The organism is Billgrantia zhangzhouensis (genome assembly GCF_021404465.1).
Classification (GTDB): Bacteria; Pseudomonadota; Gammaproteobacteria; order Pseudomonadales; family Halomonadaceae; genus Halomonas; species Halomonas zhangzhouensis.
The window spans coordinates 55,841-155,509 of sequence record NZ_JABFTT010000014.1 but is presented as its reverse complement, the minus strand read 5'-3'; the positions used below and the strand labels follow the sequence as shown (position 1 = coordinate 155,509).

General features: G+C 64.0%; 87 protein-coding genes (1 of these 87 running past the window's edge). 20 read left to right on the top strand and 67 right to left on the bottom strand.

The features are described 5' to 3' along the window. The 7 genes from HOP51_RS17600 to HOP51_RS17570 form a co-directional block, all read right to left on the bottom strand. Positions 1-244 (bottom strand): hypothetical protein (locus HOP51_RS17600; protein WP_234275220.1); only part of this gene is annotated, 244 nt, incomplete at its 3' end. 2 nt (positions 245-246) lie between these two features. Then, on the bottom strand, positions 247-1,419 hold the full coding sequence (locus HOP51_RS17595; RefSeq protein WP_234275219.1) for a hypothetical protein: 1,173 nt from the start codon (positions 1,417-1,419) through the stop codon (positions 247-249). A gap of 299 nt (positions 1,420-1,718) precedes the next feature. Next, entirely contained in the window at positions 1,719-2,525 is an 807-nt protein-coding gene (locus HOP51_RS17590; protein WP_234275218.1) for an ABC transporter ATP-binding protein, read from the bottom strand. Then, a complete protein-coding gene (locus HOP51_RS17585; RefSeq protein ID WP_407061821.1) occupies positions 2,522-3,658 on the bottom strand; it encodes a FecCD family ABC transporter permease in 1,137 nt (378 codons plus the stop codon). The genes HOP51_RS17590 and HOP51_RS17585 overlap by 4 nt, the downstream gene beginning before the upstream one ends. A gap of 30 nt (positions 3,659-3,688) precedes the next feature. Beyond that, positions 3,689-4,645 carry a FecCD family ABC transporter permease gene (locus tag HOP51_RS17580; protein WP_234275217.1) on the bottom strand — a complete coding sequence of 319 codons (957 nt, stop codon included), beginning with the start codon at positions 4,643-4,645 and terminating at the stop codon, positions 3,689-3,691. A 65-nt stretch (positions 4,646-4,710) separates the two neighbouring features. After that, positions 4,711-5,646, bottom strand: coding sequence for an ABC transporter substrate-binding protein (locus tag HOP51_RS17575; protein ID WP_407061820.1), 936 nt, complete (start codon positions 5,644-5,646; stop codon positions 4,711-4,713). Positions 5,647-5,810: 164 nt separating this feature from the next. Beyond that, positions 5,811-6,692, bottom strand: a complete 882-nt coding sequence (locus HOP51_RS17570) for an ABC transporter substrate-binding protein (protein ID WP_234275216.1) — start codon at positions 6,690-6,692, stop codon at positions 5,811-5,813. Between the two features lie 265 nt (positions 6,693-6,957). On the opposite strand from HOP51_RS17570, the gene HOP51_RS17565 reads away from it, so the two are divergent. Together HOP51_RS17565 and HOP51_RS17560 are read left to right on the top strand one after the other, a co-directional pair. Further along, positions 6,958-7,968 (top strand): LysR family transcriptional regulator, encoded by a 1,011-nt coding sequence (locus tag HOP51_RS17565; RefSeq protein ID WP_234275215.1) that lies wholly within the window; start codon positions 6,958-6,960, stop codon positions 7,966-7,968. A gap of 88 nt (positions 7,969-8,056) precedes the next feature. Further along, the gene (locus HOP51_RS17560; RefSeq protein ID WP_234275214.1) at positions 8,057-10,246 is read left to right on the top strand and encodes a TonB-dependent receptor domain-containing protein; all 2,190 of its coding nucleotides are present in this window, start codon (positions 8,057-8,059) and stop codon (positions 10,244-10,246) included. A 91-nt stretch (positions 10,247-10,337) separates the two neighbouring features. On the opposite strand, the gene HOP51_RS17555 is transcribed toward HOP51_RS17560, so the two are convergent. From HOP51_RS17555 to HOP51_RS17535, 5 genes are all read right to left on the bottom strand, one after another. After that, a complete protein-coding gene (locus HOP51_RS17555; protein WP_234275213.1) occupies positions 10,338-10,766 on the bottom strand; it encodes a hypothetical protein in 429 nt (142 codons plus the stop codon). A 121-nt stretch (positions 10,767-10,887) separates the two neighbouring features. Next, positions 10,888-11,553, bottom strand: coding sequence for an SDR family oxidoreductase (locus HOP51_RS17550; RefSeq protein WP_234275212.1), 666 nt, complete (start codon positions 11,551-11,553; stop codon positions 10,888-10,890). Further along, a complete protein-coding gene (hutX, locus tag HOP51_RS17545; protein ID WP_234275211.1) occupies positions 11,550-12,092 on the bottom strand; it encodes a heme utilization cystosolic carrier protein HutX in 543 nt (180 codons plus the stop codon). The genes HOP51_RS17550 and hutX overlap by 4 nt, the downstream gene beginning before the upstream one ends. Positions 12,093-12,132: 40 nt before the next feature. Beyond that, positions 12,133-13,503: a heme anaerobic degradation radical SAM methyltransferase ChuW/HutW gene (gene hutW / locus HOP51_RS17540; protein ID WP_234275210.1), complete on the bottom strand. Its 1,371-nt coding sequence runs from the start codon at positions 13,501-13,503 to the stop codon at positions 12,133-12,135. Positions 13,504-13,555: 52 nt separating this feature from the next. After that, positions 13,556-15,574 (bottom strand): TonB-dependent receptor plug domain-containing protein, encoded by a 2,019-nt coding sequence (locus HOP51_RS17535; RefSeq protein ID WP_234275209.1) that lies wholly within the window; start codon positions 15,572-15,574, stop codon positions 13,556-13,558. 327 nt (positions 15,575-15,901) lie between these two features. On the opposite strand from HOP51_RS17535, the gene HOP51_RS17530 reads away from it, so the two are divergent. The 3 genes from HOP51_RS17530 to HOP51_RS17520 are packed head-to-tail and all read left to right on the top strand — an operon-like array spanning position 15,902 to position 18,571. Further along, complete coding sequence (locus tag HOP51_RS17530) at positions 15,902-16,732, top strand: heme/hemin ABC transporter substrate-binding protein (RefSeq protein ID WP_234275208.1); 831 nt, start codon at positions 15,902-15,904, stop codon at positions 16,730-16,732. Beyond that, complete coding sequence (locus tag HOP51_RS17525) at positions 16,729-17,787, top strand: FecCD family ABC transporter permease (RefSeq protein WP_234275207.1); 1,059 nt, start codon at positions 16,729-16,731, stop codon at positions 17,785-17,787. The genes HOP51_RS17530 and HOP51_RS17525 overlap by 4 nt, the downstream gene beginning before the upstream one ends. Continuing rightward, positions 17,780-18,571, top strand: coding sequence for a heme ABC transporter ATP-binding protein (locus HOP51_RS17520; RefSeq protein WP_234275206.1), 792 nt, complete (start codon positions 17,780-17,782; stop codon positions 18,569-18,571). Before HOP51_RS17525 ends, HOP51_RS17520 begins: the two co-directional genes overlap by 8 nt. Before the next feature lie 10 nt (positions 18,572-18,581). Here the strand turns inward: HOP51_RS17520 and HOP51_RS17515 are convergent, their stop codons facing one another. The 6 genes from HOP51_RS17515 to HOP51_RS17490 form a co-directional block, all read right to left on the bottom strand. After that, on the bottom strand, positions 18,582-19,340 hold the full coding sequence (locus tag HOP51_RS17515; protein WP_234275205.1) for a sulfite exporter TauE/SafE family protein: 759 nt from the start codon (positions 19,338-19,340) through the stop codon (positions 18,582-18,584). Between the two features lie 13 nt (positions 19,341-19,353). Next, positions 19,354-20,400 carry an ABC transporter ATP-binding protein gene (locus HOP51_RS17510; RefSeq protein ID WP_234275204.1) on the bottom strand — a complete coding sequence of 349 codons (1,047 nt, stop codon included), beginning with the start codon at positions 20,398-20,400 and terminating at the stop codon, positions 19,354-19,356. Next, positions 20,390-21,496: an ABC transporter ATP-binding protein gene (locus HOP51_RS17505; RefSeq protein WP_234275203.1), complete on the bottom strand. Its 1,107-nt coding sequence runs from the start codon at positions 21,494-21,496 to the stop codon at positions 20,390-20,392. The genes HOP51_RS17510 and HOP51_RS17505 overlap by 11 nt, the downstream gene beginning before the upstream one ends. Further along, entirely contained in the window at positions 21,471-22,439 is a 969-nt protein-coding gene (locus HOP51_RS17500) for an ABC transporter permease (RefSeq protein ID WP_234275202.1), read from the bottom strand. The genes HOP51_RS17505 and HOP51_RS17500 overlap by 26 nt, the downstream gene beginning before the upstream one ends. Further along, positions 22,436-23,416 (bottom strand): ABC transporter permease, encoded by a 981-nt coding sequence (locus tag HOP51_RS17495; RefSeq protein ID WP_234275201.1) that lies wholly within the window; start codon positions 23,414-23,416, stop codon positions 22,436-22,438. The genes HOP51_RS17500 and HOP51_RS17495 overlap by 4 nt, the downstream gene beginning before the upstream one ends. 66 nt (positions 23,417-23,482) lie before the next feature. Further along, positions 23,483-25,063: an ABC transporter substrate-binding protein gene (locus HOP51_RS17490; RefSeq protein WP_234275200.1), complete on the bottom strand. Its 1,581-nt coding sequence runs from the start codon at positions 25,061-25,063 to the stop codon at positions 23,483-23,485. A gap of 270 nt (positions 25,064-25,333) precedes the next feature. Between HOP51_RS17490 and HOP51_RS21015 the strand changes: the two genes are divergently transcribed. Continuing rightward, entirely contained in the window at positions 25,334-25,471 is a 138-nt protein-coding gene (locus HOP51_RS21015; RefSeq protein ID WP_338073052.1) for a hypothetical protein, read from the top strand. Positions 25,472-25,477: 6 nt separating this feature from the next. On the opposite strand, the gene HOP51_RS17480 is transcribed toward HOP51_RS21015, so the two are convergent. From HOP51_RS17480 to HOP51_RS17470, 3 genes are read right to left on the bottom strand one after another with little or no spacing between them, the layout of a single operon-like run. Beyond that, complete coding sequence (locus HOP51_RS17480; RefSeq protein WP_234275199.1) at positions 25,478-26,416, bottom strand: electron transfer flavoprotein subunit alpha/FixB family protein; 939 nt, start codon at positions 26,414-26,416, stop codon at positions 25,478-25,480. A gap of 14 nt (positions 26,417-26,430) precedes the next feature. Beyond that, the gene (locus tag HOP51_RS17475) at positions 26,431-27,180 is read right to left on the bottom strand and encodes an electron transfer flavoprotein subunit beta/FixA family protein (protein WP_234275198.1); all 750 of its coding nucleotides are present in this window, start codon (positions 27,178-27,180) and stop codon (positions 26,431-26,433) included. 50 nt (positions 27,181-27,230) lie between these two features. Next, positions 27,231-28,025 (bottom strand): pyrroline-5-carboxylate reductase family protein, encoded by a 795-nt coding sequence (locus HOP51_RS17470; RefSeq protein WP_234275197.1) that lies wholly within the window; start codon positions 28,023-28,025, stop codon positions 27,231-27,233. Positions 28,026-28,201: 176 nt separating this feature from the next. On the opposite strand from HOP51_RS17470, the gene HOP51_RS17465 reads away from it, so the two are divergent. Continuing rightward, the gene (locus HOP51_RS17465; RefSeq protein ID WP_234275196.1) at positions 28,202-30,238 is read left to right on the top strand and encodes an NADH:flavin oxidoreductase; all 2,037 of its coding nucleotides are present in this window, start codon (positions 28,202-28,204) and stop codon (positions 30,236-30,238) included. Positions 30,239-30,351: 113 nt separating this feature from the next. Here HOP51_RS17465 and HOP51_RS17460 read toward each other — a convergent pair whose 3' ends face one another. From HOP51_RS17460 to HOP51_RS17445, 4 genes are all read right to left on the bottom strand, one after another. After that, the gene (locus tag HOP51_RS17460; protein ID WP_234275195.1) at positions 30,352-31,650 is read right to left on the bottom strand and encodes a TRAP transporter large permease; all 1,299 of its coding nucleotides are present in this window, start codon (positions 31,648-31,650) and stop codon (positions 30,352-30,354) included. A 28-nt stretch (positions 31,651-31,678) separates the two neighbouring features. After that, positions 31,679-32,191: a TRAP transporter small permease gene (locus tag HOP51_RS17455; protein ID WP_234275194.1), complete on the bottom strand. Its 513-nt coding sequence runs from the start codon at positions 32,189-32,191 to the stop codon at positions 31,679-31,681. 69 nt (positions 32,192-32,260) lie between these two features. Then, positions 32,261-33,289 (bottom strand): TRAP transporter substrate-binding protein DctP, encoded by a 1,029-nt coding sequence (dctP, locus tag HOP51_RS17450; protein WP_234275193.1) that lies wholly within the window; start codon positions 33,287-33,289, stop codon positions 32,261-32,263. A gap of 232 nt (positions 33,290-33,521) precedes the next feature. Continuing rightward, a complete protein-coding gene (locus HOP51_RS17445) occupies positions 33,522-33,695 on the bottom strand; it encodes an aldehyde dehydrogenase family protein (protein ID WP_407061819.1) in 174 nt (57 codons plus the stop codon). 259 nt (positions 33,696-33,954) lie between these two features. Between HOP51_RS17445 and HOP51_RS17440 the strand changes: the two genes are divergently transcribed. Further along, entirely contained in the window at positions 33,955-34,614 is a 660-nt protein-coding gene (locus HOP51_RS17440; RefSeq protein WP_234275191.1) for a TetR/AcrR family transcriptional regulator, read from the top strand. Here HOP51_RS17440 and HOP51_RS17435 read toward each other — a convergent pair. The 9 genes from HOP51_RS17435 to HOP51_RS17395 all read right to left on the bottom strand — a co-directional run bounded on the left by HOP51_RS17435 (position 34,611) and on the right by HOP51_RS17395 (position 47,504). Further along, positions 34,611-36,677 carry a prolyl oligopeptidase family serine peptidase gene (locus tag HOP51_RS17435; RefSeq protein WP_234275190.1) on the bottom strand — a complete coding sequence of 689 codons (2,067 nt, stop codon included), beginning with the start codon at positions 36,675-36,677 and terminating at the stop codon, positions 34,611-34,613. The two genes, HOP51_RS17440 and HOP51_RS17435, sit on opposite strands and share 4 nt — an antisense overlap. A gap of 93 nt (positions 36,678-36,770) precedes the next feature. Next, positions 36,771-37,637 carry a formyltetrahydrofolate deformylase gene (gene purU / locus HOP51_RS17430; protein WP_234275189.1) on the bottom strand — a complete coding sequence of 289 codons (867 nt, stop codon included), beginning with the start codon at positions 37,635-37,637 and terminating at the stop codon, positions 36,771-36,773. Positions 37,638-37,722: 85 nt separating this feature from the next. Next, positions 37,723-38,358, bottom strand: a complete 636-nt coding sequence (locus tag HOP51_RS17425; RefSeq protein ID WP_234275188.1) for a sarcosine oxidase subunit gamma — start codon at positions 38,356-38,358, stop codon at positions 37,723-37,725. Beyond that, positions 38,351-41,413, bottom strand: coding sequence for a sarcosine oxidase subunit alpha family protein (locus HOP51_RS17420; RefSeq protein WP_234275187.1), 3,063 nt, complete (start codon positions 41,411-41,413; stop codon positions 38,351-38,353). Before HOP51_RS17420 ends, HOP51_RS17425 begins: the two co-directional genes overlap by 8 nt. After that, positions 41,410-41,802 carry a sarcosine oxidase subunit delta gene (locus HOP51_RS17415; protein WP_234275186.1) on the bottom strand — a complete coding sequence of 131 codons (393 nt, stop codon included), beginning with the start codon at positions 41,800-41,802 and terminating at the stop codon, positions 41,410-41,412. The genes HOP51_RS17420 and HOP51_RS17415 overlap by 4 nt, the downstream gene beginning before the upstream one ends. A 180-nt stretch (positions 41,803-41,982) precedes the next feature. Beyond that, positions 41,983-43,233, bottom strand: coding sequence for a sarcosine oxidase subunit beta family protein (locus HOP51_RS17410; RefSeq protein WP_234275185.1), 1,251 nt, complete (start codon positions 43,231-43,233; stop codon positions 41,983-41,985). A 47-nt stretch (positions 43,234-43,280) separates the two neighbouring features. Continuing rightward, positions 43,281-44,579 (bottom strand): serine hydroxymethyltransferase, encoded by a 1,299-nt coding sequence (gene glyA / locus HOP51_RS17405; protein ID WP_234275184.1) that lies wholly within the window; start codon positions 44,577-44,579, stop codon positions 43,281-43,283. 249 nt (positions 44,580-44,828) lie between these two features. Further along, a complete protein-coding gene (locus HOP51_RS17400) occupies positions 44,829-45,911 on the bottom strand; it encodes a GlxA family transcriptional regulator (RefSeq protein ID WP_234275183.1) in 1,083 nt (360 codons plus the stop codon). A gap of 141 nt (positions 45,912-46,052) precedes the next feature. Next, on the bottom strand, positions 46,053-47,504 hold the full coding sequence (locus HOP51_RS17395; protein WP_234275182.1) for a sodium:solute symporter family protein: 1,452 nt from the start codon (positions 47,502-47,504) through the stop codon (positions 46,053-46,055). A 266-nt stretch (positions 47,505-47,770) separates the two neighbouring features. Between HOP51_RS17395 and HOP51_RS17390 the strand changes: the two genes are divergently transcribed. Next, positions 47,771-48,655 (top strand): LysR family transcriptional regulator, encoded by an 885-nt coding sequence (locus HOP51_RS17390; protein WP_234275181.1) that lies wholly within the window; start codon positions 47,771-47,773, stop codon positions 48,653-48,655. A gap of 8 nt (positions 48,656-48,663) precedes the next feature. Here HOP51_RS17390 and HOP51_RS17385 read toward each other — a convergent pair whose 3' ends face one another. From HOP51_RS17385 to HOP51_RS17325, 13 genes are all read right to left on the bottom strand, one after another. Then, positions 48,664-49,872: a M24 family metallopeptidase gene (locus HOP51_RS17385; RefSeq protein ID WP_234275180.1), complete on the bottom strand. Its 1,209-nt coding sequence runs from the start codon at positions 49,870-49,872 to the stop codon at positions 48,664-48,666. 21 nt (positions 49,873-49,893) lie between these two features. Next, entirely contained in the window at positions 49,894-50,205 is a 312-nt protein-coding gene (locus tag HOP51_RS17380; RefSeq protein ID WP_234275179.1) for a PHD finger domain-containing protein, read from the bottom strand. 224 nt (positions 50,206-50,429) lie between these two features. After that, on the bottom strand, positions 50,430-51,416 hold the full coding sequence (gene moaA, locus HOP51_RS17375) for a GTP 3',8-cyclase MoaA (RefSeq protein ID WP_234275178.1): 987 nt from the start codon (positions 51,414-51,416) through the stop codon (positions 50,430-50,432). Then, complete coding sequence (locus tag HOP51_RS17370; RefSeq protein ID WP_234275177.1) at positions 51,413-51,832, bottom strand: putative zinc-binding protein; 420 nt, start codon at positions 51,830-51,832, stop codon at positions 51,413-51,415. Before HOP51_RS17370 ends, moaA begins: the two co-directional genes overlap by 4 nt. Before the next feature lie 43 nt (positions 51,833-51,875). Then, positions 51,876-52,619: a Crp/Fnr family transcriptional regulator gene (locus HOP51_RS17365; protein ID WP_234275176.1), complete on the bottom strand. Its 744-nt coding sequence runs from the start codon at positions 52,617-52,619 to the stop codon at positions 51,876-51,878. Beyond that, the gene (locus tag HOP51_RS17360; RefSeq protein ID WP_234275175.1) at positions 52,579-53,820 is read right to left on the bottom strand and encodes a molybdopterin molybdotransferase MoeA; all 1,242 of its coding nucleotides are present in this window, start codon (positions 53,818-53,820) and stop codon (positions 52,579-52,581) included. Before HOP51_RS17360 ends, HOP51_RS17365 begins: the two co-directional genes overlap by 41 nt. Beyond that, positions 53,817-54,401 carry a molybdenum cofactor biosynthesis protein B gene (gene moaB / locus HOP51_RS17355; protein ID WP_234275174.1) on the bottom strand — a complete coding sequence of 195 codons (585 nt, stop codon included), beginning with the start codon at positions 54,399-54,401 and terminating at the stop codon, positions 53,817-53,819. Before moaB ends, HOP51_RS17360 begins: the two co-directional genes overlap by 4 nt. A 50-nt stretch (positions 54,402-54,451) precedes the next feature. Further along, positions 54,452-55,273 (bottom strand): peptidylprolyl isomerase, encoded by an 822-nt coding sequence (locus tag HOP51_RS17350; protein WP_234275173.1) that lies wholly within the window; start codon positions 55,271-55,273, stop codon positions 54,452-54,454. A gap of 119 nt (positions 55,274-55,392) precedes the next feature. After that, on the bottom strand, positions 55,393-56,070 hold the full coding sequence (narI, locus tag HOP51_RS17345) for a respiratory nitrate reductase subunit gamma (protein WP_407061822.1): 678 nt from the start codon (positions 56,068-56,070) through the stop codon (positions 55,393-55,395). Between the two features lie 24 nt (positions 56,071-56,094). After that, a complete protein-coding gene (narJ, locus tag HOP51_RS17340) occupies positions 56,095-56,883 on the bottom strand; it encodes a nitrate reductase molybdenum cofactor assembly chaperone (RefSeq protein ID WP_234275171.1) in 789 nt (262 codons plus the stop codon). Continuing rightward, positions 56,876-58,462: a nitrate reductase subunit beta gene (gene narH / locus HOP51_RS17335; protein ID WP_234275170.1), complete on the bottom strand. Its 1,587-nt coding sequence runs from the start codon at positions 58,460-58,462 to the stop codon at positions 56,876-56,878. The genes narJ and narH overlap by 8 nt, the downstream gene beginning before the upstream one ends. After that, entirely contained in the window at positions 58,459-62,223 is a 3,765-nt protein-coding gene (locus tag HOP51_RS17330) for a nitrate reductase subunit alpha (RefSeq protein WP_234275169.1), read from the bottom strand. The genes narH and HOP51_RS17330 overlap by 4 nt, the downstream gene beginning before the upstream one ends. 197 nt (positions 62,224-62,420) lie before the next feature. Next, on the bottom strand, positions 62,421-63,737 hold the full coding sequence (locus HOP51_RS17325; protein ID WP_234275168.1) for an MFS transporter: 1,317 nt from the start codon (positions 63,735-63,737) through the stop codon (positions 62,421-62,423). Between the two features lie 198 nt (positions 63,738-63,935). Between HOP51_RS17325 and HOP51_RS17320 the strand changes: the two genes are divergently transcribed. From HOP51_RS17320 to HOP51_RS17300, 5 genes are all read left to right on the top strand, one after another. Continuing rightward, on the top strand, positions 63,936-65,828 hold the full coding sequence (locus HOP51_RS17320) for a histidine kinase (RefSeq protein WP_234275167.1): 1,893 nt from the start codon (positions 63,936-63,938) through the stop codon (positions 65,826-65,828). A gap of 5 nt (positions 65,829-65,833) precedes the next feature. Continuing rightward, complete coding sequence (gene narL / locus HOP51_RS17315; protein ID WP_234275166.1) at positions 65,834-66,499, top strand: two-component system response regulator NarL; 666 nt, start codon at positions 65,834-65,836, stop codon at positions 66,497-66,499. A 286-nt stretch (positions 66,500-66,785) separates the two neighbouring features. After that, positions 66,786-68,417, top strand: a complete 1,632-nt coding sequence (locus HOP51_RS17310) for an MFS transporter (protein WP_234275165.1) — start codon at positions 66,786-66,788, stop codon at positions 68,415-68,417. A 69-nt stretch (positions 68,418-68,486) separates the two neighbouring features. Continuing rightward, complete coding sequence (locus tag HOP51_RS17305; RefSeq protein ID WP_234275164.1) at positions 68,487-68,945, top strand: universal stress protein; 459 nt, start codon at positions 68,487-68,489, stop codon at positions 68,943-68,945. Between the two features lie 57 nt (positions 68,946-69,002). Then, positions 69,003-70,502: an MFS transporter gene (locus HOP51_RS17300; protein ID WP_234275163.1), complete on the top strand. Its 1,500-nt coding sequence runs from the start codon at positions 69,003-69,005 to the stop codon at positions 70,500-70,502. A 95-nt stretch (positions 70,503-70,597) separates the two neighbouring features. On the opposite strand, the gene HOP51_RS17295 is transcribed toward HOP51_RS17300, so the two are convergent. The 6 genes from HOP51_RS17295 to HOP51_RS17270 all read right to left on the bottom strand — a co-directional run bounded on the left by HOP51_RS17295 (position 70,598) and on the right by HOP51_RS17270 (position 83,866). Further along, positions 70,598-71,011 (bottom strand): type II toxin-antitoxin system HicB family antitoxin, encoded by a 414-nt coding sequence (locus tag HOP51_RS17295; RefSeq protein ID WP_234275162.1) that lies wholly within the window; start codon positions 71,009-71,011, stop codon positions 70,598-70,600. Continuing rightward, positions 70,957-71,502: an S-layer family protein gene (locus tag HOP51_RS17290; RefSeq protein WP_234275161.1), complete on the bottom strand. Its 546-nt coding sequence runs from the start codon at positions 71,500-71,502 to the stop codon at positions 70,957-70,959. Before HOP51_RS17290 ends, HOP51_RS17295 begins: the two co-directional genes overlap by 55 nt. Before the next feature lie 303 nt (positions 71,503-71,805). Beyond that, positions 71,806-73,863, bottom strand: coding sequence for a DUF637 domain-containing protein (locus HOP51_RS17285; RefSeq protein ID WP_234275160.1), 2,058 nt, complete (start codon positions 73,861-73,863; stop codon positions 71,806-71,808). Next, positions 73,850-74,512 (bottom strand): hypothetical protein, encoded by a 663-nt coding sequence (locus HOP51_RS17280; RefSeq protein ID WP_234275159.1) that lies wholly within the window; start codon positions 74,510-74,512, stop codon positions 73,850-73,852. Before HOP51_RS17280 ends, HOP51_RS17285 begins: the two co-directional genes overlap by 14 nt. Further along, the gene (locus HOP51_RS17275) at positions 74,509-82,053 is read right to left on the bottom strand and encodes a two-partner secretion domain-containing protein (RefSeq protein ID WP_234275158.1); all 7,545 of its coding nucleotides are present in this window, start codon (positions 82,051-82,053) and stop codon (positions 74,509-74,511) included. The genes HOP51_RS17280 and HOP51_RS17275 overlap by 4 nt, the downstream gene beginning before the upstream one ends. Positions 82,054-82,099: 46 nt before the next feature. Continuing rightward, positions 82,100-83,866, bottom strand: a complete 1,767-nt coding sequence (locus HOP51_RS17270; RefSeq protein WP_234275157.1) for a ShlB/FhaC/HecB family hemolysin secretion/activation protein — start codon at positions 83,864-83,866, stop codon at positions 82,100-82,102. 262 nt (positions 83,867-84,128) lie between these two features. Between HOP51_RS17270 and HOP51_RS17265 the strand changes: the two genes are divergently transcribed. Genes HOP51_RS17265 through HOP51_RS17250 form a run of 4 tightly spaced genes read left to right on the top strand, consistent with a single transcriptional unit; the run spans position 84,129 to position 86,057 of the window. Further along, positions 84,129-84,575, top strand: coding sequence for a DUF4870 family protein (locus tag HOP51_RS17265; protein ID WP_234275156.1), 447 nt, complete (start codon positions 84,129-84,131; stop codon positions 84,573-84,575). Positions 84,576-84,590: 15 nt separating this feature from the next. Next, a complete protein-coding gene (locus HOP51_RS17260) occupies positions 84,591-85,154 on the top strand; it encodes a hypothetical protein (protein WP_234275155.1) in 564 nt (187 codons plus the stop codon). Further along, the gene (locus HOP51_RS17255) at positions 85,154-85,741 is read left to right on the top strand and encodes a cytochrome c oxidase subunit 3 (RefSeq protein ID WP_234275154.1); all 588 of its coding nucleotides are present in this window, start codon (positions 85,154-85,156) and stop codon (positions 85,739-85,741) included. The genes HOP51_RS17260 and HOP51_RS17255 overlap by 1 nt, the downstream gene beginning before the upstream one ends. Before the next feature lie 4 nt (positions 85,742-85,745). After that, on the top strand, positions 85,746-86,057 hold the full coding sequence (locus HOP51_RS17250; RefSeq protein WP_234275153.1) for a hypothetical protein: 312 nt from the start codon (positions 85,746-85,748) through the stop codon (positions 86,055-86,057). A gap of 74 nt (positions 86,058-86,131) precedes the next feature. On the opposite strand, the gene HOP51_RS17245 is transcribed toward HOP51_RS17250, so the two are convergent. The 14 genes from HOP51_RS17245 to HOP51_RS17180 all read right to left on the bottom strand — a co-directional run bounded on the left by HOP51_RS17245 (position 86,132) and on the right by HOP51_RS17180 (position 98,816). Beyond that, positions 86,132-86,338, bottom strand: a complete 207-nt coding sequence (locus HOP51_RS17245) for a hypothetical protein (protein ID WP_234275152.1) — start codon at positions 86,336-86,338, stop codon at positions 86,132-86,134. A 169-nt stretch (positions 86,339-86,507) separates the two neighbouring features. After that, a complete protein-coding gene (locus HOP51_RS17240; RefSeq protein WP_234275151.1) occupies positions 86,508-88,445 on the bottom strand; it encodes a nitric oxide reductase activation protein NorD in 1,938 nt (645 codons plus the stop codon). An 81-nt stretch (positions 88,446-88,526) separates the two neighbouring features. Then, complete coding sequence (locus HOP51_RS17235) at positions 88,527-89,348, bottom strand: CbbQ/NirQ/NorQ/GpvN family protein (protein ID WP_234275150.1); 822 nt, start codon at positions 89,346-89,348, stop codon at positions 88,527-88,529. Between the two features lie 61 nt (positions 89,349-89,409). After that, positions 89,410-90,762, bottom strand: a complete 1,353-nt coding sequence (locus tag HOP51_RS17230) for a cbb3-type cytochrome c oxidase subunit I (protein ID WP_234275149.1) — start codon at positions 90,760-90,762, stop codon at positions 89,410-89,412. 30 nt (positions 90,763-90,792) lie between these two features. Next, complete coding sequence (locus HOP51_RS17225; RefSeq protein ID WP_234275148.1) at positions 90,793-91,239, bottom strand: c-type cytochrome; 447 nt, start codon at positions 91,237-91,239, stop codon at positions 90,793-90,795. Positions 91,240-91,414: 175 nt separating this feature from the next. Then, positions 91,415-91,807 carry a SirB2 family protein gene (locus HOP51_RS17220; RefSeq protein WP_234275147.1) on the bottom strand — a complete coding sequence of 131 codons (393 nt, stop codon included), beginning with the start codon at positions 91,805-91,807 and terminating at the stop codon, positions 91,415-91,417. Positions 91,808-91,820: 13 nt separating this feature from the next. Then, positions 91,821-93,023 (bottom strand): NnrS family protein, encoded by a 1,203-nt coding sequence (locus HOP51_RS17215; protein WP_234275146.1) that lies wholly within the window; start codon positions 93,021-93,023, stop codon positions 91,821-91,823. Positions 93,024-93,140: 117 nt separating this feature from the next. Beyond that, entirely contained in the window at positions 93,141-94,670 is a 1,530-nt protein-coding gene (locus HOP51_RS17210) for a nitrite reductase (protein WP_234275145.1), read from the bottom strand. Further along, positions 94,667-95,518 (bottom strand): uroporphyrinogen-III C-methyltransferase, encoded by an 852-nt coding sequence (gene cobA / locus HOP51_RS17205; protein ID WP_234275144.1) that lies wholly within the window; start codon positions 95,516-95,518, stop codon positions 94,667-94,669. The genes HOP51_RS17210 and cobA overlap by 4 nt, the downstream gene beginning before the upstream one ends. A gap of 64 nt (positions 95,519-95,582) precedes the next feature. Next, positions 95,583-96,797: a heme d1 biosynthesis radical SAM protein NirJ gene (nirJ, locus tag HOP51_RS17200; protein WP_234275143.1), complete on the bottom strand. Its 1,215-nt coding sequence runs from the start codon at positions 96,795-96,797 to the stop codon at positions 95,583-95,585. 28 nt (positions 96,798-96,825) lie between these two features. Then, a complete protein-coding gene (gene ahbB / locus HOP51_RS17195; protein ID WP_234275142.1) occupies positions 96,826-97,374 on the bottom strand; it encodes a siroheme decarboxylase subunit beta in 549 nt (182 codons plus the stop codon). Further along, the gene (locus HOP51_RS17190) at positions 97,349-97,828 is read right to left on the bottom strand and encodes an AsnC family transcriptional regulator (RefSeq protein WP_234275141.1); all 480 of its coding nucleotides are present in this window, start codon (positions 97,826-97,828) and stop codon (positions 97,349-97,351) included. Before HOP51_RS17190 ends, ahbB (HOP51_RS17195) begins: the two co-directional genes overlap by 26 nt. Then, positions 97,825-98,346 carry a siroheme decarboxylase subunit beta gene (gene ahbB, locus HOP51_RS17185; RefSeq protein WP_234275140.1) on the bottom strand — a complete coding sequence of 174 codons (522 nt, stop codon included), beginning with the start codon at positions 98,344-98,346 and terminating at the stop codon, positions 97,825-97,827. Before ahbB (HOP51_RS17185) ends, HOP51_RS17190 begins: the two co-directional genes overlap by 4 nt. Then, positions 98,343-98,816, bottom strand: a complete 474-nt coding sequence (locus HOP51_RS17180) for an AsnC family transcriptional regulator (RefSeq protein ID WP_234275139.1) — start codon at positions 98,814-98,816, stop codon at positions 98,343-98,345. Before HOP51_RS17180 ends, ahbB (HOP51_RS17185) begins: the two co-directional genes overlap by 4 nt. 227 nt (positions 98,817-99,043) lie before the next feature. Between HOP51_RS17180 and HOP51_RS17175 the strand changes: the two genes are divergently transcribed. Both HOP51_RS17175 and HOP51_RS17170 read left to right on the top strand, forming a co-directional pair. After that, positions 99,044-99,385 (top strand): c-type cytochrome, encoded by a 342-nt coding sequence (locus tag HOP51_RS17175; RefSeq protein WP_234275138.1) that lies wholly within the window; start codon positions 99,044-99,046, stop codon positions 99,383-99,385. Between the two features lie 16 nt (positions 99,386-99,401). After that, positions 99,402-99,669 carry the 5' portion of a cytochrome D1 domain-containing protein gene (locus HOP51_RS17170; RefSeq protein WP_276574362.1) on the top strand. The gene runs 944 nt beyond the window's last position, so only the first 268 of its 1,212 coding nucleotides appear in the window; it begins with the start codon at positions 99,402-99,404; the stop codon falls past the right edge of the window.

Below are 99,669 nucleotides of genomic sequence, written 5' to 3'. Positions count from 1 at the left end.
TGCCGTCGGCCTGACGCACCGCGAGGTCGGCGGGCTGGGCGATCAGCCGCTTGAGTTCGAGGTCGCCGCGCTGGGAGACGCAGTCCAGGGTGTAGGCGAAGGGGCGCGAGAGGCGCTCTTCGCCGACCAGGCGGTGGGGCACGAAGTCGGTGCCCGCCAGGCGCAGGGTCAACAGTCGCTCGTGCTGGGTCAGGGGGGTGTCGAAGGAGGCCAGGATGTCCTCCAGCCAACGGGGGTCCGCCATGTTCAACTCCTTCTGCGGTCGACCGCCGCCGGGGCCGGCGGGGCTTCATTGGGGGTCGCAGCCGGGGCGCAGGCATGCAGAGCCATGGCGTGGCTGACGTTCGGCTCGGCCAGGTTGAGCAGTAGCGCGTCTTCCCCGGGGTCCAGCGATGCCAGCGCAAGAACCCATTGCAGCGGTACCAGCGCCTCGCCCGGCCAGCCGCACAAGGCGCTCACACTGAGCCCGTGTTCGATGACGTCCAGGGCCGGCCAGCGCTCCAGCAGGGGGCCGAGGACCTCCGGGACCCGCCCTGGCAGTTCCAGCGTGTCCATGACCAGAGACGCCGGGGCGCAGGCCTCGCCGTCTTCGCCTTCCGGCCAGACGCGCGCCAGCAGATCGCCCACCAGCCGTTGTCTGTCCGGGAGGGACAGGGTATCGCGCGCCGGATGTTCGAGCCGAGTGGCGGCCTCGAGCCACCAGCCCGGTGCCGGGCCGTCCTCCCCGCTTTCGGGTATCCGCTGGACCAGCAACGCATAAGCGGCCTCACCCGGAAACATCCCGGCCTGCCGCGACGCCAGGGCGAGCAGCCCCTGCCGGTGCAGCCCGGCAATGTCGTCGTGATCGAGCAGCGAGTCCGCCCCGATCCACAGCACATAAGGCTGGCCTGCGGCTCCCTGTACCCCGAGCACGGTATGGGGGTCCCTGCCGCCATCGCTATGGTGGAGGGTTCCCAGCCCGGCAGCGTACGCGCTGGCCGCCACCATGGCGCCGAGACGGTCGATAACGACCTCGGCCGCCTCGGCCGAGCGTAGTGGAGCGCTCACCACGATATCGAAGCCGGCCCCTTCGGGTAGCGCTTCGAGTAGCATGAGTGCATCCAAGGATATCGTCTGGATCAGTGCATGCAGGCGCAACGCCTTAGCGGAATGACGCGCCAGCCGCGGCTCCTCCACGGGCACGACATCCTTTACGGCATGGACGAGCAGGCGGAAGCCATCAGGGCCCTGAAGTACCGGCGACACGACCGGCACCGTGCGTTCCGGCACCTCGCCCCCGGCCACCATGCCGGCGGGCGTCACGGCGACCCCGTCCACCAGGCGTAGCCGGTCCGTACGGTAATCGTCGTGCTGGCCGGCAGGCTCTTGCGGCTCGACGTCAGGCGTGTAGCGCTGACTAAGAAGATCATAAATTGACACTGGCCATGCCTCACATCTCAGGGCCGTCCTAGGTTATCGACGCCGATAGCCACTGAGTGTGAAGAGTGTGGCAACCTTGGGACTCAAGCCCCATTGCCAGAGCAAACTCTATCCGCGACGACAAAGGAAGTCGTGAACCATAGCAGAAGGCAGCCCGAGGCAGCACCGGAGAGAAAGCATCTGCCATGTGAGCCATGTCTTATTTATTTGTAAGAAATATCGTACAGCGCGCACCCTATCGCCGCGCTCCACCACATGGCGCGATGTGCAGCGGACCGACTGACACCCATCTCACCGGGTCATGCCTCTACCGAGTGTCGTGACGCCCGCCTTACGTTGGCCAGCAGCAGGCTGCCGGTAGCGGGGTCGGGGATCAGCGTGCAGTCGATGTCGTAGAGTCGGCGTACCAGTTCGGTGGTGACCACTTCGCCCGGTGGGCCCGTGGCCACCAGCTGGCCGTTGTGCAGCGCCAGCAGGTGGTCGGCGTAGCGGCAGGCGCTGGCCAAGTCGTGCAGCACCATCACTACGGTGCGCCCCTCGGCGGCAAGGCGCCGCACCAGCTCGAAGACTTCGATCTGGTGACCGAGATCGAGCGCCGAGGTGGGTTCGTCGAGCAGCAGCAGCGGTGTCTGCTGAGCGATGGTCATGGCGATCCAGGCACGCTGCCGCTGGCCACCGGAGAGGGTATCGAGAGGCCGGTCCGCCAGTTCATCCACGTCGGCCTCGGCCAGCGCCTTGTGCACGACCCGTTGATCTTCCGCCGACCACTGGCGCAGCCAGCCCTGATGCGGCTGGCGGCCGAAGCGCACCAGCTCCGCCACGGTCAGCCCCTCCGGAGCAGTGGCCTCCTGGGGCAACAGTGCCAGGCGCCGCGCCAGTTCTCGCGCCGGCAACTGCTGAATGTCTCTGCCATCGAGCAGCACGGTTCCCTGCTTGGGTGCGTGCAGGCGCGAGAGGCCGGCCAGCAGGGTGGACTTGCCGCAACCGTTGGGCCCGACGATGGCGGTGACCTTTCCCACCGGCAGGGAGAGCGCCAGGCGGTCGATGACGGTCGCGCGGCCATGGCACAGGGTCAGGTCGCGGGTGGCGAGTTGGTGTCGGGTCATGCCAGGTTCCTCGAAGCCGGTCGCAATAGTATCCACAGCAGCCAGGGGCCGCCCACCACGGCGGTGACGATGCCCACCGGGATCTCGAGGGGCGAGAGCAGCACCCGCCCCGCCAGGTCGGCCAGCACCATGACCAGCGCGCCCGCCAGCGCCGAGGCCACGACCGGCACTCCTCGCGGCGAGGAGAGAGAACGGGCGATTTCGGGGCCGATCAGGCCGATCAACCCCACCGGTCCGGCGACAGCGACGGCAAGTCCGGTGAGCAGCACCGAAACCATCAGTACCTGCCAGCGCCGTTGTGAGACGCGCAGGCCGAGAGCGGACGCTACGGCGTCCGAGAAACGCATCAGGCTGAGTGCACGGGTGAGCCAGAGGGCAGCACCCAAGCCGAGCGGCAAACCGACGGCAAGCAGCATGACGGCCCCGGCCGGTCGGGCATTGAGCGAGCCGACTGTCCAAGGATAGGCGGCGTTGGCGGTATCGATGTGCACCTTGGCCATCAGCAGTTGGGTGATGGCACCGAACACGGCGCCAATGCCAATGCCGGCGACGATGAAGCGGTAGCCGCGGGTACCGCCGCCTGCGGCCAGGCCGAAGGTCAAGGCAGCCGCTGTGGTCGCCCCCACCAGGGCCATGGCCGGCGGTGCCAGGGAGACCCCCAGACCGATCACCGAGGCCACGGCAAAGGCGGTGGCGCCGTTGTCGATACCGATGATGCCGGGGGTAGCCAGGCGGTTGCGAGCCAGGGTCTGCATCAGGCAGCCGGCCACGCCGAAGGCGGCGCCGGTAAGACAGGCAGCGGCCAGTCGCGGCAAGCGCAGCTCCTGCACCAGGAATACGGCCATCATGTCGCCGCGCCCCACCAGTGCCGCCAGCACTGCCTGTGGCGGTAGCGAGCTGCTACCCATGGCCAGGTAGGCGAACGATGCCGTCAACAGCGCCAGCAGCAGGATTAGGGCAGCCACGAAGGCACGTCGATCGATCAACAGGCTAAACGGGGCACTGCCGTCAGCCGCCTGCCACGCAAGATGCCAGTGCCCCGGTGGGGCGACGACATCGGTTGCGTCCCCCTCGCATCGTTCTGCATCGGGCCACTGTCGCGCCTGGTTGTGGACCGAGGCATCACGGCACATGGAGACTCTTTCCCTTCCCATACTCATCACTCAGAGGGTCGGCATGCGGCGTGCTCGCACCACGGCCACCAGCACCGGGGCGCCACACAAGGCAGTGAGCACTCCCAGCGGCATTTCCGAAGGCGCGACCAGCAACCGCGAAACGATGTCGGCCGCAATCACCATCAGCGGCCCCAGCGGCAGACAGAACCACAGAGTACGGCGAATGTCGGGACCAGCCAGCGCCCGGGCGGCGAACGGTACGACCAGGCCGATGAAGGCGATGGGGCCAGCCGTGGCGGTGGCCGCTCCTACCAGCAGCGCCACGGCCACGATCACCAGCAGCCGGATCAGTCCCGGGCGGTGCCCAAGGCCACTCGCGATCCGTTCACCTAACGCCATTGCTGCCAATGGGCGGGCCACGGCAAGTACCAGCCCGCTGGCCAGCAACAGGCTGGGCAGGATAGCAACGAGATGCTCGAGGCGCCGGCCGGCCAGGCTGCCTACGATCCAGAAGCGAATCTCGTCGGCGGCGCGCTGATCGAACAGCAGTAGCAGCGAGGTGAGCGAGAGGAGCAAGCCCGTAAGGGCAGCGCCGGCCAGCACTAGCCGCACCGGATCACTGCCGGCCCCACTTACCCGGGCCACACCCAGTACGCAGAGACAACCCGCCATGGCGCCGAGCTGGGCCACGCCGACCCGCATCGTCGTTGCGGTGGCACCCAATAGCAGCGCCAACGCGACGGCAAAGGCCGCACCCGCGCTGACACCCAGCAGCCCCGGCTCGGCCAGCGGGTTACGCGTGACCGCCTGCAATAGAGCGCCAGCCACGCCAAGCGACAACCCCACTACCAGCCCGATTAGAGTACGCGGCAAACGCAGCGAGCCGAGAACGAATCTGGCCTCGGCATCGCCCTGCCCCATCAATACGGAAAGCGCCCTAGCCGGGCCGACATCACCGGCGCCCAGCAGCAGGCTGGCCAGGCAAACCAAGACCAGTAGCACCATTAAGCCCACCAGCCTCATAGCGAGGTGGCGGGCTGAAAGTGCGCCCGAGAGAGGAACCGCGTCCATCAAGGCGTCAGCGCGGTGTCTAGCTCATCGAGGATCGCTAGTGCCGCCAGTGGGCCGGAGGCACTCGTCCACAGTTGGCCATCGACCGGTATGACCTGATCGCGAGCGACCACGTCGAGACGGGAGAAAGCCGGCGATGCCTTGGCGGCCTCGAGTGCTTCACGACCCTCCTCGTTGAGCGTAGCCAGGAACAGCCAGTCGGCATCGACGCGGGAGAGGTTCTCCAGGCTCAGGGTATCGCTGTGCGGTTTGCCCTCTTGAACCAGGCCGGCATCGTGAATCGCTACGCCGGCGGCACGTACCAATCCGGCGGTAAACAGGTCGGCGGACAAGACCATGGGACCTTGCGGCATCCAACGTACCAACACGGCACTGGGCGCCTCATCGGCCACGATGCGCTCGGCGATCTCGGCGGCCCTGGCATCGACCTGTTCGAGCAACGCTTCGATTTCCGCCCCGCGCCCCAAGGCCTGGGCATACAGACGCGTTTCGTCCCGCCACAGCTCGGGATCGAGCCCTTCGGATAGCGGCACCACGGTAGGAGCCATGCGCGAGAGCAGCCGGTACTGCGACTCGGAGAGCTGCGGCGGGGCCAGGATCAGGTCCGGCTCCAGCCTCAACACGGCCTCCAGATTGATCTCGCGCACCACGCCGACGATAGTCGGGCGCTCGCCGTCGAGATGGGCCTCGATGTAGCGGGCCACACCGTCGCCGCCACGGGTGGTCACGGCACCCAAGGGCATGATGCCGACCGCCAGGGCGGTATCGAGGGCGCCTTCATGGAGGGTCACCACGCGCTCGGGGGCGCTTGGCACTTCGATGTCTCCGTAAGCGGTCGTCACGGTAGCTGCCTGGGCCGGCATGAAAGCCAGGGCAAGCAGGATCGCAAGGCCAATGGCGACCGGTCGGAGGGGCTTGGAAAGGAGCGGTAGCATAGGCTCTCCTGATTCGAGCAAGCGCCACCGATCACAGCAGCGCAAACAGGCTGAATGATAATGAATATCAGAGTTAATTGCTGCCTACATTTCAGTGGCAACGCATCGTTCGACAATCCGCAACATGCACCCAGCGCCATGAATAGGAGGGACAACGAGACCCATCAGCGCTTTTCGAGCGCCGTCACGACCTCATCGACCTGAGCGTGCACGCTGTTCAGACCACCCCCCGAGAGGTACCAGAGACCGGGATTCAGGACGACGACTGAAATCGATTCGGCGCCTTCGGCGGCCAACGCATCCCGCAGCACGCCAACGTCCAGCGCTTCCTGCCCAATGGCTGCGCTGCGATCCACGACCAGCACTACGTCGGGGTTCATACGAGCCATGGTGCCCGGCGTCATGGGGGTGAAGGTGCGACTGCCCCGCGCAACGGATTCCACGCCCTCCGGCACCGCCGGCGTATCCAACTGAAGCAGTTCGAACACGACCGGCTCGTGGCGCAGGGAGTAGTTGCCGTCATTGTGAGTCACCACCATCACTGACGCCCCCTCGGGCAGCGACTCGCGTGCCCGGTCGATATAGGCGTCGAGTTCATCGAGAGCCGCCTCGGCCTGCATGACGGCGTCGTAACGCTCGGCCAGATGCCGCACCTTGTCGCCGAAAGCCTCGATGAAATCCCCCCCGGTCAAGGAGACATCCATCACCTCGGCGACCTCATCGAGTGCCTGGCCTGCTTCGCCCTGGCGGCCGGTGACCAGAATCAGATCCGGGGCGATGGCAGCCAGCGACTCGGTATCCGGCTCCTTGAGACTCCCTACGTCCGGCCGGCCTTCGAGAAGATGCGCCACGTAGTCCGGTGCCGACTGGTGCGGCAAGCCGACGAGGTATTCCTCGAGACCGAGAGCCACCAGCGTATCCGTACTCCCCCAGTCGAAGCTGACCACGGAGGGCTTACCCCCGGCCCCGGGCGATTCGGCATGAACCACCAAGGGCAAAGCGACCATCGCCATGGACAGTGCCGGTACCAACCACTTTCTGGGCATCACCATATCTCCGAAATAATGAGAATCAATCACAACGAAGGAGAGACGCTAGCACGATCCATGAGGCTTCTAGCGCAACGGTGCGTTGCATGAAGCAGAACCTGCTTGAACTCATCGCGCAATTGACGTTCAGGAAGCCGACTTGCGCCGCACATCCAGGCGAACGCGGCCAGCTTTCACCATGCCTGCCACGGCGACACCGGTCAGTTCACGAGTAGGTCACGGAAAAACGCAATGATTTTCATTTATGGCCAAGACTGGCACAATGCCGACATACCTCATCGCTAGCGGTTGCCATATGCACGATCTCGACGAACTGCTCGCCTTCGACCATGTCATGCGCTCCGGCAGCCTGACTCGCAGTGCCCGCGCCCTGAACCTGGCCAAGTCGACATTGAGCCGGCGCATCTCCCAGTTGGAGCGCCAATTGGGCCAGTCGCTGCTGCGCCGTCAGTCCAATCGCCTGCTGCCCACCGAGGCCGGCCAGCTCTTCCATACCTATTGCCGACAGATCCTCGAGCTCGCCGAACAGAGCCAGCAGGCCCTGGAGGAACTGAGCGAGGAGGTCAGCGGTGAGCTGCATGTGGCCACGCACAACGCCCTGGCGCGTAGCTGGCTGGCCTCGAGCCTGGCGCAGTTCATGGACCGCTATCCCGCCGTGCGCCTGATCCTTCAGACCTGCACCACACCGCCCCTGTCCGCCGACAGTCAAACCGCGACTCTTTGGCTGGGAGAGGTTCACGACAGCGAATTGCGCCAGGAGGTGCTGGGCTGGCTCAGCCGCAGCCTATACGGCCATCCTGACTATTTCGCCCGTCGCGGAGAACCACAGCATCCCCGGGAACTGACCCAGCACGCCTGGATCGACCTGCTCGGCGAAGCCGAGCATGGGCTGGTCCTTACCCATCCACAGCAAGGTGAGTTTCGTTTCACCCCTCCCGAGTCGCGCTTCCGCGTCGATCAGCAGATGCTCCATGGCGATGCCATTGCCCGTGGCCATGGCCTGGGGATCATGCCGGACTGGATGGCAGCGGCACGCGAGCGAGCCCATCCTGGCACGCTGGTGCGTTGCCTGCCGGCATGGAGTCTTGCCCCTGCGCCGGTGACGCTGCTCTATCCCTACGGCCCTCGGCCACGCCGTTTGAGCGCCCTGCTCGCTTTCCTTCGCCAGGCAGTGCCCGTCGAATGGCACCCGAGCAGAGAGCCGGCCTCAGTGAAATCCAAGGTGCCCAGAGCGCGTGTTGCAGACAACGCAACGCAACGTTGCCTGTCCTAGCCCTCATCAATGGGAACTTTTCGCATTAGAATCATCTGCGCTTGATAATCAATATCATTAAACATAACCATACCAAGCAGGTGACTCCATGCTCCACTCCCGTCGCACCGCCCTGGTCGTCGCTATCGCCAGCACGCCTCTCGCTCTTGCTGCCCAGGCACAGGAGGGCGCGCGCCTAGACAACATCGTGGTGACCGCCGCTGGCTTCGAGCAGGCACTGCAGGACGCCCCCGCCAGCATCTCGGTGGTCACCCGCGAGGAGCTGGAGCAGCGCCGCTTCTCCAATATCGCCGAGGCCATCGCCCATGTGCCGGGCGTGGACGTGCGCGATGGCGTGGGCAAGACCGGCGGACTCGATGTCTCCATTCGAGGCATGTCCAGCGCCTATACGCTGATCCTGATCGATGGCCGCCGTCAGAACGCCGCCTCCGACGTGACCCCCAACGGTTTCGGCGAGACCTCCACCAGCTTCATGCCGCCGCTCTCCGCCATCGAGCGGATCGAGATCATTCGCGGCCCCATGTCCACCCTCTACGGCTCCGACGCCATGGGCGGCGTGATCAATATCATCACCCGCCGTGTCGCCGATGAGTGGAGCGGTTCGGTCACCGCCGAGAATACCTTCCAGCAGCATCGCGAGGAGCCGAATTCCCAGGCGCTGAGCTTCTATACCTCCGGCCCCATCGTCGAGGATACCGTGGGTCTGCAGCTGCGTGGCCGTGTCTATAACCGGGGCGCTTCCGAGCGCTTGATGGAGGGCACGGGCCGAGACCCGCGCCCGGCGGAAGGGGAAATCTACTCCTTTGGCGGACGCCTCAATGTCACGCCCGATGACATCAATGAGTTCTGGCTGGACGCCGAGCGTTCCCGGCAGTGGTACGACAACACCGATTGCCGCTTGGGCAACCGTGACGGCCTTGATCGTAACGACTGCATCACCCCTGACCCTGCCTATACGCCTGGTTATAAAGACTGGATGCGCTTCCATCGCGACCAGGTCGCGGTGGGCTACACCGGGCGTTATGACGCCGGCACCTGGGAAACCAGCGTCACTCATGCCATGACGGAGACGTTGGGGCGCACCATTCCACACCCCAACGCAGGACCAGGTAATCCGCACCCGGCAATGCCGCATGAACCCATTGTCGGTTCGGATCGCACGCTGGAAAACGAGCAGACCGTGCTCGATACCAAGTTCACCACTAACGTGCGTGACCATATGCTCACCTTCGGCGGCCAGTACATGACAGCCGAGCTCACCGACGGCATTGCGCCGGAGAGTTATGACGAGTCCCAGTATGCGCTGTTCATAGAGGATGAGTGGTGGCTGCGCGACGATCTGGCGCTGACCCTGGGCGGACGTTATGAAAACCATGATGCCTTTGGCGGGCACTTCACGCCGCGCGGCTACCTGGTCTGGAACGCCGATCCCTCTTGGACCTTCAAGGGTGGCGTGAGCCAAGGCTACAAGACGCCGACACTCAACCAGTTGCGCGACGGCATCAACAATGTCACCGGACAGGGGGCCAATCTGCAAATCGGCAACCCGGACCTGCAGCCGGAAAAGAGCACCAACTACGAGTTGGGCGCCATCTACGATAACCTGGATGACTTCACCGCCAGTGCCACTCTGTTCCACACCCGGTTCAAGGATCGCATCGCCTCTGCCGACAGCATCACCGAGGAGAACCACCCCACCATCCCCGATGGTGAGTATGGACAGAACCGTAACATCAGCCGCGCTGAAACCCAGGGGATCGAGCTGGAAACACGCTATCGTTTCGCTCCGAACTGGGAGCTGCGCGCCGGCTATACCTACACCGACAGCGAGATCAAGTCGGAAGATGGTCAGGGGCTAGTGTTGACCAATGCGCCCGAGCACAAGCTGAGCGCCTCGCTGACCTGGAACATCAACGACCGCTGGAGCACCACGCTCGAAGGCGAGTACTACGGCACCCGCGAGCGCTTCCCCGGCGGGCTGCCCGATCCCAATAATCCGCGTGACGCCTCGGGCTATGCGCTGTATGAAGCCGCTGGCAATCGTCTGAGCAGTTGGGAGGTCTTCAACCTGAGTTCCAGCTATCGCCTTTCCGACAACGTGCGTCTGACCGGCACCATCTACAACCTGCTGGACAAGAACTTCGGTACCGGCACCCTCTATGAGGACCACGAGGGCAACCCCGCCGTGGCCTGGGATTACATCACCTCCGACCGGTCCATCGGCGGCACTTATCTGGACCGCCGCAGCCTGTGGCTCTCCGCCACCTACGAGTTCTGACCGACACGACTAGCACAAGCTTATCTCGATCGCTTGCCCCGGCCTCGGCCGGGGCTTTTTCGTTCATGCCAAGCGGAATCGCTCCAAGCGATCAGCCATCCCTGATGATCCTCAGCAGCACCGAGTAGCGGTAGTCGCGCTCCATCGCTCCGAAGGAGCTGGGGCTGGCATGCGGCGTGGTCACCCGCAGGAACCAGACGCCCGGCTCCAACTGGCGCTCGATCCTGAAATTACTGTTGAGCCCGCTGTTCCAGTCACGCTCCACGACCTGCCCGTTGGCATCGAGCAGTTGCCCCGCGGGTTCCACCAGCCCGGTATCCCCCGGGAAGGTGTGGCTCTCCAGCACCACGCGAGCGGGAGCATCCAGGGTGAAGGTGAAGTAACGTTGCCCTGCCGTCATGACCTCATAGGATCGGCCGGGCACCAGTTCGGTCGCGCTATCCCGCGGGTCCCAGGTGCCGGCACAGCCAGTCAACAGCAGCAGGGAGCCGAGCAGCAAAGCAGACAAGATACGGTTCATGGCAGACTCCTTTCCGATTAGGCCAGCCCTTCATGTTCAGCCTAATCCCAACAGCCGTTCCATGCCCAACCAGATCACGCTCGGCATCACATTGATAATGCCTTCGCCAGCCTGTCGCCCGTCAAAGCACCACGGGATTGATGGGGTTGGCGCAGCGGGCCTGATCACGATCCACCGCCGCATAGACACCACCCTGTGTCCTCGGGTCATCCAGCACGGTGGTTACCAACTTGGCCAGGTCGGTACGGTGAATGAAGCCATGTATGGCAGGGTCGGTGCTCAATATGCCCCTGCCGGTGGCGGGCTCGCTCTTGAGCCCACCCGGTCGAAGGATCGTGAAGGGCAGCCCGCTGGCACGAAGCGCCTCCTCGGCTCGCGTCTTGGCATCCACGACGCGTCCGAAGGCCTCGATGGCACGCGGCGAACGATAAGGCGCCATTTCACCACAGCCGATCGAGGTCACCAGGATAATGCGCCGCGGTGAGTAGTCGCGTGCGACCTCGATGACCTGCCGATTGCCCTCCTCGTCCGTGTAGACTCCTTCCGGGGTTAACCCCGAGAGAGTCGAGACCACGCGGCCTCCATCCCCGAGCCGTCGGAAGGCTCTACGCACATCGTGTGTACTGAGCACATCGCCGATGACACACTCGACGCCCAAGGACACCAAAGGCGCCTGTTCGCTGGTCGGGCGCACGAGGGCAACGACCCGACAGTCTCGCTCGCGCAGACAGCGCGCCACCTCGAGGCCGGTACCCCGCGAGGCACCGAAGATGAGCGTCGCAGTCATGCTGCGTGCCCGCTTTGTCGAGCTAGCCTCAGGGCAAGCGATTCGAAGCGCTCCATCTGGTCGGTGCGCAGCCTGTGCGACGCATCACGTCCGACATAGACCTTGAACATGCTGTTACCGCCGGCGCTGAAAAACTGCACCGAGGCGGTTTGCATGCCCATGAAGGGACGTTCAAGGAAAACGATATCGCTACAGCAATCGGGTTTTAAATGACCACTAAGTCCTGAACCTCCCTTGAGGTTATAGAAGCCTTTGCCCAGCTCACCCCCAGGCAGCGGACCGGTAAATTCGAGGATCACACCATCCGTATGCACGATCGTGGTGAGTTCCCCCCAGTTGGCAAGCTCCTGCATCACGCTAACGAAATGCTGGCCATCGATACGGCGCCAACAGCGATGTGGCAGGCAGCGCACCACATCGAGCAGCGTCACGCCATGCTGCAACGCCATCGCTTCCAGAATACCGTCCTGGTTTTCCGCCAGTTGCATGCGCAGTTTTTCCAAGCGTTCAGCCCTGGTGGGCAATGATTCGGTTGTCATGCTTTTCTCCTTATCGTTTCATAGTTCACGCCGTTTCGTCTCACGGCTCATCAGCCGTAGAGGAGCCACCCTTGTGGCTGGCAAACCCCTCCTTGAATCCCGCGATCAGGTTGGTGCTCCAGAAACGCCCCGCCGTCGTCAGAGTCACGACATCATCCTGACGCTCTGTCAGACCAGCCTTCTGCCAGCTATCGAGCAGCGCTTCCAAGGCGGTGCGCCTGGCGACCAGGCCGGGCCAGCGGCGCAGCAATTCAGCGACGTCGAGCCATGCCGTTTCCAACCGACCGGCCACCCAATCGCGCAATGGCTGTTGCTCGTCACTTATCAACATGCCCGCTATCGCTTTGCGGTTCTCGCGCTGAGCCTGAAGGTAGCCCTGCAAATCGGCGTCGACGGTATAGCTATAGCGACCCAGACTGCCACCCGCCCCCGAGCCGAAGGCGAGGGTCTCAGCCCCGGACTTGATCAGCAGATTGTAGAGGTTGCGTTCACGCGTGCCGCTTGCCCAGTGGCTATTGCTCACTTGGCGCCAGCCGGCCACGGCCAGCCGCTCACAGGCCAATGCATACATGCGTCCCTGCTCGGCAAGGGTAGCGGGTGGCTTGACCTTACCCTTGGTGACCGCTTGATAGAGAGGCGTACCGGGAAACAGCGCCAGGCAATAGGCATCCAGCCCGTCCGGTCCGAGCGAGAGAGCGGTTGCCAAGTCTCGAGACCAAACGGATAGATCCTGGTCCGGCAGGCCATACATCAGATCGATGACCACAGCGGCTCGGTCTCGCGCAATCAAATCGCCAATGAAGCGCTCCGCTTCCGGGCCGCTGGCGCGCCTTCCCTGACGCTGACGTACCCCGGTATCGAAACTCTGTATGCCAATGGAAATGCGGTTGACGCCGACATCCAGGCAGGCATCGACCTTGTCGTCATCAAAATGGAGGATACGTCCCTCAAGCGTCAGTTCGCAGTCCGCCGCCAATGGAAGTTCGGCGCGCAGTGCTTCTATGAGTCGAGCCAGGTCGGCGGTTTCCAGTGCCGTGGGAGTACCGCCGCCCAAGTAAAGCGCGTGGATTGGCGCCTGCCCGACGCACTGCATATCGGCGTCTCGCCGCACTTCGTCGATCAGCGCCTGAACATAGCGCGCCGACTCCTCGTGGCGGTACTTGTTGCGATAGAAACCGCAAAACAGGCAGTGGTTGGCGCAGAAGGGCACATGCACGTAGGCCAGCCGCTTGCCGGCGCTCGGTGGCAAATCACATAGCCTCCGCCAAGTGTCTGCCATCTCCGCATGGGGCACCGGCCGCTTGTCCTGCCAGGGCATCAGCGGCACGCGGGAAGTGAAGGCTTCCGCTATCGGGTCCGCGCTCGCCCTGGGCAGCCCAGGATCCAGCCGTGGTGGCTGAGGCGGAGACACGGGCCGTCGTCCACTGCGCGTCGAGGAGATTAGTGTCATGTCGGCCCCTCGCTTAGAAATGCAGAGTGGTGGTCAATGTGACGCTGCGCTCGGCGCCGGTGAGTTCGCCGTAGGGGCGGTAGCGCTTGTCGAGCAGGTTGTCGAGACTCAGCCCCACGTCGAGGCGGTCGGCATACTGCAGGCCCAGGTAGGCGTTGAGCGTTCCGTACCCCGCAGTGCGAGAGGTCAGCTCGTTCGCGGCATTGCGTTCACGCGCCTCGCTTTCGCCACGCAGGAAGAAGTCTCCCGTCAATCCCACTGCAGGTGTCAGCATCCAGTCCTGGCGCACCCCCAGCCGGCCCGAGAGCCGTGGTGTACCGCTGTCATAGGTTTTCGACTCGCCGAAATCGTACTCGCGGCGCAGCAAGTTGCCGTTGACATACAGGGCAGTGTCGGTGGATGCCAGGCGATACTCGCCGAACAGCTCCAGGCCACTGGTGTTGGCCCGGTGGATATTGACGTAGCGGCGGATCGGCTGCGGGCCGGAGACATTGTCTACTTCCTGGCCGATGTAATCCTCGGCACGGGTGTGGAAGAGCGTGGCATCCAGGGTTAACCGACCATCGCGATAGCGAGCGCCCAGTTCCACGGTATTGGCCTTCTCCGGCGATAGCTCGGGGTTGCCCACGACCGTCTCACCTCCTGCCGTAGTGGTCAGGAATAGCTGCTGCAGGGTGGGATAGGAGTAGCCCTGGGCCAGGTTGGCACGCAGCGACCAGTTGTCTCCGGGGGTATGCACGAGACCCAGCGAGCCCAGCGCCCGCGTGTCAGTATTGCGCTCCAGCGTCTTGTCGCTGCTGGCTTCAAGCTCCGCCTCCACGGCGTAGACGCGGCCACCGAAATAGGCGGTGGTCGCATCGCCGAAGCTCCAGGCTTGCTGCACGTAGCCGGACAGTGTCTGGATGCGCGCCTCGTCCGTGGTTTCGGTGAAGGTCCTCTGGCCGGGGGGTGGAAACGGTATGAACACCTCCGAGGTCTTGTCGGTATCCAGAGCGTCGTTCTGGTATTCCAGCCCCAACACGGTATCCCCCAACCCGGTCAGTGCCAGGTCGAAGCGAGTATCGACGCCATAGGTGGTCTGGCGATCGTCGCTGGTGCCGGTGACCGCCATGCCGTTGAGCATGCTCGCCCGATTCTCGAACAAGCGGTCGATGCTCTGATGGTAGACGCTCGCTTCCACCCGATTGAGGCGCGGCGACAGCTCCTCTCCCTCGTAAAACAGCCCTACCTTGCGCAGGTCGCGCTGAGGCAGCAGGATGTCGAACGCCGAGAAGCCGGCCGGCGTGGGGTTGTAGACATCGGCCTCCAGGCGGTACTGCTCCGCCTTGATCGCCAGGTAGTGGTTGCCGCTGCTGTAGCCCAGGTGCGCCGACAGCTGATCCTGTTCGTGGCTTGAGGGGGTGAGCGTCCCCTCCGGGGTGCGCCGGTCACCTTCCTCGGCTAGGCTACCAGTGATGCGCCAATCGATACCGCCACTCGCCCCCTGCAGGGTGGCGCTGGTCTGGTATCCGCGGGTCGCCGAATAGCCGGTAGCACTGATGCTGCCTTCCAGCAGCGCCTCGCCGCCGCGACGCGTGATGATATTGACCACACCGCCGATGGCGTTGGAGCCACTGAGCACGGACGAAGGCCCGCGCACGACCTCAATGCGCTCAATGACAGACGGATCGAGCAATAGCGGCGTTCCGTAGGGCGAATGGTCGGTCAATGCATGGCCGTCGACCTTGATGGTGACCCGCCGCGACGTCTCGCCACGAATGCTGATTCGCTTCATGCCGGCCGTGCCATCATCGAACAACCGTACCCCGGGCACATCACGCAGCAGCTCCGCCACGCTTGTCGTCGGCTTGCGCTGGAGCTCATGGCTCTCGAGAGCCGTGATGGAGGCCGGGTTTTCGAATATCGATGTCTGCGTGCCAGTGCCCAGCACGACCAGAGTCTCCAGTGAATCAGGGCGCTGCTCTGCCATTGACTGCGTGTCGGTGGCGACTGCTGGCAACGGCACCGAGGCACCCAGCATCCCCGTCAGCAAACCTAAGCCCCACCTCTTGGCCGGCCATTCCATATTCACCCCCGTCTGGCGCTAAAATGATAAATCTAAATTCCAATAATAATCATTTGCAACACATCTTTGTTCTGCTTATGACACAGATCATTTTTTGGTCGACTTGCTTACCGTATTGGCAACCTGGATTACCTCGGGCTTGACCTCGACAAACAATAATGACAACCATTCCTGTTAGAAGCGATAAAGGAGCGCATCATGCCGAATTGTCACACCACGCAGGGCCAAGCTTTTCGAGCGTTTCTGCTCCACATGCTCCTGGCCGTGCCAACGATCCTTTCTTGGTCGGTTACCGTGCAAGCTAGCGCCGCCGAGCGCATCGTCATTGCGGGTGGGGATCTCACCGAGATTGTCTTTGCGCTGGGTGAAGGACAGCGGGTAGTCGGTGTGGATACCACCTCCACCTTTCCCACCGACGCGCAAGACCTGCCCAATATCGGTTACGTCCGCACGCTGTCGCCCGAAGGCGTCTTGTCGCTACGCCCCGAGGTGATCCTGGCCAGTCACTTTGCCGGACCGGAAGCATCTCTCGCACGCTTGGCAGATGCCGGTATCCGCGTGCACCGAGCGCCTGCGCCTCAGGGTGAAGCCCACCGGGACGTTGCCGCCAAGATCCGCTTCGTCGGCGAGACGCTTGACCGTGAGGCCCCCGCCGAAGCCTTGGTCGAGGCCTTTCATGCTGAGCTGGCCAGCGCCACACAGGAGGTCGAGGCGCTGCGTCCCTCACCGGATTGGGCGCCGCGCACGCTCTTCGTGCTCTCGGCAGAAAGCGGCCCCATGGTCATCGGCGGCAAGGGAACCGTCGCGGAGCAAATGATCGCCCTGGCGGGAGGTCAACCGGTCACCGGCGACATTGAGGGCTACCGGCCGCTGGCCATGGAAGCGGTCATGGCGCTGGCTCCGGACGTGATCGTAATGATGCAGGAGCAGCTTGGGGATGGCGACGCCGAGCGTGTGCTGCAGCGCCCCGACCTGGCCGCCACACCGGCCGGTCGGCACGGCCGTCTCATTGCCATGGATGGTATGCTGCTCCTGGGCTTTGGCCCGCGCACGCCGCAAGCAATACATGAACTGAATCGGGCCTTGCGCCAGGCCTCAAACCAGAGTGAGGCGTCGAACCGATGACGACTGTTGGCACAACGGTCGAACATCGAAGCCACCGCCGCCAACTGCTGGTCGTGGCCGGTCTTGGCTTATTGGCGCTGAGCCTGGCCCTGGCGGAGCTGGCACTCGGCCCCATCAAGATGGGCATCGCACAACTCTGGGCAGTGTTCTCGGGTAGTGGCGATACGCTGGACAACAGCATCATCTGGCAGATTCGACTGCCCCGATTGACCCTCGGCATCGCCGTCGGCACAGCACTGTCGCTGGCAGGCACCGCCCTGCAGGGCATGCTGCGCAACCCCTTAGCCGATCCAGGACTGATCGGCATCACCGCCGGCGCCTCCATCGGCGCGGTCAGCGCCATCGTGCTGGGCAACCTGATCGCTCCAGAACTGCCGCTGATACTGCAAACGGCGCTGCTGCCCGTAGCCGCTTTTCTCGGCGCCATGCTGGTCATGACCTGTGTATTCACTCTCTCCCACCGGGGCGGCGAGACCTCGGTGGCCATGCTGATCCTGATCGGCATCGCCATCAACACCATTGCTGGCGCCATTATCGGTGTGCTGGTCTATGTCGCCGACGATCAGGCGCTCCGCGACCTGACTTTCTGGAGCATGGGCGGTCTTGGTCATGCAGGCTGGCCCGTAGTACTAATTGCACTAGGCATTACCCTGGCCATGACGCCACTGTTCTGGCGCCAGGGTCGCGGGCTCGACCTGTTCCAGTTGGGCGAGCGCCAGGCGTTTCACGCCGGGCTGGACGTGGAGCGCACAAAGCGCGTACTGGCCGCTGTCGCAGCGCTCAGCGTCGGTGCCGTTACTGCAGCGGCAGGGCCCATCGGCTTCATCGGGCTGGTGGCTCCCCATCTGGCCAGGTTGCTGGTGGGGTACGCCCACCGCTGGGTGCTGCCTGCATCAGCCCTGCTTGGTATCAGCCTGGTACTGGCAGCCGATCTCGTCGTACGCCTGGCCATCGCGCCCCAGGAGCCTCCCATCGGTATCGCCACCAGCCTGATCGGCGGCCCCTTCTTCCTGTGGCTGTTGACACGACGACTCAGGAGTCTCCCTCATGCTTGAAGCCAAGGCGCTCTCGCTCACCAAAGGAGGCAAGACGCTGCTCTCGGACATCGACCTGTGCCTGAAGCCTGGGGAGTTTCTTGCCGTGCTGGGCCCTAATGGGGCAGGCAAATCCACCCTCATGCACTGCCTGAGCGGAGCCGAGCGGAGAGCGACTGGACAGCTCCGCATGGATGGCCACGACCCAGCCTGCCTCGACGCCGCCACCTTGGCCCGCCAACGTGCGGTACTGGAGCAGTCACCTCGCGTCAGCGCCCCCTACAGTGTGGAAGCGCTGGTTCAACTCGGTACTCCGCGTGAACTACCTACCGACGAGATCGCCGCGCTGACGGAGCAGGCCATCGACTTGCTCGATCTGAGCGCACTAAGGCACCGCTCCGTACTTCAGCTTTCCGGTGGCGAGCAGCATAGGACTCACATGGCCAGGATCATGGTACAGCTATGGGCTGGCCAACGACTGGGTGGTGGTTGCTACCTGTTGGTCGACGAACCCACGGCCAGCCTCGACTTGCAGCACCAGATCACCGTGCTCAGGGCGGCACGCCAGGCAGCCCTCCAGGGTTGCGGTGTGCTCGCCATTCTTCATGACCTGAGCCTTGCCGCCAGCGTGGCGGATCGCATTCTGCTGCTGAAGGCGGGACGGATCATGGCCCTAGGCAGCCCGCGGGACGTCTTGACCCGACAACGCCTGGAGGCGCTTTACGGCTTGCCCTTACAGGTACAACAAAGGGATAACGTGCTGACCGTCACACCCGATTACTCGCGATGCTGGTCAACCACGTAAGCCGGGGCCCCTACCCTTCTCCCAGCCGTTCCATGCCCAACCAAATCAGGCGCAGCGCCAGCAGGGTCAGCGTCCACTTGAAGAGAAAATCGAAGCGGTTGTCGGTCACCCGGTTCAGCAGGCGCAGGCCCAGCCAGGTGCCGACGAACCCGGCCGCCACCATCGCCAACATCAGCCCCAGCCAGTCGCGGAAGACGAACCCGGCAAAGCCGAAGATGAATGCCTTGGTCAGATGCTGGAACGTCATGCAGGTGGCAAACGTCGCCACCCGCGGCAGCCGCTCGCTCATGCCGAGCTTGATGAACGAGGCCACCATAGGGCCGCTGGCGCCCACCAGGCTGGAGAGCAAGGTAGTGAGCGCACCGGCGATCACGGTGCCAACCCGCCCCACCGCCCGCTGGGGCAGGCCCGGCCCCCAACAGGAGTAGAGCACGAAGGCGGCGATGCACAGTTCCAGCACGCCATAGGGCAGGCGGATCAACAGCCAGGCCGCCACCACGGCGCCGACGACCACACCCGGCAGGAAGGCAGCGACGATGTCGCGGCGAATGTGACGCCAAGTCATCGCCGCGCGACCGCCGTTGGAGCCGAGCTGCACCATACCGTGAACGGGAATCAGCGCCGTGGCCGGCATCACCTGGGCCATGGAGATGATCAACAACGTGCCACCGCCGATACCCGCCGCCGCGGAGAGCGCCGAGGTCACCACCGAGAGCAGCACCAAGGCCAGGTTGACCCCGGCCGATAGCGGCGAGAGCAGCTCCAGCATCAGGCCGCGCACCTCACGGCAGCCTGCCCTCCTCGACGCCGTGACACGCCACCTCGCTGCCATCGCTGCGCGCGATCAATCTCGGCGCCTCGGCCTTGCAGCGCGCGTTGGCATGCGGGCAGCGCGGGTGAAAAGCGCAACCGGAGGGCGGATGCACCGGGTTGGGCACCTCGCCCTGGATCACGCTGCGCTCCTTGCCCGCTCCCTCCAGCGACGGCACCGCCTCCAGCAGCATCTTCGAGTAGGGATGATGCGGGCTCTCGAAGAGCTGGTCGGCCGGAGCGATCTCGGCGATGCGGCCCAGGTACATCACCGCGATGCGGTCCGACATGTGCTTGACCACCGCCATGTCGTGGCTGATGAACAGGTACGTCAGGCCGTATTCGTCCTGCAGGTCGCGCATCAGGTTGAGGATCTGCGCCTGCACCGAGACGTCGAGCGCCGAGGTCGGCTCGTCGCAGATCATGAACTCCGGCTCGTTGGCCAGGGCGCGGGCGATCGAGATGCGCTGGCGCTGACCGCCGGAGAACTCATGCGGATAGCGGTTGGCATCCATGGCCGACATCCCCACCTGCTCGAGCAGCTCGCCCACCCGGCGGCGGCGGTCGGTGCTGCTCATCTCGGGCCGGAAGAAGCGCAGCGGCTCGCCGATGATGGTGCCCACTCGCCACAGCGGGTTGAGGCTGGCATAGGGGTCCTGGAAGATCATCTGGAAGCGCTTGCGAACACTGGCGGCCTGGCGCCCGGTGCGGCTGGCCAGGTCGCTGATGTCCTCGCCGTCGAACACCAGCTTGCCACGGGTGAGCCCGTAGAGTCCCACCACCAGCCGCGCCACGGTGGACTTGCCGCAACCCGATTCGCCCACCAGCGAGAGCGTCTCGCCGCGGCGGATGGAGAAGCCCACACCGTCCACCGCCTTGAGCGTTAGCCGTTCGCTGCGCTCGATGACCCGATTGAGCCAAGGCTTGGAAACGTCGAAATAGCGCGCCAAGTCATGGGCTTCCAGCAGGATCTCGCCCTGCGCCGCCGTGGTCGGCTTCACTGCCGTATCAGCGCACATGGCTCACCTCCCGCCCCTCTACGTCTTGCCGCGGCGGCAGCGGGTCGACTGGGTCGTGCAGCCAGCAGGCCGCCCGGCTGCCCTCTGCCGGCATCAGGTCCGGCCTCTCGTCACGACAGCGCTTCTGGGCGTGAGGGCAGCGCGGATTGAAGGCGCAGCCGGAGGGAATCGCGGCCAGCCGTGGCATGGACCCCTCGATCTGATAGAGCCGCTCGAGCTTCTTTGTAATGCCGGGAATCGAGGCCATCAGCCCCTTGGTGTAGGGGTGCTGCGGGTTGCGCACCACCTCGTCGACCGGGCCGATCTCGATCAGCCGGCCGGCGTACATCACTGCCACGCGATCGGCGGTCTCGGCGATCACGCCCATGTCGTGGGTGACCAGCATCACCGCCGTGCCATGGTCAGCACACAGGCGCTTGAGCAGAGCGAGAATCTGCGCCTGCACCGAAACGTCGAGCGCCGTGGTGGGCTCGTCGGCGATGATGAACTCGGGGCGCGCCGCCAGTGCCAGGGCGATCACCACCCGCTGGCGCATACCGCCGGAGAACTGGTGCGGGTAGCTGTCAAGGCGGCTCTCGGGAGCGGGGATGCCCACTTCACACAGCAGTTTGAGCGCCTCTTCGCGAGCCTCGCGCTCGTTCATCGGCAGGTGCGCGCGGATGGTTTCCACCAGCTGGTCGCCAATCGAAAACAGCGGGTTGAGGCTGGTCAACGGGTCCTGGAAGATCATGCCGATATGACGGCCGCGCAGCGGCACGAACTCATCTTCCGGCAGGTTGTCGATGCGCTTGCCGGACAGGTGGATCTCGCCTTCGGCGATGCGCCCGGGCGGCTCGAGCAGCCGAATCACGGCGTTGCCGGTCATCGACTTGCCAGCGCCGGACTCGCCCACCACGCCCAGCACCTCACCGGGGGCGATGTCGAAGGAGACGTCGTCGAGCGCCACCAGGGTGCCATGGCGGGTCGGGAACTCCACCCGCAGACGCCGCACGGAGAGCACCGGTTCCTGCCCTGCGGTGCCAGGCTCGTGGCCCGCCACCGGAGCAGCGCTGCGCTGATCCAGGCGTTGATTATCGGAGCTTGGGGTTGAGGACATCACGCAACCAGTCTCCCAGCAGGTTGACGGAGAGCGCCAGCATCAGCAGCGCCACCCCGGGGAAGAGCAGGATCCACCACTCTCCCGAGAACATGTAATCCTGGCCCACCCGGATAAGGGTGCCCAGGCTCGGCTGGGTGGCCGGCATACCGACCCCCAGGAACGACAGCGTGGCCTCGGCGATGATGGCGAGAGCCAGGCCGATGGTGCCGATGACCAGCACCGGGCGCAGCACGTTGGGCAGGATATGCTGGAACAGGATCTTGCGTGCCGGCAGGCCGATCACCCGCGCCGCCTGCACGTACTCCTTGCTTTTCTCCACCATGGTCGCCCCGCGCACCGCACGGGCGTACTGCACCCAGTCGGATAGGCCGATGGCGATGATCAGCACGATGATGGCCACCTCGGCGTGCATCGAGCGCGGCAGGAAGCCGCGGATCACGCCGAAGATCAACAGCGCCATCAGGATCGACGGGAAAGTGAGCTGCACGTCGGCGATACGCATGATCAGCGCATCGCGCCAGCCACCGCGGAAGCCCGCCAACAGGCCCAGGGCGGTGCCCATCACCAGGGCGAAGATCACCGCGGCGAAGCCCACCAGCAGCGAGATGCGCGAGCCGTAGAGAATCGCCGAGAAGACGTCGCGGCCCTGGCTGTCGCTGCCCAGCAGGTAGAAGTTGCCGGTAAAGTCAGAAGTCGTCATCGGCGGCGTAAAAGCATCGATCAGTTCGATCTGGCGCGGGTCGAAGGGGTTCTGCGGCGCGATCCACGGCGCGAACAGCGCCGCCGCGAACATGATCAGCGTGACCAGGGTGGCGATTATTACCACCGGCTGACGCTTCCACGAGTAGACGATGTCGCTGTCGAGGAAGGTGCGCCACTTGCTTGGCTTGGGGGGAACCACCGGCGCGGCACTCTCCCGGGTCTGGATATCCTGGCTCATTTGCCACCTCCCTGGGCTCGCAGCCGTGGGTCGACGGCGTAATAGAGCAGATCCACCACCAGATTGATGACCACGAACACCAGCGCGATCATCATCAGGTAGGCGGCCATGACCGGCACGTCGACGAAACGCACCGCGGTGATGAACAGTGCCCCCACACCGGGCCACTGGAATACCGTCTCGGTGATGATCGCAAAAGCGATGATGGTGCCGAGCTGCAAACCAATGATGGTGATGACCGGGATCATGGTGTTTTTCAGCGCATGGCGCAGGTTCACCACCCGCTTCGATAGCCCCCGTGCCCGCGCGAACTTGATGTAGTCGGTGCTGAGCACCTCGAGCATTTCGGCGCGCACCAGGCGCATGATCAGCGTGAGCTGGAACAGCCCTAGGGTGATCGCCGGCAGGATCAGCGAGCGCAGGCCGCTTGCCGTCAACAGCCCGGTGGACCACCAGTTGCCGATGCGTACCGTCTCGCCGCGGCCGAAGGCCGGCAGCACACCGAGTTCCACGGCAAAGATGTAGATCAACAGCACGCCGATCAGGAAGGTGGGCAACGACACGCCGATCAACGAGGCGGTCATGATGAAGTTGGCCAGCCAGCTGCGACGCCGCAGCGCGGTATAGATACCGAGGCCAATGCCCATGACCACGGCGAAGATCGCCGAGACGATGGCCAGCTCCAGCGTGGCCGGCAGCCGCTCCAGGATCAGGTCGGTCACCGGGCGGGCCGAACGATAGGAAATGCCGAACTCGAACTGGGCGGCATTGACGATGAAATGCCAGAACTGCACCACTACCGGCTGGTCGAGCCCCAACTGGGCGCGCAGCGCGGCACGGTCGGCCTCGGTGGCCTCCTGCCCGAGCATATTCATCACCGGGTCGCCCACATAGTGGAACAGCGAGAACGAGATGAGCGCGACCACGAACATCACGAAGATGGCCTGCAGTACGCGCTGGATCAGAAACGCTAGCATGGGATCACCACGACACGGCCCGCTGTCCGTGGATGACGGACAGCGAGCCGAACCTTGCCTGAAAAGTTAGTTATTGAAACGCAGATACTTGAAGTGCGGCGTGTTTTCGCTCTGCACCTGGAACTCGATGTCATCGCGCATCGACCAGGTAAGCATCTGGTTGTGGATCGGGATATAGACGATGTCGTCGTGCACGATCTGCCAGGCTTCGCTGATCATCTCGTTGCGCGCGTCGATGTCCACTTCCGAGGCCATGGCCACGGTCAGCTCGTCCACCCGCTCATTGGAGTAGCCGGTGAAGTTCCAGGTGCCGAGGTCGCCTTCCTTGGTGTGGTAGAGGTAGTTGAAAACGTACTCCGAATCCATGGTCGGCACGCCCCAGCCGAGCAGGAAGAAATCGTACTCGTCGCGGGGCAGCTCGGCGAAGAACACCGAACGGGTCTGGGCGACCAGGTCCACGGTGATGCCGATGCGCGCCAGCATGCTCACCACCGCCTGGCAGATCTGCTCGTCGTTGACGTAGCGGTCGTTGGGGCAGTTCAGGGTGACGCGGAAGCCATCGCCATAGCCGGCCTCCTCCATCAACGCCTGGGCGCGGTCGAGATCCGCCGGCAGCACTTCATCGAGCGCCTCGCTGTAGCCGTTGACGAAGGGCGGCGCGATCATGCCGGCGGGCTCGGAGTTGCCGCGCATCACCGCCTGCTGGATGGTGGTGGCGTCGATGGCCAGGTTCATCGCCTCGCGTACGCGCACATCGGCGAAGGGGTTGTCGTCGAGATCGGCCTGCACCAGATCGCCGGCCAAGCGCATGCCGAGGAAGATGGAGCGGTTCTCGGCGCCCTGCTCGTTCTTGAGCCCCTCGGCGGAAGCCAGGCGCTCGATGTCCTGCACCGGGGTCTCCTGCAGCAGATCCACCTCACCGGAGAGCAGTGCCGCCACCCGCGTGGAGGCCGACTCGATGGGTGTGTAGATCAACCGGCTGATCTCCATCGGATAATGGTCGATGCCCCAATAGTCATCGTTGCGCTCCATCACCGTACGCACGTCCGGCTCGCGGCTCACCACCCGGAAGGGGCCGGTGCCGTTGGCGTTGCGCACGGCATAAGTCTCCTCGCCGGCGGTGAAGTTCTGCGGGTCCTCGACCCCATGCTCGGCGGCCCACTCATGGCTCATGATGAACAGGTTGGTGAGATTGTTGGGCAATAGCGGGTTGGGCTCGTGGGTGACGATCTCCACGGTGAATTCGTCCACCGCGCGCACCTCGGCGATGGAGGTGAGCAGGCCGCGCATGTCGGAATCCTCATGGCGGGCGCGATTGATCGAGAACACCACGTCCTCGGCGGTAAACGCCTGACCCTCGTGGAAAGTCACGCCCTCGCGCAGCTCGAACACCCAGACCGTGGGGTCATCCTCGCTGACATACCACTCGGTGGCCAGTCCCGGCTGATACTCCACGTCCATGTCCTGATACAGCAACGTATCGAAGATCTGGTGGTTGAGGGCGTGGGTGGGGCCCTCGTTCTGGGAGTGGGGGTCGAGGGTCAGGCCGTCGGCGGAGCGGGTCCAGCGCAGGGTTTCGGCATGGGCAGCGGTGGCCAGCATGGCGCCGATCACGGCGGTGGCCAATAGGGTCTTCTTGGGTAGCATGTTGTTATTTCCTCAATCAAGCGTTCGATGGGCATACGCCCTGGAGAGGTTTCTCCCATACCTTAGCCAAGAAAGCCAGGATTACCTTAGGAAGGCTTTTCAGCGCTATTTCGACTGTTGGCAGTTGCATTTATGGTATTGAGACCGATTCTTGGGAAACCGCTCGGTCGCTTCCGCCTTGCCTATACCCTCTTCACCTTGGAAACCCACCTTCGCTACCGGCACGAAGCCCACCAGGGGCAGACGCTGGCCACCAGCAAGTAGATGCTGATGGGCATCGACACGGAGAGCCACCGCCCCGCGCCCTTCCCGGCCAAGGTAGCCGAACAGATCGACGCCTTGCCGCGAACCGAAGCCGCCGCCTGGCCGGAGGCAGTCGGACGGCGGATCGGTATTCCGCAGCGCTGAGGGGAGTTACAGCTTGCTTTCCAGCTCCGGCAGCACCTCGAACAGGTCGCCCACCAGGCCGTAGTCGGCAACCTGGAAGATCGGCGCCTCTTCGTCCTTGTTGATCGCCACGATCACCTTGGAGTCCTTCATGCCGGCCAGGTGCTGGATGGCCCCGCTGATACCCACGGCGATGTAGAGCTCCGGCGCGACGATCTTGCCGGTCTGCCCCACCTGCATGTCGTTGGGTACGAAGCCGGCGTCCACCGCCGCCCGCGAGGCGCCGATGGCGGCCCCCAGCTTGTCGGCGATACCGTCGAGCAGCTTGAAGTTCTCGCCGCTGCCCATGCCGCGACCGCCGGAGATGACCACCCGCGCACCGCCCAGCTCGGGGCGATCGCTCTGGGCCAGTTCCTGCTTGAGGAAGGTGGACTGGCTATTCTCGGCCACGGCCTCGACGCTCTCGACGCTGGCGCTACCGCCGGCTGACACCGCATCGAACGCCGTGGTGCGCACGGTGATCACCTTGAGGCTGTCGGCACTCTTCACCGTAGCGATGGCGTTGCCGGCATAGATCGGGCGCTTGAAGGTGTCGGCGTCGACCACTTCGACGATCTCGGAGAGCTGGCTGACGTCCTTCAGTGCGGCAACGCGCGGCAGCACGTTCTTGCCGGTGGTGGAGGCGGCGGCGAGGAGATGGGAATAGTCGCCAGCCAGCTCGACCAACAGCGCGCCCATGGGCTCGGCCAGCTGGTGGGCGTAGGCGGCGTTGTCGGCCACCCGCACCTTGCTCACGCCGTCGAGCTTGGCAGCGGCCTCGGCCACGGCACCGACGTTCTCGCCGGCTACCAGCACGTCGATGTCGCCGCCAATGGTCGCTTTCACTTTCTGGGCCGCAGCAACCACATGGGCGGTGGCGCCGGCAAGCTGGCCGTCGTGATGTTCGGCAAGTACCAGAATGCTCATGAAATCAGCTCCCTTCAAAGCACTTTGGCTTCGTTCTTGAGTTTGTCCACGAGCTCGTCGACGGAGCCCACCTTGATGCCGCCCTTGCGCTCGGCCGGCGACTCGACCTTGAGCAGCGTCAGCTTGCTGGCCACCTCGACGCCGTAGTCAGCCGGGTTCTTGACGTCCAGCGGCTTCTTCTTGGCCTTCATGATGTCGGGCAGCTTGGCGTAGCGCGGCTCGTTGAGGCGCAGGTCGGTGGTGATCACCGCCGGCAGGGTCAGCTCGACGGTCTGCAGGCCGCCGTCCACCTCGCGGGTCACCTGAACCTTGCCATCGTCCACCTTCACCTCGGAGGCGAAGGTACCCTGGGGCAGGCCAGCCAGGGCGGCGAGCATCTGGCCGGTCTGGTTGTTGTCGGTATCGATGGCCTGCTTGCCGAGAATGACCAGCCCCGGCTGCTCCTCTTCCACCACCTTGGCCAGCAGCTTGGCCGCGGCCAGCGACTCGACGCGTTCTTCGGTCGCGACATGCACGGCACGGTCGGCACCCAACGCCAGCGCGGTGCGCAGCTGTTCCTGGGCGGCCTTGGGACCGATGGTCACGGCGACCACCTCGGTGGCGACACCTTTCTCCTTCAGCCGTACCGCCTCTTCCACGGCGATCTCGCAGAAGGGGTTCATGGCCATCTTCACATTGGTGAGATCGACGTCGGAGTGATCCGGCTTGACCCGGATCTTGACGTTGTAGTCGATGACGCGTTTGACCGCGACGAGGATTTTCATTGCATACTCTCCAGACTCTTGATCGATTGTTTTCTTTTCGGGTGCGAGGCCTATCGTGAACTTGTCGCTGCCCGATGCGCCGCATCGAGGCCACGATGAATTGCCTGGCCGATTCCCTCATCCATCATCGTTCTCAGCCCCTTGGCTGTGGTGCCGTCATAGGCAATCAGCCGCTCCACCATGTCTCGGGGATCGGTACCCAACTGCTCCAGCAGCAGACTGCCACCCACCAGGGTCCGCATGATGGCCTCGCGGGCGATCTCGTCGGAGAGCCCCGCGCTCCTGGCGTGCTCCAGCATCGATTGGGCCAACAAGGCGGGATAAGCCGGCCCGGCACCGCTCAAGGCCGTCAGGTAATCGAGATCGCCCTCGCTGGAAAGCTCACGCGCCATGCCACAACTTGCCAACAGCGCCTGGACGAGCCGCTTGTCGTCATCGGAAACCTGCGGTGAGGCAAACCATGGAAAGTAGGCCCGACGGATCTCCGCCGCAGCATTCGGCATGGCGCGCACCACCCGATTGCTTCCCACCTCGCTGGCGACTTCCTGCAAGGAGGCCATCGCCAGCAGCGAGACGACCAGCTTGTCGCTTACCTCAATGTCCAGGCCGGCAAGATCTTGCGGGCGCACGGAGAGCACGATGACGTCCGCCAAGGCGACCAGCTCACGGTTGGCCTTGACGCAACGCACCTTGGGCCAGTCGCGGTAAACCTCTCCCTGGCCGGTGCGCGAGGAAATCACCAGTCGACCCGGAGATACGACATTCCGCTCCAGCAGAGCGATGCCGAGCGCGCGCCCCATCCAACCCTGCCCGCCGATGATCCCGACCACCGCATCATGCGACATGGCTTCACCTCCATTTATATAGGCTTACATCCCGTCCCCAGGCGCTTCTTTTCGCTTCCTGATGAGTTAACACGCTCAGGCCTTTTTTATTCATGTACACTGATGTACATTTGGATGACGAGTGTGTACACCCATGGCTGACAATGTCAAGCACACAACAAGAGGGAGACCCGACCATGGCCAACGACCCGCTGCTTCAGCCCTTCCAGCTCAAGCATCTCACCCTGAAGAACCGGATCATGATGACCTCTCACGAGCCGGCATATCCTGAAGACGGGATGCCTAAGGCGCTCTATCGTGCCTATCATGTCGAACGAGCCAAGGCTGGTATCGGCCTGACCATGACCGCCGGGTCCGCAGCGGTGGCCAAGGACAGCCCGCCGGTGTTCAACAACATCCTGGCCTATAAAGATGAGGTGGTTCCGTGGATGAAGGAACTCACCGACGCCTGCCATGAGCATGGCACGGCGGTGATGATCCAATTGACTCACCTGGGCCGACGCACGCGCTGGGACAAGGCCGATTGGCTGCCCGCCCTGTCGGCTTCCCACCGCCGCGAGGCATCGCATCGTGCCTTTCCCAAGCAAGTGGAAGATTGGGACATCGAGCGCCTGATCCGCGATTACGCCGATGCCGCCGAGCGCATGCATGCCGCCGGCCTCGACGGCATCGAGCTACAGGCCTACGGCCACCTGATGGATCAGTTCTGGTCGCCGCTGACCAATACCCTCAAGGGGCCTTACGGCGGCGATCTCGACAATCGGCTGCGTTTCACCTTCGACGTGCTGCGTGCCATTCGTCAGCGGGTCGGCGAGGAATTCATCGTCGGCGTGCGCTATACCGGCGACGAGATGCTGGAAGGCGGGCTGACGGCCAGCGACGGCATGGAGATCTCGCGGCGCCTGAAGGAGAGCGGCCTGATCGACTTCCTCAACGTGGTGCGCGGTCACATCGATACCGACGCGGGGCTCACCGACGTCATCCCCATCCAGGGCATGCCCAGCGCCCCGCACCTCGATTTCGCCGGGGAGATCAAGCGCCAGGTCGATTTTCCCACCTTCCACGGCGCCAAGATCCAGGACGTCGCTACCGCCCGCCATGCCATCGCCTCGGGCAAGGTCGACATGGTCGGCATGACCCGGGCGCACATGGCCGATCCGCACATCGTGCGCAAGATCGTCGAGGGCCGCGAGGAGGAGATCCGCCCCTGCGTCGGCGCCAATTACTGTCTCGACCGTATCTACCAGGGCGGCGCCGCCTACTGCATTCACAACGCCGCCACCGGGCGCGAGACCACCATGCCCCACACCATCCCCAAGGCAGCAAACAAGCGCCGGGTGGTGATCATCGGTGCGGGCCCCGCAGGGCTGGAAGCTGCCCGCGTCGCCGGTGAGCGAGACCATGAGGTGGTGGTGCTGGAGGCCGCCAGCGATGCCGGCGGACAAGTGCGTCTCACGGCGCAAAGTGAGCGTCGCCGCGAGATGATGGGCATCATCGACTGGCGCCTAGCGCGCTGTGAGGCGCTCGGCGTCGAGATCCGCTACAACGTCTGGGCCGAGGTAGAGGACGTGCTCGCCGAAAAGCCGGACGTGGTAATCGTGGCAACCGGCGGCTACCCCATGGAAGACCAGCCCACTGTCGGACACGACCTGGTGGTCAACACCTGGGATATCCTATCGGGCCACGTGGCGCCGGGAAGCCGGGTACTCCTTTTCGACGATGCCGGCGATCATGCCGCCATGCAGGCAGCGGAGATCATCTCCGCCGCCGGCGCCGAACTCGAGATCATGACACCGGACCGCACCTTCTCGGCGGAGATCATGGCCATGAACCTGGTGCCGTACATGCGCTCCCTGCAGCGGCCTAACGTCACCTTCACGCCCACTTACCGGCTGAAATCCGTGGAGCGCGACGGCAACGAGCTGCTCGCAAGGATCACCAGCGACTACCTGGACCTGGCCCATGAACGGCGCATCGACCAGGTAGTGGTCAACTACGGCATCACGCCGATGGAGGATATCTACTTCGAACTGAAGCCACATTCACGCAATGGCGGCGAGGTGAATTACGACGATTTGATCGTGGGCAGGCCTCAGACTGTCATCCGCCATGCGGACGGAGGGTTCCAGCTATTTCGTATCGGCGACGCCGTCGAGCCGCGCAACACCCATGCGGCGATCTACGATGCCCTGCGCTTGGTAAAGGACCTGTGATGGCAGGACGCAAAGCATAATCACACCACTCCCGCTCCGTCGCTCACAGTGAGCGGCAGAGCTCTTCCAATTTCTCATACATGGGCGGGCGACCGGACTCGACCGCACCTATGTCAGTTCACGTAGCCGAGCAGGCGCGGCAGGTAGAGCGCCAATGGCGGCCAGTAGGTGGTAATCAGCATGACCGGCAGGGCGGTGAACAGCATCAAGCTCAAGGCGGGGCGAATGACGCGAGAGACGCCTACCTTGGTAACATGGCACGACATGAACAGAATGGGCGCCATGGGCGGGCTGTTGCAGCCGATCACCACGCTGGTGCCAATGATAGCGGCGAAGTGAATGGGCTCGATGCCCAGCTGCCCCACCACCGGCACCAGCAGAGGGCTAGCGATGGCAATCACGCTGACATCATCCATGATCATACCGATCAGGATCAGGAAAACGTTGACCATCAGCAAAATGAGGACCTTGCTCTCGAAGGTGCTCAGCAGAAAATCGGTGAGCTGCTGGGGCACGCCCTCGAGCGTCAGAATACGGCTGATGATGAAGGAAAAGAACAGGATGATGACGATGACACCGGACGTGGTGGCGGCGGCAATCATGCACTGCAATACCTTTTTGGCATCCAGGCCCTTGTAGACGAACATGCCGATGGGAATGGCATAGATCACGGCGACCGCCGCCGCCTCGGTGGGGGTGAAAATACCGCCATAAATCCCGCCAAGGATGATCACCGGTAGCATGAGCGCGGGGATCGCCCGCCATCCAGTATCGCCAACGGCGCGGAGCCGTGCGTTGAACGGCATCTTCTCCCCCCGGACGCCAGGCGTCAGACGCACCTTGGCCGCATTGTAGGCACACAGGAACAGGATCAGCAGCATGCCCGGGCCGATGGTAGCCAGGAAGCTCGCGGCGACCGATTGGCGGGTCACCACGGCATACAGAATCATGGTAATGCTGGGCGGTATCAATAGCCCCAGCAGGGATGAGATACCCAGCAAGGCAGCGGTATATGACCTGTCATAGCCGTGCTTTTCCATGGGGCCGGCCATGATGGAGCCAATCGAGGCAACGGCGGCGGAAGCCGTGCCGGAGATCGCCCCGAAAATGCTGCATGCTACGACCATAGAGGAGCCCATGCCGGAGCGGGAGCGCCCCGTCAGCGCTTCGACGAAGCTCACCAGTCTGGCCGCCATGCCACCGGACTGCATCAAGTACCCAGTCATGATGAACAGCGGCAGGGCGATAAGAATGATGGAGTTGATGGATGAAAAGCCGCTGGTCGCCAGGAAGGCAACATCCACGTCGTAGACGAATGCCAGAATGGCGACCATGGCGGCGAATGAAAATACGACCGGAACCCCAATCAACATCAATACGATCACGGCACCAATGGCGATTAAAGCGCCCATAACTCGTCCCCTTGAAATGACGGCAACACTATACACGGGTGTTCTTGTCCTGCCTGCGACGGCATAACGCCTTGATGTCGCTGACCAGGTCTCTCACCAGATAGAGCGTCATGAAAACGGCCGCGATGAACAGGCTGGCCTGTGCGATATATATTGGGAGCGAGAACACTGGCGTTGACTGGCGGCGCGAGAACGCCCATTGGAGCAGCTCATGGCTCCATAGCATGAACAGTCCGGCCATCAGCATGGAGATGACGGTGGCAACGATACGAATCGTCAAGGCAAGGGCCTCGCTCTTCACCATGACCGGAATGAAATCCGCTTGCAGGTGTGCGCGATCCTTGGAAGCCAAGACGGCGCCGAGCATGTAGAACCAGACGACGGCAAACAGGACAAGTTCTTCCATTCCGAACAGGGAAATGCCGAGCGAGCGCAGGGTAATTCCGGCGGCAAAGGCCAACGCGATGAACAACCCCAATACCGCCACGAAGGGCCCCACAAGCCGATCGAGCAGCCAGTCGAGGAAGCGAAAAAACGTCATGTCAAATCACTCGCTGGTGATCATGTTGAAAAAAACAGGGCAGGGCCATGGCTGGCCCTGCCCTCGTGATCAATTTTCCAACTGAGTGTGTCGCAGGATTTCCTGGATCAGCTCTTCGCCAAATTCGGACTCAGCCTGTTGCCATACCACGTCTCGAACATGCCGCGCCATTTCCTCAAGATTTTCCTGGGAGAGCTCGATGTACTCCATGCCGCCTTCCTGCGCCGTGGCAATCCAGTAGTCATCCTCTTCCCGAGCATCCTGGAATTGCTGCTCGATGACCTCATAGGCTGCGGAGGCCACGATCTCCTGATCCGCCTCGCTCAGGGCGTCCCAGGTGTCCTTGTTCATCATCAGCGCCGCGTGGCCGAAAAAGTGCTTGGTATGAACGAAGTAATCGAGAATGTCGCCGAAGTATTGGTAGTCCCAATAGATGATGTTGCCGGCATCCCCATCGACAACACCGGTCTGAATGGAGGTGTAGACCTCGTTCCAGTCAAGTGGCACCGAATGGTAGCCCATGGCTTGCACGGTTTGCGGCACGGGGAAGGCCGGAATGGAGCGCACCCGCAAGCCTTTTTCCTGGGACTCCTGGAGACTGACCGCGTAATCGCCTCGGGTGGCCACGCCAGTGAAGCCGTACGGATAGAGCCCGAAATGCTTGAGCCCCATGTCCTCGAAGACAGGATCGACGATATCGTTCATCCAGCCGCCGCTTTCCCAGGCTTCCTGGGCTTCCTCCCAATCCAGGAACAGGTAGGGCAATGACATGACGCCAACGCGGTTATCGTAGGAGGTTTGCGGTGTTGTGATAGCCATATCCACACTGCCCCGGACCATATGGTCGAAGACTTCGCCGACGTTGCCCAATGCGCCGGCGTGGAACACTTGCGCCGTCATGCGGCCGCCGGATCTTTCCTCGATCAGGTCGGCCCATCGTTGCACGGAGCGCCCCACGGTGGAGTCCGCCGTGTCATCCGTGTTGACCATCCTGAAGCGGTGGGTGTCATCGTTGCCCATCGCCGTACCAGAAAACGCAACCGTGGCGACCGTCAGACAGCTAAAAACGAACGAGTATTTGCCTTTTTGCATTGTCATAACCGTTATCCTGCTTACGTTGCATTGATATTGTTTGAAAGCATTGATAGCGCTATTTTCGCTCACACTACCACAATGTTCACTTGTGTCAAGTTTAAGATCAACGATGTCATGACCCATGTCTCTTACTGACTATGTAAGCTATCCACACAAGAGATTGACACTAGTCAGCCGGCTTTGGATAACTGGGTCCAGGTCGTCTTGAGTTCACAATACTGACCATGGGCGTAGATCAACTTGTCCCGCCCGCCGAAGCCGGACTGCTTATAGCCGCCGAAGTCATCCTGATAGAGCGGTACACGATCAGGCGCGAACCCGCCGAACAATTCTCGCCCATGTTCCAGAACACAATTGCCAGGACGTGGCCCACCACTGTCTCGAGGTCGCTCACGTCAGGCATGACCACCTGTGGATTAAGGGAGACGAAGAGGCCATGATTCGCTTACGGAAATGGTTCCTGCAGCAGAGCGGAGTGATACAGTAACCCGCTTCTGCTCCTGAACGGACCCGATAGGCCACTTGGGCCAGCTCGGCTCGATCAAGACCGCCACTTACTGACACGCCTACCCGCTCAGGCCAGGGTCAGTGTGGCCATATGTACATTTTCCAGACATCTATGTACACTTTGTCTTTTCGCTGGCGCCACCTACTGCGCTGAGTCTTGAATGAGGGAGACCATCTCGATGCCGCCTGGCAACGATAACAACACCAAATGGAAAGGCTCCCGCGACGCCTGGCTCGATGCCGCCTTCGAGCTGCTGCTCGAGTCCGGTGTCGACAGCGTGCGCATCCTGCCGCTGGCCAAACGGCTCAAGGTGTCGCGCACCAGTTTCTACTGGTTCTTCAAGGATCGCGAAGCGCTGCTCGACGCCCTGATCGAACGCTGGCGGGAGAAGAACACCCAAGGCCTGGTGCGCCAGACCGAGGCCTATGCCGAAACCATCGTCGAGGCGATCCTCAACGTCTTCGACTGTTGGCTGGATCCCGAGCTATTCGATTCCCAGCTAGAGTTCGCCATGCGCAGTTGGGCGCTGCAGTCGGATGAGGTGGCCAAGGAAATCGACCTGGCCGACGAGGCGCGCATCGAGGCACTGATGCAAATGTTCGAACGCTACGGCTATGAGCCGCTGGCGGCCAACGTGCGCGGCCGCACCATTTACCTCACCCAGATCGGCTACATCTCGATGAAAACCCAGGAAGCGCTCGAGGTTCGCATGCAGCGCATTCCCGCCTACGTCGAGATCTTCACCGGGCAGGCGCCTCAGCCCCGCGAACTGCAGCGCTTCCAGGCCCGACATGGTTATGTGTCGGAAGCCGTATCCTAGTCACTCCTCTCTTTCATCAACCGCTGCTCAAGAAAAGTAAACGCCAGCGCCTGCATATGGGCGCGCTGGCGGTTGTCGGCCGCGCCGCCGTGGCCACCCTCGACGTTTTCGTAGTAGAGCGCCTCGTGCCCCTGCTCGTGCATGCGTGCCATCATCTTGCGCGCGTGCCCCGGGTGGACGCGGTCGTCGCGGGTGCTGGTCATCAGCAGCATGGGCGGGTACTGTTCCCCGGGCTCGAGGTTGTGATAGGGCGAGACATCGCGCAGGAACTCCCAGTCGTCGCTCTCGGGATCGCCGTACTCGGCCATCCACGAGGCGCCGGCCAGCAGCAGGTGGTAGCGGCGCATGTCGAGCAGCGGCACCTGGCACACCACGGCGCCGAGCAGTTGCGGGTAGCGGGTGAGCATGTTGCCCACCAGCAGGCCGCCGTTGGAGCCGCCCTGGATGCCCAGCCGCCGCGCTGAGGTGACGCCGCGTTCGATTAGGTCTTCGGCCACGGCGGCGAAGTCCTCGAAGGCCTTGTGGCGCTGGTCACGCAGCGCCGCCTGGTGCCAGCGCGGACCGTACTCGCCACCACCGCGGATGTTGGCCACCACGTAGACGCCTCCTTGGCTTAGCCAGGCGCGCCCCACCCCGGGGCTGTAGCCGGGCAGCGGCGGTACCTCGAAGCCGCCGTAGCCGTAAAGCAGGGTCGGATGCTCGCCGCTTGGCTCGAGATCGCGCCGCGCCACCTGGAAATAGGGTATCGGCGTGCCGTCCCGACTGGTGGCGAAATGCTGGGTCACCTCGAGGCCCTCGGCGTCGAACAGCGCCGGCGCCTGCTTGAGCATTTCCAGCGCCTCGCCGACCCGACCGTGCAGCAGCGTGGTCGGCGTGAGGTAGTCGCTGACGATGACGAACACCTCGTCGCTCTCCTCGTCGTCCACCGCGCTCACGCTGACGCTGCCCAGCGTCGGCGCACCCGCCAGCGGCTCGGGCTGCCACTGGCCTTCGCTTGGAGTGAGCACGTAGAGCCGGTGCTTGACGTCATCGAGCACGTTGAGGATGAGGTGACGGCGAGTCCAGGTGACATCGGAGAGCGAGGTGCGTTCGGTAGGGGTGAACAGTACGCGCAGTTCCCGTTCGCCGCCCATGAAGGCGTCGAAGTCGGCGATCAGCAGCGCGCCGGCGGGATGGACGGTGCCCGCCACCTCCCAGGGCTCGCGCAGCTCCACCAACAGCCATTCACGGTGCACCTGCTTGTGGGCCGAATTGGGCACCTCGATACGGGTGAGGCTGCCGTCGGCCTGGCGCAAATAAAGCTCGTTGTCGTAGAAGGCCCGGGCGCGGCTGACGAAGTCGCGCTGGAAGCCGGGGGTGGAATCGTGCATGGCGCCCACGGCCATGTCGCCGGGCTCGGCTTCGAACACCGTCTCGGCGTCGGCCATCGGCGTGCCACGCCGCCACTGCTTGACGATGCGCGGGTAGCCGGAGCGGGTCATCGAGCCTTCGCCGAAGTCGGTCTGGACGTAGACCGTGTCACGATCGATCCAGCCCAGGCCGCCCTTGGCCTCGGGACGGAAGAAGCCCGGCTCGACCCAGCGCTTCTCCACCAGATCGAACTCGCGGGTGACGTCGGCATCGGCGCCGCCGCGGGAGAGCGAGATCAGGCAATGGCGCCAGGGTGCCCCCGGCGATTCAGGCCGCAGGCAGTGGGCGCCGTGCCATACCCAGTTTTCACCCTCCTCGGCGTTGAGCGCGTCGAGGTCGATCAGCACCTCCCACTCGGGCCGCGCCTTGCGGTATTCCTCGAGCGTGGTGCGCCGCCACAGCCCGCGGGGGTGGTCGCGGTCCTGCCAGAAGTTGTAGAAGTATTCGCCGCGCTTGACCACGAAGGGGATGCGGTCGTCGGCCTCGAGAATCGCCTGCAGGTCGTCGCGCAGCACGGTGAAGCCCGGCGCATCGGCGAGCCTGGCCTGGCTCTCGGCATTGCGCTGCTCGACCCAGGCCAGGGCACGTTCGCCCTCGACCTCCTCCAGCCACAGGTAAGGGTCGTGCTCTTCGAAGGGGGCAGCCATAGCCATGCGGATCTCCTGGTGGGCAGTTGTTTTGCCCACCAAGCTAGCCCGCTATGGCCAGGGACTCAATGCGCCCGTGCAGGGAATGACCAAGTACACCTAGCGCTGGAATACCACCGTGCGGTTCCTATTCAGAAACACCCGCCGCTCCACGTGCAGCGCCACCGCCCGGGACAGGGTCAGACACTCGATGTCGCGGCCCTTGGCGACCAGATCCTCCGGGTAGTCGGCATGACTGACCGGCTCCACCCCCTGGGTGATGATCGGCCCCTCGTCGAGATCGTCGTTGATGTAGTGGGCCGTGGCACCAACCAGCTTGACGCCTTTCTCGTAGGCCTGGTGGTAGGGGCGCGCGCCCTTGAAGCCGGGCAGCAGCGAGTGGTGGATGTTGATCGCCCGGCCGGAGAGCCTGGCGCACATCTCGCTCGACAGTACCTGCATGTAGCGCGCCAGGATCACCAGCTCGGCGCCACTCTCCTCGATTACCCGCCACACCTGGGCCTCCTGCTCGGGCTTGGTCTCGGCGCTGATCGGGAAATGGTGGTAGGGAATGCCGTGCCACTCCGACAGCGATGCCAGGTCGGGGTGGTTGGAAACGATGGCGCGGATGTCGATGGGTAGCTGCCCGGTACGGTAGCGATAGAGCAGGTCGTTGAGGCAGTGGTCGGCCTTGGAGACCATGATCACCACTGGCATCAACCGCCCCGGCGGCGTCAGCTCGGAACTCATCTCGAACTCGGCGGCCCGCTCGGCGAAGGCCGCCTGGAAGGCATCGGCATCGAAGCCGGCCTCCTCGGGGCGGAATTCAGTGCGGATGAAGAATTGGCCGCTCAAGCGGTCGTCGAAGGATTGCTGCTCGGTGATGTAGCAGCGCCGCTCCTTGAGGAAACGGGTTACCACGTCCACGGTGCCCAGGCGGCTGGGGCACTGCGCGGCCATGATCCAGATATCATCGTGTTGGTTCATACTGTTCCCTCCGGCGCTCCGGCGGCGAGTGGAAAAAGGGCCGGGGAAACCCCGACCAAACGCGCCTGGCAAACGAGACGCCGAGTTACTTCTCCACGCCGATGGCGTACTCCGCGCCGGCGTCTAGCAGCCAGCGATAGCAGTAATCGGCGAAGCTGCGGCGCAGCACCAGCTCCCAACGGTTCTCCGCAGGGCGGCGCAGGATCAGGTTGGCCTTGGCGAACACCGCGGTCACGCCCTTGCCCACCGGGAAGGCCTCGGGGTGCACGTCGCTGGGCGTCGATTTCATCAGCAGCTCACGCGCCTTCTCACCCGAGAGTTCGAGCAGTGTCTGGCCGCCGCTGACGTTGACGATGGCGTAGTGAGCATCGCCCAGAGCGTTACGCAGTGCGCCCTCCAGTTCGAATTCCTCGCCACCGGGTACGATCAGCAGCCACTCGTCGGGCGAGAGCCACTGGATCGAACGCGCGCCGTCCTCACTCTGGCTGAGGGTGTTGGGCCGTGCCGGCAGGCCGAAGCCCAGCACCGCGCGCACTGCTTCGTCGAGCACGATGGCACCGCCGCGCAGCACCAGATGGCCGAGGAAGGGCCGCTCGCGCAGTATCACCCGGCTCTTGGCACTGGGGGCCGGAGCCCCCGAACGGTGATAGGAGTAGGCCAGCGGCGATTCCACCGGGATATTGGCTTCGGTACGAGTATCGAAAGTAGCGGCGTTAGACATTCTGGCGCTCTCCCTTGGGGTCGACGAAGATCGGGCTGACGATTTCGGCCTCATGGACCTGGCCGTCGGCCATGGGCAGGTAGACGGTCTCACCCATCTTCTGCTGACCGCCCTTGACCACGGCCAGGGCGAAGCCTGAGTCCAGGGTCGGGCTGTAGTAGCTCGAGGTCACGTGGCCCGCCATCGGCATGGGAATGGCGTGCTTCGGATCGAAGACGATCTGCGCGCCCTCCTCCAGCACCACCTTCGGGTCCTTGGGCTTGAGGCCGACCAGTTGCTTGCGGTCCGTGCGGCGGGTGTCGCTGCGCGTCAGTGCGCGCTTGCCGATCCACGAGAACGGCTTGTCGTAGCCCACGCACCACTGCATGCCCAGGTCTTCCGGCGTCACCGAGCCATCGGTGTCCTGGCCGACGATGATGAAGCCCTTCTCCGCCCGCAACACGTGCATCGTTTCCGTGCCGTAGGGTGTCAGGCCGTACTTGTCACCATGCTCGAACAGGGTCTTCCACACGTGCATGGCGTAGTTGGCCTGGACGTTGATCTCGTAGGTCAATTCGCCGGTGAAGGAGATGCGGAACACCCGCGCCGGTACCCCGGCCACCTTGCCAGCCCGCCACTCCATGAACTTGAAGGCATCGCGGTCGAGATCGATGTCGGTGATCTCGGCCAGCAGGTTGCGCGCCTCGGGTCCGGTGATCGTCATGGTCGCCCAGTGATCGGTCACCGAGGTGAAGGTCACGTTGAGTTCGGGCCATTCGGTCTGATGCCACAGCTCCAGCCACTCCAGCACCGCGGCGGCGCCGCCGGTAGTGGTGGTCATCAGGAAGTGGTTGTCGGCCAGACAGCTGGTCACACCGTCGTCGGTGACCATGCCGTCGTCCTTGCACATCAGCCCGTAGCGGCACTTGCCGACGGCCAGCTTTTCCCACTTGTTGGTGTAGATGCGGCCCAGGAACTCACGGGCGTCGGGGCCCTGGATGTCGATCTTGCCCAGGGTCGAGGCATCGAGGATGCCGACCTTCTCGCGCACCGCCCGGCACTCGCGGGCCACCGCCTCCGCCATACTCTCGCGTTCGCCGTTGGCGGCGTCAGGGCGTACTTGTGGAAAGTACCAGGGGCGCTTCCACTGGCCGACGTCTTCGAACTCGGCGCCATGCTCCACGTGCCACTGGTGCAGTGCGGTGTAGCGCTCGGGGTCGAACAGGTCGCGGCAGTGGCGTCCGGCGATGGCCCCGAAGGTGACTGGCGTGTAATTGGGCCGGAACACCGTGGTACCCACTTCGGGAATCGACTTGTTCAGGCAGCGCGCGGCAATGGCCATGCCGTTGATGTTGCCGAGCTTGCCCTGGTCGGTACCGAAGCCCATGGCGGTGTAGCGCTTGACATGCTCGATGGACTCGAAGCCTTCACGCGTTGCCAGCTCGATGCCCCCGGCGGTAACGTCGTTCTGCAGGTCGACGAACTGCTTGGGTGCACGCAGGGTCGGCTTCTCGTGAGGCACCTGGTAGAGCGCACAGGCCGGCCCCTCGCGGCGGGCGTCGACCTGCGGCAACTCGACCGCCTTGGCCGATTGCCCCAGTGCCTCCAGCGCCTGGGCTGCCATGGCCACGCCGTCGGCCAGGCCTGCAGCCAAATCGTGAATACCACGGGCACTGCCGGCGGCATGCACGCCTTTCACCAGGCCGGGCACGAAGCCGAGAATTTCCTCGTTCCAGGTCGGCCGCGCGCCGGTGTGCGAGGCCAAGTGGATCACCGGGCTGTAGCCGCCGGAACTGGCGATGGTGTCGCAGGCCAGGGTCTCGGCCTGGCCGGTGACCTTGAAGGCGCCGAGGTCGATCTTGGCCACGCGTGCCGCGCTGACGCGCTTCTCGCCCTTGGCCTCGATCACCGCGCTGCCGGTGATGATACGAATGCCCTTGGCCTTGGCGGCGTCGATCCAGTCGCCCTGCGGATTGGTACGGGCGTCGACGATGGCCACGACCTCACGGCCAGCTTCGACCCAGTCGAGCGCGGCGCGATAGGCATGATCGTTGCTGGTGGAAAGCACCAGCTTGTTGCCGGGCACCACGCCGTAGCGGCGGATGTAGGTGGATACTGCGCCGGCCAGCAGGTTGCCCGGCACATCGTTGTTGGCATAGACCAGCGGTCGCTCGTGGGCGCCGGTGGCCAGCAGCACCTGACCGGCACGCACGCGGTGCATGCGCGAACGCACGCTGCGATGGCCGTCGACCAGCGGTGCCGTCTCGCCCAGGTGCTCCGTGCGCCGCTCGTGCAGCGTGACGAAATGGTGATCGTGGTAACCGTTGGCAGTGGTGCGGGGCAGCAGCGTGACGTTGTCCAGCCCGGCGAGCTCCGCCAGCACGCGCTCCACCCACTTGGCAGCCGGCTGCTGGTCGAGCAGCTCGCGGCTGTCGAGCAGCGAACCGCCCATCTCCTCCTGCTCATCGGCCAGGATCACCCGGGCACCGCTACGGGCTGCGGTCAATGCCGCCGCCAGGCCGGCGGGACCGGCACCAATCACCAGCAGATCGCAGTGCCGGTTGAGGTGATCGTAGCTGTCCGGATCGGGTTCCATGGGGCTGCGGCCCAGGCCTGCGCCCTTGCGGATGTACTTCTCATAGGTCATCCACATGGAGGCCGGTGCCATGAAGGTCTTGTAATAGAAGCCCGGCGGCATGAAGCGCCCGCCCAGCTTGCCCACCAGACTCATGACATCGCGCTGCACGTTCGGCCAGCCGTTGGTGCTGCGCGCGACGAGACCGTCGAAAAGCGCCTGCTGGGTGGCACGCACGTTGGGCACCTGGACGGCTTCGGTGCTGCCCAGTTGGACCAGCGCGTTGGGCTCCTCGGCGCCGGCGGCGACGATGCCGCGCGGGCGCGAGTACTTGAAGCTGCGGTTGACGATATCCACCCCGTTGGCCAGCAGCGCCGAGGCCAGGGTGTCGCCGGCATGACCCTGATAGCGCTGGCCGTTGAAGGTGAAGTCGAGCTTGCGCGAGCGATCGATGCGCCCGCCCTCTTTGAGACGATTCGGCTGTTCCAAGGACTTGCTCATGCCTGCTCTCCCTTGACCGCTTCCACCGCGGCGTTGCTGCCGCTCACGGTCTGTTGTCCGCCGCCGGCCACCTGCACGTTGCCCTGGGTTTCGCCACTCGCCAGGCTCTCGGCGGTAATGCGGGGCTGCTCGCCCATCTTGTAGGTTTCGAGAATCTCGTAGGTCACGGTATGGCGCGTGACGTTGAAGAACTTGCGACAGCCGACGGCGTGCACCCACAGCTCATGGTGGATGCCGCGTGGGTTGTCACGGAAGAACAGGTAGTCGCCCCACTCCTCGTCGCTGCAGGCTTCGGGGTCCTTGGGGCGGACGATGTGCGCCTGGCCCTTGGGACGGAACTCCTCTTCCTCGCGATGCTCCTCGCAGTAGGGGCAGTAGATATGAAACATGGTGGTTCTCCCTTGGAGAGACTTTCACGATCCGGCATCCGATGAGCTGCTCCGGCGACAAGCCTGCGCGAGGGCGCTGTGAACCCATCCTTGGGCGCTACTCTTGCCATCCATGGCAAAAGACCCTCGCTTCGCCTTGCCCCCGGCGCTCATCTCGAAGCGCCTGTCCTCACATTGTTGTCAATGGGCCACGCCGGCGGCGCCGTGCTCGTCGACCAAAGCTCCGCTATGGAAACGGTCGATGGAGAACGGGGCCGCAAGCGGGTGAGCCTGGTTCTTGGCCAGGGTCCAGGCGAACACATGACCCGAGCCCGGTGTGGCCTTGAAGCCGCCGGTACCCCAGCCACAGTTGAAGAACAGACCCTTCACCGGCGTGGCCGAGAGAATCGGACAGGCGTCCGGGCAGGTGTCGACGATGCCGCCCCACTGCCGGTTCATGCGCACCCGCGAGAAGATCGGGAACATCTCGACGATGGCCTGCAGGGTGTGCTCGATGGTGGGGTAGCTACCGCGCTGGCCGTAGCCGTTGTAGCCGTCGATGCCCGCACCGATGACCAAGTCGCCCTTGTCGGTCTGGCTGATATAGCCGTGCACGTGGTTGGACATCACTACGGTGTCGAGCACCGGCTTGAGCGGCTCGGATACCAGCGCCTGCAGCGGATGCGACTCCAGCGGCAGGCGGAAGCCGGCCATCTTCGCCAGCACACCCGAGTTGCCCGCCGCCACGCAGCCGACGGTCTTGGCTTCGATGTCGCCGCGGTTGGTGTGCACCCCGTAGACACGGCCATCGCGAATCTTGAAGCCGGTGACCTCGGTGTTCTGCAGCAGGTCGACGCCCAGTGCATCCGCGGCGCGGGCAAAGCCCCAGGCCACGGCATCGTGGCGCGCCACACCGGCGCGCGGCTGCCAGGAGGCGCCGAGGATCGGATAGCGGGCGTTCTTCGAGCAGTCCATGATCGGCACGATCTCCTGGATCTGCTCAGGGGTGAGCACCACACTATCGATGCCGTTCAAGCGATTGGCGTTGACCCGGCGCTGGACGTCACGCATGTCCTGCAGGGTGTGGGCCAGGTTCATGACGCCGCGCTGGGAGAACATCACGTTGTAGTTGAGGTCCTGCGATAGCCCCTCCCACAGCTTCATGGCGTGCTCGTAGAGCGCCGCCGCCTCGTCCCAAAGATAGTTGGAGCGCACGATGGTGGTGTTGCGCGCGGTGTTGCCGCCGCCCAGCCAGCCCTTCTCGACTACCGCCACGTTCTTGATGCCATGTTCCTTGGCCAGGTAGTAGGCGGTGGCCAGGCCGTGGCCGCCGCCGCCGACGATGATCACGTCGTACTGCTTCTTGGGGGTGGGGTTGCGCCACTGGCGCTCCCAGTTCTCGTGGTGGCTGAGGGCGTGCTTGGCCAGCCCGAATCCTGAATAGCGTTGCATCTCGTCTCTCCTCGACCGACCCCGCCGAGGGGGCCGATTTCATTCATTCAGGCAGTGGCGGTTTCTTCTACCGCGGCCGGAGCGGCACCGTAGACCGGGTGCCGCTCGCACAGCTCGGCGACCTTGGCGCGCACCTCGGCCTCCACGGCATCGGTGTTGCCCTGCTCGGCCAGCACGTCGAGGATGTCGCAGATCCAGCCGGCCAGGGCCTCGCAGTCGGCCACGTCGAAGCCGCGCGAGGTCACCGCCGGGGTTCCGATGCGCAGGCCGGACGTCACGAACGGGCTCTGCGGATCGTTGGGCACGGCGTTCTTGTTGACGGTGATGTGGGCCCGACCCAGCGCCGCATCGGCGTCCTTGCCGGTGACGCCCTGGCGGATCAGCGAGACCAGGAAGAGGTGATCCTCGGTGCCGCCGGACACCACGTCGTAGCCACGGTCGAGGAACACTTCGGCCATGGCCTGGGCGTTGTCGATCACGCGCTGCTGGTACTGCACGAAGGCCTGGCTCATGGCCTCCTTGAAGGCCACCGCCTTGGCCGCGATGACGTGCATCAGCGGGCCGCCTTGCTGGCCGGGGAATACCGCGCCGTTGAGCTTCTTGTATAGCTCCGCATCGCCATGGGCGGAGAGAATCAGGCCGCCGCGCGGGCCGCGCAGGGTCTTGTGGGTGGTGGTGGTGACCACGTGGGCATGGGGCACCGGGCTCGGGTAGAGGCCGGCAGCGACCAAGCCCGCCACGTGGGCCATGTCCACCATCAGCCAGGCGCCGACTTCATCGGCGATGTTGCGGAAACGGCGCCAGTCGACCACACGGGAGTAGGCGGAGAAGCCGGCAATGATCAGCTTGGGCTTGTGGCTGCGCGCCAGCCGCTCGACTTCCTCGTAGTCGATCTCGCCGGTTTCGGGGTTCAGGCCGTACTGCACGGCGTTGTAATGCTTGCCGGAGAAGTTGGGCGCCGCACCGTGGGTCAGGTGGCCGCCGTGGGCCAGGCTCATGCCGAGCACGGTGTCGCCGGGGCTGACCAGCGCCATGAAGACGGCGGCGTTGGCCTGGGCACCGGAGTGGGGCTGGACGTTGGCGTAGTCGGTGCCGAACAGGCTGCAGGCACGCTCGATGGCGAGCTTCTCGACCACGTCGACGTGCTCGCAGCCGCCGTAGTAGCGCTTGCCTGGATAGCCTTCGGCGTACTTGTTGGTCAGTTGGGTGCCCTGGGCTTCCATCACCGCACGGCTGGCGTAGTTCTCGGAAGCGATCAGCTCGACGTGGGCTTCCTGGCGCGCCACCTCCTCGGCGATGGCAGCGGCAATCTGGGTATCGAATGAAGCGAGTCCGGCTTGGTTCATGACTGACTCCGTTTGTTATGGATGTTGGTTCAGGGCTGGGTGCGTTCTAGCAATCTATCGGCAACCCGGCGGCGCGAAAAATTTGAAATCCTTATGTTTGGATAGCCGCCACGCAAGACGGCCTGCCTACCCTGCGATTAATAGCGGAGGCGCCGGATGAAAGATTGAACGAATGCGACAGCTTTACTGAATGACAAGCGTGACGGCGACCTGTTCGGCATGCTTTCCGGTCTGCGTCAGAAACAGCGATCACTCGCCTGTAGCGCGTGTGATCCGGGCGAAAGCGGTGCCTTCATCAAGACTGGGATTGGATTCGATATGCAGGAAGAACGGATCGACCCGGTCGCTTTCCGGATCTTTAGCACGTTTGCGCATCTCCGACGGCGGCATACCGAAGGCACTGCGAAAATGACGTGAAAAATGAGCCGTATCGGCGAAGCCGCAGCGCTCGCCAATCTCAGTGACGCTCTTGCCGGTGTAGTGCAGCAGCCACAGCCCGTAGCGCAGGCGAAGATCCCGCGCGAACTTCTGGGGCGCGACGCCCAGCGTCTCGCGGAAGCGGCGCTCCAGATTGCGGCGTGAGGTTCCCACTCGCTCAGCCAGCATATCCATGGAGATCGGCTCGCCAAGGTGCTGCTCGAGCACGGCGATGGAGCGGCGCACCAGGCGATCCTCGATCTTGCCGAACACTACCGGCTGCGGCTGGGGATGGGCGCCGGTACGGGCCTCCTCCAGCAGCATGATGCGCAGGCTCTTCATCGCCCACGCCTTGCCCAGATGGCGCTCGATCAGATAGGCGGCCAGGTCCGCTCCCGCCGCGCCGCCGGCGCAGGTGAGGCGGTCGCCGTCGTCGATGAACAAGCGATCGGCAACGGGCTCGATGGTGGGAAAGCGCTGGATCATGTCACGGTGGTGATACCAGCTCACGCAGCAGCGCCGCCCGCTCATGAGGCCGGCCTGAATCAAGGCGAAGACCCCGGTACACAGCCCGACCAGCGGCACCTCGGCCGCCGCTGCTCGCCGCAGGTAGGCCAACGCCGCAGTATCGACCCGATCGGCATCGTCCAGCACGCCACCAATCACCACGATGTAATCGAACTCCTCGGGAGCCCGGAAGGGGGCGCAGGGCGCGATGGAGGCCCCGCAACTGGAGGTGGCCGGTTCGCCCGTGCTGTTCATGAAGATCCAGTGACAGCGCAGTTGGCGGCTGCGATCGCCCTCGTCGGCGGCCAGGCGCAGGCAGTCGACGAAGGCGGCGAATGGCAGCAAGGTGAAACGATGCAGCAGGACGAAGCCGACCGAGAGGGGCTCGCCCCTGAGAGGAAGATTCATGACGGCTCCTGCATGGCGAAGGGTGCTTGAAGATGAACCAAGCCCGTCGCCTCGACTCTATCGGATTTTACGTGGCAGGCAAGGGGCAGCACATGGGCCCGGACCAACGTCTCCGGTAATGATCCGGAGACGTTGGCAGCTTCAGGAGAGTCGCTGGCTTAAGGGCAACTGCCGCACCATGAGCGAGATGCCGACATAACAAACCGACGAGACCACACATCCTATCAGCGGCCCAATCAGCCAACCCACATCGGCGAACAGCATCATGTAGCCGCTGGTAAAGAAACCCATCAGCATAGCGATGAGGGCTCCCCAGGCACTGCCTTGCCAGAAAGTAGAGATGAATACCGGCCCGATCATACTGGCCAAGAGGGTGCCGGAGCCCAGAATACCCAACCAGGAAAGCATGAACGGTGGAGCGTAGAGCATCATCAGCAGGGCAAGTACCCCAAGAGCCACCACTGCGACACGGTTGATCGCCAAAGCCAGACGTTCGTCGGAAACCGGCCCAAATAGCGAGAGACGCAAGTCATGCGAGGTCGCAGAAGCCACGGTGTGGAGAAGAGAGTTGGCCGTGGATTTCATGGCAAAGATGATGAAGAGCGTGATGATGCCCTGAATGGCCGGATGCATGAACTGCTCCAGATAGACCGGCATGGCCATGTCAGGGTCGGCCAGATCCGGCACATGCATGCGAATGTAGAGCCCGACGATGGGAATCAGGCTGAGCAACGCTCCGAGAATGGCCACGTAGACTCCCACCTTGTGTAGCTTGATGTCCGGCTTCATGGCTAGGAAGCGGATCGCCATGTAGGGCAGCACAGCGGCGAACAGGAAGGCGTAAGGCAGCACCAAAAAAACGGTACCGATAGAGTCGCCGTAAGGTGCCCCCGTTGTGGGATTGAGCAGCTCGGGGTCGATGGCATTGAGCGATGCCTCCCAAGTGCCGAGGTCGACGGAAGTCAGCATTTGCGCCAAGATAATGACCGCGGCCAGCGCCATGCCGCAGACCATGACCGTATCGGTCCAAGCAACCGCGACAAGCCCACCCAGCATGGTATAGATAATGATCACCGAGACCATCAGGATGGCACTTTGATTGAGTTCGATGTCCAACCAACTGGCACCGAGCAGCCCCACGGCTTTGATCTGGCTAGTCAAGAAAATCAGCAGCAGAAGAATGGTAATGAAGGCAGCCACACCCTGCAGCACCCGCCCCATCAAACCTCCACCATGGCGTTGGGCGATATACTCAGGGATGGTATTGCTGCCCATTTCGATGGCGCGGCGCTGCAGGAAGCGCGCGAAGTAAAGCACAGCAATCACCATCGCTGGTGCAAAGAAGAAATTACCCAGCACCTCGATGGCGCCGAACTGGTAGGTCACACCGGGCGAGCCCATGAATCCCCAACCGCTGAAGCCGGTAGCGACGATGGTCCCTGCCGCCACGAAGGCACCAAGTGACCGCCCGGCCACCAAGAAGCCCCCCTCATCGCTCTTGTTCATGTAGCGTGACGAAAGGTAGCCGAGATAAATCAGCAAGCCGAACGTCAAGACAAGAAGCCCCCAATTGAACAGTTTGTAGGCATCCATGATCACCTCCTTAAACCGTTGGCCAACTTTGCCTTTAGCTCCCTTCGAAAATAGGCGACGCCAGCATGCATCAGCATGTAGCCGGCGAGAAATAGATAAGTACTCAATACCCAGGAATTCATCTCCATACCCTCTTGTTCTTTATCAATGGGACAGCGGCCTCCAGCGCATTGCCTTCGCAGGCACATTCAAGGTACTTTATTCCACTAACAGCAGGCCAATTTGTAACGCAAATCCTCTCATAAAATTCAACAATAGGCTCTAAAATGAAAAACATTCCTACGGAACTGCTGCGCACCTTTGTGACCATAAGGGATCTAGGCGGATTTACCAGCGCCGGAGAGTTTTTGGGACGCTCACAACCTGCTATAAGTCTTCAAATCAAGAAGCTGGAATCGCTTCTTGATACGCAAATTTTTTTGAGAGGCACAAGCCTGGAGCTTACGGAAGACGGGAACTATCTTTACCAAGCTGCCAAGGATATCCTGAAAATCAATGACAGGGTCGTCACCAGGTTCAGTGGAGAGCATGTATCAGGCCGCGTTAGGCTCGGCATTCCTCACGATTTAGAGCTTGCCTTTCTTCCCAAAGCATTACGTAACCTAGCGAGAACCCACCCGAACATCATGGTCGAAGTAGACGGTGACATCAGCAAGGTAATCTATCAGCGATTCCAGAAACATCATTATGATGTCTGCTTGGTCATGGAGCCTGAAAAGCAGCAGGAAGACCGAGATATACGCGACTTTCGAATAGACCAATTAACTTGGGTAATGAACAATAACAACCTCACCGAATTTGACATCATTCCTCTGGTTACCTACCCGCAAGGTTGTATTTATCGATCAATGCTCGAAGGTTCATTGGAACAAGCGGGCAAACCCTACCGTATTGCCTATACCAGCCCCAGCTTGCTGGGGATCGTGTCGGCCGTCGAGGAAGGGCTTGGGCTGACAGCCATGGCTTCGTCAGTGGCGCCGCCTCACCTGTCCAAAGCGATAGAGACGGAATGTCTGCCGAACCTCGGCTCGGTCAGCATTGGACTCTATTACCGGGAACGGGAACTGAGCCTGGCAACCCGGCACGTTCTTGACTTTCTCCATGCCGGGCTGGCCAACCTAACTCCGCCTCCCATTCTAGGCAGAAGGTAAAATCTTCCTTACCTGACGATATTATGCTCCGGCCCATAGGGGAAGCCAGTGATATTCTCGGCTCCATGTTCATTGATCACTAGGATATCGTGCTCGCGATAACCGCCTGCCCCAGGACGACCTTCCGGTACCATGATCATCGGCTCCATGGAGACCACCATGTTGGGCTCGAGCACGGTCTCGATGTCCTCACGCAGCTCGAGGCCTGCCTCACGACCGTAGTAGTGGCTCAGGGTGCCGAAGGAGTGGCCGTAGCCGAAGGTGCGATATTGCAGCAGATCGTGCTTGGCAAAGATCTCGTTGAGCTCGTGGGCGATGTCGCAGCAGCGCACGCCGGGCTTGATCAGTTCCTGGCCGCGACGATGAACCTCGCAGTTGACCTCCCACAGGCGCAGTTGCTCGTCGGAGGCATGCTCGCAGAACAGGGTACGCTCCAGCGCCGTGTAGTAGCCTGAGATCATCGGGAAGGTATTCAGGCTCAGGATGTCCCCGGGCTGCACGCGGCGGCTGGTCGCCGGGTTATGGGCACCATCGGTGTTGATTCCCGACTGGAACCAGACCCAGGTGTCCATCAGCTCGCTGTTCGGGTAGGTCTTGGCGATTTCGCGCACCATGGCGGCTTGGCCGGCCAGCGCCACCTCGTATTCCGGCACGCCTGCCTTGATGGCATTGCGCACGGCCACGCCGCCCACGTCGGCGATGCGCGCACCCTGGCGGATCAGCGCGATCTCCTCGGCCGATTTGAATATGCGCATCTTCATGGTCGGCACGCCGATATCGACCAGTTCCACCTCGCCGAGCGCGGAGAGCAATTTCTGCTGGTTCTGCAGTGTAAGGTGGTCGAACTCGACACCGATGCGCCGCTTGCCTTCACAGAGCTGCTTTACCGCCTTGAAGAAGTTATCCTTCTGCCAGTCGGTATAGACGATGTTGTCGCCCAGGCGATTGCGCCGATAGGGTTGGCCACCGTCGATATTGGCGGTGACTGTAGTGAAGCGATCTTGTGTCACGACCAAGCCGTAATCGCGCCCGAACTTGCAGTAAACGAAGTCACTGAAGTAATTGATATTGTGATACGAGGTCAGCACGACGGCGTCGACGCCATTAGCCGCCATGTAGTCCCGAAGTCGCTTCATACGCCCCTGCATTTCTGCATCGGAAAACGTCGGCACGACCTTATCGCCATTGGAAATCTCGATCAGCGATGGAAGCTGCATCTTGTTGTCTCCTTCGTCTTTTCACGCGACACATGTCGCAGGTTGGGAATCGACCTTTACTGTCACGCCAGGCGCATTGGCAACGTCAAGTTCGCTGAACTGCATGATGGAAAGTCGGTACCTGGCTTCCAGTATCTTCACCAGACACATGATGTGACTGAACTCGTCATCTTCGGCCAGGAAATCGATGCCAAACATGTTGATACCAAGGCAGGCCACTTCGTAGGTTTTATCCACGCGTAGAAACGCGCTGACATTGCGCCTAAATTCACCGGCGTCCTGTAACACCATCGAGTCGGAAGCCACTCTCAGCACTAGTCGCCAATGTTTCATTTCCGCGTTCTCCAGCCGTCTGAAATGACTATGGCCAGCGCAGCTCGGCAACACCAATGACTAGTGCAAATAGGGGTATTGACGACAGCAATGCCGGCAGCGAGGCCGCGGCATGCCGCAGTGCGGAGCGAGTGGAAGCAGGGCGTAGAAAGGCAAACAGACCGCAGCGGCAGCCTGGCGGCTACCGGGTCATCAGTGAACGACGGGATAGAACGGGATTGGGGTCACCCCCCCGTCATGTTCATGAAGCGCACCACCTGCACGTCGCCGTCAGTGGTGAAGTGGTGACGTTCAGGCTTGTTCTGCATGGCGGCGACGATGGCGGCCTTGAGCCGCTCGAGATCGCCGGGGTGGCGGCGCATCACCGCGCGCAGGTCGACGGAGTGTTCGTTGCCCAGGCACAGCAGCAGGCGGCCCTCGGCGGTGACGCGCACGCGGTTGCATGCGGCGCAGAAGTTGTGGCTGTGGGGCGAGATGAAGCCGATGCGCGAGTCGCTGTCGGCCATGCGGTAGTAGCGCGATGGCCCCAGGGTGGTCTCGGTGGTGGGCAGCAGCGTGTGGCGCGCCTCGATGGCGGCACGCACGTCATCGCTGGAGCAGAAGGTTTCGCCGCGATCGTGGCTCATGTTCTGGCCCAGCGGCATCTCCTCGATGAAGCTGATGTCGACGCCTTCGGCGCGAGCGAATTCCACCAGGTCGAGCACTTCGTCGTCGTTGCGCCCCCTGAGGATCACCGCGTTGAGCTTGATGCGCTCGAAGCCGGCCTCCTGGGCGGCGCGAATGCCGTCGATCACTCTGGCGAGATCGCCAGTGCGGGTCAGGGCGCGGAAGCGCTCGGGGTCGAGCGAGTCGAGGCTGACGTTGAGCCGTTTGAGCCCGCCCTGGTAGAGGGCGCGGGCATGCTTGACGAGTCCGGCGCCGTTGGTGGTCATGCCGAAGTCGCGCAGGCCGGGCAGCGCGCCGAGTTCGGCCACCAGTTCCTCGATGCCGCGGCGTACCAGCGGTTCGCCGCCCGTGAGACGGATCTTCTCCACGCCCAGCTCGACGAAGGCCCGCGACAGCGTGGCGATCTCCTCCAGGGTCAACAGCCTGGCGCGGGGCAGGAAGGTCATCTCCTCGGCCATGCAGTAGACGCAGCGGAAGTCGCAGCGGTCGGTGACCGACAGGCGAACGTAGCGCACGGTGCGGCCGAAGCCATCGGTCAGGCTCATGCGTTCTCCTCGGCTTTGACTTCCACGTGAGACACGGCATCCAACGGCAGGCGGGCGATCAGCTCGCCAACCTGTTCGGCCACTTCGCTGACGGTGTCGTCGTCGTAGCTCTGGCCGCGCCGCTTGCGAAAGCCCTGTTCGTAGAGCTTGACGTGTTCGGTGGCGCTCACCCCGGACCGGGCCAGGCAGTGGGTGACACAGTGCATCTGGCAGCCGTCGATGGCGACGATGGGCCGCCCGGAGCGGGCAATGCGCACCAGCCCGGGCACGCCGCCGCCAACGCCGGAGATGCACGACATCTCGGCCACGCCGGTATGATCGAGCCGCACGGCCACGTCGTTGGCCAACTGCGCCACGTCGGAGCAGCCGGAGCATGAGTAGACCAGGGTACGAGGTTTGTTCACGGTTCGGGACATGCTGCCTCCCCTCCTTGCCACGTGCGACCCCGCGCCGACGATCTCAGTCGTCGGCCAGCATGGCGTCGCGCAGTTTCTGCTCGTCGAGCACCGTCAGGCGCTGGCGGTCGATGCCGATCACGCCGCCGTCGCGCAGTTTGGCCAAGAGCCGCGACAAGGTCTCCGGCGTCATGGCCAACTGGGCGGCCAGCCAGCGCTTGGGGATCGACAGCCGCACCACCCTCGGGCTCTTGCTGCGCCCCGGCGGCAACTGGCGCAGGATGTAGCTGACCAGTCGCGACATGGCGTCGGCCTGGGTCAGCAGCGCCAGGTCCTCGAGACGCTCGGTGAGTTCCAGCGCCAGCCGGCTCATGAACTCGGCGCGACAGGCCGGCTGGCGGTCCATGATCTCGCGACAGCGCTGGGCGGGAATCGCCAGCACATGGGTGCGCCGCAGCGCTTCGGCGGAGTAGAGATAGACGCCGGCGCTGGAGACCATGCTCAGTTCGCCTAAGGTGCCGCCGCGCTCGACGCAGCGGATGGTGGCCAGGCGGCCGTCACCCGCACTGCGTGCCAGGCGCACCGCGCCGTTGATGACGATATAGAGCCAATGCGCCGGCGCGTCCTGGCGGAACAGCCACTCGCGGGTCTTGAGCGTCTTGAGCTCGGTGTCCTCGAGCAGCGCGGTGACCTCGTCCTCGTCCAGTTCACCCAGCCACGGCACGCCCTGCACCAGCTCGCGCAGCTGCTTGGGCTTGAACAGCAGGTCAGTCGACGAACTGTCCGGCGGGTAGATAGGGGTATTCATGACCTTCCTCCACGTCGGTATCGGCGGTCATCATCAGATAACCGTGCGCCTGGCTGGCGGCATGCAGCATATGGGAGCCCTGCCCGCCAGCCAAGCGAGCGACAGGATGATCGCCCTGCCAGTCGATGACGACGCGCAGCAGCTCGCACCGCCCCGGACTGCCCCGCCGCGAGAAGCCGGCGCGGACGCGGTATTGTTGCAATGGCCCGACGGTGCGGCCCTGGCAGCCCTGCACGAAGGGCCTGGCCAGCAGATGCCAGCCCACCAGAGAGGCCACGGGATTGCCCGGCAGCCCGATCAGCGGCACGCCTTCGGGGGAGCCGTCGTCCAGGTAGCCGAAGGCGAACGGCTTGCCCGGCTTGATCGCCACGCCGTGGAACCAGAGCCCGCCCAGTTCGTCGAGCACGGGCCTGACGTGATCTTCCTCGCCCACCGACACACCGCCGGTACACACCACCAGGTCGGCGCCATCGCGGGCGGTAGTGAACGCCTCGCGCAAGGCGTCGGGATCGTCGGCGATGATGCCGAGATCCAGCACCTCGCAGTCGGCCTGTTCCAGCAGCGCCTGCAGCATCACCCGGTTACTGTTGTAGACCAGCCCGGGGGCGAATGCCGTGCCCGGCTCGATCAGCTCGTCACCGGTGGAGATCAGCGCCACCTTGAGGCGCGGCAGTACCGGCACCTGGGGAATGCCCTGGCTGGCCAGCAGCGCCAGCGCCGCAGCGTCCAACGTCCAGCCCACCGTGAGCAGCGTGTCGCCTTCACGGTACTCTTCGCCGCGGCGGCGGATGTTGGCCCCTAGCTTCGCTTCACCGATGACGTGCACGCGCCCCATCTCGTCCAGGCGCACTCGCTCCTGGGGCACCACGCAGTCGGCTCCTTCGGGAATCGGCGCGCCGGTGAAGATGCGTGCGCAGCCGCCTTCGGGCAGCGGCACGACGGCAGCCCCCGCCGGCACTCGCATGACCACCGGCAGGCCAGCCTCGGAGAGTTCCGCCAAGCGCAGGGCATAACCGTCCATCGCACTGTTGTCGACCCCGGGCATGTCGAGCCTTGCCTTCAGATCGCGAGCCAGTACCCGGCCCGCGGCCTGCTCCAAGGCGGCGAATTCTTCGCCCTGCACGGGCTCCGCCGCGGCTATCATGCGCGCCCTCGCCACATCCAGGTCGAGCAATCCCTTGGCCAGGGTGGCACAGCTCATGCGTGCGCTCCTTGACCGTGGTCAGGCACCTTCGGCGCCTCGCGGCCGGCACAGGCCTGCTGCTCGGGCATCACCATGGCGACGAAGTTGCACGGCCGGGTGCGGGCGTCGAGCTGGCTTGCCAGGATGCCGTCCCAGGCGGTGGCGCAAGCCTTGGACGAGCCGGGCATGGCGAAGACCAGGGTACGGTTGGCCACGCCGCCTACCGCCCGCGACTGCACGGTGGAGGTCCCGATGCTGTCGTAGGAGAGCTGGCGGAACAGCTCGCCGTAGCCGTCGATGGCTCGATCGAACAGCGGCGTGAGCGCCTCGGGGGTGGTGTCGCGCACGGTGAAGCCGGTACCGCCGTTGACCAGGATGACCTGCACGTCGTCGCGCGCCACCCACTTGGAGACCACCGCGCGGATGCGGTAGATGTCGTCGGGAACGATGCGCCGGTCGACCAGCACATGGCCGGCTTCCGACAGGCACTCGCTGAGCAGGTCGCCGCTGCCGTCGCGGTCGAAGCCACGGGTATCGGAAACGGTCAGCACGGCGATACCGAGCGGTACGAAACGGGCGTTGGCGTGAACATGTGACATGGCAGCTCCTCCAGCACCGGCCCGTGAGGGCCGGCACCCGTTGAATTCAGTTACTGCATGAGAGAGTTGGCGCTGTCGTCATCGAGGTCGACTCCCTCGACGCCGATCTCCGCCTCGAGCACTAGCAGGTAGTGGCGCAAGGCGCGGCGAGTCGCCTGCTCGCGCAGGGTGTGGCGTACACGCTCGGCGACCTGCTCGAAGGGCAGACGCTCCCCACCCGCACGCGCGTCGATGCTCACCAGGTGCCAACCGTAGCGCGAGGCCAGCGGACGGTCGTGCAGTCCTTCGGGCAGGTGTTGCAGGGCGCGGTCGAGTTCGGCCACGGTCTGCCCTTGGGCCAGCCAGCCCAGCTCGCCGCCCTCGCTCTTCGACGGGCAGGCGGAGTGGCGCATGGCGAACTCGGTGAAGCGCTCGGGAATGCGCTGCAGCTCTTCGAGCAGCGTTTCGCCCAGGCGGTACTGGGCGTCGCGCGTCTCGGCATCGTCGGGGGCGGCGGCCAGCAGGATGTGGCGCACGGCGATGCGGGTCGGCGTGCTGAAGCGCTCGGGGTCGGCGTCGAAGAAGCGGCGGCAGGCTTTCTCCTCGGGCTCCGGCACCTCCAGTTCCCGCTCCAGCAGGACGGCGATGGCAGCATCATGCTCGCCTTCGTCACGGGAGTCCGCCCTCAGCAGACCGAGTTCGACGGCGCGCTGGCGCAGCAGCTCGCGAACCACCAGGGCACGGGCGGCCAGCAGCTTCGCCTCGGCGGCGGTCGCCGCCGGGTGGTACTGCATCTCGCGGGCGATGCTCTCTTCGTCGATCGCCTTGCCGCCGACCTTGACGGGCGGCGGCGCGTAGCGGCCCGGCAGCTGTGCGATCTCGATCATTTGCATGGTGCGAATCCTCAATTACATGACATAAGCGGCTGTACATGCCCGGGGCTGTTCCGGCGTTCCCAAACTTGTTGCTCCGAGGCATGCGAAGCTGAGCGAGCGCAGCCAGCTTTAACCCCCTAAGCCCGGCGACGGACGATCTGGTAACGCCGCGTGACATACCCCATCGGCGCGCTCCACACGTGAACCAGACGGGTGAAGGGGAACACCAGCACGATGGTCAGACCCACCAGGATGTGCAGCTTGTAGATCCAGCTCACGCCTTCCAGGTGAGCGGCAGCCCCACCCTGGAAGTACACGATGGACTGCGCCCAGCCGGAGAACTGCAGCATCTTGCTACCGTCCAGGTGGCCCAGGGTGGGCAGGATGGTGAGCAGGCCCAGTGCCACCTGAAGCACCAGCAGGCCGATGATCACGGTGTCCATGGTGCTGGAGGAGGCGCGTACCCGCGGGTTGGTCAGGCGGCGATGGAACAGCATGGCGCCACCCACCAGGCACATCACGCCGGCGATGCCACCGACCACCACGGCCAGTACCTGCTTGGTGCCGGCACTGATGAAGGGACCGTAGAGCCAGTGCGGCGTCAGCAGGCCGACCAAGTGGCCAAAGAAGATGGTGATGATGCCGATATGGAACAGATTGCTGGCCAGGCGCATGTTCTTCGACGACAGCATCTGACTCGAACCGGTCTTCCAGGTGTATTGGCCCTGGTCGTAGCGCATCAGGCTGCCGATCAGGAAGACGCTGCCGGCAAGGTAGGGGTAGAGCCCGAACAGCAGGGAGTCGATGTAGTGCATGAAAGTGCTCATGACAGGTCTCCGTTAGTGTTTCTTGGCGGCGTCGACGGGGTCGAGGATGCGAATCGCCTCGCCCTGCACCTGCCGCTTGCGCTCGGCCAGACGGCGCCCTTCGGCGGACTGCAGCGCGCAGTCCTCGTCAGACTTGGCGGAGAAGCGCACCGCCTCCTCCTCCCACACGGCGTCCAGCGCCTCGGGGGTGTCGTCGCGCTTCTCGCTGGCCACCGCTTGGCGGCTCGCCTCGATGTCGTCCTCGGCGTCGATCAGCGCCAGCAGCGCGCGGGTGACCAGGGCCTGGTCGGCGCCGCGTTCTTCCAGGCGTGCGGTGAGCAGTGCCAGGATGTGGCGGATCTCGCCCAGCCAGCGACCGATCTCCTCGTCGCTGCGGGTGGAGAGGTACTCCAGGAACAGCGGCAGGTAGTCGGGTAGCTCGCGGGCGTCGAGCTCGAAGCCGGCGGCCTTGTACTCGTCGATCAGATCGACCATGGCCTGGCCGCGGTCGCGGGACTCGCCGTGCACGTGTTCGAACAGCAGCAGCGAGTGGGCGCGGCCCTTGTCGAACAGCGCGACGTACTCGGACTGCAGTTCGAGCAGGTCGGCCTCGGCGATGCGCTGGCACCAGCTCATCAGATCGCCGCGCAGCGCCGCCGAGAGGCGGCGCTCGGCGTCGAGCGCTTCGATCAGTTCATCCACCGCGCCCTGCAGTGCCTCGGTGGGGTAGTCGAGCAGGCGGGCCAGTACGCGCAGGCTGCGCATGCCGAGTTCGGGCTGGATCATGGCCTCGTGGGGCACCTGGAGTGCTGTATCAGCCATGGTGGGCCTCCTTGGCTCGTTCATCGCGCCGCCCATCGCTCTGTGTTTTCGGATCGAAGACATCGACCGGCTTGACCAGCGAGCTGGTCTGCTTGCGGCCGTTGAACAGGCTCGGCTTGCTCTCGCCATGACAGCCGTCACCGAAGCTGAAGCCGCAGCCACCGCGCTCGGGGAAGGCTTCGGTGGCCATCTCGCGGTGGCTGGTGGGGATCACGAAGCGATCCTCATAGTTCGCGATGGCCAGGTAGCGGTACATCTCCTCCACTTGGGCCTCGCTGAGACCGACGGCGTCGAGCACCTCGGTATCGTGCTTGCCTTCCACGTGCTTGTTGCGCATGAAGACGCGCATCGCCATCAGCCGCTTGAGCGCCAGCACCACGGGCGCCTCCTCACCGGCGGTGAGCATGTTGGCCAGGTAACGCACCGGGATACGCAGCGACTCGATCTTGGGCAGCACGCCGTCGTACTCGACCTTGCCGGCCTCGGCGGCCGACTGGATCGGTGACAGCGGCGGCACGTACCAGACCATCGGCAGGGTGCGGTACTCGGGGTGCAGCGGCAGCGCCAAGCCCCAGTCCATGGCCATCTTGTAGACCGGGCTCTCCTGAGCGGCCTTGATGACGTTGTCGGGAATGCCGTCCTTCCTGGCCTGCTCGATCACCTTCGGATCGTTGGGGTCGAGGAAGATCTCGCACTGGCGGTGGTAGAGGTCGCGCACGTCCGGCGAGCTGGCCACTTCCTCGATGCGGTCGGCGTCGTAGAGCAGCACGCCGAGGTAGCGGATACGGCCCACACAGGTCTCGGAGCACACGGTCGGCATGCCCGCCTCGATGCGCGGGTAGCAGAAGATGCACTTCTCTGACTTGCCGGTCTTCCAGTTGTAGTAGATCTTCTTGTATGGGCAGCCGGAGATACACATCCGCCAGCCGCGGCACTTGTCCTGGTCGATCAGGACGATGCCGTCCTCCTCGCGCTTGTAGATCGCGCCGCTCGGGCACGAGGCCACGCACGCCGGGTTCAAGCAGTGCTCGCACAGGCGCGGCAGGTACATCATGAAGGTGTTCTCGAACTGGCCGTAGATGTCGGCCTGTACCTGCTCGAAGTTCTTGTCGCGGCGGCGCTTGGCGAACTCGGTGCCGAGGATCTCCTCCCAGTTCGGGCCCCATTCGATCTTCTTCATGCGTTCGCCGGAGACCAGCGAACGGGGGCGCGCCACAGGCTGGTGATCGCCCTGCTTGGCGGTATGCAGGTGCTGGTAGTCGAAGTCGAACGGCTCGTAGTAGTCGTCGATCTCGGGCAGGTCGGGGTTGGCGAAGATGTTCGCCAGCACCCGCCACTTGCCGCCGATGCGCGGCTCGATCTTGCCGTCCTTGCGGCGCATCCAACCGCCCTTCCACTTATCCTGGTTTTCCCACTCCTTGGGATAGCCGATGCCCGGCTTGGTCTCGACGTTGTTGAACCAGGCATATTCCATGCCTTCACGGCTGGTCCAAACGTTCTTGCAGGTGACCGAGCAAGTGTGGCAGCCGATGCACTTGTCGAGGTTGAGGACCATGCCTACCTGGGAACGAATCTTCATTTCACGGTCTCCTGCACGCTGTCGTTGCCTTCGCCATCCAGCCAGTCGACGTTCTTCATCTTGCGGATGAGGACGAATTCATCGCGGTTGGAACCAACGGTGCCGTAGTAGTTGAAGCTGTAAGAGAGCTGCGCGTAGCCACCGATCATATGGGTCGGCTTCGGGCACACCCGAGTCACGGAGTTGTGCATGCCGCCACGGGTCTTGGTGACCTCGGAGCCCGGCACGTTCACCTGGCGCTCCTGGGCGTGGTACATCATCACCATGCCGGCCTTGACCCGCTGGCTGACGATGGCCCGCGCGGTGATCGCGCCGTTGGCGTTGAACAGCTCGATCCAGTCGTTATCCTCGATGCCGATATCCTGGGCATCGGTCTCCGACATCCACACCACCGGGCCGCCGCGGTTGAGCGTCAGCATCAACAGGTTGTCGCTGTAGGTGGAGTGGATGCCCCACTTCTGGTGCGGGGTGATCCAGTTCAGCGCCTTGGTCGGGTTGCCGTTGTCCTCCGGCATGGCAAAACCGGTGATGGTCTTGGTGTTGATCGGCGGGCGGTAGGTCAGCAGGCTCTCGCCGAAGGCGCGCATCCAGGGGTGATCCTGGTAGAACTGCTGGCGGCCGCTCACGGTGCGCCACGGAATCAGCTCGTGCACGTTGGTGTAGCCGGCGTTGTAGGAGACGTGCTCGTCCTCCAGGCCGGACCAGGTTGGGCTCGAGATGATCTTGCGCGGCTGGGCCACGATGTCGCGGAAGCGGATCTTCTCCTCGTGCTTGGGCGTGGCCAGGTGGGTGTGGTCGCGTCCGGTGATCTTGGACAGCGCGCCCCACGCCTTGACCGCCACGTTGCCGTTGGTTTCCGGCGCCAGGGTCAGGATCATCTCGGCGGCGTCGATCGCGCTCTCGATCTTCGGCCGGCCCTTGGCGGGACCTTCGCTCTTGCGGTAGTTCAGCTTGCCGAGCAGCTCGACCTCGGACTCGGTGTTCCAGGCAATGCCCTTGCCGCCGTTGCCGATGGTCTCGAGCAGCGGGCCGACGGAAGTGAAGCGCTCATAGGTCTCGGGGTAGTTGCGCTTGACCTCGATCAGCGCCGGCATGGTCTTGCCGGGGATCGGCTCGCACTCGCCCTTCTTCCAGTCCTTCACTTCAGGCTGGGCCAGCTCGGCCGGGGAGTCGTGCTGGTGCGGCAGGGTGACCAGATCGATCTCCTCGCCCAGGTGACCGACGCACACCTCGGAGAACGCCTTGGCAATGCCCTTGTAGATGTCCCAGTCGCTGCGCGACTCCCACGCCGGGTCGGTGGCCGCGGTCAGCGGGTGGATGAAGGGGTGCATGTCCGAGGTGTTGAGGTCGTTCTTCTCGTACCAGGTGGCCGTCGGCAGCACCACGTCGGAGTAGAGACAGGTGGAGGACATGCGGAAGTCCAGCGTGACCACCAGGTCGAGCTTGCCTTCCGGCGCCTCGTCGTGCCACTTCACCTCTTCCGGCTTCTGGCCGCCCATCTCGCCCAGGTCCTTGCCCTGGATACCGTGACGGGTACCCAGCAGGTACTTGAGCATGTACTCGTGACCCTTGCCCGAGCTGCCCAGCAGGTTGGAGCGCCACACGAACAGGTTGCGCGGGAAGTTCTGCGGGCTGTCCGGATCCTCGGCGGCGAACGCCAGCTCGCCGCTCTTGAGCTGCTGTACGGCGTAGTCCTTGGTCGACATGCCCGCTGCGGCGGCCGGCTTGGCCAGGCGCAGCGGGTTGGTGCCGAGCTGCGGCGCGGAGGGCAGCCAGCCCATGCGCTCGGAGCGTACGTTGAAGTCGATCAGGCTGCCGCTGTATTGGCTGGGATCGGCCAGCGGCGACAGGATCTCCTTGACCTCCAGCTTCTCGTAGCGCCACTGGGAGGAGTGGTTGTAGAAGAAGGAGGTGGAGTTCATGTGGCGCGGCGGACGCTGCCAGTCGAGGCCGAAGGCCAGCGGGGTCCAGCCGGTCTGGGGGCGCAGCTTCTCCTGCCCCACGTAGTGAGCCCAGCCGCCACCGCTCTGGCCGATACAGCCGCACATGACCAGCATGTTGATCAGGCCGCGGTAGTTCATGTCCATGTGGTACCAGTGGTTCATCGCGGCACCTACGATGACCATGGAGCGACCCTGGGTCTTGTCGGCGTTGTCGGCGAACTCACGGGCGATACGGGCGACCTGCTCGGCGGGCACGCCGGTGATCTTCTCCTGCCAGGCCGGGGTGTAGGGGCGAATCTGGTCGTAGGAGGTGGCACCGTCGTCTTCGCCCTCTTTACCAAACCCGCGATCGATGCCGTAGTTGGCACACATCAGGTCGAATACGGTGACGGCGAGGATCTCGCTGCCGTCGGCCTTGGTCAGCCGCTTGGCGGGCAGGCTGTGGAACAGCAGCTCGTTGCCGGCCACGTGGTCGAAGTGCTCGTGGGCGATGCCGCCGAAGTAGGGGAACGCCACCCTGGCCACATCGTCATGCTTCTCGGCCAGCGTCAGCAGCGGCTTGATCTCGGCGCCACTGGCGTCACGCTCCTCCAGGTTCCACTTGCCCTGGTTCTCTTCTTTCTCACCCCAGCGGAAGCCGATGGAGCCGTTGGGCACGACGAGACGGTCGGAGAGCTCGTCCCAGGCCACGGTCTTCCACTCGGGGTTGTTGTCCTGGCCCATGGCGCCTTCGAAGTCGCTGGCGCGCAGTTGCTTGCCGGGCACGAAGCTACCGTCCTCGCGAGCCTCGAGCTCGACCAGGAAGGGCATGTCGGAGTACTTGCGCACGTACTCGGTGAAGTAGGCGCTGGGCTTGTCGAGGTGGAACTCCTTGAGGATCACGTGGCCCATGGCCATGCCCAGCGCGGCGTCGGTGCCCTGCTTGACCGACAGCCACTCGTCGGTGAGCTTGGAGACCTCGGCGTAGTCCGGGGTGATGGAGACGGTCTTGGTGCCCTTGTAGCGCACCTCGGTGAAGAAGTGGGCGTCCGGGGTACGGGTCTGGGGCACGTTGGAGCCCCAGGCGATGATGTAGCCGGAGTTGTACCAGTCGGCCGATTCGGGCACGTCGGTCTGCTCGCCCCAGGTCTGCGGGCTGGCCGGCGGCAGGTCGCAGTACCAGTCGTAGAAGCTCATGCACACGCCGCCGATCAACGACAGGTAGCGGCTACCCGCGGCGTAGCTGACCATCGACATGGCGGGGATCGGCGAGAAGCCGATGATGCGATCGGGGCCGTACTGCTTGGCGGTGTAGACGTTGGAGGCGGCGATCAGCTCGTTGAGCTCGTCCCAGTTGGCGCGTACGAAGCCGCCCATGCCGCGGGCGCGCTTGTACTGCTTCGCCTTGGCCGGATCCTCGACGATGGAGGCCCAGGCATCGACCGGGTCGCCGTGCTGCTGCTTGGCCTCACGCCACAGCTTGAGCAAGGGCTTGCGGATCAGCGGGTACTTGAGGCGATTGGCGCTGTACATGTACCAAGAGTAGCTGGCGCCACGCGGGCAGCCCCGCGGCTCGTGATTGGGCAGGTCCGGGCGGGTGCGCGGATAGTCGGTCTGCTGGGTTTCCCAGGTAACCAGGCCGTTCTTGACGTAGATCTTCCAGCTACAGGAGCCGGTGCAGTTCACGCCGTGGGTGGAGCGCACGATCTTGTCGTGCTGCCAGCGCTGGCGGTAACCGTCCTCCCAGCCACGGGACTCCTCACGGGTCTCGCCATGGTCGTTGGCGAAAGGCTCGCGCGCCTTGCGGAAGAAATTCAGCCGATCTAAGAAGTGACTCATGGTCGATCTCCAGGCTTCTTGAAGTGATGCGTGGCACCCGGGCCACCCCGCCTGCCGTGTCGTGCGCCGTGTTCCACACGACCGTCGGGGCAGGTTCTTGAAGCAAAGTCTGGAGCATCGAAATGCGGATTACTGCCAGGTTACCTCCATATACACCCTCTCTACCCACAAGGTGATAGACCGCCCAGGGAAAGGGGTTAGTCCGCCTGGGTGGGGGTAGAGGAAGCCGAGCGGGGGTGGGTCCGGGTGCCATCCCACAGCATCAGCAGCATGCACACCGCCAACGCGGCGTAGAGGAACATGAAGCCAGCGGTACGGATGCCGATCCATTCGTTGCCGAGCACGAACATCAGCGGTAACACGGCGGCAAATAGCCCGCCCAGGGTCAGCGCCAGCCCACCGGCGTGAGCCATGTCGTCGCCATGGTCGCGATGCAGCAGGCGCATCAGGCTGCCCTTGCCGATACCCATGGCCAGTCCCATGACGGCGAGCAGCGCGGCAAAGCCACCCAGCGGCATGGAGAAGGCGAGCGCGATATCGCCGTGCACGCCGTGGATCTGCATGGTGAAGTCGGGGTAGGAGAGCAGGAACAGGCACACCATCACGCAGGCGCTGACCCACCAGCGCAGGTCGCGGAAATCGCGCCGATCGGCCAGCGCCCCGCCGAGGATCTGCCCGACGCCGCCCGGCAGGGTAAAGGCCAGCGCCCACAGCGCGGCCAGCTTGAGCGTGAGCTGATACTGGGCGGCGAGATAGCCCGGCAGCCACAACGCCAGCGCCACGAAGGCGCCGTAGAAGAAGCTGTAGTAGAGCGCCAGGCGACACACCGCCGGCGTTGGCAGCCATTTCCTCAGAGGCGGCGTGCGCCCGGGCGAGGGTACGAACTCGGCGAGATCGTCGGGTGCGGCGGGCGGCACCGCGCTCGGCGCATCCTCGGCGAATACCCAAAGCAGCAGAGCCACCAGTAGCACCGGCAAGAGGTAGAGCTTGGGCGCCATGGGCCAGCCGTAGGCCTGGCTGATCAAGGGCAGCAGGAAGTAGGTGAGTCCCGCCCCCAGCATGCCGGCGCCATAAAGTCCCAGTGCCAGGCCGGCATGGCGCCGCGGGCACAACGAAGCCACGTAGACCAGGCCGGCAGCCAGCGAACCGGCGCCCAGCCCCAGCCCGGCCCCGGCCAGCAGGAACTCCAGGTAGACATCCGAATGAGCGATGCCCCACAGCAACGGGCAGATCAGCAGCAGGCAGCCGATCATCACCCGCCGGCCGCCCACCCGGCGCGCCAACAGCGCCATGGGCAGCGCGGCCAGCGCGCCGGTAAACATGGGCATGGCCAGCAACATGGCGAACTGCACTTCGCCGAACAGCAGCACACGCTTCAGCTCGACGCCCAGCACGGCGAAGATGGTCCAACTGGCGAACACCAGCGCGAAGGCCAGCGGCGCCAACAACACGACCACCAGCGAGCGATAGTCGACATGCTGCCCCGGCGCCTGAAGCTTCCCAACATGGGTCATGAACGGTGGGTCTCGAGATGTGGTCAAAGTGATTCTCGTTAACCCAGCCCTGCCGGGTCAAAAGGGCATACGAGGTACCTCTTTGGTGGCAGCCCGCGGGAACTCCCGGTAGGATGCCTCACCGTCCCTTGGGGTATCGCGTCGACATGAGGTTATAGTGTCGACATATCCCACTCCTTCTGGAGACGCCCACCGTCAATGAAACTGCTGCAGCGCTCCCTCGTGGCCCGCATCGTCGCCTCGCTGCTGGCGATCAGCGCCATGGCCCTTATCAGCATCGTGGTGACCATGGCCGCTGCCGGCGGCAGCCGCGGCGACGCCGCGGCGATCAACGTCGCCGGCTCGCTGCGCATGAACACCTACCAGATCGTGGCCGCCCTGCAGCGCTATGAGCGGATTCCTTCCATGGAGCACCAGGCGGAGGTACACGTGCTCAAGCGCCGCTTCGAGGAGCGCCTGGCCAGCGCTGAATTGACCGCTGCCATTCCCGTCTCAGAGGCTCACGAACTGCGTCGCCAATACCGCCTGGTACTGGCGAGCTGGCACAACGAGCTGGCCCCGGAGGTCAATGAAGCCGTCGACAACCGCACGGTGAACATCGAGTCGCTCAATCGCACCCTGGACGGGCTGGTGAACGAGATCGACCTGATGGTCTCCCAGCTCGAGCAGAACAGCGAGGCCAAGATCCGCCTGCTCAGCGCCCTGCAGATTCTGTTCCTGGGTCTGACGGCGGTGGTCGTCGCCATCGCGCTCTACGACATCCGCCACAATCTGGTGGCTCCGCTACGCCAGTTGATGGTGCTGGCACGAGAGGCCGCGCAGCGCAACTTCTCCCTGCGCACCCAGCTCAAGGGCAGCGACGAACTGGCCATGCTCGGCCATACCTTCGACACCATGTCCGAGGAACTGGGGGCGAGCTACGCCGACCTCGAGGCACGGGTGCAACGCAAGACCCAGGAACTGGAGCGCAGCAGCAAGGTCATGCAGACGCTCCACGACGGCAGCCGCTCGCTCTACGGCGGCGGCAACGACCTGTGCGCCAGCGCCGCGCCCATGCTGCGCCAAGTGGCGGAACTCCTCGATATCGGCCCCATCCGGCTGTCGCTCAACGATCCACACAACAATCGCCAGATTCCCGTTCTCGCCACTCACGCCGCGCGACGCCCGGACTTTTGCCGTGACCACGACTGCCACGCCTGCCTGATTTCCCCGCGCCCTCTGCGCCTCTCCAACACCGAAGAAGGCGACTGCATGCTGCTACCCGTCAGCGTGGGCGACGAGATGCTGGGCACCCTGGAAGTATGGCATCCCAAGGGGCAGCGTCTCTCCGACAGCGTGCGCCGCCTGCTCAATGCCTTGGCCGACCAGTTGGCCACGGCGGTCTACCTGCAGCGACGCATCGAGGAGGAACAGCAGGTCTCACTGATGAACGAGCGCACCATCATCGCCCGCGAACTGCACGACTCCCTGGCCCAATCGCTCTCCTACCTCAAGATGCAGGTGGCACGGCTGGAGCGCATGCAGGCCAAGGATGCTCCCAAGGAGATGCAGGCGGCGGTCTTCGACGAGCTGCGCACCGGGCTCAACAGCGCCTACCGCCAACTGCGTGAACTGCTGACCACCTTCCGCCTCAAGCTCGAGGGACCCGGCCTTCAAACCGCCCTGCTGCAGACCACCGAGGAGTTCTCCGAGCGCCTGGGCGCGCCGGTGGAGCTGCACTTCGACGTGCCGCCCCATCTGCTCAACCCCAATGAAGAGATCCACATGCTGCAGATCGCCCGCGAGGCGTTGAGCAACATTCACAAGCATGCCCAGGCGCACTGGGCTGCCGTCAGCGTAAAGTTCCACGAGGCCCGCATCCTGCTGCGTATCGAGGACGACGGCGTGGGCCTGGAGAACGACGACTCGCCGCCCATGCACTATGGCCTCGTCATCATGCGTGACCGGGCTCACACTCTGAGCGGCGAGCTGAAGCTATCCAACCGCACCGAGGGCGGCACCTGCGTGGAAGTCGTCTTCACGCCACAGACGGCACGCCTGATCACCCGCCAGCCGGCTGCCGAATCCACTCTTCACGACCAAGGAAACTGAGACCCATGGGCCAGTCAGTGAGCGAGACCCCCGCCAGTATCCTGATCATCGACGACCACCCGCTGCTGCGCCGTGGCGTCGCCCAACTGCTCGAACTAGAGGACGATCTCGAGCTGGTCGGCGACACCGGCGAGCCGGCTCAAGGCGTGCGCCTGGCCGCCGAGCTCGACCCGGATATGATCCTGCTCGACCTCAATATGCCAGGCATGGACGGTATCCAGACACTCAAGGCGCTGCGCGAGGCGGGCTATGCCGGACGCATCGTGATGTTCACCGTCTCCGACCACGAGGATGACCTGGTGGCGGCCCTGCGCGGCGGCGCCGACGGCTACCTGCTCAAGGACATGGAACCCGAGGAGATGGTGCGCCAGCTGCGCCAGGCGGCGCTGGGACGCATGGTGGTGAGCGAAAGCCTCACTGCCCTGCTCGCCGAGGCGCTGCGCAACCAGCGCACGGCCCCAGCCACCCCCGACATCCACAGCCTGACTCAGCGCGAGCGGGAGATTCTACGCGAGCTGGCCGCCGGCCTCTCCAACAAGCTGATCGCACGCAAGCTCGACATCTCCGAGGGCACGGTCAAGGTCCACGTCAAGCACCTGTTGAAGAAGCTCAACCTGCGCTCGCGAGTCGAAGCAGCGGTTTGGGCCGTGCAGGAGGGCATCGACAGGTAGGATACCGAGGGGATGTCTCCGGTTCTGTGTGGATACCTCCAAAGACTTCGAGGCGCCGGCAAGGCGCCTTTTTCTTGTCGCAGCGTTTTTTACTTCATCGTAGAAACAATGACTTAGCCAAATACCCCTGCTACCTCTCAAGAGGTATTCTCCTGATTTTCCTGCCTTTTCTGCCGGTTTCGCCGTGTCATTGCCGGGCGTATCTTTGCCTCAACCGAACCTGAATTGATCCCGGTCAGGACGGATGTCGCAAGGCGGGATCAGCGAAACCTCAAGGGGAAACGTCATGGCTAAATCGAGCGCCGATATCGGCAAGCTCGGTGCCGGCAGGCCAAAGAATGCCGACATCGAGCACTGGGATATCGAAAACGAACAGTTCTGGGAGCAGGAGGGCAAGAAGGTCGCCTCCCGCAACTTGTGGATCTCCATCCCCAGCCTGCTGATGGGCTTCGCGGTGTGGATGATGTGGGGCATGATCACCACCCAGATGCAGAACCTGGGCTTCCCCTTCGCCGTTGACCAGCTCTTCATGCTGACCGCCATCGCCGGTCTCGCCGGCGCCACCTTGCGCATACCCGCCTCGTTCATGATTCGCATCGCCGGCGGGCGCAACACCGTGTTCCTGACCACTGCGCTGCTGATGATCCCCGCCTTCGGCACAGGGGTCGCGCTGATGAATCCCGACACGCCGTTCTGGGTGTTCCAGGCCCTGGCGCTGCTCTCGGGCATCGGCGGCGGCAACTTCGCCGCCTCGATGAGCAACATCTCGACCTTCTTCCCCAAGAAGCAGCAGGGTTACGCGCTGGGCATGAATGCCGGCCTGGGTAACTTCGGCGTCACCACCATGCAGATCCTGATCCCGCTGGTGATGACCGTGGGCATCTTCGGTGCCATTGCCGGCAGCTCCATGGAGCTCACCAGCGCCAGCGGCACGCTGATCGGTCGTATCGAGGCGGGCACACCGACCTGGATCCAGAACGCCGGCTTCATCTGGCTGGTGTTCCTGGTACCCCTGGCCTTCCTCGGCTGGTTCGGCATGAACAACCTGCGCCCCATTACGCCCAACCCGGGCACGCCATTACAGGCCTTCGGCAAGATCCTCGGGCTCTACGGCGTGGGTGTCATCGCCACCATCGTGGGCACCGCTACCCTGCAGTGGCTGGGCATGTGGGTCGCCCTGCCGGTCACCATCCTGCTGACCCTGGCGCTGATGCGCCTGATTCCCGGCGACATCAAGCCCAACATTCAGAAGCAGTTCGCGATCTTCTCGAACAAGCACACCTGGTCGATGACGGTGCTCTACATCCTGACCTTCGGCTCGTTCATCGGCTTCTCCGCGGCCCTGCCACTCTCCATTAACGTCATCTTCGGCAACATGATGGAAGTAGCCGCCGACGGCAGCGTGGCCCGCGTGGTCAACCCCAACGGCCCCAGCGCCCTGACCTGGGCCTGGATCGGTCCCTTCGTCGGCGCCTTGATCCGCCCCATCGGCGGCTGGGTCTCCGACAAGGTGGGCGGCTCCATCGTCACCCAGGTGATCTCGGTGATCATGGTGGTGGCCTCGGCGGTGACCGGCTACGTGATGATGCTGGCCTACAACTCCACCGACCCCAACAGCTACTTCGCCCTGTTCATGCTGCTGTTCGTGATCTTGTTCGCCGCCAGCGGCATCGGCAACGGCTCTACCTTCCGCAGCATCGGCGTGATCTTCGATGCCCAGCAGAAGGGCCCGGTGCTGGGCTGGACCTCCGCCGTGGCCGCCTACGGCGCCTTCATCGCCCCGGTGGTGATGGGCGGTCAGATCCGTGCCGGCACCCCGGAACTCGCCATGTACGGCTTCGCGATCTTCTACGCGGTGTGCCTGGTGATCAACTGGTGGTTCTACCTGCGTCCCAACGCCTACGTCAAAAACCCCTGATGCGGTCATCGGTGCTCTGGCCTGGGGCCAGAGCACACTCCACTACCTTGCCTTCTTCGGAGGGATGTCATGAAAGTCATGATCGCTTATGACGGCTCGCGCAACGCCAAACTGGCCCTTGCCCAGAGCGTCAGCCTGTTTCGCTGCAACGCCCCCACGCTGATCCTGGTCGGCGTGGCGGAGAACCCCCGCGACGCCACCGATGCCAACGAGGAACTGTTCCAGCAGGAGTACGAGGAGCTGAAGGCGGCGCTGAAGGAAGGGGCTGACTTCGCCCATCAGGAGGGTTTCGAGGTCGACTGGGTACTGGCCGAGGGCGATGCACGCAAGATGCTGCTGCACGCCACCCAGAAACACCAGCCGGACGTATTGGTCATCGCCCGCCATAGCAGCAAGCCCGACGGCGGCATCATCGCCCAGTCACTGAGCTACTTCGTCGACGAGCTCGACTACATGACCTTCGGCAAGGTCAGCTCTTTCCTGGCCCGTCGCGTCGAGTGCCCACTGTTGATCCTGCCCAGCCCCTGAGCAGTCCATCGCAGCCACTCGTCTCCGATTTTTCGCCATCTGCAGGATGATACGACCATGAAAGTGTCCGCCGTTTTCAAGTACCGTAACCCTGAGATCAGGGCACTCCACCTGACCTGGATCGCCTTCTTCATCACCTTCTACGTCTGGTTCAACATGGCGCCGCTGGCATCGAGCATGCTCAAGAGCGTCGACTGGCTGACCCGGGATGACATCCGCCTGTTCGCCATCCTCAACGTGGCGCTGACCATTCCCGCCCGCATCATCATCGGCATGGCGCTGGATCGCTTCGGCCCGCGCCGGGTGTTCTCGGTACTGATGGTGACCATGGCGATCCCGGCACTCGCCTTCGCCTTCGGCAACACCATGACCCAACTGCTGATCTCGCGCCTGGTGCTGAGTTCCATCGGCGCCAGCTTCGTGGTCGGCATCCACATGACCGCACTGTGGTTCAAGCCCAAGGACATCGGCTTCGCCGAAGGCTTCTATGCCGGCTGGGGCAATTTCGGCTCCGCCGCCGCCGCCATGACCCTGCCTACCATCGCCCTGACCCTATTCGGCGGCGACGATGGCTGGCGCTATGCCATCGCCATCAGCGCCATCGTCATGGCTGTCTATGGCGTCTATTACTGGTTCGCCATCACCGACGGCCCCGATGCCCGCGCCCACCGCAAGCCGCGCAAGGCCGCCGCCATGGAAGTGAGCACCTGGGGCGACATGATCAAGCTGATCATCTGGACCATCCCTCTGGTGGGCTGCCTGGGCATTCTGGTATGGCGCGTCCAGAACATGGGCTACATGTCGGTGACCGCCGCCGTGATCTGCTATCTGGTCATCGTCGCCGTCATCATCTATCAGATCGTGCAGATCCTACGGGTCAACGTACCGATCCTGAAGAAGGGGGTGCCGGAAGACGACAAGTACCCGTTCAGCAGCGTCGCCGCCCTCAACAGCACCTACTTCGCCAACTTCGGCGCCGAGCTGGCAGTGGTCTCGATGCTGCCGATGTTCTTCGAGGAGACCTGGGGGCTGAGCGCCGCCGCCGCGGGCCTGATCGCCGCCTCCTTCGCCTTCGTCAACCTGGTGGCACGCCCCATGGGCGGCCTGGTCTCCGACCGCATGGGCAACCGCCGCTTCGTCATGCTCAGCTACATGTTCGGCATCGGCATCGGTTTCGTGCTGATGGGCATGCTCAACTCCAACTGGCCGTTGATCATCGCCATCGCCATCACCATCTTCACCTCCTTCTTCGTGCAGGGTTCGGAGGGCGCCACCTTCGGCATCATTCCCTCGATCAAGCGCCGCATCACCGGGCAGATCTCAGGCATGGCCGGCGCCTATGGCAACGTGGGGGCGGTGGTCTACCTGACCATCTTCACCTTCGTCACCCCGACCCAGTTCTTCTACATCATCGCCGGCGGCGCCTTCGTCAGTTGGCTGATCTGCCTGATCTGGCTGAAGGAGCCGGAAGGGGCGTTCGACGAGGAGTACTACGTCTCCTCGGTAGACCGCATGATCGAAGAGCAGGAAATGGCCGCGGCACAGGCCAAGCCGTAGCAGGGCTGAGCCGCTGGGTTTTATGTTGGGCTTCATTAAGGGCGGCGACTTCGGTCGCCGCTTTCTTGTGCGTGGGGTGTGGTGAAGACTCGGCTCTATTGAGCGTGGCGCTCGAGTTCATGCAGCGCAGCACGGGCCAGGAAGCCGGAACGGCTCTTGTAGTCGCCATGCTTTGCCACGGTGCTGTCGATACGCTTGATCAGCAGATCGGGCAGAGTGACGTTGATCTTGTGACTCTTGCCCAGGTAAGGGGTCATGTCGATCTCGACCGCTGCCCACACCCACCCGGCGAAGTCGGGATTCTCCAGATGCTGCTGAATGGCGGTAGCGGTGGGAATGGGGTCGCCGTGCTCCGAAAGGCTTTCGAGATGTCCTTCTATGGCCTCCCGAGCATTGGCGATTGCCTCGTCGAAAGTGTCGCCAGCGGAGAAGCAGCCCGGCAGATCGGGCACAACTACGCCATAAGCGTGCTGCTCATCGCCAACCTCGATCGCAATGGGATAGTGCATGGTATCGCTCCGCCTCCAGCTCCTTTATCAGATCTGCGCTCTTCACACCCGGCTCCTTGCCGTGCTTTTGGGGTGCCATCCCCTTTCAGGTCACCCTCGCGCAATCTTGCATAGACCTGAGGCACCAGCACGGTGACGCTGGAGCCATCGTCGAGTTCGACGTTCTGCTCCACCAGCCAGACGATATCGCTGGTGAGCTGTGCCATCTGCTCGGCGGTCAAGGCCACGCCGGGACGCAGGTCGTACGCCTCGGCGAAGGTGATACCGGCGTTCATCAGTGCGGTGAATTGCGCCTGGTCGTCATTGTGACCTTCGAGGCAGCGCTGGCCGGTGATCTGAGTGATCTGCTCCCGCACCAGCCGCTGCTCGTAGAAACCATCGCCGAGGCGCTTATGGGTGGTGCTCGGGTCACTGTTCAGAGCCTCGAGCATATAGTCGGAGCCGAGCCACTGCCGGCGGTCGGTGAAGCGACTGGAACAGCCTACCGCCACGGGTATCCGCTAAAGGCAAACATAGCGCAATATCCTATAACAGAAAAGACTATCGCAATACCCCGAGCCCCAGGCCCATCCTCCAAGTCCGCACCACCAGGCCCAAATATCATAGGCTTATCGTATAAAAATGCCACTATTGCTTGCCAAAATATCCCGTGCCCAATAAGGGCACCAAAGAACAGCTCCCACTCCCCCCAAAATCTAATTACAGCATTTGCCATTGCCACCATGGCCAGAAAGGCAGAAACATACCATCGATAGCAATTTCGCCATCGAGCCCAAGAGGAGCTAAAATTTTGCTTATTCATCAGCCGTCCCCAACATATCTACCCCATTGCCCAAAACTCTATTCCAGACACCAATTAAATCCAAGGTTGAATTTAATCTTCGCGCTTCCACTACCGACAATCCCCTGGACTTCGCATATGTCTCAAAACCAATCATCAAAGCTTCTTTCGAAGCCGCCGTCGTAATATCTTCTCTTAAATATCCCGACAATAGACTGGAAGCGGTACCTGCCGCAGCTAGACCAGTCCCTATCTGACCAACAGGTGTAAGCACCACACCTGCAGTGGCTGCAGAACCTAAATCATCCAACGCTTTGGCATCCAGCGCCCTGGAGTACGCCTGCGCCGCCGGATCGCTATAGTCAATATTCGCCCCTTGCGCGATACAGTCCGCATCGCCGCATGGGAAATGCGGCACATGGAAGGTCTTGCCATCCAGCATGTAGCTGACGATGTATTGCCCCTCCTCGTTCAGCGGTCTGCCCGTCAGGCGGTCTCGTGGTTGGCCAGGCGCGGCGTCTTCTGCGGGGAGTCGATAGACCGCCGTCCGATATGGGGAGTCGTCTCCTCCAGTCTGCTCGATGATGTAGGCGATCAGTTCCGGGGGCGTATCCGTGGGAATCAACTGCACCAGGTAACGCGTCGTGCCGCCTTCTCCAGGGGTGGCGAGCCAATTGCCACCATAATCGAAGTATGTCCCATCAACGGCTTCCAGATCATGCAAGTCGACGACGATATTGCTTCCTGGCCCTTGTCCCAAACCATCGTGGTACATCCCGCGCATGGCATCCTCGATCTCTTCCAGCGTAAATTGGCCATCGCTGGCTTCGGCCAGGTCGCGGGCCAACTCCCGTTCGTGGGTATGTAACTGCCGGTTGTAGGACTCCACCTGCCCGGCGATAAAGGCTCCATCATTCACGTTGCCGCCCGCAAGCTCGGCGGCCACGATACCGACGATCTGGGCGGCGGCGTTGCTGAATTCGGTGCGATTGGCGTCCCCCACGAGTTCGTGAACGAGGGCTTCGCTGGCGCCGGCGGCGAGGGCGCCGGTGGCGAAGTCTCCGCCCATCGCTTCGCTGATGCTGCCGCCGATCAGGGCGTGGAGCGCGATCTTTTGCGGGTCGCCTTCCTGCCAGAGGTGATCGTTGGCGAGGTCGCCCACCGCGTTGAACAGCACCCCGGAGACCACGTGCGCCACGGCGGCTTCGAAGCTATCCCCGAGGTGATCGCCAAAACTGCCGCCTTCCACGGCGGCACGAATGCCGGCATTGATGGCGGCCTGGGTGGCACGCTGCCCGGCGAAGCGGCCGATGTCGCCTGGATTGTTGAGCGAGAGATTGGTCGTGGCGCCGGTGGTGGGGTTGGTCTGGGTTCCCCAGACGTGGTCGGTCATGCCTTGGGTGGCCCCGGCACTCAGGGCGGCGAGGGCGGCACCGCGCAGGCTGTCCGAGGAGAGCGTGTCGCCTAGCGCCAAGCCCAGATCGCCTTGATGGTTGATCAGGCTCACCGCGCCGGTGCCAGCCAGTGAGCCGGCTCCCGCTCCCACCATCGCCGCGCCAATGGCATTGTTGACCAGGCCAGCGGCAGCGGGCCCGGCCCAGGCGGCGGCCACGATGCTGACCGCCAGCGCCGCGCCCGGCCCGAGGCCGGATTGGGAGTAGCTCCAACTGTCGTGGATGGCCTCGACCTGACGCCAGTCGATGTCGCCGCGCTGCTCCATCTCCTTCAGCCAGGCAAGGTCGGGGTTGGCCGCGACCATGGCGTCGATGACCTGGCGCACGCTCTGTGCGTCGACCCTTTCGATCTCGATGGTCACGCCTTGGGCGGCGTGGATGGCCAGTTCGCCCTGGTAGCGCAGCTCGCTCTGGCTCAGTGTCTCGCGGGTGAAGCCTTTGCCGCTAGCCGACTGGCTGACGAAGTTGCTCTTGCTACGCTCATGGGATTCAGTGCGGATATCGCTGCCCATCTCGAAGGTGATCTCGCCGCCGCTGACGGTAGCGATATCGCACCCGGCGCTCAGGGCGAAGTCGCGATCAATGGTAGAGCTTGAAGCAAGCTTACTCGGCCTCACCGCCCCATTCCTTGTCCTCACCCACACCAAACGGATCGCCACCTTCAACCTCTTCCCGCTTCATTCGCTCCAGCTTGTCACAACGGGCGACACACTCGAACCAAGGCTGGCCGGACCAGTCACCGCTATCGTCGATGCGAAAGCGCGAGATCTTATCCGACTGCAACACATACCAATCTTGATTTCGTAGATATTGCCAACCGTATGCCTCGCCACTGGGGCGGGCATACACGTAAATCTTATTTGGAGCACCTTTGGCGCCAATTTCGCAGTTCTCTTTCCGGGAATGTCTTGTATTTCTTCCTAGCCGTTCAATACAGTGGACACCATCATACTCCTCAGAATATAGCAAAAAACGGCCATTAAAAGCGTGAGAAACTTCCCACCTATAATAACTATTCATGGCTGGCATGAACAGTCCCTCCCAACCATTGCTGACAATGCTTCTAGGTGCCTCACGATCCTCAACAACTGAGAAGATAGGATATGACTCTGAAGGGACACGAAGATAGTTGTCATTCATAACAAACACTTCTCGACCTTCAATATGGTCCTGGTGCGCACGATAGGCCGCATGCGGAACACAGCCAGACAGCACAGAGATATTGATAATCATCAAGCAAGCCGGAAGTTTATTAATGACGTTCACTGACCACCTCCAGTATTAGGGCGGAAGGGTTCATAAAATTCTCTTGAGTGTTGAAAAAGCCCCGTAGGCACGATTTTCCCATGCCAGTTGAACAACATTCCGCCACCAAAGCCGTTGATGATATCGCCTCTGCCCAACCTAACCTCGGCATTAGGAGGTGCAACTATCCCAAACGGCACGGACTCCAGATAAGTGCTTTCCACCAGGCCATGACGCGCCAGGTAGGACTGCGTGATCGTGCCTAAACTGTGGCCGCCTGCAGCAGGTTGACCAACACCCACTTCAACGAGATAATCTCGGACCGTGGCATCGGGTAAATCCTGATATCCTAGCGCTGAGTCGGCAAGGTCAAAGATACTACCTACGACAGGTCGCTTATCACGAGAGAAGAAACCCGTTGTTCCTGTACCCCTGGTATGCTCGAACTCTTGGTCATCCGCCCAAAAGCGACTCCCTGCCACGCTATTTCCCGCAATAGAACTGGCCATCAACAACCAATTAAGTTCATCCGGGTTCAACCCCACACCATCGGCGATCTTCTGCTGAACCTCACCATATACCTGCTGCAAGCCCAGATGCATGCCAACACTGGCGAGCCCCATCGCGTTACCTTGCATGAAGTATTCATAGGCATCGCCCGCCATATTGATGGGGTTGTCGTAGTAAGTGCCTGCGCTGAGGTGACCCGTGAATGCACCCGTAATGCCACCTCGCCAAGCGGCTTCTCGCCAATCCCCCCCCTGGCTGAACGCGCCCACACCACCACCGGCAGCACCGCCCGCCATGCCGGAGAGGATGGCATTGCCCGAGCCTGCGGCTATCGTCGTTCCACTTGCCGTGGTAGCACCTGCGGCAAAGGTCGCTTGCGACCCGGCTGCGGCTCCAGAGAGGTTGCCCACCATGCCGCTGACGGCCCCGGCGGTGTAGTAGCTGACCACCGCAGTCAAAATGGTGGTGGCGATGGGGCTCAGGCCGCTATGGCTGTAATGCCATTCATCCTGGAAGGCTTCGAGGCTTTCCCAGGTGACGTCATCGCGGCCTTGAAGGGCTTGAAGCCAGGCGAGACCCGGGTTGTCCGCCACGACGCGCTCGATGGCAGCATCCAGGCTTTCACCGTCCCGGGCTTCGTAGAGGGCATGAATACCTTGCTCCGCATGAATCCGAATATCGCCTTGTGCCATCAGCTCATTTTGGCGCAGCGTTTCCACGGTACTGCCCTGCCCCCGCGCCGACTGGCTGACGAAGCTGCTCTTGCTGCGCTCGTGGGATTCGCTGTGCACGTCGCTGGCGGTTTCGAAGCGGATGCGGCCGCCGCTTTGCAGTTCGATGTCGCCGTCGGCTTCCAGGCGGGCGGCCCGGTAGGTCTGGTCCTGCCCGCTGGCGATGAACAGATCGCCGCCGCTGCTCACTTCGCTGCCGATGGCGCGGGTCTTGCTGACTTCGTCGCGCTGGGTGCGGCTGCCGCCGAACGTGCCGCGGCGGCGCGATTCATAGAGGGAGTAGTCGTGCTCCTGGGCGGTGAGGAGTTCGATGTCGCCACCGGCCAGCAGGGCGGCGTCCTCGCCGGCCTGGAGGCGGCTGGCGGTCAGGCGCAGGTCCTCGCCGGCGGTGAGGCTGAGGCTGCCCCCCGCGGCGAAGTCGCTGCCCTGCACGCGGCTCTGGCTGTCGATGGTGTGGGTCCTGCCCCATCGCCGCTCTTCGTACTGGCTGGACTGCCCCGCTTCGATCTCGATGTTGCGCCCGGCGATGACGCCCAGGTCGCCTGCGACGCTGACGTCGGCGGCGCGGGCGTAGAGGTCCTGGCCCGCCATCAGGGTGAGGTCGTTGCCGATGGCGAGCGTGGTGCCAACCTCCTGCTGCTGGCTGCGCTGGAGGCGACCGCCGCTCATGGCGCTGCCCGTGGCCAAGGTCTCCAAGGCCAGGTCGCGACCGGCGGCGATCAGGCCGTTGCCGCCGGCGCTGACGTCGACCGCGGCGAGGCTGAGGTCGCGTCCGGCGTTGAGGATCAGGTCCTGGCCGGCGCTGAGCGTGGCCTGGTGTTCAATGTCGGCAGTGTTGAGGGTCACTCTGCCGTAGCGGTTGGACTGGGTGTCGAGGGTGCTGGCGATGCTCAGGTCGCGCCCGGCGCCCAATGCTAAGGTGCCGGCCGAGTCGACCTCCGCTCCCCGGATCGTCAGGTCGCGCCCGGCGCCGGCCAGCAGTTGGCCGCCGGAATCGGTCAAGTAGAGTCGTGCTTGACGCTCCGCGGTGTTGGCCAGGTTCAGGTCGCGCCCCGCCTGCATACTCAGCGATTCGTTAGCGGTGATGTCACCGCCAAGGTTGGTGAGATCACGCCGGGTCTCGAGGTCGATTCGGTTGCCACTGATCCGGCCCTCCAGGTTGGTGATGTTGCCGGCCGTCATTTCCACCAGTTCGCGCCCGGCCAGGGTGCCCGTGTTGGCCAGGTCGCCGGCAATGTCCATCTGCAGCGAGTCGCCCGCGATCAGGGTGCCATCCCCTTTCAAGTCGCCTTCGCGCAGCCTGGCATAGACCTGTGGCACCAGCACCTTGACCGTGCTGCCGTCCGCCAGGGTCACCGTCTGCTCCACCAGCCACACGATGTCACTGGTCAACTGCGCCATCTGTTCGGCGGTGAGGGCCACGCCGGGGCGCAGGCCGTGCGCCTTGGCGAAGGTCGCGGCGTTGTTCATCAGCGCGGCGTACTGCGCCTCGTCGTCGGCATAGCCTTCGAGGAAGCGCTGGCCGGTCAGTTGGGTGACCTGCTCGCGGATCAGGCGCTGCTCGTAGAAGCCGTCGCCCAGGCGCTTCTGGGTCATGGCTGGGTCGGGGTGCAGGGCCGAGAGCAGGTAGTCGGAGCTGAGCCACTGGCGCTGGTTGGTGAAGCGCGGATCGGTCTCGACCAGTGGCCGAATGCCGGTGGGCTTGAGCTGGAACAGGCTGTTGCTGGGCAGTTGGAGCTGAGGCGTCAGGGTGCGGATGACATCGCCCGCCTCGAAGGAAGAAGCCTGGACGGCACTGCCCGAACGCCCGATGGCTGGGACCTCGACAATGCCTCTGCCGGATTCGAAACCACCAACGCCAGCCGTGGCATTGCCGGCGCCGGAGGCGGAGCCAGAGAGTGACGTGGGCTGCAGGGTACCAATTTGTGCGCCACTGCTCGAGACATTTCGGTTGCCACCGAGCTCTGTGACTGGAAGAATAATGTCGCTCAGTGACTCTTGATCAGTGTAAAACTCCCAGCTCGAAGTGTAAGGAATCGCTTCCCCACCGTGCTCTGAGTGAAAATGATAGTACCCTAAAGACCTGACAAGCCCATTCTCAACAATAGAGCGCTGCCCCCTTGCCTCGAGATTTACAACATTCTCCAAGTCACCCCGAAGTACTGCTCCGGCAACAATTTTACTTTTATCGTTGACTATACTCTCTCCACGGAGGGAAACATTGCCACCTCCTTGAATCAACCCCGGAGCCGAGCGAGTTACTTGGCTAGAATAAACTTCCCGCTCGATATCAAACTCTCTCCATCTTATATAAGTATTTCCGGCACAGCAAAAAAGCCGTCCATTAGGCACTTGTTTAATGGCAGTACCAGTTGCATCATGATAGAGAGAATAATATGTTTTTCGAAACTCTTCTGACGGACGCTTTTCATCCCACCCCACCGGCTGATAAAATAATCCCGTTTCAGATCCGCTATATTGCAGCTCGGTCTCAAAGTGCTCATTGGTATTACGCAAGCTCACCGCAGAAATCGACAAGTCACCCAATGCCTCGATCGTGGCGCTGTTGTTATCGACTCGCGTTGCTTGGCCGGTGGCCCGATCGTCTGCATCGAGGCGACCGCCGATAGCCATGTCGCCAGCGCTGAAGAGTAGCGCCTCCTCGCGGTTGGTCAGGCGGCGCGTGCCGATATCGAGTCGTTCACGGGCGGCGATCGCCGCCGCCCGGCTGTTCTCGACGTCGTTGGTGAGGGTGGTGGCCTGGATACCGAGCCGGTCACCGTAGATGCGCCCGGTGCCGAGGTTATCAAGGGTAATGGCATCGATGCGGGTGGTCACGCCGTCGATCAGCCCGTGGTTGGTGAGCTGGCCGGCGCTGAGCCGGGTGGTAGTGGCCGAAAGTTCGCCGCTGGCCGTATTGCGGATCTCGCTGGCATCGAGGTCGAGCGTGTCACCGGCTTGGAGGGTGCCGCGGTTGGTTAGGGTGCCACTGGTCGCGAAATGCAAGTCGCCCGCCGCCTTGAGTTCGGCGCCCTGGTTCAGGGTGAAGTCGCTGGCGAGCTGCAGCGCCAGATCGCCCAGCGATAGCACCCGGCCGTTGCCAAACAGGCGGGCCAGCTCCAGGATCAGGCGCTGGTTGGCGATCAGGGTGCCGCCCTGGTTGTCGATTTCCTCGGCTTCCACGGTCAGGGTATCGAGCGATGAGAGCAGGCCGTTGCGGTTGTCCACGCGGCTGGCCGCGTCGATCTCAAGCCGCTGGTTGGCCCGCATCGCGCCCTGCTGATTGACGGCTTCTTCAGCGCTGAGGTCGATACTCTGGCCTTCTATACCCTGGTCGGCGCCCTGGGTGTTGCTGTTGACGACGCGGCTGGCATTGACCTTGAGCGCAGCACCGGAACGTATCAGGCCACCTTGGTTGAGCAGCGCCTCATTCAGGTCGAGGGTCATGTCACCGAGGGCCTGGAGCTGGCCGCCGCGGTTGTCGAGACTGTTGGCCGTGAGCGTCAGATCGCTCTCGCTGAGCAGCGTACCACCGAGCCGATTGGCGATCTCCACAGCGGTGACGTCGAGCCGGCCGCCGCCGATAAGGCCGTTGCCGTTAACGATGTCGCCGGCGGCCAGGGTCAGGGCTCCATTGGCGAGAATCCCCCCGTCCGCTCCGCTGTCGACGTTGATCAGGGCCTGGCCAAGCGTGTCGATCATCGCATCGCCGCTAGCCTGGAGCGTACCGCCGGTATTGTCCAGCTCGCCGCTGATCGAAGCGAGGCTGTCGCCTGCCGCGATCAGGCCCGCCATGTTGTTCAGGCGCTGCCCACCGGTATCCAGTGATACCCGCTCGCCCACCAAGGTGCCGCGCTGGTTGTCCAGGCCCTGGCCGCTCACGTCGAGCTGGTTGCCTGCTTCGAGGGTACCACCACGGTTGTCGATGACGCTGTCCGCCGCGACGGTAAGATCCCCCTCCACCGCGCCAAGGGTGCCGCCGGCATTGTTCAGCGAGGCCACCTGCAGGTCGAGCGATCTCTGGGCCAGCAGTTGGCCCTGGGCGTTGGCGACATTCCCCTCGACCGTCAGGCCAAGCGTACCGCCGGATACCAGTTCACCCTGCCGGTTGTCGAGCGATGCGGCGGTCACGTAGGCATCCCCCGCCGCCTGAACCGCGCCCTCCCGATTGCTCAGCTCGCCAGCCGTCAGGTCGAGGGCAGCATTGCTGGCAATCAGGCCGTTACGGTTATTCAGCGCCTGGGCAACATCGAAGGTCAGGGGAGCGTCGCTGCCGAGGTGCAGTAGTTCACCCTCACGGTGGCTGAGGCTGTCGGCCTGAAGGGCGATGTGCTGGGCCTGGGTGCGGGCGCCGTCGAGAACGATCTCGCCGCCCTCCACGGTAAGGTCGCCCTGGCTGACGATCAGGCCATCGCTACCGTGCAGGTTCGCGGCGGCAATCTGAAGCTCGCCTTGGTCGCTCAGTTGGACGATCTCGCCGCCTTCGTTGGTCAGGCTGTCGGCCACGTCGAGGCGCAGGCCATCGGCGGCTTCGATCCGCCCCCGGGAGTTGTCGAGGGATTGGGCCTCGACATCGAGCGATCCCTGTACCGCGCCCATCAGCCCCTGGGTGTTGGTCAGTTGAGTCGCGGTGACATGCAGATCGCGTTCGGCCACCAGCTGGCCCTGAGTGTTGTCGAGCGTTTCGGCCTCGAGGTCGAGCGAGCCACCGGCTCTTACGGTACCGGCGGCGTTGTCCAGGGCGTCGGTGCGGATGACGATGTCGGCGTTGGCGGCCACGCGTCCGCCGCGGTTGTCCAGCGTGCCGGTGGCCAGGTGCAGGGTGTCGTTGCCGGCCTGGATGAGTTCGCCGTCGCGGTTGGAGATAGCCGCGGCGCTGAGGTCGAGCCGCTCGGCCTGCACGCTGGCGCCGTCGGTGCGCAGCGTGGCGTCGGCGCTGGCGGTGAGGGTGTCGCGGGCGCTGAGGGCGGCACCGCTGGCGTCGAGATCGCCGCGGCGGGCGGTGACGTCGATATCGCGGGCCTGGGTCTCGCTGCCGGCCAGCGAGACGGTATCGGCTTCGGCCAGGAAGCCGCCCGCGGCCAGGTTGCGGCCCTGGGTCGTGACGTTGTCGCCGGCGGTGAGGGTGAGTTGGCCGTTGTTGCCAAGACGCAGGCTGCCGGCGTCCACGCCGGCGGCCAGGGTGGCATCAGAGGTGCTGCGAATGCGGCCTTGTGCTCCCGTAGCGCTGAGGGTCAGGTCGCCCTGGGCCAGGACAGCACCGGTGCCGAGGTTATCGATACGCGTCTGGCTCGCCAGTTGGATATCGCCTTCGGCGGTGATCGCGCCGCGGTTGACGATGCGTCCCTCGGCGGTGAGTACCACGTCGCCCACGCCGCCGGCCTGGGTGGCCGTGAGGCTGCCGGCGTTGTTGACCCCAACGCCGGCCTCGGTGGCGACCAGGGTGATCTTGCCGGCGTACATGCCACCCAGATGCGCCACGTCGATGGCGACGGCCGGGGCGTCGCCCTGGGAGGTGAGGCGTTCGATCACCTGGCCGTCGGTGCCGATGCGGTTGGCCCCGGTCACCACGTTCAGGTCGTTGGCCCAGACGCCGCCCTGCACCTCGATGGCACGCGCCAGCACCGCCGTATAGTCAGTGCCGCTGGCGTCCAGCCCGGCGCCGGAAATGGTCACCGTGCCCTGCTGCACGCGGTAGCCGGTCAGCTCGCCGTTGCGCAGTTCGGGGGTGCCGGTGGTGAGGGTGGCGCGGCTGGCGTTGATGAAGCCGGCGCCATTGACGTCGATGCCCGCCGGGTTGGCGATGACCACTTCGGCCCGCGAGCCGGCCACTTCCAGGTAGCCGCGCAGCTGGCTGGGGTTCGCGGAGTTGACCTCGTTGAGAATGACCCGGGCTTCGCCGCTGGTGAGGTGAGGGTTGCCCTGCACCCAGCCGCTCAGTTGGGTCTGGGTGTTGCGGCGCGAGTTGTTGAGGATCGCGCCCTTGGAAGAGACGTCGAACTGGCGGTAGCTGTTGCGCGAGACGCCGGCAGCGCTGGGGGTCTGGATGTTGACCTGGGGCACGCCGTTGGCGGTTTCCAGCACCGTGGGGCGCTGGTTGCCCGGGGCGTTGGGGTCGCTGGCAATACTGGCCTGGACGGCCGGGCTGCCGAGCAGCAGCGCCGCGAGCGTAGCGGCAATGGCCGGTTGGCGCCGCGAGCGCCAGCGCCCCACCCTACTGCCTTCCGCCGGCGACTTGCCGGAGGCCACGGCAAGCTCCGAGGCGGCAACGAGCTGGCCCTTGGCCCGGTTGAAAACGAGTCGATAGCATTGCCGATTCATAAGAGCGTCCCTGCGTGGCTTATGTCAGTTATGTCGGTTACTTCAATCAAAACGAGAGGTAGAAGCTGAAGCCGATGTCGCGGTGGTCGGTACGAAAGCCGTCGGGTTTCATCACCGGGGTGGCGATGAAGGCGTCGTAGCTCAGGTGGCCGAATAGCGAACCGCGCAGGCCCGCCACCGCGCCGGCGAGCTCCGAGCCCAGCAGCCATTCGGTGCTGGGGCCGCTCACCCGGCCGTAATCGAGCCCGGCGTAGAGCGATTGGCCACTGTTGCCCAGCGCCAGCCCGAGGTCGTTGCGCACCAGCCAGCCCCGCTCTGCCACCAGGCTGGCTTCGTTGAAGCCGCGTACGGTGTAGCGGCTACCGATGGAGAAGCGATCCAGGGGTGTCAGCGGGGTCAGGTTGTTCTGCATGCGAAAGCGCCCGCGGTACTCCAGCGCCTGGCCGCCCACCTGGAACGGCAGCGTAAGCCCGGCATGGGTGGAAACGAGCTGGAAGCGCGAGGTGCCCTCGTCGAATGCCTCTTCGGGCGCGGGCAGGGAGCCGAAGGCGCCGGTGCCGCGCTTGTAGGCGGTGCCGAGGTCCAGGGTGGCACGGCCGATGAACTCGCGGTGCTCGATGCCGGCCTCCCAGCCGCCCACTACCCGGCGTTGGATCTCAATCTCGATATCGTCGATGTAGTTGCGCGAGCGGCGCTGGAAGCCACCCAAGGACACCGTGGTCTTGCGGGTAGCATCGCGATAGACCAGGCGCGACAGGGTCACTCCGGCCTGCTGGCTGGTGCCGCTGTAGACGTACTCCTGGAAGGCGCCGGCGATGGTCTGGTAGTAGTCGTGGTCGCTGTAGTCGAGCGCCAGGCTCCAGTAGCCCCAGGGCACCGAGTAGTGGAGGCTGTGGCTACGACTGCCACGCGGCCCGGAAGCGCCGCCGCCGAGGTCGCGCCCCAGGTGGATATGGAAGAGGTCGTTGATGCCCAGGGGGTTGTCGAGGGAGATGCCGACGCCGCCCATGTACTCCCCGGTGGCCTCGCTACCGCTGTCGTCGGCCGTCCACGAGGGGCGCAGTCGCCAATCCTGCTGGTAGTCGATAACCAGGTCGCTGGCGCCCGGCGCATCCGCCGGTGCGATCTGGATATCGGCCTCGACGGAGGGCAGGCGCTGGAAGTTCTCCAGCGCCTGTTCGATGTCACGCAGATTGAGCACATCGCCTTGCCGCGCGGGCACGGCGTTGCGCAGCGAGGCATGAGAGCGACTGGGATCGGCGACGCGGATGGCGGCGATGCGACCGGGAACCAGGCTCAGCGTCAAGGTGCCAGCGCTGAGGTCCTGGTCTTCCAGCAGGATGCGGCTGGTGATGAAGCCACGCTCGATCAGCGCGTTCTGGGCGCGCTTCATGACCAGGTTGATGCCTTCGGTACCGAGGCAGCGGCCGATGGGAGAATCCTCACCCCGCTCACCGGTGGTAGCGTCCAGTACCCAGACGAAGCGCTGCGCTTCCTCACCTTGCAAGGCAAGCTCGTCGATGACGAAACAGGGCGCTTCCTGCTCGGGCAGCCGATCGAGCTCCTCCACGGGAACCGACAGACGAATATCCGCCTGGGGGAGTTCGCGCTCCTGAATGGCCTGCTCGCGCTCCTGTTGGCGGCGCAGCGCCTCGTCCGGCGTCGCATCCTGTGCCAAAAGTGCCGTCGGCAAGCTCAGCGCCAGCAAGGCTGGCATGAAGATAAGGCGGGGCAGCCTGCGTTCCCTGCCGACGGTCTTGCTGCCGGTTGCCTGCGTAAAGCAGCCGGCGATTCCCTGTCGTACGGCGTCCATTGCACCACTGTCTTTATCGATTGAGTTTTATGTCCTGCATCCGGCACTGCTCGCTGTCCGCTCTAAGGTGGCGAGACTGGCGTGGTACCGGATTGAAGGTGTTATCGGCAGGCATGGCGCAAGCTTTAGCCCCATTTGACTTCAATTCATCCCAGCGAAGCGCCGGCCATTGACCCAAGACAAGGACAACCAAGGTCGCAGCAGGCATAGTCCCAATAACAAGCATATTAAATGCTTTTTAACCATCTTACGGGAGGAAGCGATGTCCACCGTCTCGTATCTCCATACGCGGGCCGACGCGGCCGAAGCACCACTCGATACCCGCGGCCGCGGCCTGGCGGCAATCGTCTACGTGCTCTACCTGGGCAGCGTGATGGCGGTGGTTACCGCCCCCATCGGTGTGCTGATCGCCCACTGGCGTCGTCGTCACGCCGCTGATTGGGTGGCGAGCCACCTGCAGTTCCAGATCCGCACCTTCTGGCTCGGCGCGTTGGGCGGCGCCGCTGCGCTTGGAGCGTGGAACCTGCTGGGGCTGATCGGGGCGCCGGCCTGGGCCTCCTGGGTGCTTGGCTACGGCTTCTTCACCGCCTGCCTGGCCTGGACCATGGGCCGCTGCGGCGTAGGCATCCATCGCCTGTTGCACGACCGTGCCATCGACGCCCCACGCAGCCTGCTGTTCGGCGGCGCCAGGGTGTCACTGGAAGGCTGACCTGGGAGCCCGCCGATGACTACTGTCACCTCCACCCTGCACCTGCCGCCGACACGCTCCGCCGCCGTCAGCGGCCTGGCCTGGGGCTTCATCGCCTTCTCCGCACTGACTGTCGCCCTGCTCACCCTGCCGCTGCTGCCCGGCGAGGCACTGGTCGCTTCGCTTGGCGTCGAGGCCGGCAGCGGCGGACTCACCGGCGGTGTGGCCTGGCTGATCGAGCGCAGCAATACCTTGGCCGGCCTGCTAATGGCAGGGGCCGCCGTAACCCTGGTTCTCTCCGTGGCGCTGTTGCAGCGCCGCCGCTGGGCCAGACCGGCTTTCCTCACCTTGATGGCAGCCGGCTTCGTCGGTGTGCTGGGCGGCGCCGCGCTGACGCCGCTGACCTTCGGCTTCATGGCCGATGCGGCGGGCAACGTCGCCGGCCCCGAGGACCCGGTGGCGGGACTGATCGGCGCCCTGGCGGTGTTGATCCTGTTCGCCACGCTGCTGGTGGTACTGTTCGCCTGGGCCTGCTGGAAGCTCACCACGCCGGCCATTCGCGCCGAGTTCGAGCGCATGCCCGTCGCTGCGGAGGCGTGATGTCGCAGCATTGGGAAACTTCCGCTCGCGCCCTGCCCAACCCCGGCTGGGGGCCGCTCTCGGCGCTGCCCGGCAACCCGCTGATGTGGGTGCTGATCCTCAGCGAGATCGTGGTGTTCGCCGCGTTCTTCGGCCTGTTCGCCTGGCTGCGGGCCGGCGAGCGCGAGGTCTTCGACGCCTCCCAACAGCTGCTCGATCCAGTGGCCGGCGGCATCAATACCCTGGTGCTGCTGACCAGCGGACTGTGCGCCGCCCTGGCGGTACAGGCGATTGGCCGTGGAGCCAAGCGCCGCTGCCGCCAGTGGCTGGGGGCGGCCTTTGCGCTGGGCGTGGTGTTCTGCGTGGTCAAGGTGGTGGAGTACGCCGACAAGCTCGGCCAGGGCCTGATGCCCGAGACCAACACCTTCTTCACCTTCTACTACCTGCTGACCGGCTTCCACTTCGCCCATGTGCTGTTCGGGCTGGGACTGATCGCCCTGGTGGCGTGGCGCATCTCCCACGATAACGTGGAGACCGCTGCTGCCTTCTGGCACCTGGTCGATCTGATCTGGATCCTGCTCTACCCCCTTATCTATCTGCTGAGGTAAGCCCATGGGCAATATTCGGAATGCCCTTCGCGACACGACCACTCGGCGACTGTTGTTCACCTGGGCAGTGCTGATGGGGCTGACGCTGATCGCCATGCTTTCCGCCCGGCTCGGCGGCGAGGCCCGCCTGGCCGCGTTGCCGCTGTGGTCGGCGGGGCTGCTGCTGGCCACCACTTTCTTCAAGGCCCACCGGGTACTGATGGTTTATCTGGGCCTGGCTGACGCCTCGCCCGCCTGGCGTGGCGCCTTTGTCGGGCTGGTTCTCGCCACCCTGGCGCTGGTGGGATCAGGCTATCTCGTCGCCCAACTAGCCTAGCCTTCGTCCTCGAGAGAAGTGAACAAAACGGCGCCGCTATCGGGGATAGCGGCGCCGTTTGTTGTCGTGCGGGCTTAGTAGGAAGGGGGCGGCGGCCCGACACCGGCCCACTCCGCCAGCCGCCGAGCCAGGCGGATCAGGCCGTAGACGGCGAAGGGGGCGACGAACATCATCAGGATGCCCCAGTCCTGGGTGTTGATCACCCAGGCCAGCGGGGTGATCACGGCGAAGGCGGCCAGCAGACCGAGGGCGAGGGCGATAGCGGGACGTGAGTTAGCCATTTCTCTTACCTCAAAAACAATATCTCATCCTGAAATCCAGGATTCATGTCACGAGCGATGACAGGCTGGCCGCCGCCGGAACGGAACAACCGGAGTTGACTGGCTGCTCAATGAGGATTGTGAGTACCGCCGGCGGCCAGGATGTCGAGCGCAGTAATGAATCATATTTTCAGCTCCCGATGATTTGACGGTATATACCCGGCAGCGCGAGCGAGAGATGCTCCGGCCGGTTGACGATGGCGTAGCTGCCGCGACCGAACAGGTGTGACACGTACTGATGCGCCTCGCTGTCGATGGTCACGCCGAACACCCGTACCTCGTGCTGGCGCGCTTCGAGCACCGCCCGGCGGGTATCCTCGATGCCATAGCGACCCTCGTAGTAGTCGGTGTCGTTGGGCTTTCCGTCAGTAAGCAGCAGCAGCAGCCGATGCCGGTTGGGGCGTTCGGCAAGCTCCTTGGTCACGTGACGGATCGCCGGCCCCATGCGGGTGTAGTGGCCGGGCTTGAGCGCCGAGACGCGCCGGGACACCCGCTCGCTCATGGGCTCGTCGAAGGTCTTCAAGGTGTTGACCCACACCTTCTGACGCCGATGCGAGGTGAAGCAGTGGATGCTGTAGTCGTCGCCACAACCGGCCAGGCCGTGGCCCAGCACCAGCAGCGCCTCTTTGGCCACGTCGAGCACGCGGCGATCCTCCAGCCAGGCATCGGTGGAGAGCGAGACGTCGACCAGGATGGAGACGGCCAGGTCACGGGCCTGCTGGCGGGTGGCCTGGTAGAGCCGGTCGCTGGACTCGCCGGTGGCGGCCAGATCGCAGTGCGAGCGGATCACCGCATCCATGTCGAGTTCGCTGCCGTCGTACTGGCCGCGCAGGGTCTCGCGGCGTGGGCGCAGCGCCTCGAACTCGCGGCGCACGCGACGAATACGCCGCTGGGTGATGGCATCGGGCTGCCATGGCTCGCCCTCCTCGCTCTGCAGTTCGGTGTGCACCAGGCAGTGGTCGGGCAGGTAGATCTGCTTGCGGTAGTTCCACTCCGGATAGGTATGCTTGCCGCGCAGGCGTTCGCCCAGCGCCTCGTTCGGCGGCAGGTCGAGGTCGACCTTGATGCGCGTTGCCGCCCGCTGCTTGTGCGGGCTCAGGATGATCTCCTCCATCTGCTCGGCGGCGCGCTTGGCTTCCTCGTCCTCGTTGTCCTCGACCAGGCGATTGAGGTTCACCATTTCGGTCCAGGAGAGCATCTTCTCGAAGCGGTTGGCGATGAGCGGGTCGTCGCGCTCGGTCTGGTCCTGGCGCTTGCGCTCGGCCTTGCGCTTGCCGTCGCTCACCGTCTGGGCGCTGTTGGTCTCGCCCTCGTGCGGCTCTTCCTGGCTCTCGTCGCGGCCCGTACCGGTACCGAGGGCCACCACCTGCCCCCACAACGGTACCGGCAGCGGCGGACGATAGCCGCGCGGGGCATCGATTCCTTCCAGCGACAGCGACGGGTCGAGCACGGCGCGGTGCATGGCCGCCGCCCAGCCTTCCAGTACCAGCTCCTCGCCGAGCAGTGTACGTAGGGTCTGCTCCAGCGCCAGCTCCATCGGCGGCAGGTGGCGACGAGCCGGGCGCACCAGCAGCAGCGCCTGACACAGCCGGCAATAGCGCTCGGCCAGCCCGGGGAAGCGCTCGAGCGCGGCATCGCGGGCGCGAACCGCCTCGCGCAGGCGGGCCAGGTCGGCGCGCAGCGGGTCGCGCTGAGGCGCCGGCTTGCTGGCCACCGCCAGGTAGGCAACCAGCCAGAAGTAGAGATCGCGATTGAGCCCGGCATCGGGGAACAGCTCGATGCGAGGCGGCAGCAGCAAGTGCTCCTCGTCACGCCGGGCCTGGTCGATGGCTTCGTCGTCGAAGCCGAGCTTCTGACGCAGCGACAGGCGGTGGTTCGAGCTGCGCGCAACGATGGCCGCCACCTCCACACCCGCCTCGCCGCCGCTGGCGCGGAAGAACACGCCGAGTACATGGCGCATCTGCTCCATGGAAACGGCCGCTTCCGGATAGCGCTGGTAGCTGGCGGCGCCGGAAGCCCAGCGATGCCAGTGGCGACCGACGAACTCCTCGAGTTCGAGAAACTGCATAAGCGTCCTCCTGATCGACAAGGCGCTAACCAGCGCTATGGCTTTGGGGCTGATTCGGCGGCAGGCCTACGCCCCTCGCTTTCAGCCAAAGGTGGCGCGAATCGACTCTAGCAACCCTTCCTGCACGTCCAGGTCGTCGGTAAGCGGCTCGACCAGGGTGGCGCGGGTGGCTTCGAGGATCGGCATGCCGGCGCTGATCAGGGTGGCGCAGTAGACCAGCAAGCGGGTGGAGACACCTTCTTCCAGATCCTGGCCCTTGAGTTCACGCAAGCGCCCAGCCAGGTTGACCAGCGCGACGCAGCGCTCGTGGGAGAGCCCGCTCTCGCGGGCGACGATGTCGCACTCCACCCGGGGCGGCGGAAAATCGAACGACATCGCCACGAAGCGCTGGCGGGTGCTCGGCTTGAGCGACTTGAGAATGTGCTGGTAGCCGGGGTTGTAGGAGACCACCAGCATGAAATCATCCGGTGCCTCGATCAGCTCGCCGGTACGCTCCAGCGGCAGCAGACGACGGTCGTCGGTGAGCGGATGCAGCACCACGGTGACGTCCTTGCGTGCCTCGACCACCTCGTCGAGGTAGCAGATGCCACCCTCACGCACGGCGCGGGTCAGCGGGCCGTCGACCCAGCGGGTCTCGCCACCCTGCAGCAGGTAGCGGCCGGTGAGGTCGGCGGCGGTGAGGTCGTCGTGACACGACACGGTGAACAGCGGGCGGCCCAGCTTGGCCGCCATGTGACTGACGAAGCGCGTCTTGCCGCAGCCCGTCGGTCCCTTGAGCAGCAGCGGCAGGCGCTGTCGGTACGCCTGCTCGAACAGCGCGCACTCGTTGCCGGCCGGTGCGTAGTAGGGTAGGTCCCGTGCGAAGGCGGAAGCGGCCTTGGTGGCGGTAGCGGTATGAGACATGGCGATACTCCAGAGAGGAAAGGCATCCTCGGACGGGGCGGCAGGCCGCCCCGTCACTGGCTCACTCGGTAGCGACGATGGAGGGCTGCTTGACGTGAGCGCCTACCTGCTCACGGGCCGGCCCGAACACCGCGTAGAAGAACATGACGGCGGCGATGGCAACGAAGATGCCAGTGCCGAAGCGCATCACGTAGAACAGATCGAGCTGCTCCTGCACCTGCATGAAGTTCATGCCCAGTACCCGCTGCAGGTGGGTCTGGACGACACCCGCGAAGGTCAGGGTGAAGGTCATGAACCACATCGCCGAGGTCATGATCCAGAACGCCCACATGTTGAGCACCTGGTTGTAGGGCTGCACGCGACGGATCTGCGGCATGGCGTAGGTGATGATGCCCAGCAGCAGCATCACGTAGGCACCGTAGAAGGCCAGGTGGCCGTGAGCCGCGGTGATCTGGGTGCCGTGGGTGTAGTAGTTGATCCACGACAGGGTGTGCATGAAGCCCCACACGCCGGCACCGAAGAAGGCCACGGCGGCACAACCCAGGGTCCACAGCATGGCGGCCTTGTTGGGGTGGTTACGGCTGCCCTTCCAGAACATGTAGAAGGCGAACACCACCATGGCGAAGAACGGAATCACCTCGAGCGTGGAGAAGATGCTGCCGATCGGCTGCCAGTAGCCGGGGGTGCCGATCCAGTAGTAGTGGTGGCCGGTACCCAGCAGGCCGGAGAACAGCGCCAGGCCGACGATGACGTAGAGCCACTTCTCGATGATCTCGCGATCCACGCCGGTCATCTTGATCAGCAGATAGCCGAGCAGCGAGGCCATGATCAGTTCCCATACGCCCTCGACCCAGATGTGCACGATCCACCACCACCACAGCTTGTCCAGCGCCAGGTTGTCGGGGTTATAGAAGGCGAACAGCCAGAACACCGCAGCCAGCCACAGGCCCAGCATCAGCACCATGTTGATGGCGGTCTTGCGGCCCTTGAGCATGGTCATGCTGGTATTGAACAGGAACATCAGGAACGAGATCGTGATCAGCAGCTTCGACCACAGCGGCTGCTCGAGGTAGTGGCGCCCCTCGTGGATGCCGAACTGGTAGCTGATCAGCGCGCCGGCACCGGCAATGGCGAACAGCAGCAGTTGGAAGTAGGCCAGCTTGGGGCTGTGGATCTCGTTCTCCGCCTCTTCCGGCATCAGGTAGTAAGTGCTACCCATGAAGCCGATCAGGAGCCACACGATCAAGAGGTTGGTATGGCTGGTACGGGTGATGTTGAAGGGCATCGCCTCGGACATGAAGTGCGGCCACACGTAAGCTGCCGCCGCCGCCAGTCCGAAAACGATCTGTAGCGCGAACAGCGCCATGGCCAGCATGAAGAAGGGCAGGGCCACCTTCTGCGTTTCGTATTTCATCGTTCGACTCCTTGGTTCCTGGAACGCGGATCAGCCGGCCGGGTGCGGTGGCCAGTCCTGGGTATTGATGGAATCGGTCCACTCCAGGAAATCGATCAGGCCCGCCATTTCTTCGTCGTTGATGTCGTGCGCAGGCATCTGGCGACGCCCGGGCGCGCCGGTGGGCTGGGCATTCATCCACGCTTTAAGCGCCATGCGCGCACCTTCGGGGTTGTCGCGCCCGCCATAGCGAGTCCAGACATTGCCGATCTCGGGCGCGAAATAGGAGCCTTCGCCGAGAATGGTGTGGCAGTTGATGCAGTTATGCTCTTCCCATACGTGCTTGCCCAGGCGCACGGAGTCCGACATGGGCTGGGTCGAGGTGTTGACGATGTAGAAATGACTGTGAGCCGTCAGCGCGGCAAACAGCAGGAAAAAGAATAGCGAGCCCCCGTAAAAGATATTACGGGCCGCCGCCTTGGTGAGGCCTTCGGTCATGGGCCTTTCCCCCTCGCTCTTGTGGCACATTCGGGACCCGCGACCGAAGTCGTCCAGCCCCACCCTTATAACAAGCATTTTTAATACTTATTTAGAGTAGCCCCAGTGCCACTACGTGACATTGACCTTCGTCAAAGAGGAGGGGAAGAAGCGTGCCGAAGGGGAAAGCGCCCCCTCAAACAGGCACGAAGAACAGCGGATCCTTGGTCATGGCCGTACCCATGATGTAAACGAACACCACGATGGCGGCCAGCGCGGCCAGGCCACGCGTCATCGGGGTACGTCCACGCTTGATCGCCACGGTGCCGAGCAGGATGTAGGCGAGCAGGCCCAGCAGCTTGGCAGCGAGCCACGGGTGCTGCTGTGGCCACATGGAGAGCATCGTCATCAGGGTTAAGCCAAGCACCAGCAGCAGGGTGTCGTTGACGTGAGGCAGGATCCTCACCCAGCGCCGCTGCAGCAGCGAGATCTCGCGCACCGACCACCAGGCGCGCACGATGAAGAAGGTAATGCTCAGCACCGCGGTGGTCATGTGCAGGTGCTTGATCGGGGCGTAGTATTCGATCATCGACTGGCTCCGGCTATCCCTGCTGCCCGTCCACACGGGCACGCAATAGCGGTAGCGTATAGTGAAACAGGAAGATGAGATAGGCGATGCACCAGAACAGGATGCTCAGATTGTAGATCCAGTGAGTGATCTGCGGGAAGGCGGCGAGCACGGGTGAGCGCAGCAGGGCCGCAGCGAACATCAACCCCAGCCCCACGCCGATGCCCGGCAGGGTGCGGATCGCCCGCCCGGTGTGGCCGAGCGAGACCCGCGCCATCATCGCCAGCATCATGGCGCCGATGCCGCCGATGGCCAGGGCATGCAGGGCCAGCTCAACGCGGAAGGCACCCATCAGCGCCATGGCCCACATCGCCAGACCGACCGGCACGAAGGCATAGCTCAGGTGCAGGCCCCATAGCAGCGGCTCGCGCAGGGTGAGATGGCCCTCCCAGCGCCCCAGACGAATCAGGCTGGCCGCCGCCGCGACCAGCATCACCGTTGCCTGCAGCACGCCCGGTACCGCCACGCCTAGCAGAACGACGAGTTGCAACAGCACCACCGCCAGCACCGAGCCCAGGGTCAGCTTCTCCAGCAGCGGGATCGGTGCCGGCTGCGGCCGCCCCAGCTTGCGCGAGGTGAAGAAGGGAATCACCCGCCCACCCAGCAGCACCATCAGCACCGCGATCAATAGTACGCCGAGATACCCCCCTTCACGGATCAGCGCCAGCTTGCCTTGGGCCACACCCAGGTGTATGGCCAGGTTGGCCGTGGCCAGCAACAGCAGCACCGGCACGAACACCAGGTTGCGCCACAGCTTCGCTGCCACCACCAGGCGCGCCATGACCAGCGCCGCCAGCGGTAGGAAGGCAACATCAAGCACGATCAGCAGCCATATCGGCAGCCCCATGGGAAACGCCAGGCTGATTCTGGCCGCCAGCCACAGCGCCACCAGGCCAAGCAGCGGCGCACCGCTCAGGCTCGGCCGTCCGGTCCAGTTCTGCACTGCGGTGAGCAGGAAGCCGACCACCACGGCGGCGCCGAAGCCGAAGATCATCTCGTGCTGGTGCCACCACATCAGCCCACCGTGGGGGCGCAGCAGGATGTCGCCGTGCCAGAACGCGAACCACACCACCATGGCCAGCACGCTGAACAGCGACGCCAGCAGGAAAAACGGACGAAATGCCAGCCGCGCCAGGGGCAGGCGCGGCTGGTTGGAAGCGGGGGAAGCGGTGTTCATGGCGGCATACCCGACTTGAATGCTTGGATAAAGGCATTATGGCGAGTCGCGCCAGGCAGCTTCTATGACCAGTATCAAGAATGCTTCTTTTTAATCATCCGCGCGGCCAATGATCGTTCAGTGGCTCGTGCCTTCCTCGTACTGCGTCTTGTTCCACACATTGTACTTGCCGGAGGGCTTCCTCATCGGCATGCGCCCCAGCTCCTCCAGGGTGTTGGCGTCGAGCCACAGCAGGTAGCCGTCGTCGTCCCACACGCTCAGCAGCAGGGTCTCGCCGCGGCGGTCGAACTCCACGTGGGCGGCGGTCTTCCCCGGCTCGGGAATCAGCGTCTCGACGATCTCCAGGCTCTGCTTGTCGATCACGTGGATGCGATCGTGGTTGGGACCGAAGAAGACATCGACCCAGGCGTAGGGCGAGTTTTCGTGGCTGCGCATGAAGAAGCCGGGACCGTCGGTTTCGATATGCGTGATCAACGACCAGTCGGTCATGTCGAAGACCGAGACCTGCCCCTTGTCGATGTGCGGCATCGCCATCACCCGACGACCGTCCAGCTCCCAGGTGATCCCGGCGCCCAGGTGCGGCATGCCCTCCAGCGGCAGCTCGGCCACCTTGACCTCTTCGTCCATGTCGAACACCTGCCCGCCCTTGCCACCGCGGGCGGCACCGACCAAGTAGCGGTACTCCATGTCGAAGAAGAAGTCGTCGAGGTAGTCCGGCGCCTCCATGCGGTGCAGGGCGAAGTCGCCGACCAGCGCCTCGTCGCCGGCGGCACGCTCCTCGGGCCAGCGGATCTCCCATACCTCGGGGATGTCGCGCAGGGCGGCGACGAAGCTGTTGCGTGGCGGTGCCGTATAGACGGCGCTGACCCGCGAGGTCTCGCCGTTGAGCCCTTCCACCGGAATGGAAGCGATCAGTTCCAGGTTGCGCGCGTCCAGCAGCACCAGGGTGTGAGGCAGGTAGTTGCCGGCCAGCACGTAGTTACCGTCGGCGGACACCGCGATGTTGCGCATGTTGATGCCGGCACGCACCTCGGCGGTCACTTCGAGGTTGTAGATGTCGTACTTGGTCACCCAGCCGTCACGAGAGCCGAAGTAGACGTAGCGGCCGTCCGGCGTGTACTTGGGCCCACCATGCAGCGCATAGCGGCTGGGAAAGCGAGCGATGCGCTCGAACTTGTCGCCGTCGAGCAGGCTGACGTGGTGATCGCCGATCTCCACGACGAGAAAGAGGTTCTTGAGATCCTCGACCTCGAATACCGGCTCGTCGGGCAGGCTACCGTAAGGGTGGGTCACCACGTGGCTGGCCAGGATGTCCTCTTCGGTCCAGCTCGGCTCGAACTCCGGTGGCTCGTAGATCCACTCGGCCAGGACGGCGATCTCCTCTTCATCGAGCAACGCTCCGTAGCCCTGCATCTGGGTGGCGGGGCGGCCATCACGGATCACCTCGACGGCCTCGGTGCGCTTGAGTCGCGAGAGGTTGTCGGGCAGCAGCGCGGGGCCAATGCCGCCCAGGCGGCTGACGCCGTGGCAGATGGCGCAGTGGTGGTTGTAGAGCATGTTGGCGTCGGGCGCATCGGCCTGCGCCATCGATGCGGCCGAAAATGCCAGGCCCAGCATGGCACCGAACAGCGACAGGACGCACCTCATACGACCAGCCTCCGCACGTCCATCGGCGCCACGTCGTGCCGTGTCATCGTCGTCATGCCGGCCCCCAGGGTATCGGCGAGGCGTACCACTTCGCCCACCACGATCAGGGTCGGCGGCTTGAGTTCCTCGCGTTCGATCGTTGCCACCAGTTCCCCCAGAGTGGTCAGCACGTTGCGCTGTTCGGGAGTGGTTCCTCGTTCCACCAGCGCCACCGGGTGCCCCGCCGGTAGGCCGTGGCGCTGCAGCTCGGTACTGATCAAGGCGGCATTGGCCAAGCCCATGTAGAACACCGCGGTATGGTGAGGCACCGCCAGCGCAGCCCAGTCCAATGTCAACTCGCCGTCGGCCTTGGCGTGGCCGGTGACGAAGGTCACGCTCTGGGCATGGTCGCGGTGGGTGAGAGGGAAGCCCGCGTAGGTGGAGCAGCCCGAGGCCGAGGTGATGCCCGGCACCACGCGAAAGCCGATGCCGCACTCGATCAGGTGCTCGGCTTCCTCGCCGCCACGGCCGAAAATGTAGGGATCGCCGCCCTTGAGCCGCAGCACCCGCCGGCCCTCGCGGGCCAGTTTCACCAGCAGGGCGTTGGTCTCCTCCTGGGGCAACGAGTGATGGCTCGAGGCCTTGCCCACGTAGTAGCGCCGTGCCTCAGGATGGGCCAGTGCCAATACCTCCTCGGACACCAGGCGGTCGAACACCAGGCAGTCGGCCTGCTGCAGCAGCGACAGGGCGCGCAGGGTGAGCAGGCCCGGATCGCCGGGGCCGGCGCCAACGATGGCGACCTCGCCGGGCGCCAGCGGTGCCTCGTCGTGGGCGAAACTCAGGTGTCGCGAATGGCGGTGTGCGGTCATTGTCGGCCTCTCCCCGAAGCGTCAAACGGTCTTTTTTTCGTGTTCCGGTCTTGTGTCCCGAGGCCTACAGTTCGATGGCCTGAATCGTGTCGAAGGGGGCGGCTACGCGGCGCTGTCGACTTGGCTCGACGCCGATCTCCTCATTGCTGAGGTAGCAGCCGGGGTCCTCCTCCCAGGGGTCCCCGGTGACCTTCCATGCCCTCACCCGGGTATTGCCGTTGCAGATCGCCAGATAGCGACACGCGGCGCAGCGTCCCTTGAGCGGTCGCGGACGCTGACGGAAGCCCTGCATCAGCTCGTCCTGGCTGTCGCGCCAGATCTCAGAGAACGGCCGCTGGCGCACGTTGCCGATGGCGTGGTCCCACCAGAAGGTGTCGGGGTGCACGGTGCCCAGGTTGTCGATGTTGGCGATGTACTCCCCCGAGGCGTTGCCTCCCCAGTCGATCAGACGCCGCTCCAGCGCCTCGGCCCGGTCGGGGAAGTGCTCGCGCGCCCACATCAGCAGGAAGGGACCGTCGGCGTCGTTATTGCCGGTGACGTACTCGCGCTCGACGCCGCGCTCGAGTTCGGCACGGCAATGGTCGAACAGCCGGGTCATGGCGTCACGGGTCATCCGGTACCAGGCGTCCTGCTTACGGTGGCGATGGCCGCGCCCGCCGTAGTTGAGGTGCGAGAGGTAGAACTTGTCGACGTCATGCTCCTCGATCAGCGCCAGGATGGCGTCGAGCTGTTCGTAGTTATGCTGGGTCAGGGTGAAGCGCAGCCCCACCTTGATACCGTGCTGCTTGCACAGCTTCACCGCATGCATCGATTCGCGAAACGCCCCCTGGCGGCGGCGGAACTCGTCGTGGGTGGCCTCCAGGCCGTCGATGCTGATGCCCACGTAGTCGTAGCCGCACTCGGCGATGCGCGCGATGTTGTGCTCGTCGATCAGGGTGCCGTTGGTGGAGAGCCCGGTATAGATGCCGAGCCCCTTGGCACGCCGGGATATCTCGAAGATGTCGGGCCGCATCAACGGCTCGCCACCGGAGAGGATCAGCGCCGGTACGCGGAAGCGCTTCAAGTCGTCGAGCACACCGAAAACCTCGTCGGTGGAAAGCTCGCCCGTGAAGTCGATGTCCGCCGAGACGGTATAGCAATGCTTGCAGGTCAGGTTGCAGCGCCGGATCAGGTTCCAGATCACCACCGGGCCGGGAGGCTTGGGCGGCACGGCACCGGTTTCCCCTCCTTGGGGCGTGGGCTCGAGCAGCGATTTGACGTAGCGGGTGACGCGGAACATGGAAACCTCCTCTGGCGCGGCGCAGGCCTCAGCGCGGCGGACCGGGCCGGCGGGCGAGGCGCAGGCCGGTCTTCTTGAGAATGCGGGAGCTGTACAGGATGCGGTGGTCGCGGCAGGCCTCGCCGAGCCGCTCGCGCAGCGCCTCGGCCTGACGCTCGACCTCGGCCTGGTTCTTGCCGTGCAGCATCACGAACAAGTTGTAGGGCCACTCGGGCAGGTGGCGCGGGCGGCGGTAACAGTGGCTCACGCCGGGTATGGCCGCCACTTCGCGCCCCAGCCGCTCGATATGGGCATCGTCCACGTCCCATACGGACATGCCGTTGGCCACGTAGCCCAGCCGGTAGTGGTTGGGCACCGCGGCGATACGGCGGATCACCCCGCTCGCCTGCATACGCCGCATGCGCGCCAGCACCTCGTTGCCGGCCAGGCCCAGCGGCTTGCCCACCGTCCCCCAGGGGTCCGGCACCAGCGGCAACCCAGCCTGGGTGGCCAACACGATGGCCCGGTCGAGTTCGTCCAGTCCGCTCGCCGGTGCGACAGCGTTCGACGGCTCAGACGGGCAGGTGGAGACGGACATGGAATTCCTCCTGCTTGGGCATGTTGAACACGGCAAGGCCGGTGGCGGCCTCGATCGCCGCGATCACTTCGCCGATGCGCTCAGGGGTCTCGGTGGCCAGCACGAACCACATGTTGAGGCGATGCTCACGACGGTAGTTGTGAGCCACCTCGGGAAAGGCATTGACCAAAGCGGTGATCCGCTCGAAATCGGCTTCCGGCACTTCCAGCGCGGCCAGGGTCAGCCCGCCCCCCAGCCGTTCGGCGTGATACATGGGGCCGAAGCGGCTCAGCACGCCGGCTTCCAGCAGCCGCTCGAGGCGGTAGAGCAGTTCCCCTTCGGAGAGAGAAAGCTCGGCTGCCACGGCGGCATAAGGCGACTCGACCAGCGGCAGCCCGTTCTGCAGGCGATTGACGATGCCCCGGTCGACAGCATCGAGTTCGGCCGGCTCGGGCCAGTGGCGGCGGGCACTCATGGTTGCGTCTCTCGGGTGTAGCGGCCACCGCACTGCTTGTAGGCCTTGAGGCTGAACAGCACGCGGTGGGGAACATCCTGCAGGCCATGACGCTCGACGATAGCGTCGAGTACCGTCAGCACCCGCTCGCGCCGGGTGCCGTGGATCATGCAGAACAAATTGTAGGGCCATGCCGGAGGGCACCGCCGACGGCGGTAGCAAAGCGTCACGGCAGGCTCCGCCGCCAGCCGCCGGCCTACCTCGGCCACGGCGGTGTCGGGCAGGTCCCACACCACCATGGCGTTGGCGCGAATGCCCAGGGCGTGGTGCCTGACCACCAGTCCCAAGCGCTTGATCAGCCCTTCCCGCTGCCAGCGCTCGACCCAGGCGAGCACCTCATCCTCGCTCATGCCGCACTGCCCGGCCAGCGTCCGCCACGGGCGCTCGGTCAGCGGCAGGCCCGCTTCGAGCAACGAACGCAGGCGCTGGGGAGATGCACTCATGCGGGGAGCGGTGGCGGTCGAGGTCAGGCCGTTCATGACGCCTCCAGCTCGTTCCAGGGGATCGGGAAGCCGAGATCGATGTGGTACCCCTCGATCATCGGCAGGCGCAGCAGCGGCCAGCCCAGTTCCTCCTCCAGCGCCTCCAGTCGAGCCTCGAGCTGGTTCTCGTCGGCCGCGGTCATCACGAACCAGAGGTTGTAGTCGTGTTCTCTTGCGTAGTTGTGATTGACGCCGGGGGAGCGGTTGATTGCCGCCGCCATTTCGTCACGCTCGGCCTCGGGCACCGCGACCGCTGCCAGCAGGCTGGCGCCAGCGCGGGCATGGTCGAACACCGGCCCCACCCGGCTCAGCACCTGGCTCTGCTGCAACAGCTGGAGCCGCTCGATCACCTGAGCCTCGCTCACACCCAAGCGCTCGGCCATGGCGGCGAAGGGCCGCTCGCAGAGTGGCAGGCCGCGCTGATAGGTATCGATGAGGCGTCGGTCGAGTGCGTCGAGTTCAGCCATGGGCAGGTACCAGGCAAGACGATGGAGGCATGATCTTAAGCGGTATCTTACATGCCACATCAGTCCTGAAAGCCGTCATCAGACGTGCCGTTGACGCAAGTCAAAAGTCGCGAGCGACTTGCCATGCGCTTGATGACGGTCAAGGCGAGCCCTTTCTCCGAGCGGGACACTGCGGCGACGGCTCGCTCTCCGCGATGCCGATAGACAAGCTGCCGCCGAGGTCTTCGATGAAGCTGCCGGCCCTGTTACCGCTGCTCTGTGCCGCCTTGGCCCTACCGGCCATGGCGGGCGGCGACGAGCTTGGCCCCGAACGCCGGGCCGAGCTGGAAACCCTGCTCTACCAGGACTGCGGCTCCTGCCACGGCATGACCCTGCGTGGCGGACTTGGCCCGGCCTTGGCCCGCGATCGTATGCAGGGCTTCAGCCCCGAGGCGCTCGCCCACATCATCCAGCACGGCATTCCCGGCAGCGCCATGCCGGGCTGGAAAGCCCTGCTCAGCGACGCCGAGGCACGCTGGATCGCCGATCACCTGCGTACCGACAATCGCCTGGAAACCCTGGCCGACTGATCCCGAGGAGACCGAGATGCCGCTGCCCTACCCCTTCAAGCCCCTGGTCGCCGCCAGTGCTCTGGCCCTGCTGCTCATCGGACAAGCCCTGGCCGAGGCACCTGGCGGGGCGCTACGAGGTACCGGCGACCTCGGCGTGGTCATCGAGCGCGCCAGCGGCAGCGTGGCGCTGGTCGACACCAGCCGCCGCGAGGTGCTGCGCCACGTCGAGGGCTTCGGCGATCTCTCCCACGCCTCGGTGAAGTTCACCCGCGATGCGCGCTACGCCTTCGTCTTCGGCCGCG

Coding starts and splice junctions, on each gene's coding strand:
- HOP51_RS17590 (WP_234275218.1), bottom strand. CDS start 2,525: ATGACCCGACACCAACTCGCCACCCGCGACCTGACCCTGTGCCATGGC.
- HOP51_RS17585 (WP_407061821.1), bottom strand. CDS start 3,658: ATGTGCCGTGATGCCTCGGTCCACAACCAGGCGCGACAGTGGCCCGAT.
- HOP51_RS17580 (WP_234275217.1), bottom strand. CDS start 4,645: ATGGTGCTACTGGTCTTGGTTTGCCTGGCCAGCCTGCTGCTGGGCGCC.
- HOP51_RS17575 (WP_407061820.1), bottom strand. CDS start 5,646: ATGCTACCGCTCCTTTCCAAGCCCCTCCGACCGGTCGCCATTGGCCTT.
- HOP51_RS17570 (WP_234275216.1), bottom strand. CDS start 6,692: ATGCCCAGAAAGTGGTTGGTACCGGCACTGTCCATGGCGATGGTCGCT.
- HOP51_RS17565 (WP_234275215.1), top strand. CDS start 6,958: ATGCCGACATACCTCATCGCTAGCGGTTGCCATATGCACGATCTCGAC.
- HOP51_RS17560 (WP_234275214.1), top strand. CDS start 8,057: ATGCTCCACTCCCGTCGCACCGCCCTGGTCGTCGCTATCGCCAGCACG.
- HOP51_RS17555 (WP_234275213.1), bottom strand. CDS start 10,766: ATGAACCGTATCTTGTCTGCTTTGCTGCTCGGCTCCCTGCTGCTGTTG.
- HOP51_RS17550 (WP_234275212.1), bottom strand. CDS start 11,553: ATGACTGCGACGCTCATCTTCGGTGCCTCGCGGGGTACCGGCCTCGAG.
- hutX (WP_234275211.1), bottom strand. CDS start 12,092: ATGACAACCGAATCATTGCCCACCAGGGCTGAACGCTTGGAAAAACTG.
- HOP51_RS17525 (WP_234275207.1), top strand. CDS start 16,729: ATGACGACTGTTGGCACAACGGTCGAACATCGAAGCCACCGCCGCCAA.
- HOP51_RS17520 (WP_234275206.1), top strand. CDS start 17,780: ATGCTTGAAGCCAAGGCGCTCTCGCTCACCAAAGGAGGCAAGACGCTG.
- HOP51_RS17515 (WP_234275205.1), bottom strand. CDS start 19,340: ATGCTGGAGCTGCTCTCGCCGCTATCGGCCGGGGTCAACCTGGCCTTG.
- HOP51_RS17510 (WP_234275204.1), bottom strand. CDS start 20,400: ATGTGCGCTGATACGGCAGTGAAGCCGACCACGGCGGCGCAGGGCGAG.
- HOP51_RS17505 (WP_234275203.1), bottom strand. CDS start 21,496: ATGTCCTCAACCCCAAGCTCCGATAATCAACGCCTGGATCAGCGCAGC.
- HOP51_RS17500 (WP_234275202.1), bottom strand. CDS start 22,439: ATGAGCCAGGATATCCAGACCCGGGAGAGTGCCGCGCCGGTGGTTCCC.
- HOP51_RS17495 (WP_234275201.1), bottom strand. CDS start 23,416: ATGCTAGCGTTTCTGATCCAGCGCGTACTGCAGGCCATCTTCGTGATG.
- HOP51_RS17490 (WP_234275200.1), bottom strand. CDS start 25,063: ATGCTACCCAAGAAGACCCTATTGGCCACCGCCGTGATCGGCGCCATG.
- HOP51_RS21015 (WP_338073052.1), top strand. CDS start 25,334: ATGGGCATCGACACGGAGAGCCACCGCCCCGCGCCCTTCCCGGCCAAG.
- HOP51_RS17480 (WP_234275199.1), bottom strand. CDS start 26,416: ATGAGCATTCTGGTACTTGCCGAACATCACGACGGCCAGCTTGCCGGC.
- HOP51_RS17475 (WP_234275198.1), bottom strand. CDS start 27,180: ATGAAAATCCTCGTCGCGGTCAAACGCGTCATCGACTACAACGTCAAG.
- HOP51_RS17470 (WP_234275197.1), bottom strand. CDS start 28,025: ATGTCGCATGATGCGGTGGTCGGGATCATCGGCGGGCAGGGTTGGATG.
- HOP51_RS17465 (WP_234275196.1), top strand. CDS start 28,202: ATGGCCAACGACCCGCTGCTTCAGCCCTTCCAGCTCAAGCATCTCACC.
- HOP51_RS17460 (WP_234275195.1), bottom strand. CDS start 31,650: ATGGGCGCTTTAATCGCCATTGGTGCCGTGATCGTATTGATGTTGATT.
- HOP51_RS17455 (WP_234275194.1), bottom strand. CDS start 32,191: ATGACGTTTTTTCGCTTCCTCGACTGGCTGCTCGATCGGCTTGTGGGG.
- dctP (WP_234275193.1), bottom strand. CDS start 33,289: ATGACAATGCAAAAAGGCAAATACTCGTTCGTTTTTAGCTGTCTGACG.
- HOP51_RS17440 (WP_234275191.1), top strand. CDS start 33,955: ATGAGGGAGACCATCTCGATGCCGCCTGGCAACGATAACAACACCAAA.
- HOP51_RS17435 (WP_234275190.1), bottom strand. CDS start 36,677: ATGGCTATGGCTGCCCCCTTCGAAGAGCACGACCCTTACCTGTGGCTG.
- purU (WP_234275189.1), bottom strand. CDS start 37,637: ATGAACCAACACGATGATATCTGGATCATGGCCGCGCAGTGCCCCAGC.
- HOP51_RS17425 (WP_234275188.1), bottom strand. CDS start 38,358: ATGTCTAACGCCGCTACTTTCGATACTCGTACCGAAGCCAATATCCCG.
- HOP51_RS17420 (WP_234275187.1), bottom strand. CDS start 41,413: ATGAGCAAGTCCTTGGAACAGCCGAATCGTCTCAAAGAGGGCGGGCGC.
- HOP51_RS17415 (WP_234275186.1), bottom strand. CDS start 41,802: ATGTTTCATATCTACTGCCCCTACTGCGAGGAGCATCGCGAGGAAGAG.
- HOP51_RS17410 (WP_234275185.1), bottom strand. CDS start 43,233: ATGCAACGCTATTCAGGATTCGGGCTGGCCAAGCACGCCCTCAGCCAC.
- glyA (WP_234275184.1), bottom strand. CDS start 44,579: ATGAACCAAGCCGGACTCGCTTCATTCGATACCCAGATTGCCGCTGCC.
- HOP51_RS17400 (WP_234275183.1), bottom strand. CDS start 45,911: ATGAATCTTCCTCTCAGGGGCGAGCCCCTCTCGGTCGGCTTCGTCCTG.
- HOP51_RS17395 (WP_234275182.1), bottom strand. CDS start 47,504: ATGGATGCCTACAAACTGTTCAATTGGGGGCTTCTTGTCTTGACGTTC.
- HOP51_RS17390 (WP_234275181.1), top strand. CDS start 47,771: ATGAAAAACATTCCTACGGAACTGCTGCGCACCTTTGTGACCATAAGG.
- HOP51_RS17385 (WP_234275180.1), bottom strand. CDS start 49,872: ATGCAGCTTCCATCGCTGATCGAGATTTCCAATGGCGATAAGGTCGTG.
- HOP51_RS17380 (WP_234275179.1), bottom strand. CDS start 50,205: ATGAAACATTGGCGACTAGTGCTGAGAGTGGCTTCCGACTCGATGGTG.
- moaA (WP_234275178.1), bottom strand. CDS start 51,416: ATGAGCCTGACCGATGGCTTCGGCCGCACCGTGCGCTACGTTCGCCTG.
- HOP51_RS17370 (WP_234275177.1), bottom strand. CDS start 51,832: ATGTCCCGAACCGTGAACAAACCTCGTACCCTGGTCTACTCATGCTCC.
- HOP51_RS17365 (WP_234275176.1), bottom strand. CDS start 52,619: ATGAATACCCCTATCTACCCGCCGGACAGTTCGTCGACTGACCTGCTG.
- HOP51_RS17360 (WP_234275175.1), bottom strand. CDS start 53,820: ATGAGCTGTGCCACCCTGGCCAAGGGATTGCTCGACCTGGATGTGGCG.
- moaB (WP_234275174.1), bottom strand. CDS start 54,401: ATGTCACATGTTCACGCCAACGCCCGTTTCGTACCGCTCGGTATCGCC.
- HOP51_RS17350 (WP_234275173.1), bottom strand. CDS start 55,273: ATGCAAATGATCGAGATCGCACAGCTGCCGGGCCGCTACGCGCCGCCG.
- narI (WP_407061822.1), bottom strand. CDS start 56,070: ATGCACTACATCGACTCCCTGCTGTTCGGGCTCTACCCCTACCTTGCC.
- narJ (WP_234275171.1), bottom strand. CDS start 56,883: ATGGCTGATACAGCACTCCAGGTGCCCCACGAGGCCATGATCCAGCCC.
- narH (WP_234275170.1), bottom strand. CDS start 58,462: ATGAAGATTCGTTCCCAGGTAGGCATGGTCCTCAACCTCGACAAGTGC.
- HOP51_RS17330 (WP_234275169.1), bottom strand. CDS start 62,223: ATGAGTCACTTCTTAGATCGGCTGAATTTCTTCCGCAAGGCGCGCGAG.
- HOP51_RS17325 (WP_234275168.1), bottom strand. CDS start 63,737: ATGACCCATGTTGGGAAGCTTCAGGCGCCGGGGCAGCATGTCGACTAT.
- HOP51_RS17320 (WP_234275167.1), top strand. CDS start 63,936: ATGAAACTGCTGCAGCGCTCCCTCGTGGCCCGCATCGTCGCCTCGCTG.
- narL (WP_234275166.1), top strand. CDS start 65,834: ATGGGCCAGTCAGTGAGCGAGACCCCCGCCAGTATCCTGATCATCGAC.
- HOP51_RS17310 (WP_234275165.1), top strand. CDS start 66,786: ATGGCTAAATCGAGCGCCGATATCGGCAAGCTCGGTGCCGGCAGGCCA.
- HOP51_RS17305 (WP_234275164.1), top strand. CDS start 68,487: ATGAAAGTCATGATCGCTTATGACGGCTCGCGCAACGCCAAACTGGCC.
- HOP51_RS17300 (WP_234275163.1), top strand. CDS start 69,003: ATGAAAGTGTCCGCCGTTTTCAAGTACCGTAACCCTGAGATCAGGGCA.
- HOP51_RS17295 (WP_234275162.1), bottom strand. CDS start 71,011: ATGCACTATCCCATTGCGATCGAGGTTGGCGATGAGCAGCACGCTTAT.
- HOP51_RS17275 (WP_234275158.1), bottom strand. CDS start 82,053: ATGAATCGGCAATGCTATCGACTCGTTTTCAACCGGGCCAAGGGCCAG.
- HOP51_RS17270 (WP_234275157.1), bottom strand. CDS start 83,866: ATGGACGCCGTACGACAGGGAATCGCCGGCTGCTTTACGCAGGCAACC.
- HOP51_RS17265 (WP_234275156.1), top strand. CDS start 84,129: ATGTCCACCGTCTCGTATCTCCATACGCGGGCCGACGCGGCCGAAGCA.
- HOP51_RS17260 (WP_234275155.1), top strand. CDS start 84,591: ATGACTACTGTCACCTCCACCCTGCACCTGCCGCCGACACGCTCCGCC.
- HOP51_RS17255 (WP_234275154.1), top strand. CDS start 85,154: ATGTCGCAGCATTGGGAAACTTCCGCTCGCGCCCTGCCCAACCCCGGC.
- HOP51_RS17250 (WP_234275153.1), top strand. CDS start 85,746: ATGGGCAATATTCGGAATGCCCTTCGCGACACGACCACTCGGCGACTG.
- HOP51_RS17245 (WP_234275152.1), bottom strand. CDS start 86,338: ATGGCTAACTCACGTCCCGCTATCGCCCTCGCCCTCGGTCTGCTGGCC.
- HOP51_RS17240 (WP_234275151.1), bottom strand. CDS start 88,445: ATGCAGTTTCTCGAACTCGAGGAGTTCGTCGGTCGCCACTGGCATCGC.
- HOP51_RS17235 (WP_234275150.1), bottom strand. CDS start 89,348: ATGTCTCATACCGCTACCGCCACCAAGGCCGCTTCCGCCTTCGCACGG.
- HOP51_RS17230 (WP_234275149.1), bottom strand. CDS start 90,762: ATGAAATACGAAACGCAGAAGGTGGCCCTGCCCTTCTTCATGCTGGCC.
- HOP51_RS17225 (WP_234275148.1), bottom strand. CDS start 91,239: ATGACCGAAGGCCTCACCAAGGCGGCGGCCCGTAATATCTTTTACGGG.
- HOP51_RS17220 (WP_234275147.1), bottom strand. CDS start 91,807: ATGATCGAATACTACGCCCCGATCAAGCACCTGCACATGACCACCGCG.
- HOP51_RS17215 (WP_234275146.1), bottom strand. CDS start 93,023: ATGAACACCGCTTCCCCCGCTTCCAACCAGCCGCGCCTGCCCCTGGCG.
- HOP51_RS17210 (WP_234275145.1), bottom strand. CDS start 94,670: ATGAGGTGCGTCCTGTCGCTGTTCGGTGCCATGCTGGGCCTGGCATTT.
- cobA (WP_234275144.1), bottom strand. CDS start 95,518: ATGACCGCACACCGCCATTCGCGACACCTGAGTTTCGCCCACGACGAG.
- nirJ (WP_234275143.1), bottom strand. CDS start 96,797: ATGTTCCGCGTCACCCGCTACGTCAAATCGCTGCTCGAGCCCACGCCC.
- ahbB (WP_234275142.1), bottom strand. CDS start 97,374: ATGTCCGTCTCCACCTGCCCGTCTGAGCCGTCGAACGCTGTCGCACCG.
- HOP51_RS17190 (WP_234275141.1), bottom strand. CDS start 97,828: ATGAGTGCCCGCCGCCACTGGCCCGAGCCGGCCGAACTCGATGCTGTC.
- ahbB (WP_234275140.1), bottom strand. CDS start 98,346: ATGAACGGCCTGACCTCGACCGCCACCGCTCCCCGCATGAGTGCATCT.
- HOP51_RS17180 (WP_234275139.1), bottom strand. CDS start 98,816: ATGGCTGAACTCGACGCACTCGACCGACGCCTCATCGATACCTATCAG.
- HOP51_RS17175 (WP_234275138.1), top strand. CDS start 99,044: ATGAAGCTGCCGGCCCTGTTACCGCTGCTCTGTGCCGCCTTGGCCCTA.